Source organism: Streptomyces sp. cg40 (genome assembly GCF_050320165.1).
Classification (GTDB): Bacteria; Actinomycetota; Actinomycetes; order Streptomycetales; family Streptomycetaceae; genus Streptomyces; species Streptomyces hokutonensis.
On sequence record NZ_CP190128.1, the window covers coordinates 4688940 to 4804282 of the forward strand.

At 70.5% G+C, this 115343-nt stretch carries 90 protein-coding genes and 1 tRNA gene (2 of these 91 cut by a window edge); 38 read left to right on the forward strand and 53 right to left on the reverse strand.

The window, feature by feature from the left end; genetic code table 11:
- From pfkB to ACQHII_RS20680, 5 genes are all read right to left on the reverse strand, one after another.
- Positions 1–876: the 5' portion of a 1-phosphofructokinase gene (gene pfkB / locus ACQHII_RS20660; protein WP_427920687.1), read on the reverse strand. The gene continues 72 nt to the left of window position 1, outside the view; only the first 876 of its 948 coding nucleotides appear in the window; the start codon lies at positions 874–876; its stop codon lies off the left edge, out of view.
- Positions 873–1634, reverse strand: coding sequence for a DeoR/GlpR family DNA-binding transcription regulator (locus ACQHII_RS20665; RefSeq protein ID WP_093628483.1), 762 nt, complete (start codon positions 1632–1634; stop codon positions 873–875). The genes pfkB and ACQHII_RS20665 overlap by 4 nt, the downstream gene beginning before the upstream one ends.
- Before the next feature lie 129 nt (positions 1635–1763).
- Positions 1764–2252, reverse strand: coding sequence for a hypothetical protein (locus ACQHII_RS20670; protein WP_427920688.1), 489 nt, complete (start codon positions 2250–2252; stop codon positions 1764–1766).
- Between the two features lie 25 nt (positions 2253–2277).
- Positions 2278–3006, reverse strand: a complete 729-nt coding sequence (locus ACQHII_RS20675) for a Crp/Fnr family transcriptional regulator (RefSeq protein ID WP_427920689.1) — start codon at positions 3004–3006, stop codon at positions 2278–2280.
- Between the two features lie 1325 nt (positions 3007–4331).
- Complete coding sequence (locus ACQHII_RS20680; RefSeq protein ID WP_427920690.1) at positions 4332–5846, reverse strand: MFS transporter; 1515 nt, start codon at positions 5844–5846, stop codon at positions 4332–4334.
- Between the two features lie 62 nt (positions 5847–5908).
- On the opposite strand from ACQHII_RS20680, the gene ACQHII_RS20685 reads away from it, so the two are divergent.
- Positions 5909–6877 (forward strand): helix-turn-helix transcriptional regulator, encoded by a 969-nt coding sequence (locus ACQHII_RS20685; RefSeq protein ID WP_427920691.1) that lies wholly within the window; start codon positions 5909–5911, stop codon positions 6875–6877.
- A gap of 7 nt (positions 6878–6884) precedes the next feature.
- Here the strand turns inward: ACQHII_RS20685 and ACQHII_RS20690 are convergent, their stop codons facing one another.
- Positions 6885–7496: a TetR/AcrR family transcriptional regulator gene (locus ACQHII_RS20690; protein ID WP_427925373.1), complete on the reverse strand. Its 612-nt coding sequence runs from the start codon at positions 7494–7496 to the stop codon at positions 6885–6887.
- A gap of 572 nt (positions 7497–8068) precedes the next feature.
- Positions 8069–9067, reverse strand: coding sequence for a sigma-70 family RNA polymerase sigma factor (locus ACQHII_RS20695; RefSeq protein WP_427920692.1), 999 nt, complete (start codon positions 9065–9067; stop codon positions 8069–8071).
- 182 nt (positions 9068–9249) lie between these two features.
- On the opposite strand from ACQHII_RS20695, the gene ACQHII_RS20700 reads away from it, so the two are divergent.
- Entirely contained in the window at positions 9250–9780 is a 531-nt protein-coding gene (locus ACQHII_RS20700; RefSeq protein WP_427925374.1) for an N-acetyltransferase family protein, read from the forward strand.
- 77 nt (positions 9781–9857) lie between these two features.
- On the opposite strand, the gene ACQHII_RS20705 is transcribed toward ACQHII_RS20700, so the two are convergent.
- Positions 9858–10649 carry a dioxygenase family protein gene (locus ACQHII_RS20705; RefSeq protein ID WP_093632025.1) on the reverse strand — a complete coding sequence of 264 codons (792 nt, stop codon included), beginning with the start codon at positions 10647–10649 and terminating at the stop codon, positions 9858–9860.
- Between the two features lie 98 nt (positions 10650–10747).
- Here ACQHII_RS20705 and ACQHII_RS20710 point away from each other — a divergent pair, with 98 nt between their 5' ends.
- The gene (locus ACQHII_RS20710) at positions 10748–11254 is read left to right on the forward strand and encodes a MarR family winged helix-turn-helix transcriptional regulator (RefSeq protein ID WP_427920693.1); all 507 of its coding nucleotides are present in this window, start codon (positions 10748–10750) and stop codon (positions 11252–11254) included.
- A gap of 112 nt (positions 11255–11366) precedes the next feature.
- Here ACQHII_RS20710 and ACQHII_RS20715 read toward each other — a convergent pair whose 3' ends face one another.
- Together ACQHII_RS20715 and ACQHII_RS20720 are read right to left on the reverse strand one after the other, a co-directional pair.
- Positions 11367–12929: an MFS transporter gene (locus ACQHII_RS20715; protein WP_427920694.1), complete on the reverse strand. Its 1563-nt coding sequence runs from the start codon at positions 12927–12929 to the stop codon at positions 11367–11369.
- 151 nt (positions 12930–13080) lie between these two features.
- Positions 13081–13725, reverse strand: coding sequence for a TetR/AcrR family transcriptional regulator (locus ACQHII_RS20720; protein WP_427920695.1), 645 nt, complete (start codon positions 13723–13725; stop codon positions 13081–13083).
- Between the two features lie 304 nt (positions 13726–14029).
- On the opposite strand from ACQHII_RS20720, the gene ACQHII_RS20725 reads away from it, so the two are divergent.
- A complete protein-coding gene (locus ACQHII_RS20725; RefSeq protein WP_427920696.1) occupies positions 14030–15313 on the forward strand; it encodes a M6 family metalloprotease domain-containing protein in 1284 nt (427 codons plus the stop codon).
- Positions 15314–15431: 118 nt separating this feature from the next.
- Positions 15432–17102, forward strand: a complete 1671-nt coding sequence (locus ACQHII_RS20730) for an IclR family transcriptional regulator domain-containing protein (protein WP_427920697.1) — start codon at positions 15432–15434, stop codon at positions 17100–17102.
- Positions 17103–17557: 455 nt separating this feature from the next.
- Here the strand turns inward: ACQHII_RS20730 and ACQHII_RS20735 are convergent, their stop codons facing one another.
- Positions 17558–18874, reverse strand: coding sequence for an MFS transporter (locus ACQHII_RS20735; RefSeq protein WP_427920698.1), 1317 nt, complete (start codon positions 18872–18874; stop codon positions 17558–17560).
- A 171-nt stretch (positions 18875–19045) separates the two neighbouring features.
- Positions 19046–19714 carry an NAD(P)-dependent oxidoreductase gene (locus ACQHII_RS20740; RefSeq protein WP_427920699.1) on the reverse strand — a complete coding sequence of 223 codons (669 nt, stop codon included), beginning with the start codon at positions 19712–19714 and terminating at the stop codon, positions 19046–19048.
- Between the two features lie 137 nt (positions 19715–19851).
- On the opposite strand from ACQHII_RS20740, the gene ACQHII_RS20745 reads away from it, so the two are divergent.
- Both ACQHII_RS20745 and ACQHII_RS20750 read left to right on the forward strand, forming a co-directional pair.
- Positions 19852–20337, forward strand: coding sequence for a MarR family winged helix-turn-helix transcriptional regulator (locus ACQHII_RS20745; protein WP_427920700.1), 486 nt, complete (start codon positions 19852–19854; stop codon positions 20335–20337).
- Positions 20338–20474: 137 nt separating this feature from the next.
- Entirely contained in the window at positions 20475–21260 is a 786-nt protein-coding gene (locus tag ACQHII_RS20750; protein ID WP_427920701.1) for an MBL fold metallo-hydrolase, read from the forward strand.
- Between the two features lie 28 nt (positions 21261–21288).
- Here ACQHII_RS20750 and ACQHII_RS20755 read toward each other — a convergent pair whose 3' ends face one another.
- Positions 21289–24699 carry a S8 family serine peptidase gene (locus ACQHII_RS20755; RefSeq protein WP_427920702.1) on the reverse strand — a complete coding sequence of 1137 codons (3411 nt, stop codon included), beginning with the start codon at positions 24697–24699 and terminating at the stop codon, positions 21289–21291.
- A 240-nt stretch (positions 24700–24939) separates the two neighbouring features.
- On the opposite strand from ACQHII_RS20755, the gene ACQHII_RS20760 reads away from it, so the two are divergent.
- Positions 24940–28770, forward strand: a complete 3831-nt coding sequence (locus ACQHII_RS20760; RefSeq protein WP_427920703.1) for a hypothetical protein — start codon at positions 24940–24942, stop codon at positions 28768–28770.
- Positions 28771–28987: 217 nt separating this feature from the next.
- Positions 28988–30427 carry a polysaccharide deacetylase family protein gene (locus ACQHII_RS20765; RefSeq protein WP_427920704.1) on the forward strand — a complete coding sequence of 480 codons (1440 nt, stop codon included), beginning with the start codon at positions 28988–28990 and terminating at the stop codon, positions 30425–30427.
- 30 nt (positions 30428–30457) lie between these two features.
- Here ACQHII_RS20765 and ACQHII_RS20770 read toward each other — a convergent pair whose 3' ends face one another.
- Positions 30458–31075 (reverse strand): TetR/AcrR family transcriptional regulator, encoded by a 618-nt coding sequence (locus ACQHII_RS20770; protein WP_427920705.1) that lies wholly within the window; start codon positions 31073–31075, stop codon positions 30458–30460.
- Between the two features lie 117 nt (positions 31076–31192).
- Here ACQHII_RS20770 and ACQHII_RS20775 point away from each other — a divergent pair, with 117 nt between their 5' ends.
- Positions 31193–33397, forward strand: a complete 2205-nt coding sequence (locus ACQHII_RS20775) for an MMPL family transporter (RefSeq protein ID WP_427920706.1) — start codon at positions 31193–31195, stop codon at positions 33395–33397.
- A gap of 53 nt (positions 33398–33450) precedes the next feature.
- Here ACQHII_RS20775 and ACQHII_RS20780 read toward each other — a convergent pair whose 3' ends face one another.
- From ACQHII_RS20780 to ACQHII_RS20790, 3 genes are all read right to left on the reverse strand, one after another.
- Entirely contained in the window at positions 33451–34110 is a 660-nt protein-coding gene (locus ACQHII_RS20780) for a TetR/AcrR family transcriptional regulator C-terminal domain-containing protein (protein WP_427920707.1), read from the reverse strand.
- 66 nt (positions 34111–34176) lie between these two features.
- Positions 34177–34668, reverse strand: coding sequence for a TetR/AcrR family transcriptional regulator (locus ACQHII_RS20785; protein ID WP_427920708.1), 492 nt, complete (start codon positions 34666–34668; stop codon positions 34177–34179).
- Between the two features lie 38 nt (positions 34669–34706).
- On the reverse strand, positions 34707–35402 hold the full coding sequence (locus ACQHII_RS20790; RefSeq protein ID WP_427920709.1) for a TetR/AcrR family transcriptional regulator C-terminal domain-containing protein: 696 nt from the start codon (positions 35400–35402) through the stop codon (positions 34707–34709).
- 142 nt (positions 35403–35544) lie between these two features.
- Between ACQHII_RS20790 and ACQHII_RS20795 the strand changes: the two genes are divergently transcribed.
- The 6 genes from ACQHII_RS20795 (at position 35545) to ACQHII_RS20820 (ending at position 39646) form a co-directional block, all read left to right on the forward strand.
- Positions 35545–36534 (forward strand): zinc-binding dehydrogenase, encoded by a 990-nt coding sequence (locus ACQHII_RS20795; RefSeq protein ID WP_427920710.1) that lies wholly within the window; start codon positions 35545–35547, stop codon positions 36532–36534.
- A complete protein-coding gene (locus tag ACQHII_RS20800) occupies positions 36531–37049 on the forward strand; it encodes a VOC family protein (protein ID WP_427920711.1) in 519 nt (172 codons plus the stop codon). Before ACQHII_RS20795 ends, ACQHII_RS20800 begins: the two co-directional genes overlap by 4 nt.
- Positions 37050–37077: 28 nt before the next feature.
- A complete protein-coding gene (locus tag ACQHII_RS20805; RefSeq protein WP_427920712.1) occupies positions 37078–37587 on the forward strand; it encodes a carboxymuconolactone decarboxylase family protein in 510 nt (169 codons plus the stop codon).
- A gap of 37 nt (positions 37588–37624) precedes the next feature.
- The gene (locus ACQHII_RS20810) at positions 37625–38725 is read left to right on the forward strand and encodes a hypothetical protein (RefSeq protein WP_427920713.1); all 1101 of its coding nucleotides are present in this window, start codon (positions 37625–37627) and stop codon (positions 38723–38725) included.
- 104 nt (positions 38726–38829) lie between these two features.
- Positions 38830–38902, forward strand: a tRNA-Arg gene (locus ACQHII_RS20815).
- Positions 38903–39079: 177 nt separating this feature from the next.
- On the forward strand, positions 39080–39646 hold the full coding sequence (locus ACQHII_RS20820) for a Uma2 family endonuclease (RefSeq protein WP_427920714.1): 567 nt from the start codon (positions 39080–39082) through the stop codon (positions 39644–39646).
- A 141-nt stretch (positions 39647–39787) separates the two neighbouring features.
- Here ACQHII_RS20820 and ACQHII_RS20825 read toward each other — a convergent pair whose 3' ends face one another.
- From ACQHII_RS20825 to ACQHII_RS20845, 5 genes are all read right to left on the reverse strand, one after another.
- Complete coding sequence (locus ACQHII_RS20825) at positions 39788–40231, reverse strand: hypothetical protein (RefSeq protein ID WP_427920715.1); 444 nt, start codon at positions 40229–40231, stop codon at positions 39788–39790.
- Positions 40232–40305: 74 nt separating this feature from the next.
- The gene (locus ACQHII_RS20830; RefSeq protein WP_427920716.1) at positions 40306–40629 is read right to left on the reverse strand and encodes a hypothetical protein; all 324 of its coding nucleotides are present in this window, start codon (positions 40627–40629) and stop codon (positions 40306–40308) included.
- 948 nt (positions 40630–41577) lie between these two features.
- Positions 41578–42693 (reverse strand): DUF475 domain-containing protein, encoded by a 1116-nt coding sequence (locus tag ACQHII_RS20835; RefSeq protein WP_427920717.1) that lies wholly within the window; start codon positions 42691–42693, stop codon positions 41578–41580.
- 191 nt (positions 42694–42884) lie between these two features.
- The gene (locus ACQHII_RS20840; RefSeq protein ID WP_427925375.1) at positions 42885–44006 is read right to left on the reverse strand and encodes a GNAT family N-acetyltransferase; all 1122 of its coding nucleotides are present in this window, start codon (positions 44004–44006) and stop codon (positions 42885–42887) included.
- Positions 44007–44200: 194 nt separating this feature from the next.
- The gene (locus ACQHII_RS20845) at positions 44201–45388 is read right to left on the reverse strand and encodes an MFS transporter (RefSeq protein WP_427920718.1); all 1188 of its coding nucleotides are present in this window, start codon (positions 45386–45388) and stop codon (positions 44201–44203) included.
- Between the two features lie 71 nt (positions 45389–45459).
- Here ACQHII_RS20845 and ACQHII_RS20850 point away from each other — a divergent pair, with 71 nt between their 5' ends.
- The 3 genes from ACQHII_RS20850 (at position 45460) to ACQHII_RS20860 (ending at position 47958) form a co-directional block, all read left to right on the forward strand.
- On the forward strand, positions 45460–46434 hold the full coding sequence (locus ACQHII_RS20850; protein ID WP_427920719.1) for an ArsR/SmtB family transcription factor: 975 nt from the start codon (positions 45460–45462) through the stop codon (positions 46432–46434).
- A 69-nt stretch (positions 46435–46503) separates the two neighbouring features.
- On the forward strand, positions 46504–47007 hold the full coding sequence (locus ACQHII_RS20855; protein WP_234469711.1) for a glutathione peroxidase: 504 nt from the start codon (positions 46504–46506) through the stop codon (positions 47005–47007).
- A gap of 78 nt (positions 47008–47085) precedes the next feature.
- The gene (locus tag ACQHII_RS20860) at positions 47086–47958 is read left to right on the forward strand and encodes a MerR family transcriptional regulator (protein WP_427920720.1); all 873 of its coding nucleotides are present in this window, start codon (positions 47086–47088) and stop codon (positions 47956–47958) included.
- 208 nt (positions 47959–48166) lie between these two features.
- Here ACQHII_RS20860 and ACQHII_RS20865 read toward each other — a convergent pair whose 3' ends face one another.
- The 3 genes from ACQHII_RS20865 to ACQHII_RS20875 all read right to left on the reverse strand — a co-directional run bounded on the left by ACQHII_RS20865 (position 48167) and on the right by ACQHII_RS20875 (position 50604).
- Positions 48167–48376, reverse strand: coding sequence for a DUF397 domain-containing protein (locus ACQHII_RS20865; RefSeq protein WP_427920721.1), 210 nt, complete (start codon positions 48374–48376; stop codon positions 48167–48169).
- Between the two features lie 241 nt (positions 48377–48617).
- Complete coding sequence (locus ACQHII_RS20870; RefSeq protein WP_427920722.1) at positions 48618–49475, reverse strand: helix-turn-helix domain-containing protein; 858 nt, start codon at positions 49473–49475, stop codon at positions 48618–48620.
- Positions 49476–49851: 376 nt separating this feature from the next.
- On the reverse strand, positions 49852–50604 hold the full coding sequence (locus ACQHII_RS20875) for a GOLPH3/VPS74 family protein (protein WP_026179532.1): 753 nt from the start codon (positions 50602–50604) through the stop codon (positions 49852–49854).
- 280 nt (positions 50605–50884) lie between these two features.
- On the opposite strand from ACQHII_RS20875, the gene ACQHII_RS20880 reads away from it, so the two are divergent.
- Entirely contained in the window at positions 50885–53965 is a 3081-nt protein-coding gene (locus ACQHII_RS20880; RefSeq protein ID WP_427920723.1) for a D-alanyl-D-alanine carboxypeptidase, read from the forward strand.
- 187 nt (positions 53966–54152) lie between these two features.
- Entirely contained in the window at positions 54153–56030 is a 1878-nt protein-coding gene (locus tag ACQHII_RS20885; protein WP_427920724.1) for an MFS transporter, read from the forward strand.
- On the opposite strand, the gene ACQHII_RS20890 is transcribed toward ACQHII_RS20885, so the two are convergent.
- Complete coding sequence (locus tag ACQHII_RS20890; RefSeq protein WP_427920725.1) at positions 56031–56870, reverse strand: hypothetical protein; 840 nt, start codon at positions 56868–56870, stop codon at positions 56031–56033.
- Between the two features lie 81 nt (positions 56871–56951).
- Here ACQHII_RS20890 and ACQHII_RS20895 point away from each other — a divergent pair, with 81 nt between their 5' ends.
- Complete coding sequence (locus tag ACQHII_RS20895; RefSeq protein WP_427920726.1) at positions 56952–57740, forward strand: SDR family oxidoreductase; 789 nt, start codon at positions 56952–56954, stop codon at positions 57738–57740.
- 135 nt (positions 57741–57875) lie between these two features.
- Positions 57876–59456 (forward strand): sodium:solute symporter family protein, encoded by a 1581-nt coding sequence (locus ACQHII_RS20900; RefSeq protein WP_427920727.1) that lies wholly within the window; start codon positions 57876–57878, stop codon positions 59454–59456.
- Between the two features lie 83 nt (positions 59457–59539).
- Here the strand turns inward: ACQHII_RS20900 and ACQHII_RS20905 are convergent, their stop codons facing one another.
- The 3 genes from ACQHII_RS20905 to ACQHII_RS20915 all read right to left on the reverse strand — a co-directional run bounded on the left by ACQHII_RS20905 (position 59540) and on the right by ACQHII_RS20915 (position 64814).
- The gene (locus ACQHII_RS20905; protein WP_427920728.1) at positions 59540–60664 is read right to left on the reverse strand and encodes an ADP-ribosylglycohydrolase family protein; all 1125 of its coding nucleotides are present in this window, start codon (positions 60662–60664) and stop codon (positions 59540–59542) included.
- 919 nt (positions 60665–61583) lie between these two features.
- Complete coding sequence (locus ACQHII_RS20910; protein WP_427920729.1) at positions 61584–62135, reverse strand: hypothetical protein; 552 nt, start codon at positions 62133–62135, stop codon at positions 61584–61586.
- A 93-nt stretch (positions 62136–62228) separates the two neighbouring features.
- Complete coding sequence (locus ACQHII_RS20915; RefSeq protein ID WP_427920730.1) at positions 62229–64814, reverse strand: bifunctional FO biosynthesis protein CofGH; 2586 nt, start codon at positions 64812–64814, stop codon at positions 62229–62231.
- A 239-nt stretch (positions 64815–65053) separates the two neighbouring features.
- On the opposite strand from ACQHII_RS20915, the gene ACQHII_RS20920 reads away from it, so the two are divergent.
- Positions 65054–66595 carry a CehA/McbA family metallohydrolase gene (locus ACQHII_RS20920; RefSeq protein WP_427920731.1) on the forward strand — a complete coding sequence of 514 codons (1542 nt, stop codon included), beginning with the start codon at positions 65054–65056 and terminating at the stop codon, positions 66593–66595.
- A gap of 1 nt (position 66596) precedes the next feature.
- Here ACQHII_RS20920 and ACQHII_RS20925 read toward each other — a convergent pair whose 3' ends face one another.
- A complete protein-coding gene (locus ACQHII_RS20925) occupies positions 66597–67418 on the reverse strand; it encodes an endonuclease/exonuclease/phosphatase family protein (protein WP_427920732.1) in 822 nt (273 codons plus the stop codon).
- A gap of 51 nt (positions 67419–67469) precedes the next feature.
- Here ACQHII_RS20925 and ACQHII_RS20930 point away from each other — a divergent pair, with 51 nt between their 5' ends.
- Positions 67470–67865: a nitroreductase/quinone reductase family protein gene (locus ACQHII_RS20930; protein ID WP_427920733.1), complete on the forward strand. Its 396-nt coding sequence runs from the start codon at positions 67470–67472 to the stop codon at positions 67863–67865.
- An 11-nt stretch (positions 67866–67876) separates the two neighbouring features.
- Here the strand turns inward: ACQHII_RS20930 and ACQHII_RS20935 are convergent, their stop codons facing one another.
- From ACQHII_RS20935 to ACQHII_RS20960, 6 genes are all read right to left on the reverse strand, one after another.
- On the reverse strand, positions 67877–69340 hold the full coding sequence (locus ACQHII_RS20935; RefSeq protein WP_427920734.1) for an aldehyde dehydrogenase family protein: 1464 nt from the start codon (positions 69338–69340) through the stop codon (positions 67877–67879).
- A 5-nt stretch (positions 69341–69345) separates the two neighbouring features.
- Positions 69346–71067 carry an N-acyl-D-amino-acid deacylase family protein gene (locus ACQHII_RS20940; protein WP_427920735.1) on the reverse strand — a complete coding sequence of 574 codons (1722 nt, stop codon included), beginning with the start codon at positions 71065–71067 and terminating at the stop codon, positions 69346–69348.
- A gap of 121 nt (positions 71068–71188) precedes the next feature.
- Positions 71189–72307, reverse strand: coding sequence for an LLM class flavin-dependent oxidoreductase (locus ACQHII_RS20945; protein WP_427920736.1), 1119 nt, complete (start codon positions 72305–72307; stop codon positions 71189–71191).
- A gap of 97 nt (positions 72308–72404) precedes the next feature.
- Complete coding sequence (locus ACQHII_RS20950) at positions 72405–73175, reverse strand: SDR family NAD(P)-dependent oxidoreductase (RefSeq protein ID WP_427925376.1); 771 nt, start codon at positions 73173–73175, stop codon at positions 72405–72407.
- Positions 73176–73440: 265 nt separating this feature from the next.
- Positions 73441–74364: an LLM class F420-dependent oxidoreductase gene (locus ACQHII_RS20955; RefSeq protein WP_427920737.1), complete on the reverse strand. Its 924-nt coding sequence runs from the start codon at positions 74362–74364 to the stop codon at positions 73441–73443.
- Entirely contained in the window at positions 74361–75605 is a 1245-nt protein-coding gene (locus ACQHII_RS20960) for an amidohydrolase family protein (RefSeq protein ID WP_427920738.1), read from the reverse strand. Before ACQHII_RS20960 ends, ACQHII_RS20955 begins: the two co-directional genes overlap by 4 nt.
- Before the next feature lie 209 nt (positions 75606–75814).
- Here ACQHII_RS20960 and ACQHII_RS20965 point away from each other — a divergent pair, with 209 nt between their 5' ends.
- Entirely contained in the window at positions 75815–78772 is a 2958-nt protein-coding gene (locus ACQHII_RS20965; RefSeq protein ID WP_427920739.1) for a BTAD domain-containing putative transcriptional regulator, read from the forward strand.
- 220 nt (positions 78773–78992) lie between these two features.
- Positions 78993–79190, forward strand: coding sequence for a hypothetical protein (locus ACQHII_RS20970; RefSeq protein WP_427920740.1), 198 nt, complete (start codon positions 78993–78995; stop codon positions 79188–79190).
- Between the two features lie 88 nt (positions 79191–79278).
- On the opposite strand, the gene ACQHII_RS20975 is transcribed toward ACQHII_RS20970, so the two are convergent.
- The 3 genes from ACQHII_RS20975 to ACQHII_RS20985 all read right to left on the reverse strand — a co-directional run bounded on the left by ACQHII_RS20975 (position 79279) and on the right by ACQHII_RS20985 (position 81579).
- Positions 79279–79608 carry a hypothetical protein gene (locus tag ACQHII_RS20975; RefSeq protein WP_427920741.1) on the reverse strand — a complete coding sequence of 110 codons (330 nt, stop codon included), beginning with the start codon at positions 79606–79608 and terminating at the stop codon, positions 79279–79281.
- A gap of 66 nt (positions 79609–79674) precedes the next feature.
- On the reverse strand, positions 79675–79956 hold the full coding sequence (locus ACQHII_RS20980; protein ID WP_427920742.1) for a hypothetical protein: 282 nt from the start codon (positions 79954–79956) through the stop codon (positions 79675–79677).
- A gap of 30 nt (positions 79957–79986) precedes the next feature.
- Positions 79987–81579: a FadD3 family acyl-CoA ligase gene (locus tag ACQHII_RS20985; protein ID WP_427920743.1), complete on the reverse strand. Its 1593-nt coding sequence runs from the start codon at positions 81577–81579 to the stop codon at positions 79987–79989.
- Between the two features lie 113 nt (positions 81580–81692).
- Between ACQHII_RS20985 and ACQHII_RS20990 the strand changes: the two genes are divergently transcribed.
- From ACQHII_RS20990 to ACQHII_RS21000, 3 genes are read left to right on the forward strand one after another with little or no spacing between them, the layout of a single operon-like run.
- Positions 81693–82841, forward strand: coding sequence for a lipid-transfer protein (locus ACQHII_RS20990; RefSeq protein ID WP_427925377.1), 1149 nt, complete (start codon positions 81693–81695; stop codon positions 82839–82841).
- Between the two features lie 5 nt (positions 82842–82846).
- Positions 82847–83263, forward strand: coding sequence for a Zn-ribbon domain-containing OB-fold protein (locus tag ACQHII_RS20995; RefSeq protein WP_427920744.1), 417 nt, complete (start codon positions 82847–82849; stop codon positions 83261–83263).
- Positions 83260–84033 carry an enoyl-CoA hydratase/isomerase family protein gene (locus ACQHII_RS21000; RefSeq protein ID WP_427920745.1) on the forward strand — a complete coding sequence of 258 codons (774 nt, stop codon included), beginning with the start codon at positions 83260–83262 and terminating at the stop codon, positions 84031–84033. Before ACQHII_RS20995 ends, ACQHII_RS21000 begins: the two co-directional genes overlap by 4 nt.
- A 3-nt stretch (positions 84034–84036) precedes the next feature.
- Here the strand turns inward: ACQHII_RS21000 and ACQHII_RS21005 are convergent, their stop codons facing one another.
- The 3 genes from ACQHII_RS21005 to ACQHII_RS21015 form a co-directional block, all read right to left on the reverse strand.
- The gene (locus ACQHII_RS21005) at positions 84037–84537 is read right to left on the reverse strand and encodes a hypothetical protein (protein ID WP_427920746.1); all 501 of its coding nucleotides are present in this window, start codon (positions 84535–84537) and stop codon (positions 84037–84039) included.
- Positions 84538–84569: 32 nt separating this feature from the next.
- Positions 84570–86915 carry a PQQ-binding-like beta-propeller repeat protein gene (locus ACQHII_RS21010; protein WP_427920747.1) on the reverse strand — a complete coding sequence of 782 codons (2346 nt, stop codon included), beginning with the start codon at positions 86913–86915 and terminating at the stop codon, positions 84570–84572.
- Positions 86916–87094: 179 nt separating this feature from the next.
- The gene (locus ACQHII_RS21015; protein WP_427920748.1) at positions 87095–87817 is read right to left on the reverse strand and encodes a VOC family protein; all 723 of its coding nucleotides are present in this window, start codon (positions 87815–87817) and stop codon (positions 87095–87097) included.
- Positions 87818–87951: 134 nt separating this feature from the next.
- Here ACQHII_RS21015 and ACQHII_RS21020 point away from each other — a divergent pair, with 134 nt between their 5' ends.
- Positions 87952–88587, forward strand: coding sequence for a TetR family transcriptional regulator (locus tag ACQHII_RS21020; RefSeq protein WP_427925378.1), 636 nt, complete (start codon positions 87952–87954; stop codon positions 88585–88587).
- 46 nt (positions 88588–88633) lie between these two features.
- Here the strand turns inward: ACQHII_RS21020 and ACQHII_RS21025 are convergent, their stop codons facing one another.
- Together ACQHII_RS21025 and ACQHII_RS21030 are read right to left on the reverse strand one after the other, a co-directional pair.
- Entirely contained in the window at positions 88634–89119 is a 486-nt protein-coding gene (locus ACQHII_RS21025) for a nitroreductase family deazaflavin-dependent oxidoreductase (protein WP_427920749.1), read from the reverse strand.
- Complete coding sequence (locus ACQHII_RS21030; RefSeq protein WP_427920750.1) at positions 89116–90306, reverse strand: acyl-CoA dehydrogenase family protein; 1191 nt, start codon at positions 90304–90306, stop codon at positions 89116–89118. Before ACQHII_RS21030 ends, ACQHII_RS21025 begins: the two co-directional genes overlap by 4 nt.
- A gap of 76 nt (positions 90307–90382) precedes the next feature.
- Here ACQHII_RS21030 and ACQHII_RS21035 point away from each other — a divergent pair, with 76 nt between their 5' ends.
- Both ACQHII_RS21035 and ACQHII_RS21040 read left to right on the forward strand, forming a co-directional pair.
- Entirely contained in the window at positions 90383–91555 is a 1173-nt protein-coding gene (locus tag ACQHII_RS21035; protein WP_427920751.1) for a thiolase C-terminal domain-containing protein, read from the forward strand.
- Positions 91470–91700, forward strand: coding sequence for a DUF397 domain-containing protein (locus ACQHII_RS21040; RefSeq protein ID WP_427920752.1), 231 nt, complete (start codon positions 91470–91472; stop codon positions 91698–91700). Before ACQHII_RS21035 ends, ACQHII_RS21040 begins: the two co-directional genes overlap by 86 nt.
- 20 nt (positions 91701–91720) lie before the next feature.
- Here ACQHII_RS21040 and ACQHII_RS21045 read toward each other — a convergent pair whose 3' ends face one another.
- From ACQHII_RS21045 to ACQHII_RS21060, 4 genes are all read right to left on the reverse strand, one after another.
- Positions 91721–92446, reverse strand: coding sequence for a hypothetical protein (locus tag ACQHII_RS21045; protein WP_427920753.1), 726 nt, complete (start codon positions 92444–92446; stop codon positions 91721–91723).
- A 202-nt stretch (positions 92447–92648) separates the two neighbouring features.
- Positions 92649–93104, reverse strand: a complete 456-nt coding sequence (locus ACQHII_RS21050) for a hypothetical protein (protein WP_427920754.1) — start codon at positions 93102–93104, stop codon at positions 92649–92651.
- A gap of 306 nt (positions 93105–93410) precedes the next feature.
- Complete coding sequence (locus tag ACQHII_RS21055) at positions 93411–94031, reverse strand: hypothetical protein (protein ID WP_427920755.1); 621 nt, start codon at positions 94029–94031, stop codon at positions 93411–93413.
- Positions 94007–102178, reverse strand: coding sequence for a ricin-type beta-trefoil lectin domain protein (locus ACQHII_RS21060; protein ID WP_427920756.1), 8172 nt, complete (start codon positions 102176–102178; stop codon positions 94007–94009). Before ACQHII_RS21060 ends, ACQHII_RS21055 begins: the two co-directional genes overlap by 25 nt.
- A gap of 237 nt (positions 102179–102415) precedes the next feature.
- Here ACQHII_RS21060 and ACQHII_RS21065 point away from each other — a divergent pair, with 237 nt between their 5' ends.
- Positions 102416–105901, forward strand: coding sequence for a DNRLRE domain-containing protein (locus ACQHII_RS21065; RefSeq protein WP_427920757.1), 3486 nt, complete (start codon positions 102416–102418; stop codon positions 105899–105901).
- Positions 105902–105926: 25 nt separating this feature from the next.
- Here ACQHII_RS21065 and ACQHII_RS21070 read toward each other — a convergent pair whose 3' ends face one another.
- From ACQHII_RS21070 to ACQHII_RS21090, 5 genes are read right to left on the reverse strand one after another with little or no spacing between them, the layout of a single operon-like run.
- The gene (locus ACQHII_RS21070) at positions 105927–106604 is read right to left on the reverse strand and encodes a pyridoxine/pyridoxamine 5'-phosphate oxidase (RefSeq protein WP_427920758.1); all 678 of its coding nucleotides are present in this window, start codon (positions 106602–106604) and stop codon (positions 105927–105929) included.
- A gap of 10 nt (positions 106605–106614) precedes the next feature.
- Positions 106615–107502, reverse strand: coding sequence for a GNAT family N-acetyltransferase (locus ACQHII_RS21075; RefSeq protein ID WP_427920759.1), 888 nt, complete (start codon positions 107500–107502; stop codon positions 106615–106617).
- Positions 107499–108098 (reverse strand): GNAT family N-acetyltransferase, encoded by a 600-nt coding sequence (locus ACQHII_RS21080; protein WP_427920760.1) that lies wholly within the window; start codon positions 108096–108098, stop codon positions 107499–107501. The genes ACQHII_RS21075 and ACQHII_RS21080 overlap by 4 nt, the downstream gene beginning before the upstream one ends.
- Positions 108099–108135: 37 nt before the next feature.
- Positions 108136–108543, reverse strand: coding sequence for a Zn-ribbon domain-containing OB-fold protein (locus tag ACQHII_RS21085; RefSeq protein WP_427920761.1), 408 nt, complete (start codon positions 108541–108543; stop codon positions 108136–108138).
- On the reverse strand, positions 108540–108992 hold the full coding sequence (locus tag ACQHII_RS21090; RefSeq protein WP_427920762.1) for a DoxX family protein: 453 nt from the start codon (positions 108990–108992) through the stop codon (positions 108540–108542). The genes ACQHII_RS21085 and ACQHII_RS21090 overlap by 4 nt, the downstream gene beginning before the upstream one ends.
- Before the next feature lie 254 nt (positions 108993–109246).
- On the opposite strand from ACQHII_RS21090, the gene ACQHII_RS21095 reads away from it, so the two are divergent.
- From ACQHII_RS21095 to ACQHII_RS21110, 4 genes are all read left to right on the forward strand, one after another.
- Complete coding sequence (locus tag ACQHII_RS21095; RefSeq protein WP_427920763.1) at positions 109247–110842, forward strand: subtype B tannase; 1596 nt, start codon at positions 109247–109249, stop codon at positions 110840–110842.
- 248 nt (positions 110843–111090) lie between these two features.
- Positions 111091–112284, forward strand: a complete 1194-nt coding sequence (locus ACQHII_RS21100; RefSeq protein ID WP_427920764.1) for a flavin-containing monooxygenase — start codon at positions 111091–111093, stop codon at positions 112282–112284.
- A gap of 114 nt (positions 112285–112398) precedes the next feature.
- Positions 112399–114624, forward strand: a complete 2226-nt coding sequence (locus tag ACQHII_RS21105) for an acetate--CoA ligase family protein (RefSeq protein WP_427920765.1) — start codon at positions 112399–112401, stop codon at positions 114622–114624.
- A protein-coding gene (locus ACQHII_RS21110; protein ID WP_427920766.1) for an enoyl-CoA hydratase/isomerase family protein crosses the window boundary here: on the forward strand, positions 114621–115343 show its 5' portion. The gene runs 66 nt beyond the window's last position; the window shows 723 of its 789 coding nt (coding positions 1–723); its start codon is at positions 114621–114623; the stop codon falls past the right edge of the window. The genes ACQHII_RS21105 and ACQHII_RS21110 overlap by 4 nt, the downstream gene beginning before the upstream one ends.

Genomic DNA, 115343 nt, shown 5'->3' on the forward strand with positions numbered 1-115343 from the left:
GTCGGCCGGGGTGGGCATCACGCTGCCGGGGAGCTGGACGGCCGCCGCGCCGTGGGCGACGGCGGAGGCGAGGGCCTCGGGGCCGTGGCCGCCGGCGATCAGGAAGCCGGCGAGCGAGGAGTCTCCCGCGCCGACGTTGCTGCGTACGACGTCGACGCGCGCGCTGCCGTACCAGGCGCCCGAGGCGTCCACCAGGAGTTGGCCGTCCGCGCCGAGGCTGGCGAGGACCGCGCCGGCGCCCAACTCCCGTAGTTCTTCTGCCGCCTTGACCGCGTCGCCTACGGTGGCGAGGGGGCGGGAGACGGCCTCCGCGAGTTCTTCGGCGTTGGGCTTGACGACGTCCGGGCGTTCGCGCAGGGCCTCGATGAGCGCGGGGCCCGAGGTGTCGAGGGCGATGCGGACGCCGGCGGCGTGCGCGCGGGCGACCAACTCGGCGTACCAGGACGGCGCGAGGCCGCGCGGGAGGCTGCCGCAGCAGGCGATCCAGTCGGCGTCGCGGGACTGCTGCCTGACCGTCTCCAGGAGCAACTCCTGTTCGGCGCCGGTCAGTTCGGGGCCGGGGGCGTTGATCTTCGTGAGGACGCCGTCCGCCTCCGCGAGGGCGATGTTGGAGCGGGTGGCCCCGGCGACCGGGACCGGTGCGACCTCGATGCCCTGCGCGTCGAGCAGGCTGGCGACCAGCGCGCCCGGTGCACCGCCCAGGGGCAGCACCGCGACCGTGCGCTGTCCGGCGGCGGCGACCGCGCGGGAGACGTTGACGCCCTTGCCGCCCGGGTCCATGCGCTCGCCGGTGGCCCGTATGACCTCACCGCGGTCCAGGGAGGGGACCTCGTAGGTGCGGTCGAGGGACGGGTTCGGGGTGACCGTGAGGATCATGCGCGCACTACTTCCATGCCGCCGCGCTCCATGGCGGTGGCGTCTTCTGGGCTCAGCCCGCTGTCGGTGATCAGGAGGTCCACGTCGCTCAGGGCGCCGAAGCGGGCGAAGTGCTCCTGGCCGTGCTTCGCGGAGTCGGCGAGCAGCACGACGCGGCGGGCGGCGCCCATCGCCGCGTGCTTGACCGCGGCCTCGGCGAGGTCGGGCGTGGTCAGCCCGTGCTCGGCGGAGAAGCCGTTGGCCGCCACGAACACGACGTCGGCGCGGATCTCGCCGTAGGCCCGCAGCGCCCAGGCGTCCACGGCGGCGCGCGTACGGTGCCGTACGCGCCCCCCGACGAGGTGGAGCTGCATGCCCGGGTGGTCCGCGAGGCGGGCCGCGATGGGCAGGGAGTGGGTGACGACGGTGAGTTCGGCCTCCAGCGGGACGATGCCCGCGAGGCGGGCCACCGTCGTACCGGCGTCGAGGATCACCGTGCCCTGCATGGGCAGTTCGGCTAGGGCCGCCTTGGCGATGCGGTCCTTCTCGTCGGCCGCCGTCGACTCGCGCTCGGCGAGGTCGGGCTCGAAGTCGAGCCGTCCGGCCGGTATGGCCCCGCCGTGCACCCGGCGGAGCAGGCCCGCGCGGTCGAGGGCCTTCAGGTCGCGGCGGATCGTCTCCGCGGTGACCTGGAACTCCTCGGCCAGCGACACGACGTCGACCCGGCCGCCGTCACGGGCCAGCCGGAGGATCTCCTGCTGCCGCTCCGGTGCGTACATGTCCGTTCGCCTCCGACCTGTGCCCGAACTTGTGGTTTCGCTCGGAGGCTACGCCCACATTTCCGGAAAGTAAACAGGTTCGGGCATCAGGCGGACATGAACGGGCAGCGAGGCGAACGCCGACGGGGATCAGCCGCGGCGCAGGTCCTTGATCTTCTTCTCGGCGGCGAGGACGGCACGCACCAGTTCACCCCGGGCGGTCTCCTGCCGCATGGCCTGGACGAGCTGGGCGCGGTGCTGCTGAAGACCGATGCGTACGGCCGCCGGATCGGGCTCGGGCAGGGCGGTGGCGACGTAGTCCCGCACGCACTCGACGACCTTCCGGAGTTCGAGCCGGAGGGCCTCGGTGGTGTCGGCTATTCCCTCGATCATGTTGCCGGTCTGCGAGATCTCGGCGAAGTCGTCGGCGACGCAGGGCTTGCGGGTGAGACGGCACTGGGCCTTGTAGAGATCGGCGAGCCACTCGGCGGGCTTGTCGTATTCGGCGTTCGTCTCGCCCTTGCGGCGGATCCGCCGCGTCCAGGCGAAGACCCGTCTCTGGTGCTGGTACATCAGAACGCCGACGAGCCCCCCACCGAGGGCGGAGGCGATGGGCACCAGGAGGGCGCTGGTCGTCATGCTGTTGTCCGTTCGGGGGTGGGCGTCAGTTCCCGGCGGCGAGGTGACGCAGCGCGTCCACGTCGTGGACGACGAACCGGCGGTACCCGGCTTCGACGATCCCGTGGTAGCGCAGGGTCCTGATCGCGTTCTCCGTGGTGGAGACGGCGAGTTGGAGCGCGGCGGCGAGGTCCTTCTGGCTCGGGCCGGTGATCGTGACGCGGTCCGTGCGGGGGCCGGCCCAGCCGGCGGTGTCGGCGAGATGCGCCAGGAGCCTGCTGACCCGCTCCAGGGGCGGCCTGGTGGCCATGGTGTAGACGAGTTCGTCGCTGCGGTTGCGGTCCTCCAGGCTGCGCAGCAGGGCGCGCTGCACCGCTGGCCGCTTGCGCAGCTGGACGTTGAAGTCGTGGGCACGGCAGGGGATGACGACGGTCCCGGTGAGGCATTTGGTGCGGACGGCGGAGTCGTCGGTGACGAGCTTGGCCTCGCCGACCAGCTGGCCGCGGCCCCGGAACCGCGTGACGGTGGGGACGCCGTCCCCCTCGCCCAGCGGGAAGCGGTCCTGGCGTACGACACCGTCCCAGATGATGTACACGTCCTCGTCGGCCGGTCCGATCGGCAGGTGCTCGTCGCGCGCGAAGGCGCGGGTGCGCAGGCCGGCCTGCAGCGCACGCCAGTTCCTGGCCGCCAGATACCGCAGGAAGCTCCCCTCGGGCTGGTTCTCGTGGTCCAGGAGGAGTTCGGCCGGGCGGGCGGTGTCGACGGTCGAGGGCATGCTCACTCCCCCGCTCCCGCGTACGCGTCCTGCGGTACGCGGTGGTGGCGAGGTATCACGGTACGCATGGGGTCTGAATCCCTTTCCCTGTTTCTCTGTTCTGTTGAGCTCTGGAACCCCGCTGGTCGGCGGGGTTCCGGAGTGACGGGTCCGGCCTCCCTCTCCGGGAGGTGCGGCAATCGCCCGGTTGGTGAGGCCGGGCGGACGGAAACAGCAGCGGGACAGACCGTACCGCTCGTCGCGAGAGATAAGCCAGTTCGCGATTCCCGAGGCGCCGCGACAGATAGCGATCATGGTCGAAACCCCCTCGCCACGGGGTTTTACGACAGGAGACCGCACGCATTCGGAATGGAAAAGTAGCCACCCATTGCGCAATTACCAAACCGCTTATCCCTGTTGTTCGCGTTCCCCCGGAGACGCGACGGGGAGCTTCTCCGCCGGACCACATATGACGTCCGCACAAACGGGCGGCAAAGACGAGAGGCCCCGGGGCACCACCCCCAGGACCTCCCGGAAAGGTCCGGACCCGTCAGGATCAGACCGCTGCCCAGTAAACACCACGGACCGCCTTTGGGTCACTCCCCATCAGGCAGGAAGCGGCCCCGACACCGGACGGCCGGCCCACATCCCCGGCCCCGGGGACGTCACCGACAGCACCCCTTTCCGCACGCGCCGTCGAGACATCCCGCACGGCCGCACGCTTTACCCCTTTTGCGTATGCGCGGGCAGGACCGCCCCTATCCTCACCGGGGTGGGACGACTTCTCCAGGTGACAACAATCGATCAAGACCCAACAGATTCGGCCAGGACACCCCCTCCCGGCCGACGCCCCGATCGGCCGACAGCACACCCGGCGAATTAACCGGCAGACGTCTCGGCAATTCCTTTCCGAGAGACAATCCGGGCCGACAGGAAATACCGTGAATCCGCGCCGGGAACGGATTCCCGTCCATGAATCGACGGTTCACCGCAGCACATCACCAAATATCGACTAATGGACAAGGGTATCGGCGCCCGGACCGCATCTCCTCATCCCTCCCGCCCTCACTCCCGCCCCACCTTTCACCCTGTCAGTTTTCTTGCGGAGCAGGCGAGTTGAGTACCCGTTCCGCTCCGAAGCCGGAGTGTCCCGCCCAGAAGCGGTGATTTCCGTACAGAGCGTGGTGTTCGGTACCGAGTCCGCCGCCGGACGGGCCTGCGTGCGCCTCCCTTCGCACACCGGCGTACGCCAACTCCGGCGGCCCGCGCCGAGCGCCCCGCCCCGGTACGGCCTCGGGGCGGGGCGCTCGACCGCGGGCGTCCGCGGACTGCATCAGCGGACGGCGTCAACTCCCGTCGGACACAGTTCCCTCGGCCGCCTGCCTCTCCGTGGCCGCCCGCCCCGGCAGCGCGAACATCAGCAGGAAGATCAGGCCCATCACCGCGGCCACCCAACCCAGCGCGTTCTGGAAGGCGTTGACGAACGCCGGGCCCACCTCGGCCCGGGTCAGCCGGTCGCCGATCGAGCCGAAGAAGACGACCGACACCAGCCCGAGCCCCAGCGCGTTGCCCATCTGCTGCACGGTGTTGATGAGTCCGGACGCCGAACCGGCGTACTCGCGCGGCACCTCGGAGAGGATCGTGTCGGTCAGCGGGGCGAAGATCAGGCCCATGCCGGCGCCCATCACGACCAACGGGAGCGCCATCTGCCAGGAGACGATGGCCAGTTGGTAGCGGTCGGCCTCCCAGAGGTAGAGCAGTACGCCCGCCACCATCACCAGCGCGCCCGCCTGGAGGACGTTGCGTCCGCCGACGCGCGGCACCAGCTTCTGCACGGACATCCCGGCCGCGACCGAGCAGGCGATCGAGAACGGTACGCCGGTCAGCCCCGCCCGCAGCGGGCTCCAGCCGAGGCCGGTCTGCATGTAGAGCGTCCAGACCAGGAAGAAGATGCCGAGTCCGACGCCGAAGACGGTCTGTACGGCGATACCGGCCGCGAAGCTCTTCACCTTGAACAGGGAGAGTTCGACCAGCGGGGAACCGTCCCGCTCGGCCTTCCGCTTCTCGTAGGCCACCAGTGCGCAGAAGACGCCGATCGAACCCGACATCGACACGAACCCCCAGGCGGGCCAGCCCAGTTCGTCGCCCCGGGTGAGGGGATACAGCAGCATCAGCAGCCCGAGGGTGACCAGGGCGACGCCGACGAGGTCCAGCTTCAGGGCGCGCGGGGCCTTCGACTCGGTGATGAAGCGGCTGCCGAGGATCAGGCCCGCGATGCCGACGGGCAGGTTGATCAGGAAGATCGGGCGCCATTCGAGACCGAAGAGGTTCCACTCGGTGAGCAGGGCGCCGAGCAGCGGTCCGGAGACCGCGCCGAGGCCGACGATCGCACCGAACAGCCCGAAGACCTTGCCGCGTTCGTGCGCCGGGAAGGTGGCGTGCACGATCGACAGCACCTGCGGCACCATCATCGCGGCCATCCCGCCCTGGAGGATGCGCGAGGCGACCAGCATCTCCGGGTTGGCGGCGAAGCCGCACAGCGCGGAGGCGAGCGTGAAGCCGCCGATCCCGAGCAGGAACAGCCGCTTGCGGCCGTAGATGTCGCCGAGCCGCCCGCCGGTGATCAGTCCGGCGGCGAAGGCGAGCGCGTAGCCGGCCGTTATCCACTGGATCTGGCTGAAGGAGGCGCCCGCGTCCCGCTGGATCGAGGGGATCGCGACATTGACGATCGTGACGTCGACGAGGTCCATGAAGGCCGCGGTCATCACGATCGCGAGGGCGAACCAGCGCCGCCGGTCGGCCGTACGTGCCGGTTCCGTCGAGGCGGCCGGGCTGTCCACAAGGAGTTCGGTGGAGGTCATGGCTCGAAGCTATGACCCCACTAGGTCAGATCGTGTCCTAGTTCTACGGCATCCTCGAACTCATGACGACGGACACCCCGGCCCGGCTCCTCCAGCTCCTCTCCCTCCTCCAGACGCCCCGCGAGTGGCCCGGCGGCGAGCTGGCCGACCGGCTCGGGGTCTCCCGCCGCACGGTCCGCCGGGACATCGACCGGCTCCGCGAACTCGGCTACCCGGTGCAGGCGACCCTGGGCGCCGACGGCGGCTACCGGCTGGTCGCGGGCAAGGCGATGCCGCCGCTCGTCCTCGACGACGAGGAGGCGGTGGCCATCGCGGTCGGTCTGCGGGCGGGCGCCGGGCACGCGGTCGAGGGCGTGGACGAGGCGTCCGTACGGGCGCTGGCCAAGCTGGAACAGGTCCTGCCCTCGCGGCTACGGCACCGGGTCGCCACCCTCCAGGCCGCGACCACCCCGCTGACCAGCGGCGACGGGGCGAGCATCGCGCCCGAGACACTGACCGTGATGGCCTCGACGGTGGCCGGCCGGGAGCGGCTGCGGTTCGCGTACCGCGCGAAGGACGGCACGGAGTCGCGCCGCGTGACGGAGCCGTACCGGCTGGTCTCGACCGGGCGGCGCTGGTACCTCGTGGCGTACGACCTCGACCGCGAGGACTGGCGGACGTTCCGGGTCGACCGGGTGAGCGAGCCGTTCGCGACGGGGGCGCGGTTCGCCCCGCGCGAGCTGCCGACGGGGAGCGCGGCGGAGTATCTGCGGCGGTCGATGTACCGGCGGCAGGAGTCCTACGAGTACACCGTGACGTTCGCCGCGCCCGCCGACGTCGTCGCCGCGCGCGTCCCGGCCTGGATGGGCACGCCCGAACCGCTCGACGCGCACAGCTGCCGCCTGCGCGCCACCACCGGCGACGAGGTCCGCTGGCTGGCCGCCCGGCTGGCCCTGCTGGAGTTCGAGTTCACGGTCCAGGAACCGGAAGAACTGGTGCGCTGCGTAAGGGAGTTGGGGGAGCGGCTGAGCCGGGCGGCGGGGGGAGAGTAGGGCAACCTCACCCCACCCCCCGCGCCGTTCCGATCTCTCCCCAGGGAAAGTCCCGCAGCGCCCGCAGGTTCCGCAGGGCCGACTCCGCCGGGCCGGCGAGCGTGCCCGGGTGTTCCCTTCCGGTCGCCCAGCCCTCGACCGCCGTGCGTACGGCGGCGCTCGCGACGGCGGCGGCGAAGCGCAGCTCCGGGGAGGTCACGGCGGGGGCGCGGTCGCCGTGGGTGACACGTTCCAACAGGACCTCGCCCAGGGTCCGTTCCGATGCCTGGCAGACCTCCGCCCACACCCTGCGCAGGCCGGGGCTGGACTCCGCCATGCCGATCAGGGTGCGCGCCCAGGTCCAGGAGGTCGTGGAGACGCCCACCCCGGGGGTCAGGGTGTGGCGCACCCCGTGTTCCAGGGCCTCCGGCACGGACAGTGCGGGCGGGGCGGCGCGTACCGCGTCCGCCCAGCGCTGGGCGCCGGCCGCGTAGAGCGGGGCGACGGCCTCTTCCTTGGTGGCGAAGTAGCGGTAGAAGGTGCGCGGGGCGATGCCGGCGCTCTGGGCGATGTCCTCGGCGCGGGTGGCCCGCAGCCCGTGTCTGGCGAAGAGTCCCGCCGCCGCCCGGGCGATCTGCATCCGGGTCTCGGCCTTGCGCCGCTCGGTCAGCGAGAGCGGTGCGGCGGGAGAGTCGGGACGGGGATCGGGGGCTGGGGTGGGGCTGCTCACACCGGCAGGCTATGCCGCTGTGGCAGAATCTGCCATTCGGCGGGCCACCCCGGTGTTCAGGTACGGGGTGCCCCGCCATCCAGGCATGTCCGCACCTCACCCCGCCCCGCCCGCGCGTGAAAAGGAGCCGGGCCCCGGCACCTGGGGGGACAGGCGCCGAAGCCCGGCTCGGGAAAGTCCCGGCGCCGGGGGGGGGATTTGCGTCGGGACTTGGCTCAGTGGGTCATGGGGTGACGTCCTTGGCCCCAACTCCTGGGCCCTGAAGTCTTGTTCCCAGAGCCCCGCACGTTGAAGCGGCGTCGCACGGCCATGTTTGCGCGGTCTCCCGCCACCCGGCGTACGCGGCCGGGCGCACACAGGGGTCGTACGCGCCCCCGTGGCTGCCGGGCCACCGCGCCGGGAGCCGGGGAGTCAGACTCCCCGGCCGCCCCCGGCAACCCCTCCGGCGCCCCCGCCGGAGGGGTTGCTGCTCAGTGACTGTCCTACGCCGCCGCGTCGAAACCGGTCTGGCCGGCCAGCTTCTTCAGTTCCAGCAGGGCGTGCTTCTCGATCTGGCGGATGCGCTCGCGGGTGAGGCCGTGCTCCTTGCCGACCTCGGTGAGCGTGCGCTCCCGGCCGTCCTCCATGCCGTACCGCATCTTGATGATGGAGGCCGTGCGCTGGTCGAGGCGGCCGATCAGGTCGTCCAGTTCCTCGCTGCGCAGCAGGGTCATCACGGACTGCTCGGGCGAGACCGCGGAGGTGTCCTCCAGGAGGTCACCGAACTGGGTGTCGCCGTCGTCGTCCACCGACATGTTCAGCGAGACCGGGTCGCGCGCCCAGTCCAGGACGTTCGTCACCCGCTCCGGGGTCGTGTCCAGCTCGGCGGCGATCTCCGCGTGCTCGGGCTCGCGGCCGTTCTTCCGGTTGAACTCGCGCTGCACGCGCCGGATCCGGCCCAGCTCCTCCACGAGGTGGACGGGGAGCCGGATGGTCCGGGACTGGTCGGCGATCGAGCGCGTGATGGCCTGACGGATCCACCAGGTCGCGTACGTCGAGAACTTGAAGCCCTTGCGGTAGTCGAACTTCTCGACCGCGCGGACCAGGCCCGCGTTGCCCTCCTGGATCAGGTCGAGCAGGGGCAGGCCGCTACGGGGGTAACGGCGGGCCACGGCCACGACCAGGCGGAGGTTGGACCGGATGAAGACGTCCTTGGCACGCTCGCTCTCGGCGACCAGGGCCTCCAGCTCTTCGCGGGTGGCGTCCGCCTGGGACTCCTCCTCGCCGTCGAGGACCTGGCGCGCGAACACGCCCGCTTCGATGGTCTGTGACAGCTCGACTTCCTTGGCGGCGTCGAGCAGCGGTGTGCGCGCGATTTCGTCGAGATACATGCCGACCAGGTCGCGGTCGGCGATCTCGCCGCCATGGGCGCGAACACTGCGTGCCACGCCGGAGGTCTCGCCGGAGGCGGACTTACGACGGGCGACGGCACGGGTTGCCATGCGTGCTCCCTTGCGATGGTGGGTCAGCAGGTGTTCGTCGGATGGTGGGGCACTGACTTCGTGACTCTTCTCGTGTGCCCTGCATCTGATGGAAACAACGACTGGAATCCGGACAGAATTCCCGACCCACTCCCCTATTTTTCTGATCTTGCAGTACCCTGTCCGGCCACAAGGGAGGCATGATGCCGTCGGAACGTACAGAGGTGCAGGTCAGGCCAGGAGCCGAGGATGACCTCGTCGCCCTCACCGACATCTACAACCACTACGTACGCGAGACCCCGATCACCTTCGACACCGCCGCCTTCACGCCGGAGGAGCGCCGTCCTTGGCTGCTCTCCCACCCTGAAGACGGCCCATACCGGCTGAAGGTTGCCGTCGACGGGACCTTCCAAGGAAACTCACAGCGAATCCTCGGCTACGCCACATCCAGCCCTTACCGGGCGAAGCCCGCCTACTCGACCTCGGTCGAGGTCACCATCTACCTCGCCCCGGACGCCGGCGGGCGCGGCATCGGAACGCTGCTCTACAAGGCCCTGTTCGCGGACCTCGCGACCGAGGACGTCCACCGGGCGTACGCGGGGATCGCACAGCCCAACGAAGCGTCCACGCGGCTGCATGAACGCTTCGGTTTCCGGCCGGTGGGGACCTACCGGGAGGTGGGCCGCAAGTTCGGCCGCTACTGGGACGTCGCCTGGTACGAGAAGGAGTTGTAGCCCTCCCCGAAGGGGATGTAGTCCTCCCCGAAGGGGATGGCCCTTTCGGTGCGGGCTCGGCCGAAGGGCTCGCGGGCTCAGCCGAACTGCACCGACCGCTTCGCCATCCCCATCCAGAACCCGTCGATCACCGAGTGCTGCGTGTCCAGCTCGCCGCCGGCCTCCGCCGCGCCCATGGTGACGAACAGCGGGGCGAAGTGCTCGGTGCGCGGGTGGGCGTAGCGCCCGGCCGGTGCCTTGTGCAGGAAGTCGAGCAGGCCGTCCCAGTCGCGGGCCTCCAGCGCGCGCCTGCCCCAGTCGTCGAACTCGGAGGACCAGGTGGGCACTCCGCCGCCGGTGTGGCGCAGGGCGGCCAGGTTGTGGGTGAAGAAGCCGGAGCCGACGATCAGGACGCCCTCGTCGCGCAGGGGCGCCAGTTTGCGGCCGATCTCCATCAGTTTCACCGGGTCGAGCGTCGGCATCGACACCTGGAGGACCGGGATGTCGGCGGCCGGGAACATCTCGACGAGCGGGACGTACGCCCCGTGGTCGAGGCCGCGGTCGGGGACGTCCTGCACGGGGATGCCCGGGGCGCGCAGCAGCTTCCGTACGGACTCGGCGAGCTCGGGTGCGCCGGGGGCGTCGTAGCGGACCTGGTAGTAGTGCTCGGGGAAGCCCCAGAAGTCGTAGACCAGGGGGACCGGGTCGGTGGCGCCGAGGGCGAGGGGGGCCTCCTCCCAGTGGGCGGAGACCATGAGGATCGCCTTGGGGCGGGGGAGGTCGGCGGACCAGGCGGCGAGCTCGCCGGGCCAGATCGGGTCGTCCGCGAGGGGCGGCGCGCCGTGGCTGAGATAGAGGGCGGGCATGCGCTCCGGTGCGGCGGTGGACATGACGGTCACTCCCCATGCTTGAACTCTCAAATTCCCTGTACGGCAGCTTACGCCTCGTTTGTTTAACCTTCAAGGAGAGCTCTCGTACAGTGGAGTGCATGAACACGGCACCCACTTCCGCAGAAGCCCGCTGGCTCACCGCCGAGGAGCAGCGTGTCTGGCGCTTCTACATGCACGCCAGCACCCTCCTGGAGGACCATCTGGACCGCCAGCTCCAGCGGGACGCGGGTATGCCGCACATCTACTACGGCCTGCTCGTGCAGCTCGCCGAGGCGCCGGGCCGCCGGCTGCGGATGACCGAGCTGGCCATGAACGCGAAGATCACCCGTTCCCGGCTCTCGCACGCGATCGCGCGGCTGGAGAAGAACGGGTGGGTGCGCCGCGAGGACTGTCCCTCCGACAAGCGCGGCCAGTTCGCGGTGCTGACCGACGCGGGGTACGAGGTGCTCAGCCGGACCGCGCCGGGTCATGTGACCGCCGTACGGCAGGCGTTGTTCGAGCGGCTGAGCCCGGAACAGCAGAAGTCCCTCGGCGAGATCATGGAGATCGTCGCCGAGGGACTTCAGCCCGACGAGGCGGGCGCGGATCTGCCCTGGCTCCGCTGAGCCGCTCAACTCGGCGGAGAGCCAGGGCAGTTCCTGGGAGTCGTACGTACGGGGCGTCCCCTTCCCCGTACGTACGGATGGTGCGAAGGGGGTACGACCGGGTCGGGCGTCGTCAGTGGGCGACGACCGGGACCTTGAACTCGTCCTCGGCGCCGTCACCGGAGGCCACCGGGTCGGAACCCTGCTTGCCCGCGTTGACGAGGACCGAGACGATCGCCGCGGCCGCCACCAGCATGCCGACGGCGAACCAGATGGCGTTGGTGTAGCCGTGCACCTGACCCTGGAGCGCGACCAGCTGCTGCTGGGTCTTGGAGGTACCCGCGCCGGCGATGTGGTCCTTGATGTACGCGGTCGTCGCGGAGGCGGCGATCGTGTTCAGCAGGGCCGTACCGATGGCGCCGCCCACCTGCTGCGAGGTGTTGACCATCGCGGAGGCGACACCCGCGTCCCGGGGCTCGACGCCCAGGGTGGCCAGCGACATGGCGGGCATGAACGCCGTACCCATGCCGAGGCCGAGCAGCAGCATCGCGGGCAGGATGATCGAGGCGTAGGACGAGCCGATCTCCAGCTGCGTCATCAGCAGCATGCCGACCGCGGCGACCAGGAAGCCGGGGCCCATGAGCAGGCGGGCCGGCAGGCGGGTCATCAGGCGGGTGCCGATCTGGGTCGAGCCGACCATCATGCCGACGATCATCGGCATGAAGGCGAAGCCGGTCTTGATCGGCGAGAAGCCCTTGACGACCTGGAGGTAGTAGGTGAGGAAGAGGAAGGTGCCGAACATCGCGATGATGGCGATGCCGAGCGAGAGGTAGATACCGCCGCGGTTGCGGTCGGTGACCACCCGCAGGGGCAGCAGCGAGGCCTTGACCTTCGCCTCGGTGACGACGAACGAGATCAGCAGCACCGCGGAGGCGATGAACAGGCCGACGGTCACGGAGTCGCCCCAGCCGTCGGACTCGGCGCGGGTGAAGCCGTAGACGAGCGAGACCAGGCCGAGGGTGGAGAGCAGGACGCCCGGGATGTCGAGCGGGTTGCGGTTGCGGCCGCCCTCCGGCTCTCGGATGACGAAGTACGCGCCGAGCGCGGCGATGATCGCGAACGGGATGTTCACGAAGAACGTCCAGCGCCAGTCGAGGTACTCGGTGAGCACACCGCCGAGGATGAAGCCGACGGCGCCGCCGCCACCGGCGATCGCGCCGTAGATGCCGAACGCCTTGGCGCGTTCCTTGGCGTCCGTGAACATCACGGCGAGCAGGGAGAGCGCGGCGGGCGCGAGCAGGGCGCCGAACGCGCCCTGGAGGGCACGGGCGCCGAACATCATGGCGCCGGAGGTGGCGAGACCGCCGAGCGCGGACGCGGCGGCGAAGCCGGTCAGACCGACGACGAAGGCGCGCTTGCGGCCCCACAGGTCGGCTATCCGGCCGCCGAAGAGAAGGAGTCCGCCGAAGGCGAGGGCGTAGGCCGTGACGACCCACTGCCGGTTGCCGTCGGAGATGCCCAGGTCGCTCTGGGCGGACGGAAGGGCGATGTTCACGATGGTCGCGTCGAGCACGACCATCAGCTGGGCGAGCGCGATGAACGCGAGCGCCTTCCAGCGGTTGGAATGGGCTTCGTGCTCGGCCGCCTCGGCGGCCTTGTCGAGAGCGCGGGGGGCGCTTCGAGCTGTTTCAGACATGGTGGTACCCACTTCGGGACTTCGTGACGGAAAAATACGGAAGAAGGACGTGATCGGGGACGGCTCGTCGGCGAGTGACGCTGCGTGGCCGCTACGGCGACGAGAGCCGGTGCTTGTTGTTGAGACGGGCGTGACGCTCTGAACTCATCGGTCAGGGCTGCCGGAGATCCTCCATGGTCGCGGCGGTGCCGGGCAGGACCGAGCGGGCCGGGGCCCGCAGTCCGTCCAGGAACAGCTGCAGGTGTCGGTGCACGAAGCGGTCGGCGCTGAGGCATCCGGTGCCGGCCGGGGGCCTGCTGAGCTGGGCCACGGCGACCATCACATCGCCGACACCCACGTCCGTACGGAGCTGTCCGGACCGCCGGGCGCGGTCCATGACCTCGTCGATCAGCTGCTCGACCCGCTCCCGCGCGGCTTCCAGGTCCGGGTGGAACTGGTCGAACGTGCTGGAGATCATCGGGCACAGCGCGCTGACCCGCTCGTCGGCGGCCACGTGCACGAAGCGCTCCAGAGCGGCGAAGGCGTCGCCGGTCTCATTGAGCGCCTGCTCGGCGGCCTCCGACGTACTGTCCATGACCGAGACCACGACCTCGCGGACGAGGGCGTCGCGGTCGGGGAAGTTGCGGTAGAGCGTGGCGTTGCCGACGCCGGCCCGGCGGGCGATCTCGTCGAGCGGCACATCCGGGCCGAACTCGACGAACATCTCGCGGGCGGCGGTGACGATCCGCTCCCGGTTGCGCAAAGCGTCGGCACGCGGCCGGGGCACCTTTCGCTGTACGGGGGTCGCGGTCGTCACGGCGTACTCCTGGGGCTCTAAGGTCTTCGACTGCTGAGGCGATCCGGGGAACCTCTCCCCGTTTCGCTCGGACACATGGCTAAACGGGGAAACGCTCCCCGGTTATTTCCCGCTCAGTGGGACATTTCATGTGACCTGGGTCACATCTCGTTTGGGCCCCCGTTCGGGTCCCCGTTCGGACCTCTTTTCCCGCACGACCACACGGTCGGTCTCCTCCAGCGCGCGCCCTCGCACCGCACGACACAGGGTGATCGAAAGGGTGCAGCCGGAGACCGGCGGCTGCCGTGGCGCGAAGGGTCCATGCATGCAGCCCAGCCGTCGGATACGCCCGCGCCGCGTGGCCGCCCTCGCGTCCGTGACCGTCCTGACCCTCGCGGTCAGCACCTCGGCCGGTACCGGACACCTCACCCCGGGCGCCACGACGGCGGCGGGCCCGATCGCGCTCGCCCGCACCTCCGCACTCGGCGCCTGCATGATCAACGGCCCCCTCGACACCGAGATGTCCGAGGGCATCCCCACCCCGGGCGGCTACTCCCGCTCCACCGGCACGGTCCACGCCCTGACCCTGATGGTCGACTTCTCCGACGCCCCCGGCCAGGGCACCGCCATGGACCGCTACCACGAGTTCTTCCCGCAGACCCAGGAGTGGTTCCGCACCAGCTCATACGGCCGCCTCGACTACCGCCCCGAGACCCCGGTCACCCACTGGCTCCGCATGCCCAAGCCCTTCAAGTCCTACGGCATAGAGCGCGGCGCGCCCTTCGACCCCGGGTACCGGCAGCTCGTCCAGGACATCGTCGCCGCCGCCGACCCGAGCGTGGACTTCCGGTCCTACGACCTCCTGAACGTCCTCGTCACCCCGAACGCGGGCCCCTCCGCCCTCGACACCGTCCTCTCGGTGACGTTCGCCGGCAACACCGAGGCCCCGGTCGCGGACGGCGTTCCCGTCTCCAACGCCTCCTTCGTCTACTCCCGCCAGGACGACGGCTCCGGCTCCTACGCCCGCACCGGCTACCGCGTCCTCCCCCACGAGAACGGCCACGTCTTCGGCCTGCCCGACCTCTACACCCAGGAGGGCGGGGGCGCGGTCGGCCACTGGGACATCATGAGCGAGGACTGGGGCGCCGACAACGACCTCCTGGGCTGGCACAAGTGGAAACTCGGCTGGCTCGACCCGTCCCAGGTCGACTGCGCGATGACCGGCGGCACTTCGGAGTACACCCTGACCCCGCTGGAACGCCCCGGCGGCGACGGCACCCGCCTGGTCTTCGTCCCGCTCTCCCGCCGGACCGGCTACGCCCTGGAACTGCGCACCCACGAGGGCAACGACGAGGCGGTGTGCCGCCCCGGCGTCCTCATCTACAAGGTGGAGGCGGACGTCGACACAGGGATGGGCCCGGTGAAGGTGTACGACGCGCACCGGGACAGCGGGGGCTGCACGCGGAGCCCCAATGTGCACGCCGAGTTGTCGGACGCGCCGTTCACCGCGGGGGAATCGTTCAACGATCCCCGTAGGGGGGTTCGGGTGGCTGTGATCGGGGCCGATGCGGAGGGGAAGTATCGGGTGACGGTTACTCGGACGCGGTAGGGGCGGGGCTCAGGGGATGGAGCGCCGCTCTCCTGAAGCGGGTGTCGCAGGCTCGGCGGTGACCGCACCGGGAGCGGGCTTAACGTAGGGCTGCCGAGATCGCCGTACCGGAGAGCCGATGCCCGCTGAGACCACGTTGGACGACCGTGCCGAAGCCGTGCCCGTCGAGGCGGTCGCGCCGCTGATCCGGGGGGTCGCCGTGGTGCGCCGGCTCACCGAGGCGGGCGGCGCGTCGAGCCTCAGCGGGCTGGAGCGGGCCACCGGGCTGGCCCGTTCCACGGTCGACCGGATCACCGCGACGCTCGCCCGCATGGGATACGTCCGTCTCGACGGCCGGGACACGGTTCTCACCCCTCGGATCATGGAGCTGGGCAACGCCTATCTGGCCGCCCTGCGGCTCCCGTCGCTCCTGGACGCCCGCGCGGACGCCCTCGCCGACGAGTTGGACGAGTCCGTGTCGTTGGCGGTCGCCGACCGGGACGGCATCCGCTTCATCCACCAGGCGACCCGCCGCCGCGCGATGTCCCTGAGCTTCCGCATCGGCGACCTGCTGCCGGCCGAACGCACCGCGCCGGGACCGCTGTTCGCGACCGAGTGGACCGACCGCGACTGGGCGCGCTGGCGCGAGCGCCGGGCGGCGGACCCGGAGGACCGGGGTTTCCCTGCCGTACCCCCGCGCTCGCCGTCGTCCCCCGCACCCGATCTCGAACGGTCGGCCGCACAGGCCCGCGAGGACGGCTGGGCACTGGACGACCAGCTGATCGAACCGGGCCTGACGGCGGTGTCCGTGCCCGTACGGGACCCGCGTACCGGCACGATCGCGTGCGTGGCGAGCGTGGTCAGCCACACCAGCCGGCACACGGCGGCGGATCTGCGGGACACGCTGCTGCCGCGGCTGCGCGCCGCGGTCGAGGCGATGGAGGAGGACCTGCGCGCGGCACCCCGGCCGGACTCGGCCGCCGCGCCCTCGGGGCTCGCGACCTGGACGGGCGCGTCCAAACAGGAACTGGGCCGGGAGTTCGTCGAATCGCTGGCCCGCGGACTGACGGTCCTGACGGCCTTCGGCGAGGGCCGCGCCGAACTGACCCTCACGGAGGTCGCCCGGGCGACGGGCCTGGCCCGCGCGACCGCCCGCCGCGCACTGATCACCTACGAACACCTGGGCCTGGTCGCCGCGTCCGGCGACCGCCGCTTCACCCTGACACCCCGGGTGCTGTCGCTGGGCTTCCCCCCGCTCTCCCGCACCACCCTCCCGTCCCTCGCGACCCCGCACCTGACCGCCCTCGCCGCCCGCATCCACGAGTCGGCGTCCCTGGCGATCCTCGTGGGCGGCGACATCCAGTACACGGCCCGGGTCGCCACCAGCAGCGTGATGAGCGTGAACATCGCGGTCGGCACCCGTTTCCCGGCGTACGCGACGGCACTGGGCCGCGTCCTCCTGTCCGACGCCCCGCCGCCGACCGTACGGGACGCCCTGGCCGCCCCACGTCCCCTGACCCCGCACACGCTGACCGACCCCGCCGCGCTCTCGGCCGCCCTGGAACGGATCCGGTCCCAGGGATACGCCCTGGTCGACGAGGAGTTGGAGGCGGGCCTGCGCTCACTCGCCGTCCCGGTCCGCGACCGCACCGGCCGGGTCGTCGCCGCGCTCAACACGGCGACCCATGTGGCCCGCCGGCCGGCGGAGGCGTACGTCGCGGACATCCTGCCCGAACTGCTGGCGACGGCGGGGCGGATCGAGGCGGATCTGCGGGTGGCGGGGCGCTTCACTCGGGTGGCGCGGTCCTGACCCCCAGGTGGGTGGGGCTCGCGTGACGGCTGCGCCTCGGCGGGGGGATCCGGCAACTGACGCATCCTTTACGGCTGTTGCCGTCCCGCCCCAGGAGAGAGCCTGACCGACGGCTGCGCCCCGACGGCGAGAACCGGCAGTCGGCCCAGCCCCGGCCGTACCACTGTCGCCGTCTGACCTAGGAAGAGCCCACCTGACGGCAACGCCCCGGCGGCGAGAACCGGCAACTGGCGCGTCCCTTAAGCCTGTTCCCCTCCCGCCCCAGGAGAGAGCCTGACCGACGGCTGCGCCCGACGGCGAGAACCGGCAGTCGGCCCAGCCCCAGTCGTACCGGTGTCGCGGCCCCGGCCTAGGCGAACACCCCCGTAACCCCTACGCCTCAGCGACCGATTCCGGCAGACCGCGCAGCTGTACCACTGTCGCCGCCCAAGCCCAGGCGAGAACCCCCGTGACCTCTACGCCCCGGCGGCTGTTCCCGCCAAGCCACGCAGCCGTACCACCCACACAACAATCGCGGCCAGCGTGATCGAGACGACCGCCGTGGCCATCCCGGCCCGGATGCCGGCGGACATCGTGACGGTGCTCGCCACCAGCGCGCCGAGGGGGACGCCCAGGCCGGAGGAGAGCATGCGGCGGGTGGTGTTGACGCGGCCCTGGAGTTCGGGCGGGGTCACCTCCTGGGAGTAGGTCATCGTGTTCACCAGGACAACCAGGTAGGCGGTTCCCCAGGCCGCCAGGGCGACGAGTGCGAGCCGCCAGTCGGTGGTGAGCACGACCACGAGTCCGAGCAGTGCGCCGGCCGGCAGTACCAGGAGCAGCAGCGGGAACGCGTCGTAGCGGCGCCGTAGTCGGGGCAGCAGGAGGGAGCCGCCGATGCCGCCGGCGCTCCACGCCATGTAGAGGAGGCCGATACGGCCGTCGGTGCCGTGGATGCCCAGGCCGCGGTCGGCGAAGACGACGAGTTGGCCGACGATGGCTCCGCCGGAGAACGACTGGAGCGTGCCGACCACGGTCATGACCCGCAGCGTCGGATGCCCGGCCAGGAAGCGCAGTCCCTCACCGACGGACTCCCGGAAGCCCGTTCGCGGGCCCGAACCGGCCGCTCGGGAAAGGGAGTTGGCGACGACACGGAGGAAGCCTGGCCGTGAACCCGAACCGGCTGCCCGGGCAGGGGAGTTGGCGACCGCTCGGAGGAACAGCGCGGAGCCCGTGAAGCTCAGGGCGTCGAGGGTGAGTGTGCCTACGGGGTGGACGAGGGCGATGAGGGCGCCCGCGACGCCGTTGCCGGTGATGCGGACGACGGTGTCGGCGCCGTAGAGCGCGCTGTTGGCGGCGGGGAGTCTGTCCTTGCCTACGAGGGCGGGGACGAAGCCGTAGCCGCCCGCGTCGAAGAAGAGGGAGAGGGTGGAGGAGAGGAACGCGACCGCGATGACGTGGCCCACGGTCAGTGCGTGCAGGGCCTGGGCGAGGGGGACCGAGCCCAGGCACAGGGCGCTGAGGCAGTCGCTCACGATCATCAGGGTGCGCCGGTCGACGCGGTCGGCCACCGCGCCCGCGATCAGGCCGAACGCGAGGTAGGGCAGCGTCCCGGCCGCCGCGACCAGGGACACCAGCAGCGGCGACCGGCTCTGCTGGAACACCAGGACGGGCAGTGCGACGGTGGTGACGGCGGACCCGAGACCGGACACGGCACGGGAGAGCCAGAAGTTCCGGAACCCCGAGTTCCGCCGGAGGGGCGGGAGTTGGGGGATCGGCAGGGTGGTGTCCGTCATCTGCAAAGCTCCATGGCGAAGGACCGGCGGGCGCGGTGGCCCGTCGGTGCGGTGTGCGGGTGGGGTGCCGGAAACAGAACCGGCGCAGGGCATCAAAAAAGGGTCGACACCCGGTCCGGTTGTTCGATGACCGGAGGTGTCGACCCGAAGGAATGAGCTGAGGGGACTTTATCAAGGACGGGCGCCGGACGCCTTCCACCCCTTCTCCGTCGTGACCAGCACCCGCTGCCCGGCGAGTTCGCGGTCGCCGGCGATGTCGACGAGGGCGCGCGCGACGTTCGCGAAGGGGAGGGTGGGCAGGCCCGGGACCTTGGCGACCTCGTCGAGGCGCTTGACCGTGGCGGTGGGTGCCGCGGGGGCCTCCTTGAGGTTGACCGGGTGAACGATCGTCCAGTTCAGGCCGCTCGCGGGGAGGCTCTGCTCCGAGAGCTCCTTGTCCTTGAAGATCGCGGCGACGACCGTCTTGTAGACCAGCCGCCCGAGGAGCGAGGCCTTCGCCGCCGTGTCCCCGACCCCGAACGCGGAGACGAGCACGAACCGTCCGACACCGGCGTCCCGCGCGGCGGCGGTGATGACCGGTACGGAGCGCTGCATCAGGTCGATGGGCTTCTTCGCGCGCAGGGCGACCCCGATCGCCGAGATCACGGCGTCGCTGCCGGCGAAGGCCTTGGCCAGCGCGGCCCGGTCGTCGAGGGAGCCCCGTACGACGGTCAGCCCGGACTGCGGCTGCACCGCGTCGGGGTTGCGCACGTAGGCGACGACCTCGTGCCCCTGGGACAGCGCCTCCTTCACGACATGTGAGCCGATGTTGCCCGTGGCACCGAGTACGACGATCTTCATGGTTCTCCTCCTCCGGGCCTGCTCCGACCCGCTCGGGTTAATTACTTCGAATTCGAAGCATTAACGCAAAGTGCTTCGAATTCGAAGCGCATACTTGACGGTAGCATACTTCGAACTCGAAGCAAGGACGGTGGACCATGGAGCCGACACCCCAACACATCGCGGCCTACTTCGCCCTCATGGAGGCCGGAGCCCTGCTGCAACAACTGGTCGAACAGCAGTTGCGCGAAGAGGGCGACCTCACATACATCCAGTTCCGCGTCCTGGCCCAGCTCGTCGAGGCCCCCGGCCAGAGCCTGCGCATGACCGATCTCGCCGACGGGGTCGTCTACAGCCGCAGCGGACTGACCTACCAGGCCGACCGCCTGCAGCAGAACGGCCTGATCGCCCGCACCCCGTCGCCCGACGACGAACGCTCGGTGACCGTGACGATCACCGAAGCCGGAAAGGAGGCACTGGCACGCGTACTGCCCGGCCACATCGACCTCGTCGCGAGGGAACTCTTCGGCCCACTGGACGAGGAGGACGTCACGGCGATGGCGGACGTCCTCACCCGGGTCCGCGACAACCTGCGCCACGCCCCGCGCCGCCGGACACCCCGCCGGCGCCCCAAGGCGACCTGATCCGTTCGAGGGCATCGCACACACCTGCACGACACCATCCCCGGGTGACATATTTGACGGCACTTATGTCGTAAGTCTAACGTGGAGGGAAGAAGAACATACACCGTAAGTGTGATAACTCTCCGAGGACACCCGCCATGAAGGTCCACCACCTGAACTGCGGCACCATGCGTCCGCCCGGCGCCCGTCTCGTCTGCCACGTGCTGCTGATCGAGACCGCGAACGGCCTGGTCCTCGTCGACTCCGGCTACGGCCTCGACGACATCGCCGATCCCCGGCGGCGGGTCGGACCGGCCCGCCGTTTCGTCCGGCCGGTGTTCGACCCGGAGGAGACGGCCGTCCGCCAGGTCGAGGCGCTCGGGTTCCGCCGGGACGACGTGCGCCACATCGTGCTCACCCACTTCGACGCCGACCACATCGGCGGCCTCTCCGACTTCCCCGACGCCGAGGTCCACCTCACCGCGGACGAGGCGCGCGGAGCCGTCCACTCCCCCTCCTGGCGGGAGCGGATCCGCTACAGCCCGGCCCAGTGGGCGCACGGCCCCAAGCTCGTCGAGCACCGGCCCGACGGCGAGAAGTGGCGTGGGTTCGCCGCGGCCAGGGAACTCGACACCATCGCTCCCGGCATCGTCCTGGTCGCCCTCCCCGGCCACACCCGCGGCCACGCCGCCGTGGCCGTCGACACCGGAACGCGCTGGATCCTGCACGCCGGTGACGCCTTCTACCACCACGGCACCCTCGACGGCCGCTCCCGGGTCCCCGCCTCGCTGCGCGGCATGGAGACCGTCGTCGGGTTCGACCTGAAGAGGGTCCGCGACAACCACGCCCGACTGGCCGAGCTGTACCGGCGGGCCGACCCCGACCTGACGATCGTCAGCGCCCACGACCCGGTCCTGTTCGAGAAGGCGCGCGCCGGCGCGTGACGACGGCGTGCGCCCCTCCCCGACCGGCCTACCGGACCGTGCGGTAGGCGTTCACCAGGGTCTCGGTCACCGTGTTCCCCTTGGTGTCCGTCAGCGTCGCCCTCAGGCTCACCGTGCCCGGCCTCGCCGGGTTGGTGAGGGTCAGCGACCGCTTGCCGTTCGCGGCGGTGGTCACCGTGACGCGCTTCCAGGTGCGTGCGCCGTCGTACGACACCTGCACGGCAAGGGACTTGACCGCGCCCCTGGCCGCCGCCGGGCCCTGGATGCCGACCGGGACGGTGAGGCGGGCGCCCGCCTTCGCCGTGCTGGTGGGGCTCAGCCTCGGGGTGAAGCGGACCACCGACATCGGGAAGTTGACGAGTTCGGTGCCGGGGACGTGGTCCGCGGTGAACGTCCAGACCGCCGAGGCCCGGGTGCCGACGCTGAAGTCCTTCGCGGGACGGGTGGCGTCGATGCTGAGCCGGTAGGCGGCCTTCTTCGTCGGCATGCCGTCCTGCACCCCCAGGTCGCAGGGGTCCGTCCGCCGGTCGGAAAGAGTGCGGCCGTCGGCCGTGAAGCTGACGTGCCAGGTGGCCGCGCCCGCGTTCGGGTGGCCCGCTCCGTCCGAGAGCATCGGGACGCAGATCGCGTAGGAGGCGCCGCTGTGCGAGGCGCCCGGGGTGCCGACGCCGTTGGAGTCGGAGATGACGGGCGCGAAGACGCCGGTGTTGAACGTCTCCCGGTAGGTGCGGCCCGCCTCGAAGCGGCGGGACGCGGGCGCGCTCAGGAACGCCAGGTTCGGATACGAGTCGTTGTCGAGGTTGACGCCCAGGTTCCAGCGCAGGCCGGTGTCCGCGGAGAGGTAGTGGACGACGTTCGTGGCGGGCACCTTGCGCAGGTTGCCCATGGGGGAGCCCACCAGGCTCGACACGTTCGGCCAGCCCGGTGTGGTCCAGCCGAGGTTCGGCCGGGCCTCGCTGCCCTTGGTGGTGGAACCGATCGCGGTGACGACCTTGGCCAGGCCCCGGGTGGTGAAGGTGCGGGTCAGCCCGGTGAAGAAGGAACCCTTGCGGGTGGTGACGAGGCCGTAGAGCGCACCGGTGGAGCCGCGCTGCCAGACACCGCCGGCCTGGGCGACGAAGTCCGCGGCGGGCACGGACGGTCCGGCCTGTGCGAGGTAGACGTGGCTGTAGGCGCTGGAGATGCCGAGCATCACGGCCGACGAGTAGTCGTAGGCCGACGTGCGGCCGTGGGCGCCGTAGACGATCCGGCCGTCCGTCAGCTGGGCGCGGGCGTCGGGGGCGGTGACCTTGACGGGCTTTCCGGTGCGGGCGTCCAGGGACAGCGTGGTGTCCTTGTTCACCAGGAGGCCCGGGGAGACCAGTTGGGTCGTGTCGTCGGAGTCGCCGCTACGGCTGCGGAGCTGGGCGTCGACGACATAGCGGCCCTTGGGCACCCGGATGGTGACCTCGCCGTTCTTGACGGCCGCGTCGCCGAAGTCGCCGAAGGACCAGGTCCGGCCGTTGTCCAGGCCGCCGACGAGGGCGAGTCCCGGGCTGGTGGGCTTGCCGTCGCGGCCGGTGAACCTGAGCGTCAGGTCGTACGACTCCTTCTCCCTGATGGTGCCGAAGGCGGTGCGCACGCTCTGGCCGCCGGCCGGGGTCGCGGTGACGATCCCGGAGAAGCCGCCGTCCACGGTGCCGACGCGGGTGTCGGCGGTGACGGTGACGTCGGCCGTGCCGTTCGCGGGGACGGTGACCGTGCTCGCCGACAGGGTGAACATGCCGGCCGGGGCCGCCTTGCCGTCGGGGCCGGTCGCGTCGGCGGACAGGGTCAGGGTGACGGGCGTGGCGGTGGTGTTGCGGTAGGTGAGGGTCTTGGTCACCGGCCGGTCGTCGGTGTGCGGCCACTGCTGGAGGCCGAAGTCGAGCGACGGTTCGTCGGTGATCACGGTCTGGGTGACGGCGCGGCCCGCGTCGACGCGGCCGGCGCCCTGCGCGTAGACCGAGTAGGTGCCGTTCAGCGGCACGGTGGAGTCCATCAGCGCGGCCTTGAGCCGCTGGCCGGTCCAGGTGGGGTGTTCCTCGGCGAGGACGGCCGCCGCTCCGACGGTGTGCGGGGTCGCCATCGACGTACCGCTCATGCGGACGTACCCGGCGGTGCCGGACGGGTCGCCCTCGGTGCCGTGGGCCGCCTTGGCCGAGATGATGTCGAGGCCGGGGGCGGAGATGTCCGGCTTGAGGGTGCCGTCCGCGCTCGGGCCGCGGCTGGAGAAGTCGGTCACCCGGTCCTTGCCGTCGACGGCGGCGACGGTGAGGGCGGCGGAGGCCGCGCCGGGCGAGTCGAGGGTGTTGTCGTCGGGGCCCTCGTTGCCGGCGGCGATGACGAACAGCGTGCCGGCGGAGGCCGACAGGTCGTCGACCGCCTTCTCCACCGGGTCGACGCCGGCCGTGTCGGTCCCGCCGAGGCTCATGTTGACGACCTTGGCGCCCTGGGCGGAGGCCCACTGCATGGCGGAGATCAGCCAGGACTCCTGGGTCCCGCCGCCCTTGAACACCTTGCCGATGAGCAGCTTGGCGCCGGGGGCCACACCCTTGTACCTGCCGTTGCTGCGGGCGCCGGACCCGGCGATGGTGGCGGCGACGTGCGTGCCGTGGCCCATCGTGTCGTCGGTGGTGCCCGAGCCGGAGAAGTCCTTGGTGGCCGCGATGGCGTTCTTCACGTCCGGGTGCGTGGCGTCGATGCCGCTGTCGAGGACGGCGACCTTGACGCCCTTGCCGTCGTATCCGGCCTTCCAGGCGGCGGGCGCGTGGATCTGGGCGGTGCCCTGGGTCGGGTCGGGGTCGGCGGTCTCGGTCTTCGGGGCCGCTATCTTGGCGTCCAGCCAGACCCGGTCGACGCCGTGCTCCGTGGTCACCGCGTCGCCCTCGCCGGTCGGGCGGGTCAGCGCGTCCCACACGCCGGTGGCGTCCGGCTTGTCGGCGGTCACCGACTCGCCGTGCACGGCGGGCAGTTGGCGCTGCACGTCGGCGTCGGCCGAGCGCAGCGCCCGCCTGGCGGTGCCGGTCGCGGAGCCCTTGTAGGAGACGATCAGCGGCAGGGTCGCGCGGTGGGCGTCGTCGTACCCGTCCGCTATGAGCTGCGTGACGTCGAACAGCCGCCGGTCCAGCCGGCCGCTCGCGAGCAGGGGCCCGGCGTCGGCGGGGACGACGTACGTCTGCCCCGCGAAGCGGCGCACCGAGACGGGGACGTCGTCGCGGCCCTTGCCCCGGTCGACGCCGACGACCCGGCCGGAGGCGTCCACGCCGACCGTGTCGCCGGTGATCAGGGTGACGCGGACGGCGGCCCCGGCGAGGCCGCTCGACGGCGCGGCGGCCGCGTCCGTCGGAGCCGCGACGGTGATGGCGGCGGTGGCGGTGAGCCCGGCCAGCGCGAGCAGCGCGGCTGTTCCGTACGTCACTCTCCGGCCGCGCCTCTTCAGCCTGTGCTTGCTGTTGTTGCTGTGCAAAGGAGGTCTCTCTCTTCCCCGTGTCGGCGCCGGACGGCGCCCGGTTACCGGGCCGAGAGCGAGTCTTGGGTTCCCGCGCATTGGTCAGTAGGGCGTCTGGAGCCCTGAACAATTCACACGCGGCGCAGGTCGGAGCGGATTGCGCCGGATTCGGGCGGAAACGAAACTTGGCCACCGACCCTCTTCATGGACATGAGCGCTGAAAGGGCCCGCCAGGTGGGACGACGTGAGAAGCCGCTGGACCCGGACGCCGGTCCCGTGCAGCGGCTCGCGCAGGATCTGCGCACGCTCCGCGAGAAGGCGGGCAAGCCGGCCTACCGGGCGATGGCCCAGCGCGTCCCCTACTCGGCGAGCGCCCTCTCCCAGGCGGCGGCCGGTGAGCAGCTGCCGACGCTCGCGGTCGTCCGGGCGTACGCGCAGGCGCTGGACGCCGACGCGCAGGAGTGGGAGGAGCGGTGGCGGGAGGTCGACGAGGCCGCCCGGGAGGCCGCGGCGCACGGCGGGGACGCGGCACCCCCGTACCGCGGCCTCGCGCGCTTCGAGCCGTACGACAGCGATCTCTTCTTCGGCCGGGACGCGCTGGTCGCGCAGCTGCTGGAACTGGCGCACGAGCACCGTTTCACGGCCGTGTCCGGCCCGTCCGGCAGCGGCAAGTCCTCGCTCCTGCGGGCCGGGCTGATCCCGGCCCTGAGCTCGCTGACCGGCGCCGGGCGCCCGGCGGTGATCCGGGTCCTGACCCCCGGCGAGCGCCCCGCCCACACCCACGCGGACGCGCTCACGCCCAAGGACGGCGAGCTGAACACATGGGTGCTCGTCGACCAGTTCGAGGAACTCTTCACCCTGTGCCGGGACCGCGCGGAGCGCGACCGGTTCCTCGACCTCCTCCTCGCCGCCCGCGGGGCGGACAGCCGGCTGCGGGTCGTCGTCGCGGTGCGCGGCGACTTCTACGGCCACTGCGCGCAGCGGCGCGAACTGGCGGAGGCGGTGAGCCGGGCCACCCTGCTGGTCGGACCGATGGGCCGCGACGAACTGAAAGAAGTCATCACCGGCCCGGCGACGGCGGCGGGCCTGAACGTGGAACGCGCCCTGACCGCCCGCGTCGTCGACGAGGTCACCGACCGGCCCGGCGCGCTGCCCATGGTCTCCCACGCCCTGCTGGAGACCTGGCGCCGCCGCCGGGGCCGGACCCTGACCGTCGCCGCGTACGAGGAGGCGGGAGGGGTGCGCGGCGCGATCGCCACCACCGCCGAGCGCCTGTACGCCGAACTCTCCCCGCCCCGGGCCCGCACCGCCCGCCGCGTCCTGCTCCGGCTGATCGCCCCCGGCGACGGCACCGCCGACACCCGACGCCCGGCCGGGCGGGCGGAGCTGGGCTCCGGCGACGACGTGTCCCAGGTCGTCGAACGCCTCGCCGCCGCCCGCCTCATCACCCTGAACGACGACACCGTGGAACTCGCCCACGAAGCCCTCATCACCGGCTGGCCCCGCCTGTCGACCTGGCTCGACGAGGACCGCGAACGGCTCCGAGAACAGCGGCTGCTGGGCGAGGCGGCCCGCGCGTGGGAGCGGCTGGAGCGGGATCCGGGGGCGCTGTACCGGGGGGCGCGGCTGGCTCGGGCGGAGGAGTTCTTCGGGGGTACGGCCGGTGGGGGCGGCGGTGCTGGAGGAACGGCCACGCCCCCTGCGGCCGACGACGACCTCACCCACCCGGAACGTGCCTTCCTCGCCGCTTCCCTCACCGCCCGCGCCGCCGACACCGAAGCCGAGGTCCGGGCGGTGCGGAAGACGCGGATCCTGACCGCCGCGCTGTCCGCGTTTCTCGCGGTCGCCCTGGTCGCCGGGGTGTTCGCGTGGCAGCAGAGTCGGGAGAGCGACCGGGAGGCCGGCAAGGCCGCCGCCCGGCGGATCGCGGCCGTCGCCGAGGGGCTGCGCGCGACGGACCCCCGCACGGCCGCGCTGCTCTCCGTCGCGGCCTGGAAGATCGCCCCGCTGACCGAGTCCCGCGCGGCGCTGCTCAGCGCGCTCGTGCAGCCGGAGCAGGACGCCTTCACCGACCCCCAGACCGGCAAGGACACCCGGCGGTTCCTCGTCGGCGGTGGCCGGACCCTGGTCAGTGTGGCGGGGCGGCGGGTGAGCGTGTGGAGCGTGACCGGCCGGGACAGGACCGCCGCGTACCGGCTGCCGGCCGGCGCGGACGTCACGGCCGTGAGTCCGGACGCCCGGTTCGTGGATCTCGCCGGTGCGGACGGTGACCGGGTGTGGGATCTGGCGGCCGGGAAGTCCGTGACGGCGTTGCCCGACGGTACGGCCATGCTGGGGCTCACGGCCGGCGGCTATCTGCTCGGGCCGGCGCTCGGCTCCGGGCCCGTACAGCTGCGTCGCCTCGCGGACGGCGAGGTCCGCTTCCGGACGGAGTCGACAGCGAACCTGTCGAGCTCCGACCTCGACGCGGACGGCCGACTGCTCGCCTTCTGTCCCGCCGGCGGCCCGCTCCAGGTGTGGAACACCAAGAGCGGCAAGCGGCTCTCCGGCGCCTGGGACGACGCGGGCGGGAACACCTGCGGGACCGGAACGGGCGCCGACGCCGGCACCTTCACCGTCCGCCTCAGCCCGGACGGCAAGCGGCTCGCGGCCCTCTCCGGCACCGCGCTGCGCGTCTGGGACATCCCGACCGGACACCGGATCGCCGACCTCACCAGCTCCGGCGACACCGGCTTCGACCAGGCCGCCTTCTCCCCCGACGGCGACTTCCTGGCCACCGCCGACGACGCCGGTCTGTCGGTGTGGCGCCTGACGGACAACGGCGTCCAGGTCTTCCACCGGTCCCCCGCCGACACCCAGATCCAGGACCTGTCCTGGGACCCGGGCACGGGCAGGGGCACGGGCAGGGGCACGGGCAGGCACCGGTGGTTGCTGCGGTATCTCGACGGCGCCACCGCCCACACCTACGACCTGACCGCCGACCTCTCGCCCCGTTGGCAAAGCACCCCGTCCGATGCGGCCGTACTCGCCCCGGACGGCTCCACGCTGGCCTCCGTCACCCGGACCGGCTCCCGCTACCGCCTCGAACTGCGCTCCCCCGGGACCGGCGCCGTCCTCGCCCGCCAGGACCTGGGGCCGCTCACGACACTGAGCGACAACACCGCACCCCTGCTCGCGTTCAGCCCGGACGGCACCGCGCTCGCCGTCGCCGACACCACGTCGTCGGGCGGCGCACGGCAGCGCGTCACCGTCTGGGACACCCGCACCCACCGCGTCCGCCTCACCCTCGAACCGTCCGGCGCCGCCGACGACCACCCGGTGGCCGGTCTCGCCCTCGGCCCGCACGGACGCACCCTGCTGGTCTCCCGCCTCGAGGGCGACCGCACGGTCACCCGGATCTGGGACACCGGCGGCGACCGCCCCCGCGCGACCGGAACGCTCCCGGGACTCACGGGCGACACCCTCGCCGTACGCCCCGACGGGCAGCTGGCGGCGAGCTCCGACGAGCAGTCCGCCGCGCTGCCGTCCGGCCCGGTCACCGGCCGTGCGCTGGCCGACGGCAGGACCGTGACCGCCCTGGCGTTCAGCCCGGACGGCTCCCGTCTCGCCGTGGGCGACTCGACGGGCCGTGTCGTCCTGTGGGACGGGGACGTCCGGCGCCGGCTGGGCACCCTGGCCGGCTCCTGGGTGAGCGCGTCCCCGGGCGACCAGCAGGCGGTGACCTCGCTCGCCTTCGCCCCCGACGGCCACACCCTCGCCGTGGGACACCGCGGCGACACCGTCCGCCTCTGGGACACCGAGGCCCAGCAGCTCCTGGTCGACGGCCTCCCCACGGCCGGCGACGAGATCCGCTCCGTCGCCTTCGGCGAGGACGGCGACACACTCTACGTCTCGGGCGCGCACGTCCCGCTGCGGAGCTACCCCGTCTCCCCTGCCCGGGCGGCGACCACCGTCTGCGCCCGCGCTGGCTCCGGCGGCCTGTCCCGGGCCGACTGGCGGACGTACGTGCCGGAGGTGCCGTACCGCACCGTCTGCGGCTGACGGGGCCGCCGTACCTTCCTCCCCCTCATCGAGTGCCGGTCCGAACCCTCCGCCGATCAACAAGGCGGTCCGCGATTCCCGCCGCACTCGGCGCCGCCAATTGACCAGACCGACCAGGACGGCTCCTGATCAAAGCGCTGGACGGAAACGATCGGGACCTGACACCCCGGCGGGCTCTCCGCCGTCCGATCGTTCCCCGTTCCCGAGGTCTGCCGTCATGCGCAAAGTCACCCTGTTCCCGTCCCTCCTCCTGCTCGGTTCGCTGTCCCTGACGACGGCCTGCTCCACCACTCACTCCGCCGGTTCGGCGACGGCCGCGGCCCAGGGCGCGACGGCCTCCCCCGCCGCCGCGCCGACCGTCGACCCGACGAGGATCAAGGGGCTGACGATCGTCAACGACAGCAGCAACGACCGCTCCTGCCCCTGGGCGACGAGCTACCCGTCCGTACCGGGCGCGGAAGCGGCCACGGCGGCGATGAAGAAGGACGTCGACAGCTACCTCGCGGACTACCTCGGCACGGACGCGGCCGGACAGAGCACCGGCTGCGGCAGCGGTTCCGGCGCCTCGCAGGTGCCGGAGCTGAACATCAGCTTCGTGTTCCTGGTCGCCTCCGGTGACGTCCTCGGCGTACGCCTGCTGACCCAGGACCACACCGGCACCGGGGACGGCCTGTCGACGAAGACGTACTGGTACGACGGCGCCGCCCACGCCGCCGTCGCCGCGAGCGGGCTCGTCGCGGACGGCTCGCGCCCCGCCTTCCTGGCCGCCGTGAAGGCGCAGTTGAAGCAGCGGGAGGGCAGCGACCCCGCGCTGGTCGCCGGGCTCAGGGCGGCCGACATCGACGACGCGTCCTTCACCTCCGACGGCGCCCTGAAGCTGAGCTTCGACCGCGGCACCGTGGGTGTCCCCGCGGGCGGACGGATGACCGTGGTCCTTCCCAGGGCGACCGTCACCCCGTGGCTGTCCGCCTTCGGCAGGCGCGCCCAGCAGCAGACCGTGAAGCCCGGCGGCACGCTCGACCTGGGCGCCACCGGCACCCCCACCGCGGCCGTCCCCACCGAGACCGCCTCGGGCACCGACACGACCGACTGCGCCAAGGTCAAGTGCATCGCCCTGACCTTCGACGACGGTCCGGCGGTGACGTACACGGCGACGCTGCTGAAGTACCTCGCGCAGTACAAGGCACGGGTCACCTTCTTCACCGTGGGCCAGAACGTCGCCGCCCACCCCGAACTGGTCCGCGCCGAGGCCAGGGCCGGTCACGAGGTCGGCAACCACTCCTGGAGCCACCCCGACCTCACCCGGCTGACCACCGCCCAGGTCAAGCAGCAGCTGGACCGCACCAGCGCGGCGATCAAGGCGGCCACCGGCACGGCGCCGACCCTGTTCCGGCCGCCGTACGGCGCGGTCGACGCCCAGGTCAAGGCGGCCACCACGCTCTCACCGGTGCTGTGGGACGTGGACACCGAGGACTGGAAGTACCGCGACGCCGCCAAGGTCGCGCGGACCGTCATCGACAAGGCCTCGCGCAACGACGTCGTCCTGATGCACGACATCCACCCCACCTCGGTGGCCGCCGTCCCAGAGATCCTGAAGACGCTGACCGCCGAGGGCTACCGCTTCGTGACCGTCAGCCACCTGCGCGCCACGCTCTAACTCCCCCCAGCCGTAGGAAGGGCAGTCGCTTCAGTCCGCGGCGCCCGGAACCGCGTCGGTCCCGAGGGTCGCAGGAAAGAGCGTCGCGGCCCCGGCTCGCAGGAACGCCATGGCCCCGTCGACGTCCGCGTTGGCGGGGTCGTGGCACAGCTCGGCGACGATCGTCGCGGCGGTGGCTGCCATCATCCGCGGGCCGAAGGCGTCGGGCGCGCTGCCGTTCTCCTTGGCGAACAGCCGGGCGCCTTCCTGTACGACCTCCGCCAGGCGTCCGTTGCTGACGGCCTTGAGCTGCGGGTTCAGCTCAAACATGCGCTCGGACAGATCGTCGAGGTCGCTCCGGTGGGTGATCTCCTCACGCAGCCAGTGCTCCAGCGCGTCGAGTGTCAGCCAGCCCTCCCGCCGTTCGCGCAGGGCGGTGCCGAGGCGTTCCGCGAGCGCGTCGGAGCGGGCCAGCGCCAGTTCCAGCTTGGAGGGGAAGTAGAGCGTGACCGTGCGCGGCGAGACCTCGGCCGCCTCGGCGATGTCGGCGATCGTCGTCGCCTCGAATCCGCGCTCGGCGAAGAGCAGATACGCGGACCGGAGGATCGCTTCCCTGCGGCGCGCCTTGCTTCGCTCCCGAAGGCCGTCCCGTGGCCCGTCAGTCACCATATGTGGACTTTACCACGCAGCGCTAATTTACAGTCGACTGTAATTATGCCTTAGGGTGCAGACAGCTGAGGCCCTGTCTCGGGCCACGGAATCCGGAAAGACGAAGGGAAGGCGGACATGGCGTCTCGCCTCTACGCATGGGCGCGGCTGGCGGTGGCCCGTCGCGGTCGGGTCATCAGCGTCTGGCTGTTGCTGCTCGCCGCGATCGGCGGCCTCGGCATCACCATCCACGGCAAGGTGGCCTCGGACTTCACCGTCCCGGGCATCGAGTCCCAGAAGGCCCAAGACCTGTTGGAGGAGAAGTTCCCAGACGCCGCGGGCGGCGTGATCCGCGTCGTCTACGCGGCCCCGAAGGGCCACACCCTGACCGAGGCGAAGACCGAGGCCGCCATCGGGACGGGGCTCGGCAAGGCCGCCAAGATCTCCGGGGTCGTGCAGGTCACCGACCCCTTCAAGACCGGGACGATGTCCGCGAACCAGCGGATCGGCTATGCCGACATCCGCTTCCGGCAGGCCGCCGCCGACGTCACCCAGCAGGCCAAGGACTCCCTGAGCGGCGCGATGGCCCAGGCCGAGAAGGCCGGCGTCGAGGTCGAGTACGGCGGAACGGCGATGAAGGCCCAGACGAAGGTCGGCGGACCCGCCGAACTCGTCGGCGTCGTGATCGCCCTCGTCGTGCTGGCCCTCACCCTCGGCTCACTGATCGCCGCCGGACTGCCGCTGCTGACCGCCGTGGTGGGCGTGGCCATCGGTGTCCTGGGTGTGAAGTTCGTGTCGACGTGGGTGTCGATCACCGGCACGTCCACCGTACTCGCCCTCATGATCGGCCTGGCGGTGGGCATCGACTACGCCCTGTTCATCATCTCCCGCCACCGCGAACAGCTCGCCGACGACCCCGACATGGACACCGAGGAGTCGATCGCGCGGGCGGTGGCGACGGCGGGCAGCGCGGTCGTCTTCGCCGGCGCGACGGTCATCATCGCCCTGGCCGCCCTGTGCGCCACCGGCATCCCGTTCCTCGCCGTCATGGGCCTGTCTGCCGCCGCCACGGTACTGATCGCCGTCCTCATCGCCGTCAGCCTGGTACCCGCCGTACTCGGCCTGCTGGGCGAGCGGCTCCGCCCCCGCGCCAGGAAGCCTCGCCCCGGCCGCCGCGAACGCGCCCCGGGCGCCTGGGGCCTGGCCTGGGCCCGTACGGTCACCCGCAAACCCCTGATCGTCCTGCTGGCCGGGGTGATCGCCCTGCTCGCGCTCGCCCTGCCGGCCCGCAACCTCCGCCTGGGACTGCCCAGTTACGCCTCCGACCCCACGTCCAGCACCCAGCACAAGAGCTACGACCTGCTGACGAAGGGCTTCGGCCCGGGCTTCAACGCCACCCTCGTCGCCGTGGTCGAGACGAAGGACATACCCGCCACGGACGTCACCTCCACGGTCTCGAACCTGCGCGCGTCACTGGCGAAGGACTCCGACGTGGCGGCCGTGTCCAAGCCGGTCCCCAATGCCGACAAGACCCTGTTCGTCATGGGCGTCGTACCGAAGACCGGGCCCGACGCCCAGTCCACCACCGACATGGTCCACCGCCTCCGCGACAACGCCCCGGCGATCGCCAAGGCCGGCGGCACCCTCTACATCGCCGGCCAGACCGCGGCGGCCATCGACGTCGCGCACAAGCTGTCCGGCGCGCTGCCCGGTTTCGTCGCGATCATCGTGATCCTGGCCCTGGTCCTGCTCACCCTCGCGTTCCGTTCCCTGCTGGTCCCGCTGAAGGCGGCGCTCGGCTTCCTGCTCTCCGTGGCCGCGGCCCTGGGCACCACGGTCTGGGTGTTCCAGTACGGCCACCTCAACGGCCCGCTGTCCATCCCCTCGGCCGCCCCGGTCACCAGCTTCCTGCCGGTCCTGCTGATCGGCGTCCTGTTCGGACTCGCCATGGACTACGAGGTCTTCCTCGTCAGCCGGATGCGCGAGCACCACGAGAACACGCGGGACCCGCAGCAGGCCGTCGTCCACGGCGTCGCCCGCAGCGGGCGGGTCGTCAGCGCCGCCGCGCTGATCATGGCCGCGGTCTTCGCCGGATTCATCTTCAACGAGGACCCGGTGATCAAATCCATCGGCTTCGCGCTCGCCGTCGGCGTCCTGATCGACGCCTTCGTCGTCCGGATGACGCTGGTGCCCGCCGCGATGGCCCTGCTCGGCCGCCGCGCCTGGAGCCTGCCGCGCTGGCTCGACCGCGCGCTGCCCGACGTCGACATCGAGGGCGCGGGCCTTCCCGACCGTACGGCGAGCGAGGGCGAGGCCGAACGGCGCGAGGTGCCGGTGGGGTGAGGCACCGGTGGCGTGACGTCCCGGTGGGGTGAGCCTGGCCCTGATCACCCGGGTCAGGAAGAAGCCACCGCCCGGCGGCGGACGGTGTCGAGGAGGAGTTCCAGGCCGAACTCCATCTCCGCCTCGTGGTCGATCACGGCCAGTTCGCCCGCCGCCGCGGCCACCGCCGGCAGCCCGCTGTCGACGAGTTCGTCCTCGCGCATGGCGGTCACTCCCGGGATGGCGCCGGCGTACGTCGGCGCCATCCCCACCTCGCGCGAGAGCGTCCCGACCAGGAAGGCGATGAACGCCCGCAGGACATGCACGGCCTCGGCGCCCTCCAGGCCCGCGCGGTTCAGGAAACGCAGCGCGACCTCGACGACCGGCATGGCGGCGGGCGCGTTCAGCCGCCGGGTCAGCACCAGCGAGGCAGAACGGGGATATTCCAGGGCCGCGGCCCGGAAGGAACGGGCGAGAGCCCGCAGCCCGTCCTCCCACGGCAGTTCGTCGGCGTCGGGAACGGTCATGCCCTGGAGGATCACGTCCGCCATGGCGTCGAGCACGTCGGCCTTGTCGTCGACGTGGTTGTACAGCGACATGGTCCGCACCCCCACCGCCGCCGCGATCTTGTGCAGCGACAGCTTCTCCATGCCCTCCGTCTCGGCCACCACCAAAGCCTGACGCACGATCTCCTGCCTGGTCAGCGGCCCCCGGCGGGTCATCCTCTGCGCCATCGCCCATCCCTCCGATCAACGGGCACCCCTGCGCCCCATATCAACTTATCTCATAAGTTTCAAGCGCTACGAGGTGTCACCGCGGCCCGCAACCGGGCAGGCGCCCAGAATCGCCGCCCGCGTCCGCGCGAGTACGGCGTCCCGCGCCACCGGATCGTCACGGCGGAGGGCCGCCGCGACACCCTGGACGAGGAAGCGGGTCGCCAGCTCACCCTCGTCCGGGGCAAGGCTCAGGCGGGTCGCGAGGCACTCGAAGAGCGCGTTCGGCTCCCCGGCCGGTCCGGTCCCGCACAGCAGGGGCAGCAGGGCCGGACGGCTCTCCGCCAGGACCAGCACCGAACGGAGCACTCCGTCCAGGGTGGGCCCGGCCTCCGCCAGCCGTTCCGCGAACCGCTGCGACAGCCCGTCCACGAGGGCCCGCTTGTGCGGGAAGTACTGGTAGAGGGTGCCCGGGGACACGCCCGCATGCCGGGCGACGGCGTTCATGCCGACGGCTTCCACACCACAGAGCGCGACGAGTTCCTCCGCCGCGTCCAGGAGCTGCTCGGCACGGCGCAAGCCGCGCTGCTGCCGCCTTCTGCCCCCTGCGGGCGGGTTCACGAGCGGGCCCTGCCCGGTCCCCCGTCGTAGGGCACTCCCACCCGCACCGCGAGACCGGCGATGAGCAGTTCGATGCCATGCTCGAACTCGGCCTGGTGGTCGCTCACCGCGAGGTAGGGGGCGGCGGCGGACAGGAGCGGATCGCCTACGGCGGCCATCTCGTCGACCCGCCGCTGGACCTGGTTCTGCTCGACGGTGCCCACGGTGATGGCCGAGCCCAGTTCCCGCATGATCATGCCGACGATGAACCCGGCGAAGCTCCGCACCACGTGCACGAGTTCCTGGGGCGGGAGCCCGAGTTCGGGGAAGCCGGCCAGGGCGCACCGGACGTTCTCCATGGCCGCCGGTGACTGCGTGGGCCGGGTGAGGACCAGAGTGAACGCCTTGGGGTGCCGCAGGGCCGCGGCCCGGAAGGCGGCGGCATGCGCCCGCGCCCGCTCCTGCCAGGTGCCCTCCTCGGCGCCGGACAGGTCGACCCCGCCCAGCAGCACCTCCGCGACACCGTCCAGCAGGGCGTCCTTGTTCGGTACGTGGTTGTAGAGCGACATCGCCTCGACGCCCAGCTCACCGGCGAGTTTCCGCAGGGAGAAGGAGTCCGGGCCGTCCCGGTCGATGGCCGCGACCGCGGCCTCGATGACCTTGTCCCGCGTCAGGCCGAGCCGCCTGCCCCGGCCGTTGCCTCGGACTTTCATCAGCCACCCTTCCCACTCTTGACATGACTTATTGCGTAAGTCTAGCTTGAATGGACGGCGTACATACACCGTAAGTTTTTCAGAATCCTTTCCGCGCCGTAAACGTCGCAACTGTCGCAACTGCCGCAACGGAGAACCACTGATGACCAGCACCATGCGGGCACTCATGGGAGGCGCCGGACCCGAGTGGGACGTCCGGGACGTCGACATACCGACACCGGGCCCGGGACAGCTCCGCGTCCGCGTGCGGGCCGCCGCCGTCAACCGGGCGGACCTGTACATGCTCCAGGGCACCTACAACCCCCGCGCCAAGACGAGCGACCTGTTCACCGCCGGTCTCGAATTCGCCGGCGAGGTCGACGCGATCGGCGACGGCGTGGGCCGCCGGGCGGTCGGCGACCGGGTCATGGGCGTGACCCTGGGGGCCTTCGCCGACTACGCCCTGGTCGACCACCGGCATGTGCTCCCGGTGCCGGACTCGCTGTCGTGGACCGACGCCGCCGCCCTCCCCGTGGCGCTGGCGACCGAGCACGACGCCCTCGCCCAGGGCGGGTTCGGCCTGGGGCAGAGCGTCCTCGTGGCCGGCGCGACCTCCTCGGTCGGTCTGATCGGCGTCCAGCTGGCCAAGGCCCTCGGCGCGTCCCAGGTCATCGCGACCACCACCTCCGGCAGCAAGGCGGACGCCCTGAAGTCCGTCGGCGCGGACGTCGTCGTCAACACGGCGTCCGAGAACCTCGCCGAGGCCGTGGCCGCCGTCACCGGCGGCGCCGGGGCGGACCTCACCCTCGACCACGTGGGCGGACAGCTCTTCGCCGACACCTTCCTGGCCACGCGTATCGGCGGCACCGTCGTCAACGTCGGACGGCTGGCCGGACCCGAGTCCACGATCGACCTCAACCAGCTGTCGTTCCGCCGCCTCCGCGTGATCGGTACGACCTTCAGCGTGCGCACACCCGACGAACTCGCCGACGCCTGCGCCGCGTTGGCCGTCGATGTCATACCCGCGGTGGAGGAGGGCCTGGTACGAGCCGTCGTGGACCGCGTGTTCGCGTTCGACGACGCCAAGTCGGCGGCGGACCACATGCGTTCCAACACTGCCGTAGGAAAGATCGTTCTGGAGGTCGTCGCATGAGCCGCACATTCGGGCAGATCGCACAGATCGGTTACGTCGTCCGTGACCTGCACGCCGCGATGGAGTTCTGGGTGGCCCAGGGCGTCGGCCCCTGGTTCTACCAGGACCCCGTGCAGACGGACTGGTTCAGGTACCGGGGCGCCGACTCCGGCATGCGGATGGCCGCCGCGATCGCCAACTCCGGTGACGTACAGATCGAGTTGATCCAGCCGCTCAACGACGAGCCGTCCCTCTACAAGGACTTCCTGGACGCCGGACACGAGGGCGCGCAGCACGTCGCCTACTGGACGAGGGACTACCAGGAGCTCTACGACCGTGCCCTGTCCCTCGGTTACACCGTCGCCCAGGAGGGCGCGATCCAGGGCGGCCGCTTCGCCTACCTCGACACCGAGACGCACCCCGGCACTGTCATCGAGATCTCCGACATCGGCGGCGCCAAGGGCGAACTCTTCGCCGCGCTGCGGGAGATGGCGGCCACGTGGGACGGCACCAACCCCATCAACAAGGTCGGCTGACCCCGCCGTACGCACGAAGGAGACGACTGTGGACTACCCCGATCTCACCGAACTCCCGGACGACCTACGGAAGATCGCCGCCGAGCGGTCGGCCGTGAACATCTACCGCATGGTGTTCCACTCCCCCGCTCTCGCCCCCGCCTTCCTCCAGATGGCCGACGCGATCTTCCAGGGCGCCCTGCCCCACCCGCTGCGCGAACTCGCGATCCTCCGGGTCGGACACACCTACCGGGCGCCGTACGAGATCCACCACCACGAGAACATCGGCCGGCTCCTGGGACTGGACGAGGCCGGCATCGCCGCCGCGGGAACCGGTTCGGCCGAGGGTCTTACGGCGGAGCAGACGGCGGTCCTCTCCCTGACCGACCGGTTGCTGGAGCAGCACACGCTCACGGAGTCCGACCGCGCCGAGGCCCTCTCGTTCCTCACCGCCGGGCAGCTCTCCGACCTGGTCCTGACGGTCGGCTTCTACCAACTGGTCTGCAACTTCCTGAACGCCTTCGGCGTGACGACCGAGGGCGAGAAGGCCCCCTACTAACCCTCGAAACACTTGCCCACATCGTCCAGGAGGATCGATGAAGCTCGCCTGGCAGGACTCCGACGTCCTCGACCTGCCCACCCTGGGCACCCGCGTCACCGCCTTCGACGGCCTGGCCGAGGTGCCCGGCGGCTACGGCGCCCAACTCGCGTGGGCCCGCGACCGGGCCAAGGTCTTCCGCACCGAGTTCGCCGCGACCGGCACCCCGGACAGCGTGACGACCTGCGACCTGATCACGCTGCCGTACCCGACCAAGTTCGGTCTGTTCAGGGCCAGTCGGGCGATCGCCCCGTTCCTGTCGATCACCAACCGCATGCTGGTGGTGCGCTGGACGGAGAGCGACGGCCGCAAACGGGTCCTGCTGTTCGAGCCCAGCGACCACGAACTGGGCCAGAACACGCCGTACTTCGCCGCGCTGATCCGCCGCACCCCCAAACCGCTCCAGTCCCTCCTCACCACCCAACACGGCACGGTCCTGGGCCACTTGGCCCGCCTGGGCATCAAACCGGAGGAGGTGGACTACCTCCTCTTCGACCACCTCCACACCCAGGACCTGCGCCGCTGGGTGGGCACCGTGCGCCCCCAGCCGGACCTGGGCGGGCCCGTACGCCCCGCCTTCCCCAACGCCAAGGTCGTCGTACAACGCCACGAGCTGCTGGCCATGTCCCAGCTGCACCCCCTCCAGCAGCCCTGGTACCAGCCGGAGACCTACCGGGACGTGCGCCCGGACGCGTTCCTCCCCGTGGACGGCTCCCTGCTCCTCGGCCCCGGCGTCGCAGTGATCGAAACCCCCGGCCACGTCCTCGGCAACCAGACCATCGTCCTCAACACCTCCACCGGCATCTGGGCCAGCAGCGAGAACGTCATCGCCGCGGAGTGCCTGGCTCCCGAGCACTCGAAGATGCCGGGCCTCGCCCGCTGGGCCCGCACCTGGGGCCAGGAAGTCGTCCTCAACGCCAACACCATCGAGACGACGGCCGACCAGTACAACTCACTGATCATCGAGAAAACCCTGGTCGACCCCTCCCAGACCGACCCCCGCTTCCCCCAGTTCTTCCCCTCCAGCGAACTGACCGCCTCCTGGGCCAACCCGGGAACGTCCCCCACTTTCACCCACGGGGCGATCACCCACTCGTGAGAACGCCACCCGCCGACCAACCGAAATGACCCGCCGGCCACCCATGCGCCACGCGCTACACTGACGCCGGTGGCACAGCCGTACGCCGGCTACGCGGCCACCCCGCCTTCGTAGCTCAGGGGATAGAGCACCGCTCTCCTAAAGCGGGTGTCGCAGGTTCGAATCCTGCCGGGGGCACAGCTTGTGCACCAGGTCAGACAGTCGGCAGGCCCTCCGTTCATTTGGACGGAGGGCCTGCTTGCTGACCGGACGACGGCCGATGGGTGCGCGCGGGACAAGCCTGCCGACGGACGGCAGACAGTACGCTGAACGCAGCGGGATCGGGCCCGCGGCACAGCGTCCGGGAGGTGCTTCATGACGGCCGAGATGACGGCCCCGGCGTGGATGCATGAGCAGATCACGGCGGCGGAGTACGAGTCCTGGTCCGAGGAGCAGTGCGCCGGGATCGAGATCGTGGACGGGATGGTCGTCGTGAGTCCCAGTGCGTCCAAGCGGCACAACCGGCTGGCGCGGATTCTGGCGAACGCCCTGGATGCCGCCTCGGGCTCGGAGTGGAACGCCGACACCGACTTCGACGTCCGGCTTCAGGACGTCCCGCTCACCAATCGCCGCCCGGACGTCGTCGTGTACCGCGCCGACACGATCGACATCACCCCCACCCGCCCTGAGCACGTGCTGCTGGTCGCGGAGGTGGTGTCGCCGGGCTCGGAGACCACCGACCGGATCGTGAAGGTCGATCAGTACGCCAAGGCCGGAATCGGCTTCTACTGGCGGATCGAACAGGCCGCGACAGGCGTTCCCCTTGTGTACACCTACGTTCTCGACCCCGCGACGAAGACCTACCGGGACGGAGACGTGTTCATGGGCATCCTGAAGGTGGCGGCCCCTTTCCCGGTGGAGATCGACCTCGGCCAGATCTGATCCAGCGGTCCACCAGGTGGCGAGTCAGGTCTACGGCCGGTGCCCCGTCGCGGAGTGAGCAGAGCGCCGGCCCGGAGGTCTCCTCCAGGCCGGCACGTGGTTCGGCCGCGGACTCATCGTCCGGGACCGTTTGCTACATGGTCAGCTGGGAAGCGGTGGAGTAGACCACAGCGAGGTGTCCGCCCCGCCCGGCCCCGGCCGTACGAACCACACGGCGCCGGTCCGTTCCCGTACCCCGACGACACACCTGGTGGCCGTGTCGGTCACGGCGGCGGCGAGGCATCCCGGGTGGTCCGCGAGCAGTGCGCGCACCCTGTGCCTGGCCGGCAGCGGGGGCAGCGGCAGGCGGCTCACAAGCACATCGGCGTGCTCCCTGAGCGCCGTCCGCCGCGGGCTGTCCGCGTCCACCCACAAGTGCACATCGCAGGGAAACGGGCCGGGCGCGTGCGAGCAGCCCGGCGGACGGGCGTGCCACCTCGCGGCCGACGACAGCGGGTGGGTGCGTACGAGTGCCGGGCCGCGCGCCGAGTCCGGGCACCGGGCGACGAGGAACGACCGGACCTCCGGGCCGTCACCACGGGACACCCCGTCGATCCATGCCGCCCGGAAGCACACACTGACCCACCCGGCGTCCGGCTCCGGGCCCGCGGGCCGGTCGCTCACAGTGTCGCCGCGCTGTCCGCGGAGATCTCCCAGGTCGTCAGTGCCGGCGGGGACGGAGGCGGCGCGACGAAGGGCGGACGGGCGGGTTCGCCCAGTCCGAGCAGGCGGTAGACGACGGACCGCATCCGCCGGTGGAACTGACCCGGCGCCGACGACAGCGAGGCGGCGACCTGGTCGTACTGTCCGGGTCGGTACAGCTGTGCCGCGTACTCCAGTTGCTCCGCCAGCGGATACATGACGACCACGAGCCGCTGTCCGTCCCCGATGCCCAGCGCGCGGCGGTTGCCGTGACCCGCGAACACGTTGGGGTGGACCAGCATCGCCACGCGGTAGCCGTCGCCCGGCAGTTGGCCCAGCAGTTGCGGCAGCAGGGAGTCGAGCCGCCCGAACGTCGAGGCCGGTCCCGGCTCCGCTCATCGCCGCCGACTGGATCGTCGGCGACCACGGCTCGCTGACCGCGTACGGCACGCTCACGGACGCGACGATGCTGCTGACCGCCGGATCCCGGCGGGAGATCTCCCCGCACTCTCCGATCGCCCTGCTGTCCGCGGTCGCGCCCGGACTCGCGTCCGCCGCGGCCCGCCATGATCCGGTCGACGCACGGATCGCCCACCACGTGGGCCACCGGAAGCGCCTCCGGGCAGGACCCCGCGAGCTCCTCCAGGGCCCGGTCGTGGGAGTAGACGATCGCCGCCGGGACCAGCCGCCCCGCGTGCAGCAGGTGCCGGCGGCTGAGCATTCCGGGCGGTCTCGGCTCTCCCGGTGCGAGCGCGGAGACGTCGGTGAGCAGTTTGATCTGTCCTGCCCCGTGCGAGATGCGTACGACCGGGGCGCGCAGTTCGTGCACTCCGCGGAAGCCCGCTACGAGCGCGAGGTCGAACTCGGCCCGCCGCGCTTCCTCCCAGGGCACGGTGGTGATGCCCAGGCTCCGCAGGAACTCGGTGACCCCGTTGCCGAAGGCATGGGGCGGGGCGGTGAAGACCAGCTGGATGCGCAGGTCGGTCTCCAGCAGTTCGAAGACCTCACGCAGCCGTTGGGCGAAGGTCACTGTGTGCACGACCACGAGGACCCTCTTGCAGTCCCGCACGGTCAGCCAGTGCCCCTGCTCGATCAGTGCTTGTTTCGTCGTTCTGACGGACACGCGATCCCCCATCGCTCGTCGTTGGGTACAACGGACGGCGGGAGGGTTCCCTGTGCCTACGGCGGTTTCCTTGCACTCCTCTTGCAACACCCTTGCCCCGGTGCGTGGATGGGCTGCCGTGGTGCGGTTACGGCACCCTCGCCGCATCCGCGTCCTCAGTCGGCGCCGTCTCCTCGGCCCCCGCGAGCGCGTTGTTGCGGCGGACCGAGGACCAGAAGGACCAGCCGATCAGCAGGACGCCGACCAGGCCGGTGATGACCTCGTTGATCTGGTACTGGATGGTGACCATGAGGATCACGGCCAGGGCGCCGATCGCGTAGTGGGCGCCGTGCTCCAGGTAGACGTAGTCGTCCAGCGTGCCCTGGCGGACCAGGTAGACCGTCAGCGAGCGGACGTACATCGCTCCGATGCCCAGGCCCAGCGCCATGAGGACGATGTCGTTGGTGATGGCGAACGCGCCGATCACGCCGTCGAAGGAGAAGGACGCGTCCAGGACCTCGAGGTAGAGGAACATGAAGAACGCGGCCTGGCCGGCGAGGACCACCGCCGAGCGGTCGCTCTCCCGCTCGCGTTCCTCCTCCGCCTCCAGGCGGTCCTCGAAGAAGCCCGAGAGGCCGCCGACGATCATGTACGTGATCAGGCCCGCGATGCCGGAGACGAGGACCGTCTGGGCCTTGTCCGCGTGGGCGCCGCCGTGCTGGTGGGCGTGGACCGCGAAGGTGGACGACGTGATCAGCAGGACGATCAGGGCGAGGCAGACCGAGAGCATGTCGACCTTGCCGAGCCTGGCGAGGGGGCGTTCCAGCCAGCCCAGCCACTTGATGTCCCGGTCCTCGAAGACGAAGTCCAGGAAGATCATCAGGAGGAACATGCCGCCGAAGGCCGCGATCGCCGGGTGGGCGTCGGTGACCAGCTGTTCGTAGCGGTCCTTGTCGGTCAGGGCCAGGTTGACCGCGTCGATCGGGTTCTTCTTCGCCGTGACGGCGACGATCACGACCGGGAACGCCAGGCGCATGCCGAACACCGCGATCAGGACGCCCACCGTGAGGAAGATCTTCTGCCAGAAGGCGGACATCTTCTTCAGGATCCCGGCGTTGACCACCGCGTTGTCGAAGGACAGCGAGATCTCCAGGACGGCCAGGATCGCGATGACGCCGAACGCCGTCCAGCCGCCGTACCAGACTCCCAGGGCCAGGCCGAGCGCGGTGACCGCGAACGACCAGCGGAAGGTCTTCAGAAGCACGGGTTGCCCCTTCCTGTTGTCGCGCGGTCGCCCGCGGGCCGGGTGTCCGTCAACTGCCCCGACCATCATCGGCGTTGTCTACCACGGCCGCCTGTCGTACGGGTGACGGGGCGGACGAGGAGCATGAAAAAAAGAGGCCCCGGACGTCTCTATGGTCCAGGGCCCCTTTCGGAGGCGGTGGTGCCGCGTCGTCACTTCTTGAGCGCCGCCCGGCCCGATGTGCGCAGCGCGCCCACCGTCTTCAGGAGGCGGTCGGCCGGGTCGCGCAGGGACTGGTGGGCCAGGACCGTGTTGCGCAGGCCGCGGACCGGACGGCGCCACAGGCGGTGGGCCGTGGCCACCGGGTGGGGGCGGGTGGCGAAACCTTCCCCCACGCGCAGTTCGCGGGTCTTGAGCCAGTCCTTCCACTCCTTGTCGCCGCGCCCCAGGTCCATGAGCCGCACGCCGTGCCGGCCCGCCTCCTCCGCCATCCTGAGGTGCATGATCAACCCCGGGGAGTAGTACCGGAGTTCGGGGTCGTACGCCGTGAACCAGGCCGCGAACAGCGTGCGGGACGTCGGCCCGAAGTGGGCCGCGACCGGGCGCTCCCCGGCGTAGAGGACCGACAGGATGCCGGTGAAGTGCTCCTCGCGGACCCGGAACAGGTGGTCCACGAGGTCTACGATCCACGGGCGGGCGAAGCGGTCCATGCGGCCGGTCCTGCGGTACTGGGCGGACTTCCACCGCATCAGCGTGTGCAGGACCTCGGGGTTGCGGTCGTCGTAGACGAAGCGCATCTCGCCGAGGTCGCGGCCGAGCCGGCGTTCCTTCTTCAGCGTCGTCTTGGCGATGCCGGGGTACGCGCCGCGCAGCCACTCGGCGTAGGGGACCTCGCCGTCGCCGTCCTTGAGGTCGATGACCGGGGAGGCGAAGGTGCCGGTGACATGGCGGCCGAACGGCTGCTGTTCCTCGACCAGATGGTCGAACTCGAAGACCGACAGGCCGCAGGCGCGCAGGAGTTGCTGGACGTCCCAGGTGACACCGGGCCGGTGCACCAGGGCCTGGCAGTCGGAGAGGCCGAGGCCGATGGCCCGGCCGACGCCGACGGGGTTGCGCTCGTACGGGAAGAAGCCGACCGGCTCCCCGCCCTCGTGCAGCACCGCCACCTGCGCACCGCCGCGGTGACGGCCGACGCCGTCCGCGAACTCCGGTGCCAGGAAAGGGTTCGCGTAGTCCGGCGACTCGTCCATCGCCTTGTGCCAGGCCTGGCGGAGCGAGGTGCCGAGCTCCTCCGGTCTGTGGATCGTGATGTCCGCGTTGCCGTTGGATCGCATGGATCGCATGGGCGACCGTCCCCCCACATTTCCCCCACGACGCGTCGTCCGCGCCCTGCCTACTCCTTCCACGGTACGACGAGACACGAACAGTTCGGCAGGTCTCAAACGTCGCGAAACAGTACGGACGCCGTCAAGGATGCCTGTGGTCACGGAAAAAGCACGGATCGTACGGATCGCCCGGCCGGTGTCGATCAGGACACGCCGGCGGCAGCGGTCACCGGCCGGTCCCGTCGGGCGCTTGCCGCCAACACCCCTGTCACCGCCGCCGATGCGGTCGCCATCAGGGTCATCGCCGTTGCGGGAGAGGTCAGTTGGGCCGCCGTGCCCGCGAGGGCCGCGCCGACGCCCTGCATGGTGAGCAGGCCCGCTGAGCGCAACCCGAGGGTGTGGCCCGCGAGTTCGTCGGGGGTGAGCTCCATCAGGCGCTCCTGGAGGACCAGGCTCGCGCCGTAGCCGACCGAGGCCACGCACACGGCGATCGCCGCCCACGGCATGCCCGGCCGCAGCGCGAAGAACAGGTACGGCGCCGCCAGCAGCAGGCGCAGCGGGACGTCGAGGCGGGCGCGCAGGGCGGCCGGTACGAAGCGGCCCAGGGCCAGGTCGCCCACGAACATGCCCAGCGCCGCGCTCGCGAACAGCGTGCCCGCGGACCCGGGGTCGTAGGGGACGTAGAGCGATTCGCAGCCGACCACCAGGCCGTTGGGGACCCACAGGCCGAGGTAGGTGAGGCGGCGGGGGCGGGAGGACCACAGGAGGGCGTTGGTGCGCCAGGTCGCGGCGACGGACGGGCGGCCCGCGGCGCGGGGCGGGCGGGCGGTCAGGCCGAGGCGGGTGACGAGGGCCGTGGCGGCGTAGAGGGCCGCGGCGAGGAGCAGACAGCGGCGCGGGGAGAGCAGGGCCAGCAGGGCGCCGCCCGTCGCGAAGCCGGTGACCTGCATCAGGCCGGTGGCCATGTTGAAGACCGAACGCCCCAGCAGGAAACCGTTCTTGGGCAGGATCTCGTTCAGCAGGCCCCCGCTCACTCCCCCGCCCAGCGAGGCGATCAGGCCCTGCGCGAAGACGACGCCGAAGGCCGCGCCGATCGGCAGGCCGGGCAGCGCCAGCACGGCCGTACAGACGGCGAAGGCGGTGTTGATGCCGGCCAGGGTGGCGCGCGGCGGCAGCCGGTCGGAGCCGGAGAGGAAGAAGGTCGCGCCGAGCATCTGGGCGAGCTGCGGCCCGAACATGCTCACTGCCGACAGCAGCGGCGAGCTGGTCGCGCGGTACACCAGCGTGGCGAGCGCCAGCCCGCTGATCGTCTGGGCCGCGTTCTGGACGGCGTAGGACAGGAAGAACGGCGTGTACTCCGGGGTGCGGAAGAGCTCGCGGTAGCTGCGCATGCGGGGAGTCTGCGGGGGTGCGCGGGCGGGTCGTATTCTTTCGCGCGGACGCGAAACGACAGGGGGCGCGGATGGGGTGGTGGCAGCTCAACGCGGACACCCTCGCCGGGAGCCGGTTCGTGCTGTCGCCGTTCGCCGAGACCTTCGCCGCGCTGAAACTGCTGCACGTCGGGGTGGCCGCGCACCCCGGCGAGCAGGCGTGGCTGCGGAACCAACTGCCTGGCTACCGAAGGGTGTTGGCGGCCGACCCGGTCACCGCCCTGCTGATGCGGGCAGGCATCGGACGGTCCTGGATCGCCGACTTCCTCTCCCCCACGCCCAGGGACCGCGAACCCTTCGAGGCGGCCGTCGCCCGCGTGCGTACGACACCTCCCGCCACCGCGCGGGCCGACCTCACGGTCTCCCTCCCCGGGCCGCTCCCCGCCGCCCTGGAGCGCGACGATCTGCCCGAGCGGGCGGCCCGGCTGCTGGAGTACGTCTGGGAGGAGACCGTACGGCCGTCCTGGGAGCGGCGCCGGCGCGTTCTGGAGGCCGATGTGGTCGCGCGCACCGCGCAGGTGAGCCAGGGCGGCTGGGCGGCCGTGGTGGACGCGCTGCGGCCCGGGCGGACGCGGTGGCTCGGGGAGAACCGGCTCCAGGTCAATCTGCACGAGTATCCGCCGCGCGAGATCTCCGGCGCGGAGCTGGTCTTCGTGCCGGTGACGGCGAGCGGGGCGAGCGGGGGATGGGTGTCGTGGGAGGAGCCGGACCGGTACGCGATCGTCTACCCCTGCGCGGGGGCGCTCGCCGACCGCGGAGGGCGGCCGGTGCCCGCGGCCCTCGGCGCACTGCTGGGGACCGCGCGGGCCGGGGTGCTGGTGCTGCTCTCCGCGCCGATGAGCACCAGCCAGCTGACCGCCGTGACCGGGCAGGGGCTCGGCTCGGTGGGCCGGCATCTGAAGGTGCTGCTGGACTCGGGGCTGGTGGAGCGGCGGCGGGCGGGGCGCTCGGTGCTGTATTCGCGGACGGCGGCGGGGGAGGTCGTGGTGGAGGCTGCGGGGCTGTAGACCGCCTGTGGACGCGGAGGGGCATGGGCCGCTCGCGAGAACGACATTTACCGGAGTTAGCATCCGGTTATGACGACTACAGAGAACACGGGTCCCCTCGCCGTCGAGATCGGGTCGCTCAAGGGCGGCTCGGCAGACCTTTCCCAGTACGCCGGCCAGGCCGTCCTCGTGGTGAACGTGGCCTCCAAGTGCGGGCTGACCCCCCAGTACACGGGCCTTGAGCGGCTCCAGGAGCGGTACGCGGCACAGGGCTTCACCGTGCTCGGCGTGCCCTGCAACCAGTTCCTCGGGCAGGAGCCCGGCAGCGCCGAGGAGATCGCCGAGTTCTGCTCGGCGACCTACGGCGTGACCTTCCCGCTGACCGAGAAGGTCGAGGTCAACGGCGACGGCCGGCACGAGCTGTACGACCGGCTCGTCGGCTTCGCGGACGCGGAGGGCCACACCGGCGACATCCGCTGGAACTTCGAGAAGTTCCTCATCGGCCGCGACGGCACGGTCGTCGCCCGCTTCTCCCCGCAGACCGAGCCGGAGTCGGCGGAGATCGTGGCGGCGGTGGAGGGTTCCCTCGCCTGAGCAGGTGTTGACCTTGCCCCTGGGGCAGGGCTGAGCGTCCTTGTCGCCGGGCGGACAGAAACCGCCCGGTGACGGAGGATGGCTGAGGTGGACGACGAACTGCTGACCATCGGGGCGTTCGCGGCCAGGGCGCGGCTTTCGGCCAAGGCGCTGCGGCTGTACGACCGCCTCGGGCTGCTGACCCCCGACCGGGTCGACGCGGCCAGCGGCTACCGCTACTACCGCGCCGGCCAGGTCGAGCGGGCCCGACTCGTGGCGCTGCTACGACAGTTGGACATGCCGCTCGCCCAAGTCGCCGCGCTGGTCGAGGCGGACGGGGCGGACGCGGCCGAACTCCTCGCCGCGTACTGGACGGACGTGGAGACCCGGATCGCCGGGCAGCGCACGCTCGCCGAGTACCTCCGTGCACGCCTTTCGGGGAGGAGCTCCGAGATGTACGGAAAGTTCGTGGTCGAGACGGTCGAGGTGCCGCAGCAGGTGCTGATCACCGAGACCCGGCACACCCTCGCGGACGAGTTGCCCGCCTGGATCGGGGCCTCGCTCGGGCGCCTGGAGGCGGCGGCCGAGGAGTGCGGCGGCGTGAGCGGCTCGCCGTTCGTCGTCTACCACGCCGAGGTGTCGACGGAGAGCGACGGCCCGGCCGAGTCCTGCGTACCGGTCGCGGACGAGGCGGCGGCGCGGGCGTGGGCCGCGCGGCAGAACCGGGCCCGGCAGACCGCGGTCCGGGTGGAACCGCCCCGGCGGCTGGCGTACACCCGCATCACCAAGGCCCAGGTGGCACATCCACAGATCCTGGCCGCGTTCGAGGCGGTGGAGCGGTGGGTGGCCGCGGAGGGGCTCCGGTACGCCGGCCCGTGCCGCGAGGTGTACTTCGCGGAGTGGTCGGCGGCGGGGCCGGAGGACGCGGTGTGCGACGTGGCGTTTCCGGTGGAAGGCGATCCGGCCCGGTAGGCGCGGCGGTAGTCCAACAACCTCAGGAACGGGGCTTGTTGGCCGTGGCACGAGCTGAGCAGCCGTAGAACCGGCCAGGTCGGCGTCGTAGCCGTGGAACGGGCCGGTCGGGCGCGTGGGGTGGGCATGGCCGAGCCCCCTCGGCCGGGACGGCGGGCCAGTCGAGAGGGCTCTTTCGGTGAATCTATGAAATTGGAGTGGTCATCCGTCACGCGAGGCCGACAGCCCCCCTGCCGACCTCGGCCACGAAGGCGGTCCACGCGTCGACGGGGAACGCCAGCGTGGGGCCGTCGAGGGTCTTGGAGTCCCGTACGGCCAACGCCGCGAGAGCTGGGGACTTGACCTCGACACACGCGCCGTTCCCGGCCGAGTACGAGGACTTGATCCAGTTGTCGTTGGCGCCTTGCTGAATTGCCATTTTTGCTCCGGTTACGCCAGTTGATGAGTCGCTGTCACCGCGCACCCGGTCCGGCCACGAACACTCCGGACGGACAACACGGTTTGCGCCAACGCCTGTTGCTCGATGGCGTGATCGACGCTACTCGCCAACATCGGTAGGCGAAGCGGCCATTCACTCGACCGGGTGGCATATTCCCCTGGTGCTTCCATCCTGGCTGGCGGAAGGTGTACAGTGCGGCCCCTTCCGCCGGACAGGCCACTCAGCGGGCGTACTCCTTCGCGATGTCCGCGATGAACTGGTGCGACTGGTCCACGTTCAGGGCCTGGGCGCGCAGATGCTCGTACATGACGCTGTACTTCTGCACGTCGGCCGCCTTCTCCAGGTACAGGTCGCTGGTGACGCCCTCGATGTACACGACGCTGGAGTCCGCCGCGTCGGGGAACTCCAGGATCGCGTACTGCCCGTTGAGGCCGGGGTGCGCGCCCACCTCGTAGGGCAGCACCTGCACGGTGACGTGCGGGAGTTGGGACATCTCGGCGAGGTTCTCCAACTGCTCGCGCATGACCTGGCGGCCCCCGACGACCCGGCGCAGCGCGGCCTCGTCCAGCACCGTCCACAGGCGCAGCGGGGACTCCGCGGCGGAGACACGTTCCTGCCGGCGCAGCCGCACCTCGACGCGCTTCTGGATGTCGCCCGGCGAGGTCTCGGGCAACGCCCCCCGAATCAGCGCCTCGGCGTAGGGCCGGGTCTGCAACAGGCCCGGGATGATCTGGGGTTCGTAGGCCCGCAGTGACGCCGCGTCCGTCTCCAGGCCGATGTAGACGCTGTACGGGATGTCGCCGAAGGAGTGCCACCAGCCCTGCTGGCGCGAGTCCTTGGCCATCTGCATCAGCGAGTCGACGATCCGGACGTCCTCGACCTCGTAGACCCCGCACAGATCGCGGACGTCACGCTGGCTGATGCTGCGCCGGCCGTTCTCCAGCCGGCTGATCTTCGACTGCGACACCAGCAGCCGCTCGGCGACCTCTTCGGCCGTCATGCCCTTGAGCTCTCGGAGCCGACGCAACTCCTGGCCCAACCGGCGTCGCCTGACGGTGGGATTGACACTTGACGCCACGGGAACGTGCACCTCCGGCTGCATACCTCTGCTTGCCACTGCTCTGCTTACTGCTACTTGCCGCTACTTGCTGCTCACTGCTTGCCACTTTGCGTATCTGCTGTTGAGCAGACTGCCACCAAGGTGGTTTCTACCGCTGGGAAACGGTGGATATGCGGCAGGTACGAGCCAGGTTCCGGTCGTCCACGGTGTCCGTAGATGCGGCCGAGCGGGGTGGAGTGACGTTACGTCTACTCCACCCCGCTCGGACCAGCGGCTCCCGAACCGGGTCTTGGGGACTGGCGGTGCGGCGGTAGTGCGTGTGGTGCGGGTACTGCGGTGGTACCGGTCGTGCGGTGCTGCTCCGCGGTGCCTGCGTGTGCCGTGGAACTGCGGCTCAGTGAGCCACGGCGCGCGCCATGGTGCCGCGGTGCGGCTGCATCGGAACACCACGAGCCGGTTCCGGTGGCCTTGATCCGGGCGCGGCCTGACGGCCGGCCGGGGCCGGGCTGCGGCGCGGCTGTGCGGCCACACCGTTCTGGACGTCCATCACGGCGTGCGCCACGAGTCCGCCCATGGGGTCGTGCCTGATCAGGTCCCGCAGCCGGGAGCGGGACGAACGTCCCTCGTTCCCCGGATACAGGTGCTTGCCCAGACCCACCGCGTGCGCCAGTGCGGCGAGCGCGGCAGTCCGCGGGTCCGGCGGTACGCCGGTGCGGATCGCGGAATCGAGTCGCGCCCTGATCTCACGGCTGATCTCGTTGTCCGTCGCCTGATAGCGAGTCGTGGGCAACACCCCGCACATCTGTCCCGCCACGGCATGCACCATGCCGCACCGCTCCAGATGCGAGAGGTAGGTCTGGCGAAGTCCCAGTCGGGGCCCGCCAATCCAGTTCACTGCACGCACGGGAGCGCCACGCCTTCGCAGCAACTCCAACGCGCAGTCCAAAGTTGGATCTCCAGTCGGCCGTGGGACTACCACGGCGATACGATCCCCGTCTGGGGCTATCCGTCCGGCCAGCGCCAGCTCCACTAGCTGTGCTCCGGCCAGACCGAGGTCGAGCGACTGCGGCTGCGCAGTGGTACCCGTGGCCGGGTCCAATGCCAGCAGCAGAAGCTCCTCCGGAAGTGTTCTGCGGCTCCTGCCCATCCATGCCTCCCCGCGTGGATGAATGACAGGGTGACCCCTCTCACATTGGTCTGTCGAGGGTGCGTGACCGCTTCGTAGTGGAACCGGTAGGTATGTCGTTCTCGTCTACCGCAGGGGTTAAGCCCGCACACAGGACACTGGTACATCGTTCGGACAACGGTGTTTGATGCGTTGTCCGGACTGCGGGCAGGAGATTTACCGGCTGTTTTCAGCTGTTTTTGTGGCTGTTCCGGCTATCTCGGTCGGTTGGTTCGGTTGACGCACGGTGGGCGTGCGGCTCATGGAGGAGGCATCGGTGGCGGGCGAGTCCCCCGACAGGTCGAAGCAGCGCGAGTCGTCGGCAGAACCGACGCCGGGGAGCGCGAGTCCGGTTCCCGAGGCGAGGTCCGAACGCGACCCGCGCCTGGCGGTGGCCCGCGAGGCCACGTCGACGTCGTCCCAGCGCGGGGGTGTGGACACCGCGACGAAGATCTTCTCGATCCGGGAGCTGCGGACGGGGGCGGAGGAGGACGTCGAGGCCAACGGGGCGGGTGCGGCCGGCGAGTCGGGCGGGGCCGGCGGGGCACGTGAGGCTGCCGGTTCCGGCGCCGGCGCCGGCGAAGCCGGTGGCTCCGACGGTCCGGAGTCGTCCGAGGGCAGCGACGTCATCGAGGGCGGCGCGGGTTCCGAGGACGTCGAGTCCGCCGGTGACGCCGGTGACGCCGAAGCCACCGAGGGTGAGGGTGCTGAGGGCGCGGAAGCTTCCGAGGACGCCGATGCGCAGAACCCTTCCGCCAAGGGCGGCCCGGCGGGCGATGCCCGGCTGCGGGCGGCTGTGGCGGCTTGGGTGGCGGGGTCGGACGAAGCCGAGGGCTCGGACGGTTCGGAGGGCTCGGACGGTTCGGAGGGTTCCGACCGTGCGGAGGGTTCCAACCGTGCGGAGGACTCAGACGGCTCGGAGGGTTCGGACGGCTCGGACGGCCGGGCATCCGCCGGGGCCGAGGGCGCCGACGACGCGAGCGAGGCTTCTACGGCCCAGGACGCGGCGAAGTCCGCCGAGAGCGCGGAGACCGTGCTCGTGGCGACTCGCCCCGCGAAGGGGCGCCCCGAGGGCGCAGAGAGCGCTGCGGAGGCCGAGGAGGGCTCCGTGAGCGCCGTAGCGACCGCGGAGGCCGACGCCGGGCAGGATGCCGGGTCCGAGGACGCCGGGACCGCGACCGACCGCGGCCGAGACGCGGCCGAGGACGGTCCGCAGGACGCGGTTCCTGGGACCGCGGAGGCCGACGAGGCCGAGGACGCGGCTCCCGAGGCCGACGGAGACACGGACGAGGAACCGCAGGACGCCGTCCCCAACACGTCTGACGACGAGCCGGAGGACACCTCACCGGACGCGTCCACGGCCGAGCCGAAGGACACGGCTCCCGAACCGGAAGACTCCGCACCCGACTCCTCCACGGCCGAACCGGAAGACGCCACACCCGGCGCACCCGAAGCCGAGCCGGAGGACGCGGCACCCCGCACAGCCGACGCCGCCCCGGAAGACGCGGCACCCGCCCCCTCCGCAGCCGAACCGGCAGACGCCACACCCGGCGCGCCCGAAGCCGAGCCGAGTGACGCGGCACCCCGCGCGCCCGAAGCCGAGCCGGAGGACACTGCACCCCGCACTCCCGAAGCCGCCCCGGAAGACGCTTCAGCCGGCCCGCAAGACACCCCCCGGGCCCCCAAAACCCCCACCACACCCGGACCGAAAGCCGCCGACGGCGCCCGCTCCCCACAGGCTCCACCCGCACCCGACAACGCGACCCGCACGGGTGGTGCGGGTGGGAAAACGAAGGCGGACGACGGCGTAGCCGAGGCGGTCGATCAGCCCACGGCCGTTTTCAAGGCCGTGCGGGCGCCCAAGCCCGCGGTGGACCAGCCGACGACCATGCTCAAGGCACCCTCGGTCCCGGAGGCCACACCCGAGGCCCCCGCCGAACGCACCAGCAAGTTCGTCGCGCTGAAGCCCCTCGACGAACCCCGGGCGCCTCGCGCGCCCCGCCCGGACGCCACCCGCCCCGTCGCCCAGGTCGGCCCCGAGCGCACGACCCAGCAGCCGCTTCCCCCGAAGCCCCCGCTGGACCTCCTCGCCGAGCTGACCAACACCCCGCCGCCGCCGCAGACCCCGGTCCGCACGGCGATCCGCAGGGTCAAGATCTGGACCCCGCTGGTCATCCTCCTGGCGATCGTGTTTGCAGTAGTGCAGGCCCTGAGGCCGCTGCCGACGCCGTCCCTCACGCTCACCGCCAAGGACTCGTACACCTTCGACGGCAGCAGGGCGAACCTCCCGTGGCCGAGCGAGGGCCAGGGCTGGATGGACGTCAACGGCATCGGCACGATGGGCAGCTTCGGCAAGCAGACGCCGGTCGCCATCGGCTCGGTCGCCAAGGCGATGACGGCGTACATCGTCCTCAAGGACCACCCGCTGAAGTCGGGCGCGGAGGGCGAGAAGATCACCGTGGACGCGACCGCCGAGAAGGAGGGTGGTTACGACAAGGACGGCGAGTCCACCCTCAACACCGTCAAGGCGGGCGACGTCCTCACCGAGAAGCAGGCGCTGTCGGCGATCATGATCCCGTCGGCGAACAACATCGCGCGCCTGCTGGCCCGTTGGGACGCGGGCTCCGAGGCGGCGTTCATCAAGAAGATGAACGACACCGCGAAGTCGCTCGGGATGACGAACACGACGTACACCGACGCGTCCGGGCTCAAGGAGACGACCGTCTCCACCGCCGAGGACCAGGTGAAGCTGGGCAATCAACTGGTCAAGATCCAGGCGCTGATGGACATCACCAAGCTGCCGAGCTGGATCGACCCGTCGGGTCACAAGTGGACCAACTACAACCGCCTGGTGCCGTACAACAACTCGCTGGGCATCAAGACCGGCACCACCACCGCGGCCGGCGGCAACCTGCTCTTCGCCGCCACCAAGGAGGTCGGCGGCGAGACGGCCGTCGTCGTCGGCGCGATCCTCGGCCAGCACACCGCGCCGATCATCGACACCGTCAACGCGGTCAGCAAGACGGCGATGCTCGCGGCCCAGGACGCGATGAAGTCGGCGAAGATCCTGAAGAAGGGCGACGTCGTCGGGTACGTGGACGACCAGCTCGGCGGTCACACCCCCGTCGTCGTCACCAAGGACGTCTCGGCGGTCGGGTGGGCCGGGCTCAAGGTGAAGCTGTCCTTCGCCTCCGACGCCGTACCGCACATCGCGAAGGCCGGCACCAAGGTGGGCACGCTCACCGTGGGCGACGGTTCGGGCGGCGCGGTCAAGGTGCCGGTCGCCCTGCAGAAGGATCTCGCGGAACCGGCCCTGACCGCGAAGCTGAAGCGTCTCGGCTGACCCACGAGGCGTTGTACGCCACCGCACCCCGCTGGCCGGTCACCCGCACGGGAGCCAGTCGGCGGGGTGCGTGCTAGCGTCGCGAATCGGGGCACGTCGCCGGTCGGGCGGACGCGGCGTCGAACAGGCCGGGAACGGGACGGGACCCGGCCGGGAACAGAAGACGGGACACGGGGAGTGCCTTCAGGTGGCCACAGCGGAGCCGACACGCGCCGACGATGCCGATCCGGGCCCGGTAGCCGGCCCGCGAATACACCTGCCCGCGCACCACACGGACCACCACACGGACAACGACGCGACACCTAGCGGAAGCACCCGGGACACCCGGGACACCCGCTGGGCAGACCTGGTCGACCGCCTCCGCGCCCCCTTCCTCCGCCACCCGGTGATCGGCTTCACGCTGCTCTCCGGGGTCCTGCACATCGTCTGGTTCTTCACGTTCGCGAACAGTGGCGGGGACCTCGCGGCGCAGGACGCCTGGGCGGAGTTCGTCGGCCGCCACCCGGACTCGGCGTACAACCTCGCCTGGTACGGCGGCATGCACCCGGTGTCGTACAGCGTCGTCTCGCCGTATCTGATGTCGGTCCTCGGTGTCCGTACGACGATGATGATCGCCGGGACGATCTCGGCGGGCCTGCTCACCCTGATCCTGATCCGCAGCCGCTCGGTGAAGAACCCGCTGTGGGCCTCGCTCGCGGGTGTCTTCGCGCTGCTGTGCAACGCGGCGTCGGGCCGGGTGACGTACGGCCTGGGCATGGTGTTCGGGCTCGGCGCGGTGGCCGTCGTCTTCTGCTGGCCCTACCGCTGGCGCTACAAACGCTGGGCGAAGGCCCTGTGCGCGGCCCCGCTGGCCGCGCTCGCGACGATGTCCTCACCGGTGGCCGGCCTGTTCGTGGGCCTGGTCGCCGTAGCCCTGTTCCTGCAGAAACGGCGGCCCGGCGCATGGGCGCTCGGGCTCGCGCCCGCGGCCGTGGTGGCCGTATCGGCGTGGCTGTTCCCGTTCTCCGGCACCCAGCCGATGCTGTTCGGCTCGATGATCCTGCCGCTGGCGTCCGGGATCCTCGTCTACTTCCTGGTGCCGCGCGAGTGGACGACCGTACGGATCACGGCGGCCGTGTACAGCATCGGCGTCATCCTGGTCTGGCTGGTCAGTTCGCAGATCGGCTCGAACATAAGCCGGCTGGCGATGCTGTTCGCCGGTGTGGCCCTGATCTCCGCGCTGCCGTTCGCGGTGCCGCGCTCGCGCAAGTGGTACGCGATCGTGCTGGCCTTCGTCGGCTTCACCGGCTGGATCGGTTTCAAGTCGGTCGACGACGTCGTCAACACCGCCCCCGCCGCGTCCTGGTCGCACGAACTCGCGCCTCTGGTCAACGAACTCCAGGAGGTCGGCGCCGAACGCGGCCGGGTCGAGGTCGTCCCGGCCGCCTCCCACATCGAGGCCTCCGCACTCGCGCCGTACGTCAACCTGGCCCGCGGCTGGAACCGCCAGGCCGACATGGAGCGCAACCCCCTCTTCTACGACGACACCCTCAACTCGGCGAACTACCACGAGTGGCTCCAGCGCTGGGCCGTCCACTACGTCGTCCTGCCGAAGGACAAGCTGGACGGCGACGGCGGCGAGCGCGAACGGGACCTGGTCCAGCGCGGGATGCCGTATCTGAAGCAGGTCTGGGGCGACACGAACTGGCAGCTGTTCCAGGTCACCGACCCGACACCGCTCGCCGAGCCGAACGCGGTCGTCGACCGGGCCGAGCAGGGCGAACTGACCATCGAGGTGAAGAAGAAGGGCCGGATCCTGATCCGGATCCCGTACTCGCCGTGGCTGAGCGTCGTCGACGCGAAGGGCAAGAGCCTCAAGCCGCCGCAGGAGACCGACGCGTCCAAGCACCGCGCCGAGGGCACCCCGAAGACGTACGACAACCCCAACGGCTGCCTGATGGAGACCGAGGAGGACTCCAAGGGCGACAAGTGGACCATGCTGCTCGCGCCGAAGGCGGGGACGTACCGGCTCGCGGCGCCGTACCAGCTGCCCCGAGGCACGCCCTGCCCCGACGAACTGAAGTAGTCAGCGCAGCCGGTCCACGTACTTGTCCGTGCCGGGGACGGTGGGGATGAACGGCGCCACCAACTCCACTGTCCCCAGGCCAGATTCGGCCACGGCCGTGTCCAGCCCCGTGAAGTACTGCTCCCAGCAGTCCCGCGGATCCGCCTCCAGGAACCACAACAACGTCAGCCGCGTATCGACCCCCTCGACCTGCTTGACGTAGGTCATGCGGTCGCCCGGCAGCGGGGTGGGGCGGAACACGGTCACCATCGCGGCCGGGGAGCCCGCGAGCCGCTTCGGGAGGTGCCGGGAGCGCAGCCACTCCAGCAACTCGGCCCGCTGCGCCGCCGATTCACTGTCGACGACCTCCAACACCAGCCCGGCATAAGGGTGGTCGAGGGCGTGGAAGTCCCTCGGTCCGGCCGCGCCGTCGCGGTAGACGGTCGCCTCGTGGTCCTGGAACGCCGTGAAGACGTGCGTACGGTCCTGGTAGACCCGCCCGTCCCGATTGAGCCGTTTGTTGATGCCGACGGTCCACTTCATGTGGTCGTCGTAGCGGCCCTCGGTGACCCAGTACGTGGAGAGGTAGCAGCCCGCGGTGACGGGCTGGGCGATCGCCGACTTCTCGGGGTACCGCAGGAGTTGGAGGTCCCGGGTGGCGACCCAGCGGCGGCCCGCGTACATCCAGGGCATGGCCATCGCGCCGGCGTAGTAGTGGTCGTCCTCGTACCAGCGGTTGTACGCGTACTCGTGCCCGGGCTGCGGTTCGACCATGGTGATCAGCGCGTGTCCCGGCCGGACTCCGTACGGTCCTACGGCGGCCAGTTCGGCGTACACGTCGCTCCGGGTGTCCTCGCTCACGTCGCTCCCCTTCCGTCCTCCGCCGGTCGCCCATACTCTGACGCCCCGTCAGATAAACCGCCAGACCCCGGGAGGGATCGGATGTCGCTGCTCGCGGGCAAGACCGTCGTCGTCTCGGGGGTAGGGGCCGGACTCGGCCACCAGGTCGCCGCGGCCGTCGTACGGGACGGAGGGAACGCCGTGCTCGGCGCGCGCACGGAGGCGCATCTCGCCAAGTCGGCCGCCGAGATCGATCCCGACGGGTCGCACACGGCGTACCGGTCGACCGACATCACGGACGAGGGACAGTGCGAGGCGCTGGCGGAGGTGGCGCGGGAGCGGTTCGGGCGGATCGACGCGGTGGTCCATGTGGCCGCGTGGGACAGCTACTTCGGCGGGCTCCAGGACGCGGACTTCGCCACCTGGCAGTCGGTGCTCGACGTGAACCTGCTGGGAACGCTGCGGATGACGCGGGCGTGCCTGCCCTCCCTGAAGGAGGCGGGCGGCGGTTCGGTCGTCTTCATCGGGACGCAGTCGGCGGTGGCCGCGCCCTCGCAGGTGCGGCAGGCGGCGTACGCGGCGTCGAAGGGGGCGCTGACGAGCGCGATGTACTCGCTGGCAAGGGAGTTGGGGCCGTACCGGATCCGGGTGAACACCGTGCTGCCGGGGTGGATGTGGGGGCCGCCGGTGGAGGCGTACGTGCGGTTCACCGCGCACACGGAGAAGGTGCCGGAGCCGGAGGTCCTGAAGCGGCTGTCCGACCGGATGGCGCTGCCCGAGCTGGCGACGGACGGGGATGTGGCCGACGCGGCGGTGTTCCTGGCGTCGGAACGGGCGCGGGCGATCACGGGCCAGTCGTTGCTGGTCAACGCAGGGGAGCTGATGCGATGAGTTCTTGTATGTGAACACAGAACATCAATCCGAACGATTTTACTTCCCCTTGACCGTGCGCTTACTTGTCGTGCTCACGCGCGACCGCCCACGATGAGCCCCGGGCTGAACCGGCTCAATCGTGGGAGGGCGCATATGAACGGGCTCGACTGGGCCGTGCTCATCGGCTATTTCGGCGTGATGGTGGCCATCGGTGTGTGGTCGCACAAGCGTGTCGACAACGTGAGCGACTTCTTCACCGCCGGCGGCAAGATGCCCTGGTGGCTGTCCGGCATCTCGCACCACATGTCGGGCTACAGCGCGGTCATGTTCACCGGTTACGCGGGCATCGCCTACACCTACGGCGTCACGTCCTTCATCACCTGGTCGTTCCCGATCGCGCTGGGCATCGCCATCGGCTCCAAGCTGTTCGCGCCGCGCATCAACCGGCTGCGCTCCCGCCTCCATGTGGCTTCCCCGCTCGAATACCTGAAGAACCGCTACAACCTGAAGACCCAACAGGCGCTCGCCTGGTCGGGGATGCTGCTGAAGATCGTGGACGTGGCGGCCAAGTGGGCGGCCATCGCCACCCTGTTGTCCGTCTTCACCGGTGTGTCCCTGAACCAGGGCATCCTCATCACCGGCGGGATCACCGCGATCTACTGCACCATCGGCGGGCTGTGGGCCGACGCGCTCACCGAACTCGGCCAGTTCGTCATCCAGTTGCTGGCCGGCGTCTCCATGTTCGTGGCCGTCGTACTGAAGCTGAACGACAAGGGCATCGGATTCTTCGGCGCCTGGGACGAACCGGCACTCCAGGGCCACGGCAAACCGCTGGTCGGCCCCTACGGCACGGTGTTCCTCCTCGCGTTCCTCTTCATCAAGCTCTTCGAGTACAACGGCGGCATGCTCAACCAGGCCCAGCGCTACATGGCCACCAAGAGCCCCTACGAGGCCGAGCGTTCGGCCCGCCTCTCGGCGGCACTGTGGCTCATCTGGCCGACGGTCCTCTTCTTCCCCATGTGGATGTCACCACTCCTGGTCCACGCGCAGAAGCCGGACGGCTCAGACTCCTACGGCCTGATGACCGAACAGCTGCTCCCCCACGGCCTGTTGGGCCTGGTCGTCGTCGGCTTCTTCTCCCACACGATGGCGATGTGCTCGTCCGACGCGAACGCCATCGCCGCCGTCTTCACCAGGGACGTGGCACCGGTCGTATCGGCCAAGGCCCGTGCCTGGAACGACCGTTCGGGCCTGATCGCGGCCCGCGTGACCACGGTCGTCTTCCTCGGCCTGTCGATGTCGGTGGCGACACAGATCAACTCGCCCACGTTCAAGGACATCATCACGGTCGTCATCAAGTGGGTCGCGGGCCTGATGGGCCCGATCGCGATCCCGATGATGCTCGGCCTGCTCCGCCCCTTCCGCAGGTCCGGCCCCACAGCGGCCCTGACGAGCTGGGCGGCGGGCCTGCTGGCCTTCTGGCTGGTCAACTACCCCATCAACTGGGAGGTCGACGGCGGTGTCCCGCTCCAGTACCAGGTGTCGGTCCCGCTCGCGGTCTCCCTGATCCTCTACATCCTCATCGGCTACGTGAAGCCCGAGGACACCCCGGAGCGGGACGCGCTGATCGAACGGATCAACGGCGGCGGGGACGACGACGGCGACGCGGTCGCGGTGGCCGTACCGGCACAGGCGGGTGCGGGAGACGACGTGGTGGGCACCAGCCAGCCATAACAACTCCCGACTACCGGCCACCGGCCACCGGCCACCGGCCACCGGCCACCGGCCACCGGCCACCGGCCACCGGCCACCGGCGATCACACCCCTCTCGGATACCGGGCGATCCAGCCCGGAGACGCCCCGGCGGGCCCGTGCAACGCGGGCCCCTGGGTCATCTCCACGGCGAAGTCGTCCGCGAGCACGAGCAGCGTGGGACGGCCCTCCAGCTCGGCCAGCCAGGCCGGCGGGAGGGCCGTCTCGCCGTACAACGCCCCGAGCAACCCACCCGTGAGCGCCCCCGCGACCCCCGAGGGCCCACCGTGATTCACGGCAAGACACAACGCGTGCCGTACGTCATCCCCGACGAGCGCGCAGTACACAGCCCCCGAGAGCACCCCCTCCGCACTCCCCTCCCCCACAAGTTCCTCGACCCGCCCCGAGCTCGGCATCCCCTGCCGCACGGCACCGAGGGCACGCTGCAGCCCGTCGGAGACGGCCTGATGCCCGGGCCGGGCGGCCAGCAGCGCGAGCGCCCGCTGCACAGCCGCGTCGAGACTCTCCCCGCGAGCGAGCCCATGCACGACAACGGCATACGCACCGGCGGCCAAATACCCGACCGGATGCCCATGGCTCTGAGCCGCACACTCCACCGCGAGCTGCATCACAAGCTGCGGCTCCCACCCCACGAGCAACCCGAAGGGCGCCGAACGGGCAGCCGCCTCGCCCCCCACCTCACCAGGATTCTTGGGCACGTCGAGCGTCCCCATCCGTTCGTCCCCAAACCCCATCAAACAGGCCCGAGTCGGGTCCCGCCGCGCGTAGAGCCACTCCTCGCGCGCGAGCCATCCGTCGTCCTTACGACGCTCATCGGGCCCCCAGTCGTGCTGAGTTGCGGCCCACCGCAGATACGCCCGGTGCAGATCGGTGGGCGGATGCCACGCCCCGGTGTCCCGCCTCACCTGCGCCCGAATGAGCCCGTCGACGGTGAACAGGCTGAGCTGCGTGAGATGAGTGACGGCCCCGCGCCGCCCGTACCCGAACGCGAGATCCACGAGGCCCTCCGCACCGTAGGCCTCCCGGATCTCGTCCATCGCCAACAGATCGACGGGCGACCCGAACGCGTCCCCCACGGCGGCCCCCAACAACGTCCCCCGCACCCGGCTCCGAAAGTCCTGCTGCTCCCCCCGCCCCCAGACAGCCCCGGATGCGGCTACGGCACTCACCAAGACCTCCTCAGGCGCCGTCCATACGTACGAGTCAGCTCAGCACTGTAATCGAACGGGGACGGTGAGTTGAGGGGGCTGATCGGTGAAGTGAACGTTGGGCCACTCGCTTCTTTGCCAGTGTCGGGCTTCCACGGACCGAGTAAAGGGCGCTGCGCGTCGCCTACGGCGATTCCGCTCCGCTCCACCCTTGACTCGCTCCGCTCCAGCCCGTCTGAGAAGCGAGCGAGCGGCCCGGAGGCATGGGGGGCCGAGGTCACTCGGCCCCCCACGTCGGCTGCGTCCGCAACCAGCGGAGAGGAGCGCGCCAGCATCTCGCCAGCACGCCACCTCGGCTTAGCGGCCAACGGCCGGTGGTGGGGGGGAGCGGGAGGGGCAGGGGGGGGTGGGGGTGGGTCTAGAAAAGTGTGTCACTTTTGGCGGAAAGTGACACACTTTTTCAGACCCACCCCCACCCCCACCTCCCTCGCTCTGTTTCTGGGGTCCATCCGCTCGGGGTTGGCCGCTGAGCCGGCGTGGCGTGCTGGCGAGACGCTGGCGCGCCCCGTAACACCGGCCGACTACGCAGCCCACGTAAGGGCTGGTATGCCTCGGCCCCCCATTCCTCCGGGCCACTCGCTCGCTTCTCAAACGGGCTTCCGCGGACCTAGTCAAGGGTGGCCCGCAGGGCCATCGGCGAAGCCGACGCGGAGCGCAGCGCAGCGCCCTTTACTCGGTCCGCGGAAGCCCGACACTGACAAGAAGCGAGTGGCCCAACGTTCACTGGAAACGAAGCCTGACGACCAACACCCCGACTCGCCTCCACCGCAGGAAACCAGCACGAGTGAACACCCGGCGTACGGGCTGGAGGCGGCCACGTGGGTGTTCCTGCTGAGCGGGGTCGCGCTGGTCGTCGTGCAGCTGACGGCGGACCGGTCGGCTACTTGACCACGATCACCTTGGTGCTGGTCGTCCCGAACGCCCACAGCGCCGCGCCGTCCGCCTTGCCCATGCGTACGCCGCCCGTTTCCTTGCCCGCGGCCGGCGGCGGGGACGAGCCGTCGACGGCGTCGGAGAAGGCGATGTTGAGGCCGGACTTGGTGGCGAAGTAGACGATGTTCTCGATCTGGACGCCGTCGGAGCCGGTCGTGGCGTCCTTGCGGACAGAGACCGTGTAGGTGCCGGGGTCGGGGCTCACCGTGCCGGGCCAGACCGCGAACGTACGGCCGGCCTTGTCGCTCGCGTCGACGAGCCAGACCCGTTTCTGGCCGACGGAGTAGACGATGCGCCGCCCGGTGCCGGAGGAGGCGGGTACCGCGGCGGCCGTGACGTGCGGCTTGGGGGACGTGGTCGCGTGCGCGGACGCCGAGGCGCTGGGGTGGGCGGCGGACGCCTTCGGGTGCGGCCCCTTGTCGGCCTGCACGGCCAGGACCGTGACCGCGGCGATCGCTCCCACCGTCAGACCGGTCACCCAGACCTTCGAGGCAGGCACGGGCACGCATCTCCTCAGCTACTCACAGCCCCCGCATCCCGATCGAACAGGGGTCGGATCATCGTACCGGCCCCCGTCCGACCACCCGGACCCTCAGTCCAGCACCGGCAGCAGTTCCGGCAGGTGCCCGTCCGAGGCGGACGCGGCCCGCTGCCGTTCCTTGGGCACCTCCCCGTACAGCGTGGTGCGCGGTCGCGCCGGCCGGCCCGCCAGTTCCGCCACGGCGACCAGGTCACGCACCGACTTGTACGAGCCGTACGACGAACCCGCCATCCGCGAGATCGTCTCCTCCATCAGTGTGCCGCCGAGGTCGTTCGCGCCGGAGCGCAGCATCTCCGCCGCGCCCTCCGAGCCCAGCTTCACCCAGCTGGTCTGGATGTTGGGGATCCAGGGGTGGAGGAGGAGACGAGCCATCGCCACCACCGCCCTGTTGTCCCGCATCGTCGGGCCGGGGCGCGCGATCCCCGCCAGGTACACGGGTGCGTTGGTGTGGATGAACGGCAGGGTCACGAACTCCGTGAAGCCGCCGGTGCGTTGCTGGATCCCGGCCAGGGTCCGCAGGTGGCCCAGCCAGTGCCTGGGCTGGTCCACATGGCCGTACATCATCGTCGAGCTCGACCGGATGCCCAACTCGTGTGCCGTCGTGACGACTTCGATCCAGGTCGCCGTCGGCAGCTTGCCCTTCGTCAGGACCCAGCGGACCTCGTCGTCGAGGATCTCCGCCGCCGTGCCGGGGATGGTGTCCAGGCCCGCCTCCTTCGCCGCGCTCAGCCACTCGCGGATCGAAAGGCCTGTCCTCGTCGCGCCGTTGACGACCTCCATCGGCGAGAACGCGTGGACGTGCATCCCGGGCACCCGCTCCTTCACCGCCTTCGCGATGTCGAAGTACGCCGTGCCGGGCAGGTCGGGGTGGATACCGCCCTGCATGCAGACCTCAACCGCCCCTACTTCCCAGGCCTGTTGGGCACGGTCGGCCACCTGGTCCAGCGACAGCGTGTACGCGTCCGCGTCGGTACGGCGCTGCGCGAAGGCGCAGAAACGGCAGCCGGTGTAGCAGACGTTCGTGAAGTTGATGTTCCGCGTGACGATGTACGTCACCTCGTCCCCGACCACCGACTTCCGCACGTCGTCCGCGATCCGCGTCAGCGCGTCCAGCGCCGGGCCGTCCGCGTGCAGCAGCGCGAGGGCCTCCGCGTCGGTGAGCTTCGTGGGGTCGTCGGCCGCCGTCGCCAGTGCCTGCCGTACGTCCGTGTCGATGCGCTCGGGCACCATGCCGGGTGCCGCCGCCTCGCGCAGGGCGGCCCAGTCGCCGTAGACCTCGTCGAAGTCGTCGCGGCGGTCGGACGTACGGCCCTCCGTGTCGATGGACGCGTGCAGATCCGTACGGCCGAAGGACACGAACGCCTCCTCCGGCTCCTGCCACGCGTGGCCCTCCACGACCGCGTCCTCACGGGCCAGTCCCGTCTCCGGGTCCGCCAGGGCCCGTACGTGCGGCAACAGGCGTGGGTCCAGCCAGGGTTCGCCGCGGCCCACGAACTCGGGGTACACACACAGCCGTTCGCGGAGTTCGAAGCCCGCCTCGGCCGACTGTTCGCGCAGCAACTCGATCTGGGGCCAGGGGCGTTCGGGGTTCACATGGTCGATGGTGAGGGGGGACACCCCGCCCCAGTCGTCGATGCCCGCGCCGATCAGGCGCTTGTACTCGGAGTCGACGAGGTTCGGGGGAGCCTGGAGGCAGGCGGACGGGCCCATGATGTGGCGGGCCACCGCGACCGTCGCCACCAGCTCGTCCAGTTCCGCGTCCGGCATGCCGCGCATCGCCGTGTCCGGCTTGGCGCGGAAGTTCTGGATGATGAGTTCCTGGATGCCGTGGTACGACCGCGAGATCTTCCGCAGCGCGAACAGGGACTCCGCGCGCTCCTCGTACGTCTCGCCGATGCCGATCAGGATGCCGGACGTGAAGGGGACGGAGGAGCGGCCCGCGTCCTCCAACACCCGTAGGCGTACGGCGGGTTCCTTGTCCGGGGAGCCGTAGTGCGGGGCGCCGGGCTCGGACCACAGGCGGGTCGCGGTGGTCTCCAGCATCATGCCCATGGAGGGCGCCACCGGCTTCAGCCGCTGGAAGTCGGTCCAGCTCATGACGCCGGGGTTGAGGTGGGGCAGCAGGCCCGTCTCCTCCAGGATGCGGATGGAGATGGCGCGGACGTAGGCGATCGTGTCGTCGTAGCCGTGCGCGTCGAGCCATTCGCGCGCCTCAGGCCAGCGGTCCTCGGGCTTGTCGCCGAGGGTGATGAGGGCTTCCTTGCAGCCGAGGGCCGCGCCCTTGCGGGCGATGTCGAGGACCTCGTCCGGGGACATGAACATGCCGTGGCCGGCGCGGCGGAGCTTGCCGGGGACGGTGACGAAGGTGCAGTAGTGGCACTTGTCGCGGCACAGGCGGGTGAGGGGGATGAAGACGCTCTTCGAGTACGTGATCACGCCGGGGCGGCCGGCGGTCTCGAGGCCCGCGTCGCGCACCCGGGCGGCGGACGCGGTGAGGTCGTCGAGGGCCTCGCCGCGGGCCTGGAGCAGCACGGCCGCTTCCGTGACGTCGAGGGCGACGCCGTCACGGGCGCGTTTGAGGGCGCGACGCATGGAGTTCTCGGTCGGGCCGGTTCCGGAGCTCGCGGGTGTCGTCATCCTTCGAGCATACGATCGGTCTGATCAGGCCAAAGAGGGGCGCCCGATTCGTTCGGGCCGGGCAGGTCGTTACACGGTGTCACTGGCAGTGGGAGCATCCGGGCCTCCCCGTTCCGGCTCCGGTTTCCCGACACCCGCCGATTCCCTTTCCTTGCCCGGGAGTTCACAGCCGACTATCAGAGTCGTACAGGTCACCTCTGCACCATCCCCGTCACTGACGACACCCCGGGAGCAGCAGCATGTGCGACGACGATCACGGAAACGGTCTCAACCGGCGCGCGCTGTTCGTGACGGGCGCCGCCGCCGCGCTTACGTTGGGAAGCGTGAGCTTCGCGAGCGGCGCCGAGGCCGCGGCAGACGGCGACCAGGAGAGCCGGACGGTACGGGGCACCCTCCCGACCGGTTCGCCCGACTTCGTGTACGTCCCGGTCGAGGTCCCGGCGGGGGTCCGCGAGCTGAAGGTGGCGTACACCTACGACAGACCGTCCGTTCCGGCCGGCACCCAGGGCAACGCCCTCGACATCGGTGTCTTCGACCAGCACGGCACCGGTCTCGGCGGCCGGGGCTTCCGGGGCTGGTCGGGCGGGGCGCGCACGGAGTTCTTCGTCCGCGCCGACGACGCGACGCCCGGCTACATCCCCGGCCCGGTGCACGCGGGCACCTGGCACATCGCGCTGGGCCCGTACACGGTGTCCCCGCAGGGGCTGTCGTACGAGCTCACGATCACGCTCACGTACGGCGAACCGGGCGCCGCCCCGCGGCCGGTGTACCCGCCGGAGCGGGCGAAGGGGCGGGGCCGGGACTGGTACCGGGGCGACTGCCATCTGCACTCCTGGTACTCGGACGGGCGCCGCACTCCCGCCGAGATCGCGGCGCTGGCTCGGGCGGCGGGCCTGGACTTCATCAACACGTCCGAGCACAACACGCACTCCTCGCACCCCCATTGGGCCTCGGAGGCGGGCCCCCACCCCGACGGCGAACTGCTGATCCTGCTCGGCGAGGAGGTCACGACCCGCAACGGTCACGTGGTCGCCCTCGGCACCGAGCCCGGCACGTTCGTCGACTGGCGCTACCGGGCCCGCGACAACCGCTTCGGCCGGTTCGCCCGCGAGATCCGCCGGGCCGGAGGGCTCGTGGTCCCGGCCCACCCGCACGCCACCTGCATCGGCTGCGCCTGGAAGTTCGGCTTCGGCGAGGCGGACGCGGTCGAGGTGTGGAACGGCCCCTACACGCCCGACGACGAGGTGGCCCTCGCCTCCTGGGACGCGACCCTCGTGGCCGCCGTCCGGGAGAACCGCGCGTGGCTCCCGGCGATGGGCAACAGCGACGCCCACCGCGACCCGGACGTGGTCGGGCTGCCCCAAACCGTCGTCCTGGCCGACGACTTGACGCGGGAGGCGATCCAGGACGGCATCCGCGCGGGGCGCTCCTACGTCGCCGAGTCGAAGAACGTCACGCTCTCCTTCACCGCGACGGGCCCGAAGGGCGAACACGCCGGTATCGGCGAGCGGTTGAAGGTGGCCGCCGACACCCCGGTCACGGTACGGCTGGAGGTCACCGGCGCCCCGCGCTGCACCGTCCGCCTCGTGACCGACCAGGGCGTGCTCCTCACCAGCGATCCGCTGCCGGTCACGGGCGCGGGCACCGTCGAGTGGCGGACGACTCCGGCCTACGCGGCTTACGTACGCGCCGAGTTGAGGCACGAGACGGCGGCGGGGCCACTGCCCGGGGCGCTGGCCGCGCTCACGAATCCGATCTTCCTGGGTGACACCGGACGGTGAATCAGCCCGTTCCGTCGGTCAGGTCGACGACGACGGCCGCGTGATCCGTCGGCCACACCCCGTCGACCGGCCCGTCCCCCGCCCGCCGTACGCCCCGCACATGCCCGAGCCCGCCCTTCCCCGTCGGCACCACGAAGACGTAGTCGATGCGGACGCCGGGCCCGAACGTGCCCGCCACGTAAGGGTTCGCGAGGTCCCAGGTGGCGGAGGGAGCGCCCGGCTCGGCGAAGTCCCAGGCGTCGACGAGGACTTGGCCGGGTACGGGCGGTGCCGTCCGGTAGCCGCCGAAGAGGCGGATCTCGTCGGAGTCCGGCCAGGCGTTGAAGTCGCCGGTGACGACGGGCGGGAAGGGGCCGTCGCCGGTGTGCGCGGCGACGAACTCGGCGAGCGCGGTGACCTGTCGGCACCGTACGGCCGAGGCATCGGTGGCGGAGGAGAGGTGGGCGGTGAAGAAGGGCACGCGGTGGTCCGGCGCGTCGAGCGCCGCGTACAGCGCGAGCCGGCCGCCGTCCCCGTCGCCCGGCGGCAGCGGCAGTACGGCCCGCTCGGCGACGGGCCAGCGGCTGAGGACCGCGTTGCCGATGCCGACGGTGGGGTCGCCGAGGCGGCGCTGCCAGAATCCGGGGTCGTGAGAGGCTCCCCAGGTCCAGTGCATACCGAGCTGATCGGCGAGCCACGCGGCGAGATTCACGCCCTCGGCGTCCCACACCTCCTGCAACCCGACGACATCGGGCCGCAGTTCACGCAACACGGCGAGAATCGCCTTCTGCCGGGCCTCCCAGGGCCCGTACCGCCACCACAGATTCCATGTCACCACGCGCACGGCACCATTGAAGGACACGTCCCGGCCGATCAACAGGAGATCCGAGAACCGATGCCCCCGACCACCCCCGAGTCCAAGTACCGCACCGTCAGCCGGATCCAGCGCGTGCTGAACCTGGTCAGCCGCCGTCTCCCCACCCAGACCGTCCTGGAGACCACCGGCCGCGTCTCCGGGCAGCCGCGCCGCACCCCGCTCGGCGGACGCCGTGTCGGCGACACCTTCTGGCTGGTCTCGGAGTTCGGCGAACTCTCCCACTACGTCCGGAACATCAAGGCGAACCCGGAGGTCCGGGTCCGCATCATGGGCCGCTGGCACACCGGCACGGCCCACCTCCTCCCCGACGACGACCCCCACGCCCGCCTGCGCACCCTGCCCCGCTTCAACAGCGCGGCGGTGAAGGCGATGGGGTCGAGCCTGCTGACGGTGCGGGTGGATCTGCGGGACTGAGGGACCGGCCCTCACCCCTGCCAGACGATCGCCTGCACCTCGCTGTACGCGTGCAGCGCGTACGAGCCGACGTCCCGGCCGACGCCGCTCTTCTTGAAGCCGCCGAACGGGGCCTCCATGTTGCGGCCGACCGTGTTGACGCCCACCCCGCCGGCCCGCAGCAGGCGTGCCACGCGGAAGGCGCGGGCGACGTCGCCGGACCAGACGTAGTCGATGAGGCCGTAGTCGCTGTCGTTGGCGAGGGCGATGCCCTCCTCCTCGTCGTCGAAGGGGACGACCACGACGACCGGGCCGAAGATCTCCTCGCGGACGACGCGCATCTCGGCGGTGCAGTCGGCGAGCACGGTCGGGGCCACCAGGAACCCCGGCCCGTCCGACGGCCGTTCACCGCCCGCGACGACCACCGCGCCTTCCTTGCGGCCGAGTTCGACGTACGACTCGACGCGCTCCCGGTGCGCCGCCGAGATCACCGGCCCGACCACCGTGTCCGGCGAGCGGGGATCCCCGACCTTCAACCGACCGGCGTAGGCGGCCAGTTGCTCGACAACCCCGTCGTACACGCCCCGTTGGGCCAGCACCCGCGTCGGCGCCGTGCAGATCTGCCCGCTGTAGAAGGAGAAGGTCGTACCGATCCCGGAGACGGCGGAGGCGAGGTCGGCGTCGTCGAAGACAACGGCCGCGCCCTTCCCGCCCAGCTCCATCAACTGCCGCTTCATGCCGCGCCCGCACACCTCGGCGATGCGCTGCCCGACCGCCGTGGAGCCGGTGAAGCTGACCATGTCGACGTCCGGCGACTCCACGGCCGCCTCCCCGACCTCCACCGCGCGCCCGTTGACCACGTTCACGACCCCGCGCGGCACCCCGGCCGCCTCCAGGGCCTCCGCCATCCGGTAGACGGAGAGCGGGTCCTGCGGGGCGGGTTTCACGACGACGGTGTTGCCCATGGCGAGGGCGGGCGCGATCTTCCCGGCGGGGTTGGCCCAGGGGTTGTTGTACGAGGTGATGCAGGTGACGACACCGACCGGCTGCCGTACGGCAAGCGCCCCCATGACGGCCGCCCTCCCGAACGGCCCGGCCTCGTTGACCTGCGGCGCGATCGCCCACTCGGCCGGCTCCACGGTCGCGTACCGCCGGAACCGCGCGGTGGCCACGCCCACCTGCATGCCCCGCGCGGTCCCGGTCGTCGCGCCGGTCTCCGCCTGGGCGAGTTCGGCGTACGGCACCAGCCGGCCACGGACGAGGTCCGCCGCCCGCCCGAGGATCGCCGCGCGTTCCTCGGGCGGCGTACGCGACCACGGCCCGAACGCCTCCCGGGCCGCCGCCGCGGCGGCGAACACCTGCTCCCGCGAGGCCTCCGGCGCCCACCCCACGGTCTCCTCGGTCGCGGGATCCACGACGGCGTAGTGCCCACCGTCCGGCTCGACCCACTCCCCGCCGACGAACAACCGCTGCCCATCGGCCACTTGGGAACTCACCGAACTCACCGGGTGCTCACCGTCCTGGTGTCCCGCCCCGACCGCAGCACCCGCCCCGGCACGGACCCGCTCACCACGTCACCCCGGATGGCCTCGACTCCGTTGACCCACACGGCCGTCACCCCGATCGCCTTGGAGTCCAGGCGCGGACTGTCACCCGGCAGGTCGTGCAGCAGGGTGGCCTTGCCGGCGTCGATCCGCTCCGGGTCGAAGAGCACCAGGTCCGCATGCCAGCCCTCCCGCACCTGCCCGCGCTCCCGCAGCCCGAACAGCCGCGCCGGATCGTCGGTCAGCATCTTCACGGCCTGTTCAAGGCCGACCAGCTTCCGCCCGCGCAGACAGTCCCCGATGAACCGCGTCGTGTACGGCGCGCCGCACATCCGGTCGAGATGCGCCCCCGCGTCGGACCCGCCGAGCAGCACGTCCTCGTGCTGCCAGGTCTCGGCACGCAGCGCCCAGGAGGCCGGGTCGTTGTCGGAGGGCATGGGCCACAACACGGTCCGCAGCTCATCGGCCGCACAGATCTCGACGAGACACTCGAAGGGCTCCTGCCCCCGTTCCTCGGCGATGTCCTTGACCACCCGCCCGGTCAGCCCCTCATTGGCGACGCTGTACGTGTCGCCGATGACGTACCGCCCGAAGTTCGCGAGCCGCCGGAAGACCCCGGCCTCCTTGCTGTTGGCCCGCTCCAGCATCTCGGCCCGTACGTCCGGCTCGCGCAGCCTGGCGATCCGCTCGGGCACGGGGAGGCTCAGGATCGGCCCCCACCCGGGGATCAGGTTCAGCGCGCAGAAGGTGCCGAGGGACATGTTCATCGGCGTGAGGATCGGCATGGTCAGCGCGACGACCCGCCCGCCGGCCTTCCGCGCCCGCTCACTCGCGAACAGCTGCCGCGGCACCCGCTCGGGCACGGCGGCGTCCACGGTGAGCACGTTCCAGTTCAGGGGCCGCCCGGCCACCGCGCTCATCTCGACGAACAGATCGATCTCCGCGTCACTGAACTGATCCAGACACCCGGCGACGATCGCCTCGATCTGCGTCCCCTCGTGCTCCCCCACGGCCCGTGACAGGGCCAGCAGTTCCTCCGGCCGGGCGTGCCGCGAGGCGACCGGCTGCCCGTCGCCGTCCGAGTGAGTGGAGGACTGGGTGGTGGAGAACCCCCAGGCCCCCGCGTCCATGGCCTCGTGCAACAGCCCCACGATCGCGGCGAGTTGCTCCTCGCTCGGCTGCCCACCGACGGCATCCGCCCCCATCACGTACCGCCGCAACGCGCAATGCCCCACCATGAAGCCGGCGTTGACCGCGATCCGCCCTTCCAGCGCGTCCAGATACTCCCCGAACCCGCGCCAACTCCAGGGCGCCCCCTCCTCCAACGCGACCAGCGACATCCCCTCGACCTTGGACATCATCCGCCGCGTGTAGTCGGCGTCCTCCGGCTTCAGCGGCGCGAGCGTGAACCCACAGTTCCCGGCGGCGACGGTCGTCACCCCGTGATTGAGGGAGGGCGTGGCGTAGGGGTCCCAGAACAACTGGGCGTCGTAGTGGGTGTGGGGATCGACGAACCCTGGGGCGAGGACGAGACCGTGCGCGTCCTCACTGGTACGGGACTCCTCGGTGATCGTCCCGATGGCGGCGATCCGCCCGTCCCGTATGCCGACATCGGCGACGAACCCGGGCGCCCCCGTCCCATCAACGACGGTGACACCTTTGATGACGTGATCAAGCACGAGGGCTACCTCCTCAACTCCGGCCAGGGGCACTCACCTAGGGGCGCGGGGCTGTATCGATTTGCGGCTACCGCCGCGTAGGCGCGACCAGCCACAACGCACCCGCACCCGCCGTGCAGCCTCAGGCCGTCTCCCGGAACCGCGTGGTCCGGTGAACAGGATCCGTGTCGATCTTCGGAATCACGTGCTCCCCGATCAACCGGATCGTCTGCAACGTCTCCTCCTTCGGCACCCCCACCGGCAGCCCGAAGCTCAGCTGATCCGCCCCGGCCTGCTCCCACCGCTTGCACTGCGTGAGCACCTCGTCCGGGTCCCCGCAGATCAACAGCTCCTCCTCCACGAGGAGTTCGACGAACTCCGGCGTGTACTCCGGCAGCGTCTCCGGCCACACGGGGAACCCCTCGGGCCGCGGGAACGTGTCGTGGTACCGGAACACCAGCGAGGGCAGATAGTGCAGCCCCCCACTCGTCGCGATCCGGATCGCCTCGTCGTGCGTGGGCGCACAGATCGCCGTCGTCGTCACCATCACGTTGTCGTTGACGAACGCCCCCACCGGCTCGGCGTTCACGATCGCCGTCTTGTACTGCTCCAGCACCCACTCCATGTCGGAGACCTTCTGGATGCTGAACCCGAGCACACCGAGCCCCTTGCGCGCGGCCATGGCGTACGACGGAGGGGATCCCGCCGCGTACCACATCGCCGGGTGCGCCTTGCCGTACGGCTTGGGCAGGACCTTCCGCGGCGGCAGCTGCCAGTGCTTGCCCTGGAAGCCGACGTACTCGTCCTGGAGCCACATCTTGGGGAACTCGGCGATGGTCTCTTCCCAGATCTCCTTGGTGTAGTTCATGTCGGTGACGCCCGGTATGAACCCGAGGATCTCGTGCGAGCCGGCGCCCCGCCCGCTGCCGAACTCGAAGCGGTTGCCGGAGAGATGGTCGAGCATGGCGACCTTCTCGGCGACCTTCACCGGGTGGTTGACCTGGGCGAGGGGGTTGAAGATCCCCGAGCCCAGGTGGATGCGTTCCGTCGCGTGGGCGAGGTAGCCGAGGTAGACGTCGTTGGCCGAGAGGTGCGAGTACTCCTCCAGGAAGTGGTGCTCGGACGCCCAGGCGTACTTGAAACCGGACTTGTCCGCCTGGATGACGTACTCGGTCTCCTCCATCAGCGCCTTGTGCTCGGCCAGCGGATCCGTCTCGGCCCGCTTGCCCACGTATCCCTGTACAAAGAGCCCGAATTCCAAGGAGGTTCACCGTCCCAAGTCCAGGTGGTTCGTGCGAGTCCTACGAGTGCTACGACTTTCTGACGTAGCGTCAGATTCGTCAATAGATGACGCCCCGTCAGATGACACTGACCCCCGCCAGCCAGCCCCCGTCGATCACGAACGGCTGCCCGGTGATGTACGACGAGTCGTCGCAGCTGAGGAAAAGTGCGAGCCGAGCCACCTCATCGGCCCGCCCGATCCGCCCCAACGGCACAAGCTTCCGATACAGCTCATCCAGCGCCTGGGTCATCGCCTCCGGATCCGCGTCCGGATCGAGCCGCGCCGGATTGGACATCGCGGTGTCGACGGCCCCGGGGCAGACGGCGTTGACCCGTATCCGCCGGCCCGCCAACTCCAGCGCGGCAACCCTGGTGAGCCCAAGAATCGCGTGCTTGGTAGCGGTGTACGTCCCCACCGCCGCCATGCCCGTGACCGCCGTGTACGAGGCCGTGTTGACGATCGTGCCCCCGTCCTCCATAGCCGCCGCGACGGTCTTGATCCCGAGAAAGCACCCGACCTGATTCACCCGCACGACCTGCATGAACTCCTCGATCGGCGTGTCCACAAGGGAGTTGAACCGCAGGATCCCCGCGTTGTTGACGAGCCCGTCGATCCGCCCGTACGTCTCCTTCGCCGCACCCACGGCGGCCCTCCAGTCCGCCTCCTCGCCGACATCGAGATGCACATAGGACGCACCCAACTCCTGCGCCAGTGCCTCCCCTTGCTCATCCAGAACATCCGCTACGACGACGCTCGCACCCTCCGCCACGAACAGCCGCGCCTCCTGCTCCCCCTGCCCGCGCGCCGCTCCGGTGACGATGACGACACGCCCGTCCAGCTTGCCCATGCGGGCCTCCTCGGGATCGGTGGATGCGGGCATCGTAGCGCCGAATCTGACGATGCGTCAGATCGCTGTGCACGCAGAAGGGGCCCGCGCCTGGTGGGCCCCTCGGGGCCGCCCCCGCACGGCTACAGCGAGACGGCGAGCCGCGGACGCCGGGGGCAGGACACCCGTGACAGCGAGCATGAGGGACCAACACCGGCGCGCCCGCGTCACGGCGAGCAACTACATCTGCTCGACGCCTCCCTGACGAAACGCCGGCATCCGAGGTCTAGAGCAGCGTCCCCACCTCCGCACCGAACTTCCTTATCTGGTCGGTGAGTTCGTCCCGGTCGCGGCAGCGGAACCGGACCTGGATCCGGTCCACGCCCATCGCCCGGTAGGCGCGCAGCGATTCGGCGAGGGCTTCCGGTGTTCCGGTGAGTGTGCGCCGCCCGACCTCCCACCCCGGGTCGCCGACGTACAGCGGCTCGGTGATGGCCCCGAACATGAACGGCCCCTGGAGGGCGGCCTCTTCGCGCAGTCGCCGGATCCGCTCGATCTGTGCGGGCAGCCGGTCGCGCGGGTCGCCCTGCGGCAGCCAGCCGTCGGCCTTGAGGGCGGCCCGGCGTACGGCGGCGGGGGAGGAGCCGCCGACCCAGATGGGCACGTGTTCCTGCTGGGGCCTGGGCCGCTGCCCCAGCCCCTCGAAGTCGTACAACTTGCCGTGGTGCTCCGGGAATTCGTCCGGTCCGAGCGCGGCGCGCAGGGCGTCGATCGACTCGTCGAGGACGGGCCCGCGCCGGTCGAAGTCGACGCCGAGCGCCTCGAATTCCTCCCGTACGTGTCCGGCGCCGACCCCGAGGAGCAGCCGGCCCCCGCTGAGATGGTCGAGGGTGGCGTACTGCTTGGCGGTGATCAGCGGGTGCCGCAGCCCGACTACCGCCACATGGCTGAGCAGTCGGACCCGCTCGGTCACGCCCGCCAGGAAGGAGAGGGTGGCGACGGGGTCGTACCAGATGGTGCTCATCGCGGCGGCGAGGCGGCGCGGGACGCCGACGTGGTCGCAGCCCGCGATGTAGTCGAAGCCGGAGCGGTCGGCGGCGCGGGCGATCTCGACGAGGTCGGCGGGGCCCGCGTCGGCCTCCCAGGGTTCGGCGTAGATGGTGCTCTGGGACTGGACGGGCAGCTGGATGCCGTAGGCGAGGCCGCTCATGCGGGCCCGCCCCACAGGCCGTCCGGCGTCAGGCCCAGGAGGTCGATCGCGTTGCCGCGGACGATCCGTTCGACCACGTCCGGCGACAGGTGCCCCATCTGCGCCTCGCCGACCTCGCGGGACTTGGGCCAAGTGGAGTCGGAGTGGGGGTAGTCGGTCTCGTAGAGGACGTTGCCGACGCCTATGGAGTCGAGGTTCTTCAGGCCGAAGGCGTCGTCGAAGAAGCAGCCGTAGACGTGCTCGGTGAAGAGTTCGGACGGCGGGCGGTGGACCTTGTCGGCGACGCCGCCCCAAGCGCGGTTCTCCTCCCAGACCACGTCGGCGCGCTCCAGGATGTAGGGGATCCAGCCGATCTGGCCCTCGGCGTACATGACCTTGAGGTCGGGGAAGCGTTCGAACTTGCCGCTCATCAGCCAATCCACCATGGAATAGCAGCAGTTGGCGAAGGTGATCGTGGAGCCGACGGCCGGCGGGGCGTCGGCGGAGGTCGACGGCATACGGCTGCTGGAGCCGATGTGCATGGCGATGACCGTCCGCGTCTCCGCGCAGGCCGCCAGGAAGGGGTCCCAGGCGTCGGTGTGGATGGAGGGCAGGCCGAGGTGCGGGGGTATCTCGGAGAAGGCGACGGCGCGGACGCCGCGGGCCGCGTTGCGGCGGACCTCGGCGGCGGCCAACTCCGCGTCCCACAACGGGATCAGGGGCAGCGGGATGAGGCGGCCCTGTGCCTGCGGGCCGCACCACTCCTCCACCATCCAGTCGTTGTAGGCGCGGACGCAGAGCAGCCCGAGCTCGCGGTCGGCGGCCTCGGTGAACGTCTGGCCGCAGAAGCGCGGGAAGGTGGGGAAACAGAGCGCGGACTGGACATGGTTGACGTCCATGTCGGCGAGCCGGGACGGGACGTCGTACGAACCGGGCCGCATCTGCTCGTAAGTGATGACTTCGAGCTTGATCTCGTCCCTGCTGTAGCCGACGGCGGTGTCGAGGCGGGTGAGCGGGCGGTGCAGATCCTCGTACACCCACCAGTCGCCGATCGGTCCGTCGTCGCCCGGCTCGCCCATGACGGGCTTGAACCGGCCGCCGAGGAACGTCATTTCCTTCAGCGGGGCGCGTACTACGCGTGGGCCGGTGTCCAGGTACTTCTTGGGCAGCCGGTGCTGCCAGACGTCGGCGGGCTCCACGGTGTGGTCGTCGACGGAGATGATCGGCGGGAGGGGCGTCCGGTCGGTGTTCTGGGTGTCCATGGCGCCACGGTAGCGCCGATCTGACGACCCGTCAGCTAGCTGGATCCGGGTTCGGGGTGCTCGGTTCTGTGCGGAACTGTGCGCGGGCCGTGTGAGGGGCTTGTGATATCCCGCGCGGCGACGTGTGAGCGCTGTCTCCGAGTGCTGACGCGACCGCCGCCGACAAGGCAAACTGTCGTAGTTATCAGGCATGCCTAGGGGGAACGGCGATGGATGGTGGACCGCGAGTACCGGAGCAGCGGCGCCCCGACTCCGACTCGGAGGAGTCGACGGCGCTGCGCTTCAGCGTGCTCGGTCCGGTACGCGCCTGGCGGGGCCCCGACACCCTCGCCACCGGCTCGCCGCAGCAACGCGCCCTGCTGGCCGCGCTGTTGCTGCGCGAGGGCCGCACGGCGACCGCCGCCGAGCTGATCGACGCCCTGTGGGGCGAGGAACCGCCCTCGCAGGCGCTGGCCGCGGTGCGGACGTACGCGTCGCGGCTGCGCAAGGCGCTGGACGCCGGGGTGCTGGTCAGCGAGTCGGGCGGGTACGCCGTACGGGGCCTGCCCGAGGGCGCGTTGGACGCGGCGGTGGCGCAGGACCTGGCGATGGAGGCGGAGAAGGCGAAGTCGGCGGGTGATCTGTGCCACGCACGGGACCTGCTGGGCCGCGCGCTCGCCCTGTGGGACGGGGAAGCGCTTGCGGGCGTGCCCGGCCCCTACGCGGAGGCGCAGCGCGTCCGGTTGGAGGAGTGGCGGCTCCAACTCCTCGAATCCCGGCTCGACATGGACCTGGAGCAGGGCTGCCACGCCGAGGCCGTAAGCGAGTTGACGGCCCTCACGGCCGCGCACCCGCTGCGCGAACGCCTCCGTGAGCTGCTGATGCTCGCGCTGTACCGCTCCGGCCGCCAGGCCGAGGCGTTGGCCGTGTACGCCGACACCCGGCGCCTGCTCGCCGACGAGCTCGGCGTGGACCCGCGCCCGGGCCTGCGCGAACTCCAGCAGCGCATCCTCCAGGCCGACCCCGGCCTCGCGGAACCGTCCGCCCCGGCGCCGGAGACCGCGCCCGCACCGGTCCGCCCCCACCAACTCCCGGCGACGGTCCCGGACTTCACCGGCCGCGCGTCCTTCGTGTCCGAACTGAGCGAGGTCCTGGCCTCGGCCGAGGGCCGCGTCATGGCGGTGTCGGCACTGGCGGGCATCGGCGGCGTAGGCAAGACGACCCTCGCCGTGCATGTCGCCCACCAGGCCCGGTCCGCCTTCCCCGACGGCCAGTTGTACGTCGACCTCCAGGGCGCGCGCTCCCGCTCGGCGGAACCCGAGACCGTACTCGGCGCGTTCCTGCGGGCGTTGGGTACGGCGGACTCCGCGATACCGGACTCGCTGGAGGAACGGTCCGCGCTGTACCGGTCGGTGCTGGACGGCCGCCGCGTGCTGGTCCTGCTGGACAACGCGCGGGACGCGGCACAGGTGAGGCCGTTGCTGCCGGGGACGGAGGGCTGCGCGGCGCTGGTGACTTCGCGGGTGCGGATGGTGGATCTGGCGGGGGCCCATCTCATAGACCTCGATGTGATGTCCCCTGAAGAGGCCCTCCAGCTCTTCACAAAGATCGTGGGCACCGAACGAGTCGCCGCCGAACGGGAGTCGGCCCTGGACGTGGTCGCGGCCTGCGGCTTCCTGCCGCTCGCGATCCGCATCGCGGCCTCCCGGCTCGCGGCCCGCCGCACCTGGACGGTCTCGGTCCTCGCGGCGAAACTCGCGGACGAGCGCCGCCGGTTGGACGAGCTCCAGGCCGGCGACCTCGCCGTGAAGGCCACCTTCGAGCTGGGCTACGGCCAGTTGGAGCCGGCGCAGGCACGGGCGTTCCGGCTGCTGGGGCTGGCGGACGGCCCGGACATCTCCCTCGCCGCGGCAGCGGCCGTACTGGACCTGCCGGTTGAGGAGACCGAGGACCTCCTTGAGTCCCTCGTCGACACGTCCCTGGTGGAGTCGGCGGCTCCGGGGCGGTATCGCTACCACGACCTGGTGCGGCTCTACGCGCGTGCTTGCGCGGAGCGGGACGAGTCGCCGCCGAGTGAGCGGGGGGCGGCGCTCTCGCGGTTGCTGGACTTCTACTTGGCCACCGTCTCGGGCGTCTATCTGATCGAACGGCCCGGGGACCGGCTGGTGGACCATCTGGAGCCCAGCGCGTACCCGGGGCTGGTGTTCGCGGACCGGCACGCGGCGCAGGACTGGCTGTACGCCGAAGCAATCTGTCTGCTCGCCTGTGTCCGCCAGGCCGCCCGTCCGGGCACGCTGCGCCGCGCGGTCGACGTCCTGTGGGCGGCGATCGACCTCGCGGAGTCCGGCACCAACTCCAAGGAGTACGAGGCGGTCGCCGTGCTGCTGCGCAACACGGCGCGGGAGGCGGGGGATTCGCGTACGGAGGCACGTGCGCTGACGTTGCTCGCCTTCGTGCACCACATCTCCGGCAGCCGGTTCGACGTGGCGCTCCAGGAGGCCGAGCAGGCAACGGAGTTGGCCACGGCGGTCGACGATCCGCTCACCGGCTGCTGGTCCTCCAACATCAGCGGTGTCGTCTCGCTGTACCAGAAACGGCACGAAGAGGGTGCCGCCCACTTCACCCGGGCCATCGAGAGCTTCCGCGCCCTCGGCGACCGCCCCGGCGAGGCCAGCGCCCTGTGCAATCTCTCGCGCCTCCACCTGGCCACTTCGCGGACGGCGAGCGCGGTGGCGCTGGCCCAGCAGGGCACGGCGATGTACGACGACATGGGGCACGATCTTAGGGGCGCCAACGGCCGGTACGCCCTGGGACTCGCCCTCACCCAGAGCGGCCAGCTGGCCGAGGCGACCGAGTGCCTCAACCAGGCCCTCCAGGTGTTCCAGGACAGCCGCCAGCGCCTTTGGGAAGGCATGACCCTGTTCCGGCTCGCCGAACTCGACCTGGCGGCACGCCGTCCGGCACAGGCCGCGGTCAACGCCGAGGCCGCCCTGACGCTCCTGCGCGGTATCGGCGGCGAGTGGCGGCGGGGCAACGTCCTCACCGTGCTCGGACGCGGCCTCGACGGCATCGGCCAGCTCGGCCGTGCCCAGGTGTGCTGGCGTGAGGCCCTCGACATCTTCGAGACGCTGGGGGCGCCGGAAGCGGACCAGGTCAGGGGCCTTTTGACACCGACAGCGGCGGCCTGACGCCGACGGAGCCGCTTCTCGTCGGCAGGGGCGTTCATCGTTCGTTTATCGCGGTTCGACACTCTCGGATGTGCCGGGCCGTCGCGTCGGGGGGCAGACGGAACGGCTGGTGGCCGGGCATCTATGGTGGTCCGGCCCCTACGGATCCGTCCGGCGATCCTCGGGGGAGTTGCCGGGCGGATCCCGCCCAATCACCGCACGTAACAGGGGAGCCAGTTTCATGAGCGACGACAACAGCACCGACAACGTCCACGCCACGGACGAGCCGACCACCGTGACCCCGGACAACGTCCACGCCACGATCGGGCCCGTCACCGTGAAGAACGTCCACGCCACGGGTGAGCCGCTCACCGCGGTACTCGCCGAGGACGGCGACGCGACGACGGACAACGTGCACGCCACCGACGAGCCGGTCTGACCGGCTCAGCTGCACGGGGGATCGGCCGCAACGGCACCGAGGGGGAGCCGTCGCGGCCGATGTGTGTCCGGGGACCGGGACCGGGGTCCTACAGGCCTCTGACGGCCACGCGTGGCGGGCACAGTTTCCGTATGTCGTCCACGTCGGACGTGTACAGCGCGACACCACCCGGCTGGCGCCCGGCGATGACCGCGAGGGCTGCGTCGATGGCGTATTTGTGGCCGTGCAGGCCGGTGTCCTTGAGAAGGCTGATCGCGGCGTCGGCGACCTCCCGTGTCACGGGTTCCACGACAATGCGGGACGTCACCCAGCTCCAGGCCTCACGACGGACCTGGCTGTGGTAGGCCTCGATCAGGGTCATCGAACTGGTCACCACCCGAAGACCCTTCTTGTGAGCGGCCGCCAGCAGAGCCGTCATCCCGCGATCCCGCAGCGCCGCCCGTGACAGGCCGTCACTGTCCAGCACCAAGCAGTCGAGTGCCACTCAGCCCGCCAACGGAAGCTCGTGGTGACCGGACGCGGCAGGCCCGTCGAGCTGGCGTTCGACATCGCCCAGCTCGGCCTCCGCCGCCGCCAGTTCCTCCGGGGCGAGCGGCCCACCACTCTCCTCCTGCATCCACGCGACCAGCTCCCCCAGCCGATCCCGCTCGTGCTGACGCTCGATGGCCTTGGTGACATACGCGCTGAACCCCCCGCTCCCGACCTCCCGCCGAATCTCCTCGGCAAGCTCTTCCGGCAGCGTGACGGTGTACTTCTTCGTTGCCATACCAATCACCATACCGCGCGTTACGACGGGTCACGACCCCCGCAACTCCCCCTTCACCACCTTCCCGCTCGCGTTCCGAGGCAGCTCCCCCACGAACTCCACGACCCTCGGCACCTTGTAGTTCGCCATCTCGCGCCGGGCCCAGGCGATCAGGTCGTCGCCGGTCAGGGTCACCCCCGCCCGCCGCACCACATACGCCTTGCCGACCTCCCCCAGCCGCGCGTCCGGTACGCCGATCACCGCCACGTCGGACACATCGGGATGCAGGCCCAGCAGCTGCTCTATCTCCGCCGGGTACGCGTTGAAGCCGCCGACGATGAACATGTCCTTGATCCGGTCGGTGATGCGGAGGTTGCCGTCGGCGTCCAGGACGCCCACGTCGCCCGTGTGCAGCCAGCCGTCCTCGCCCAGGACCTCCGCCGTCGCCACCGGGTCCTCGTAGTAGCCGCGCATCACGTTGAAGCCGCGGACCAGGACCTCGCCCGGGGAGCCGAGCGGCGCCTCCACGCGGACCTCCGTGCCCGGGATCGCCCGGCCCGACGTCGACGCGATCACCGACGGATCGTCCCCGCGCCGGCACATCGTGACGATGCCGCTGGCCTCCGAGAGGCCGTACGCCGTGAGGACCGTGCCCACGCCCAGTTCGCCCCGCAACCGCTCCACCAGCCGCAACGGCACCACCGCCGCGCCCGTGACCACGAGCCGCAGCGCGGAGAGGTCGTGCGCGTCCCGGGCCGGGTGGTCGAGGAGGGACTGGTGGAGGGTGGGCGGGCCGGGGAGGACCGACACCCGCTCGGCCGCGATGTTCGCCAGCACCGTGTCCACGTTGAACACCGGCTGCGGGATCATCGTCGCGCCCCGCATCAGACAGGCGATCACGCCCGCCTTGTAGCCGAAGGTGTGGAAGAGCGGGTTGACGATCAGATAGCGGTCGCCCTGCCGCAGTCCCGCCAGGTCGCTCCAGATCTCGTAGCCGCGGAGCGTCTGCGCGTGGGTGATCACCGCGCCCTTCGGACGGCCCGTCGTGCCCGACGTGAAGATGATGTCCGAGACCGTCGAGCCGTCCAACTCACCTTCCCGCGCCCGCACTTCCGCCTCGCCCACCCCCTCCCCGCCCGCCAGGAAGTCCTTCCAGGTGCGGAAGTCGGCCGGCGCGTCGTCGGCCAGGACCACCACCTGCTCCAGCGCCGGGAGTCCGGGCAACGGGCCCTCGCCCGTCCCCTGCCCCTGCCCCTCCCCCGCCGCCCGACGCAGCGACGCCACGTACGACGTCCCCAGGAACGTCCCGGTCACGAACAACAGCCGCGCCCCGCTGCCGCGCAGTACGTACGCCGCCTCGGTCCCCTTGAAGCGCGTGTTCAGCGGCACCAGTACCGCACCCGCCGACACCGCGCCCAGCGCCGAGACGATCCAGTCCAGCGAGTTCGGCGCCCAGATGCCGACCCGGTCGCCGACCTCGACACCGGCGGCGAGGCAGGCCGCCGCCGCGCGTTCCACCCGGGCGCCCAACTCGGCGTAGGAGACACGCGTTCGGCCCTCGACCACCGCCTCGGCGTCCGCGTACCGTTCCGCGGCCGACCGGACCAGGCCCGGGATGCTGCCCCACTCCTCGTCTCCGCGCATGAACGGCCTCCCTGTACCCGGTAGCTGACTGACCGTCAGATTAGCTGTAGCCTGACGCCCTGTCAGCTGCCCCGGTGTCACGCGGAGGTGCACGGAGAATGGCCGGACAGCGCATGGCCGGACTGAAGGACGCGACCGCGATCGTCGGCATCGGACAGACCTCCTTCGCCAAGCGACTCCCCGAGGACGAACGGACCCTGGCCTGTCGTGCCGTACTCGCCGCCCTCGACGACGCGGGCATCGCCCCGGGCGAGGTCGACGCCCTCGCCTCCTACACCATGGAGGAGACCGACGAGGTCGAGCTGGCGAAGGCGGTCGGCTTCGGGGACCTGACCTTCTTCAGCAAGATCGGGTACGGCGGCGGCGGTTCCTGTGCGACCGTCGCCCATCTCGCCACCGCCATCGCCGCCGGGCAGGCGACGGTGGGGGTCGCCTGGCGGTCGCGAAAGAGGGGCAGCGGGGCGAGACCTTGGACCAACACCGACCGCCAACTCCCCACCCCCGCCCAGTGGACCCGCCCTTTCGGACTCCTCCGGCCGGCCGACGAGATAGCCATGCTCACCCGCCGCTACATGTACGAGTACGGCGCCACCCGCGACCACCTCTTCAACGTCGCCCTCGCCTGCCGCAACCGCGCCAACCAGAACCCCGCCGCGATCATGTACGACCGCCCGCTCACCCGCGAGATGTACATGACCTCCCGCTGGATCAGCGAACCCCTCTGCCTCTTCGACAACTGTCTTGAGACGGACGGGGCGTTGGCCTGTGTCGTCGTCTCACGCGAACGCGCCCGGGACTGCCGGCGCTCCCCGGTCTACGTCCACTCCGCCGCCCAGGGCCTCCCCGCCCAGCACCACGGCATGGTCAACTACTGGAACGACGACCCCCTCACCGGACCCGCCTGGACCGCCGCCCGACACCTGTGGAAACACGCCGACTTCACCCCGCAGGACGTCGATGTCGCCCAGATCTACGACGCGTTCACCGCCCTCGTCCCGCTCTCCCTGGAGGGCTACGGCTTCTGCGGGCGGGGCGAGGGCGGGGCGTTCACGGAAGGGGGCGCCCTGGAGATCGGCGGGCGGCTGCCCCTCAACACCGGCGGCGGCGGGCTCTCCGAGGCGTACGTCCACGGCTTCAACCTGATCAACGAGGGCGTACGGCAGTTGCGCGGCACCAGCACCGCCCAGGTCCCGGACGCCGCCACCTGCCTGGTGACGGCGGGCGAGGGCGTCCCCACCTCCGCCCTGCTACTGAGGAGTTGAGCGCCATGCTCTCCCCCGTCACCGACACCGACGGCGCCCCCTTCTGGCAGTACGCCCGCGCCGGCGAACTCCGCGTCCAGACCTGCGCCGACTGCGACGAACCCCGCTTCCCGCCCCGCCCCTGCTGCCCCCACTGCCAGTCCTTCGAGAGCGAGTGGCGGCAGGTGAGCGGGCGGGGGCGGGTCTGGTCGTACGTCTTCCCGCATCCGCCGCTGCTGCCCGACTACGCGGCCGTCGCGCCGTACAACGTGATCGTCGTGGAGCTGGTCGACGCGCCGCGGATCCGGCTGGTCGGGAATCTCGTGAGCGAAGCCGGGGCCGCGCTCAACTCCCTTTCCCCGGGCCGGATCCGGATCGGGGCGCGGGTGCAGGTCGTGTTCGACGCGGACGGGCTTCCGCAGTGGGTTCTGGAGCGGCCATGACGCTGCGGATCGCCGCCGACAAGGACACCGGGGTCGCCGTCGTCACCCTCGACCGGCCGCACAAACTCAACGCCGTCGACCTCGCCACCGCCGCCGAACTGGCCGCCGTGTGGCGGGAGTTCCGGTTCGACGACACCGTACGGGCCGTCGTCCTCACCGGGGCCGGGGAGCGGGCGTTCTGCACCGGACTCGACCGGGACGCGGTCGTGCCGCAGCCCGACTCGCCCTACATGCAGGACGATCCGCTGCTCACCATCGGGCCGAAGGCCAACGACCTGTGGAAGCCGGTGATCTCCGCCGTGTCCGGGATGGCGTGCGGCGGGGCCTTCTATCTGCTGGGCGAGAGCGAGTTCGTCGTCGCCGATCCGACCGCCGTGTTCTTCGACCCGCACACCACCTACGGCATGGTCAGCGCCTACGAGTCGGTGCTGATGGCGCACCGGATGCCGTACGGCGAGGTGGCGCGGATGATGCTCATGGGGACCGCGGAGCGGATCTCGGCGCAGCGCGCCCACGACATCGGGCTCGTGTCCGAACTCGCGCCTCCCGGCGGGGCGTTGGAGGCCGCCGTGGCCTGTGCGGCCGTCATCGCCGGGTATCCGACCGAGGGTGTCCAGGGCACCGTACGGGCGCTGTGGGCGGCGAAGGAGGCGGCGCGGGCGCAGGCCTATGCGCAGGCGCCGCCGCTGATCGCCCTCGGCAATCTCCCGACCGAACGGCAGGCGGAGTTGTTCGCCGCCCGTGGGAACGGCGGTTTCCGGACCCGGTGAGGGTCAACCCACCGCTGTGGCGCGGCGGTCGACGACACAGTGGTCCACCGGAGTGGAGCTGCCGAGGAAGCGCACACGCACGGTCGCCCTGCCGTTGGCCGGCACCTTGACGTCCGCGTAGTTGTAGTCGACCTCGTTGTCCTGGGCGTCCTCGAAGGTGACGTCGACGGAGAAGGTGGCCTTGCGGTCGTTCGGGTTGGTGACCTCGACGGTCGCGTACTGCCTGGTCGCCGTCGCACAGCTCACCAGTTTCGCCGTACCGTCCAGCAGGCTGCTGGTGCCGCTGCCCGAGGAGGCCGTAGCGGCAGGCGTGGAACGATAGTTGGACCGACGGTTCGTCGAGGTGTCGTGGTCCTGGCTCGAACTGCTGCACCCGCCCCCACCGCCGCCGCCGCTCCGGTGCCGGCTGGTGCTGTGGTGCCGTCCGGTGGAGAAGCCGGTGAGGGTGAGAACCGTCAGTGCCAGTACTGCCGTGAATCTGAGCCTGCGCCCCCGCGTTTGCATCCGCTCATGCTACCGATCCCAACGGGCCCCGCTCACGCGGTCCTTGCGGTGCCCGTCCCCTTCTCCGCGTCGAGGGCGTAGACGCAGCGGTCCTTGCTGCACGCGTACACGACGCCGTCCCGGACGACGGGTGCGCCGGTGATCTCGCCGCCGGTCGCGAGCTTCCAGCGGAGGCGGCCGTCGTCGGCCTTGAGGGTGTAGAGGAGGTGGTCGGTGGAGCCGAAGTGGATGCGGCCCTCGGCGACGGCGGGGGCGCCGACGATGTCGCCGCCCGCCTGGAAGCGCCATTTGGGGGTGCCGGTGACCGCGTCGAGCGTGTAGAGGCCCTTGCCGCTGCCGACGTGGACGTGTCCGGCGGCGACCAGGACGGGTTCGATGGAGGCGCGCGGTTCGGTCGCGATGCGCCAGCGGTCGCGGCCGTCGGCGGCGTCGAGGGCGTAGACCGTGCCGAGGTAGTCGGCGAGGTAGACGCCGCCGCCGGTGACGGCCGGGCCGGGGGCGAAGGTCGGGGCGCAGAGGAAGACCGCGGGGGCCTCGAAGTGCCAGCGGACCCGGCCGCTCGACGCCTCGACGGACAGGACGCGGGTGCCCGCGGCGACGTAGACGTGACCGTCCGGGGCGGTGGTGACCCGTACGGGTACGCCCCCGCAGGAGGCCGCGTCGCCGATCGGGTACGACCAGCGCTCGTCGCCCGTCCGGGCGTCGAGGGCGCGCAGGCGGGCGTCCTGCCAGACGTAGACCGTGCCGTCGTGCAGCGCGGGGCCCGCCTCCGGGGACTCGAAGTCGGTCTGCGCGCCGGTCAGCTGCCACAGCTGCTGCCCGGTGGCCGCCTCCCAGGCCTGCACCCCGCCGCCGCGCGTCCCGGTGACGACGGTGCCGCGGTCGGCCTTGAGGGAGTACACCCAGGCCTCGGTGGACAGCCGCCACAGGTCACCGCCCTCGCGGGCGTCCAGGGCGAAGAGGGTGGGGCCGTCCGAGGCGTGGATACGGCCGTCCGCGACCGCCATCGACCAGGCGACGTCGCGGGTCTTGAAGGAGCGGCGGCCGGTCCCCACGTCGAGGGCGTGCACCTCGAAGGAGGTGACGTAGACGAGGTCGCCGGCGACGGTCGGGGTGCCCCAGACGTCGTTCGACATGCGGAACCGCCACGGGCGCCAGCCGGAGGCGGTCTCCGGGGGCAGCGGCGGCGGCGCTGGTACGGCGGGTCCCACGGCGGCGTCGGTGCCGTTGACGCCGGGCCGGGGACGGGACCAGGAGGCGACGAGGCCGGCCTCCGGAGGGGGTGCCTTCACGGCGGCGGCGCGGGCGTCGGCGACCCGGGGGCCGGGGCCGATCGGCACGGGCGCGCCGGCCAGCCGTACGGGCCCGGTGTCGGGGGCGCCGACCGGGACCGGCACCACGGGGTCGTGGGAGGGCGGCGGCGGTACGGCGACGCGGCCACCGCCGCTGCGGCCGGCGGTGGGCGTGGGTTTCACGGGCGGGCGTCCGCCGCGCCGGGTCTCGATCAGGGTCACCGCGCGCTCGGGCAGCCAGGCCGAGGCCGTACCGCTGTCGTCGGAGCCGGAGCCGAAGAGGTGGGGCGCGAGCTGGGCCTGGAGGTCGGCCGGATTCGGCCGGCCGGTGGCCTCCATCTGCATACAGGACTCGATGAGGGGGCGCAGTTCGTCCGGGAGGCCGGTGAGGTCGGGGCCCTCGCGCAGCAGCATGAAGACGGTCTCGACCGGGTTGGCGCCGTGGAACGGGGGGTGTCCGGTGGCGGCGAACACGAGCATCGAGCCGAGCGAGAACACGTCGCTCGCGCCGGTGACGCTGCGGGAGTCCTTGGCCTGCTCGGGGGACATGTAGGCGGGGGTGCCGACCGCCACGTTCGTCATCGTCAAACGGGTGTTCGACACACCGGAGGCGATACCGAAGTCGATGACCCGGGGCCCGTCCTCGACCACGAGCACGTTGGACGGTTTGAGGTCGCGGTGGACGAGACCCGCCCCGTGAATGGACTGAAGCGCCTCCGCGACCCCCGCCGCGAGCCAGCGCACCGCCTGGGCCGGCATCGGCCCGCACTCGTTCACTATCTCTTCGAGGGAGGGCGCGGGAACGTACGCGGTGGCCAGCCACGGCACGGCCGCCCGGGGATCGGCGTCGACCACGGCGGCGGTGTAGAACCCGGAGACGGCCCGCGCGGCCTCGACCTCGCGCGTGAAGCGGACCCGGAACAACTGGTCCTCGGCGAGTTCCGTCCGCACGGTCTTGATCGCCACGCGCCGGCCGGACGCCGAGCGCGCGAGATAGACCAGCCCCATGCCGCCCGCGCCCAGCCGTCCCAGCACCTCGAACGGCCCGATCCGCCGCGGATCGTGCTGCGTCAGCTGATCCACCACTTGCCTGCCACCTCCCCGTACGGGCCACGCCACCCACATATGTACGCGACCCCGTGCAGCGTCTCACCACCGCACCGCCATGGCGGCACGCACCCTGATTCTTCCTGGCCGGGCCACAGGTTGCGAACCCGGCGACTAATCGGGGTGTCTCGGCATATCTCCGGACAAACGTCCAGGTGTCAGCGTTGCTGTAGTGCGAACGACGCCCCTTGATTGTCGGTGACGACGGCCACATTTCCGTACGACGTCTCGAAGGGCGGGACCTGAACGCGCCCGCCGAGCCGCTGCACGGCCCCCAGAACAGCGGTGATGTCCTCGACCCGGAAGTGAACGAGGAAATGCGGCGGCATCTCCACCGGGAACACGTCGGACACGGGCGCCCGCCCGAAGTCGGGGGCGGCCTCCGGTCCGAAGAGGGCGTCTGTGAAAAGTCCGCCGTAGAAAGTGTTCGCGGTCTCCGTGTCGCGGGCGTACAGCTCGGCCCAGCCGAAGGTGCCCGCCTTGTGCCGGAGCCCGAAACCGGGGTGCCGGGCCGCCTGCCACAGCCCGAAGACGGCACCCTCCGGATCGGCGGCCAGCGCGGCCGTACCCAGCTCCCCCACCGGCATCGGCGCCATGAACACCTGCCCGCCGGCGTCCCGGATCCGCCCGGTCAGCCGCACCACGTCCGGCGTCGCGAAGTACACCGTCCACACGGTCGGCAGCCGCCCGTCCGCCTTGTGGGCGAGCGCCGCGACCGCCTCACCGTCCTTGCGGGCCCATACGGAGCCGCCGTACGCCTCCTCGAAGGTCCACCCGAAGAGCTCACCGTAGAACCGCCTGCCCGCAGCCAGGTCCGGCAGCTGCGCGTCCACCCAGCAGGGGACGCCCTCTCCGTACGCGGATGCCCTGTTTTCGGCCATACCGTCAAAGTAACGGCGTCGCACGCACCCCGCAGACCAGGCACACCACCCTCTGGACCCTCGTGCACCCCATTTGCAGTCGGCCGAATCGCGCTCCGATCACCCCTCGGTAAGCTGACGGCATGACAGGACAAGTGCGTACCGTCGACGGCCGCGTGGCCGGCCGGCGTGGGCAGGCGACCCGGCAGAAGCTGCTCGACTGCCTAAGCGAGATGCTCAGCTCCTCCCCCTACCGGGACGTCAAAGTCATCGATGTCGCCCGGAAGGCGGGGACTTCACCCGCGACCTTCTACCAGTACTTCCCGGACGTCGAAGGCGCCGTCCTGGAAATCGCCGAGCAAATGGCCACGGAGGGCGGGCAGTTGACCGAACTGCTCACCGGCCGGTCATGGGTCGGCAAGGCCGGCTGGCAGACCTCCCAGGAACTCGTGGACGGATTCCTGGAGTTCTGGCGCCGGAACGACGCGATCCTGCGGGTCGTCGACCTCGGAGCGGCCGAGGGCGACAAACGCTTCTACAAGATCCGCATGAAGATCCTCAACTCCGTGAACAACTCCCTCTCGGACGCGGTCGCCGAGTTGCAGGCCAAGGGCAGGGTCGACAAGGACGTGAACCCGGCGGCGGTCGCCGGTTCACTGGTCGCGATGCTCGCGGCGGTCGCCTCGCACCAGAAGGGTTTCCAGACGTGGGGCGTCAAGCAGGCTGAACTCAAGCCGAACCTGGCGCTGTTGGTCCACCTGGGCGTGACCGGCAAGAAGCCGACGAAGTAGCGGTTCCCGCTTCCCAGGTCCCAAGTCCTGTCTCGCGGGCGGCGGTTCACCCAGGTGGACCGTCGCCTGCCCTGCGTGTGATCCGGAACAGCCGGATCTCGCGGTCCACCCGCGCCTGATACGTGGCGTACGGCGGCCAGAAGACGAGAGCCGCCTTCCACACCTCGGCCCGCTCCTCGCCCTCCAACAGCCGTGCGGTGACCGGGATTTCCGTGCCCTTCCAGCTGATCTCCGCGTCGGGATGGACGATCAGGTTGCGAGTCCAGGCCGGATGACCCGTGCGCCCGAAGTTGGACCCGATCAGAATCCACCCGTCCTCAACCGGCATACAGGCGAGCGGAGTACTGCGCCGCTGCCCGCTCCTGGCACCCCGCGCCGTGAGGATCACCCCCGGCAGCATCTGGGCACTGAGCAGCACCTTCCCGCGGGTCAGCCGGTGCACCGCCCGGTCGAGGGCGGGGATGACATGCGGGGCGACGCGAGCGAACACGGGCGTCGACGAAACCTTCTGCACCAGCCGCACACCGATCACACCGTCACCTCACGGCTCTCGAAGAGACGCGCACCCTCGGCGGCGTACGCCCGCAGCCGGTGCACCGGCCCGAAGAGCAGTTCGTCACCGGCGGCACGCTTGAAATAGAGATGGGCCTCGTGCTCCCAGGTGAACCCGATGCCCCCGTGCAACTGGATCCCTTCGGCGGCGGCCCCGCGCAGGGCCTCCAGCGCCTGCGCGAGGGCGATCCCACCGACCCGTTCCCCGTTGCCGACGGCCCAAGCGGCGTAGTAGGCAGCCGACTTGGCCGCCTGCACCTGCACATACACATCGGCCAGCCGGTGCTTCACCGCCTGGAAGGACCCGATCGCCCGCCCGAACTGCTCACGCTGCTTGACGTGTTGAACGGTCCGCTCCAACGCCCGGTCCGCGGCCCCGACCGCCTCGGCGGCGAGCACGGCGGCGACGGTGTCACCGAGCGCGGAAAGCTCCCGCAGCAGCCGCGGACTGTCGTCGGCGCCCAGCAACTCCGCTTCCACGTCCCGCAGTTCGATGCGCGCCTGCGGCCGGGTCGCGTCGAGCGCGGTCTGCCGGGTCCGTACGAGCCCGTCCGCGTCCCCCGCCACGAGAAACAGCAGGGTCCGCGACCGGGCGAACCCCCCGGCATGGGCGGCCACGAGCAGCAGCTGGGCACTGTGCCCGTCGAGCACCTGCGTGACCTGCCCGTACAACCGCCATGCACCGTCCCCCTGTTGCCTGGCCTGCACCCCGCCCGCACGCCCGCCGCCGGCCCATTCCCCGTCGTTGGGGCCGGTGAGGGTCAGGGCGGTGGTGAGGGCGGGACCGGGGACGGCGAGAGCGGCGGTCAGGGTGCCAGTGGCCATGCGGGGCAGCAGTTTCGCGCGCTGGGCTTCGGTGCCGAGTTCCAGAACCAGCGGCGCGACGAGCACGGCGGTGGCGAGGAGTGGGGAGGGGGCGAGGAAACGGCCCGTCTCCTCTGCCGCGAGGGCGAGTTCGGTCGCCGAGCAGCCGACACCGCCGTAGGCCTCGGGGAGGGCGAGTCCGGGTAGGCCGAGCTGCTGGGCAAGGGCGGTCCAGAGGGCGGGGTCGTGTCCGGCGGGGGTATCGACGGCGGCACGCAACTCGTGGGAACCGCACCGCTTTTGGAGCAGTTCGCGGAGGGTACGGCGGATCTCGTCCTGCTCGGCGGTGAAGCTGGCGTCCATGACACTTCCCTCCAGATCTGACGGTCCGTCATATTAGGAGTCCGGGCACGATATGCACAGAGGGAGGAGGCCCCTCATGACACCGGGGAGCCGCAAGGTCGCCGTGGTGGGCGTGGCACTGTCCGACTGCGGGCGGGTCGACGACACGACCCCCTACGCCCTGCACGCCCAGGCGGCCCGCCGCGCACTGGCGGACGCGGGCCTGGACCGTGCCGTGGTGGACGGCTTCGCGTCGGCGGGCCTGGGCACGCTGCCGCCGGTGGAGGTGGCCGAATACCTGGGCCTGCGCCCCACCTGGGTCGACTCGACGGCGGTCGGCGGCTCCACCTGGGAGGTCATGGCGGCGCACGCGGCGGACGCGATAGCGGCGGGCCACGCGAACGCCGTGCTGTTGGTCTACGGCTCGACGGCCCGCGCCGACATCAAGGCGGGCCGCAGAACCGGCAACCTCTCCTTCGGCGCACGTGGCCCGCTCCAGTTCGAGGTCCCCTACGGCCACACACTGATCGCCAAGTACGCGATGGCCGCGCGCCGCCACATGCTCGAATTCGGCACGACCGTCGAGCAGTTGGCGGAGGTGGCGGTCCAGGCCCGCGCCAACGCCGCGCTGAACCCCGAGGCGATGTTCCGCACCCCGATCACCGTGGACGAGGTCCTCTCCGGCCCGATGATCGCGGACCCCTTCACCAAACTGCACTGCTGCATACGGTCGGACGGCGGAGCGGCGGTACTGCTGGCCGCGGAATCGTACGTACGAGACTGCCGTACGGCACCGGTCTGGATCCTCGGCACCGGAGAACACGTCTCGCACGCCGCGATGTCCGAGTGGCCCGACTTCACGGTCTCCCCGGCGGCGGTGAGCGGCCGACTCGCCTTCGAACGAGCCGGAGTCCGCCCCGAGGAGATCGACTTCGCGGAGATCTACGACGCGTTCACCTACATGACGCTGGTGACGCTGGAGGATCTGGGCTTCTGCGCGAAGGGTGAAGGGGGCGCGTTCGTGGAGAAGGGACGCCTGCGGGTGGAGGGCGGCGAACTCCCCGTGAACACGGACGGCGGCGGCCTGTCGGCCCAACACCCTGGGATGCGGGGGCTGTTTCTGCTGGTGGAGGCGGTCAGGCAGCTACGGGGGGAGGCCGGGGCGCGTCAAGTGACGGGGAGTGATGGCGAGTTGCCGCGCCTCGGGGTCGCCTCGGGTACAGGTGGGTGGTTCTGCTCGTCGGGAACGGTGGTGCTGGGGCGGGGGTGACCGCCTCGTCGGTGGCCTCGATGCGCTCGCCACCACCCCCGGCACGATTCACGTCCGTGACTCCAAGTACCGCGAAACCAGCCCCCGTTTCGCGCTGACGCCGGAGGCCTGGGCGGAGTTCGTGACGCACGCGTCGAGGAGCTGATCGCGCGAGGCAGGTTTGGTTCAGGTGAGCTTGTCGGCCTGCGCGGTCACCAGGTCTGCGGGGAAGGTGAAGTCCTTGCCGGAGACCATGGAGCCCGTGTTGCTCACGACGAAGTGGGCCAGAGTGGCACCCTTGCGGAAGACGACGACCTTCCACGGAGCGGAGACACCGTCGACGGGCGTAACGGCGCTGAACGCGACCGCCTCGTCCCCGGCGGCGGGCGCCTTCTCCTCCTCCACCTTGCTCGCCTTCAGCAGCTCACCGGCCGCGGTCCACTGGAACCCACCCGCGCAGGCGGCCACCGCGTCGGAGACCGACTTCAGCGCGGCACCGGCCTCGTCCGAGCCGGCGTAGGACGCCAGGGCGACCATGCCGACGTTGATGTCGACGGCCTCTTCCTCGGCACTGAGCGCATCGGCACCATTCCCTGTCACCCGCCGAGACACCTTCGCATCCGGCTCCCCCACAGCCGCCCCCGCGACCGCCCGCCCCAACGGCTCACACCCGGCCCCGGTCACCTCCACCGCATCCGCAGCAGCGACCTCGGCCTTCGTGGCCTCCTTCACCTCGTACGCCGCCACGTCCGCCTTCGCCAGCGCCGCCTTGCCCAACTCCGCGGCGGTCAACGGCTTCACTGCGGCGGCAGCAGTGGACGTCTGCGCACCGGCAGACGCCGACGGATCCGCGCCGTCGGCCGCGTCACCACTGCCGGAGTCACCACAGCCGGCGAGCAGGGTGAGGGACATCAAGGTGGAGGTGGCAAGGACAGAGGTACGGAAGCGGGGGTGACGTATGCCAGATCTGTTCACGATGTACCGTGTTCACTTTCTCTTTGAATTACCGCAAATAACTGAGTATTGACGATGCCGGCGAGCAGAATGACTTCCGCCGCACCGGCCCGTACGCCACCCCTAGATGGCGCATGATTAGCGACGGCTCTGAATAATCTCATTCATTCAGAAATATCTCGATGGCTTGAGCCACCGAAGCCGGGGTCGATTCGTCGTGCGGATCATCCATTCCGAGCATTGGCAGATCCAGTGCCACGCTTGCCGAGTCTCCAAATTCAGTCCGAACTGCCCTGAGGGACTGGAGCACAGCATGGTAGGCTGGGCTGATTTGTTCGAAATCTTCCCTGATGGAGAATTCCCCACCCCGTTCGACTATCGGACGAAACGGCGGAACGACAATCCACTCCGGCAGGCCGTCACCTCTCGAATTAGGCAAGATCTGCGCCGCCTCCCTGTTCGGCTTACCGCCGTAGCGATCGAATGCCCAGACTCCGGACATCGCAAGCACGTCAGTCTGAACCGAGCGGCTACTCCGGTTGGCGAACTCGATCGCCGTCGATTCAGGCAGCAGCCTCGACCAGAGATTCAGGGTCGACTGCTGGAGAGACGTCACATAAATCTCCAATGACTCGCCTACGGGGTCGTCATAGAAGGAGGGATCCGAACTCGACCGATCATACTCATTGAATCTCCCCAGGGCGCAAAAGCATCGATCCCGCTACCCGTCTACAAGATTCTCAATCCTGCTTTCCATAGGAATGTGTTCAGTTCCGATTACATCACGCATCAACTTGTAAGTATCTTCGCCAGGGAACGTCTTGTAGCAGATTTAGCATGTAGATTTGCCCACCAGATGGCCAATCCAAAGAGTTCAATAATTCCACGACCAAACACCTTCGATCACCCAGATTCACTTGCATCAAATGAACCGGGTAACCTGCTCCAGCACTGTTCGGGTACGGGCATTTCCCTGCTCAGCAATCTCAAGAACGCTTTGCCGAACTGCTGGATCAGAGCTGCCGAGCCGGACCAGGGTCGAGATCTGGTCTCCGATCTCCAAACCCTCCAGGGGGCTCAGGTCGGGGATCGTTCCCGCAGGAATGAAAACAGCAGCCGCCGTTTCACTGCCCTCACTCAACAGAGAATCAAATTGTTGATGAATGTCAAGACCGAGCGTCGAGCACCAATCCGACCAGTCAGGCAATTCCGCCCCTTCAACGAAGAAGCGAAGGACCATTTCGGAAGCCATTGAGTACATCTCAGTGATTTCTTCAGGAGCATCTTCAGATCGCTCCGGGTCGATACCTTCACGTAGCGCCCCAAGAACCTCCCGAATCCGATTTGGCAACGTCTCAGGGAACCACGTTTCGGGCCTCGTCAAAGATTCATACAGGCCTGAAGGGGCTCGCCAACAAAGGACTGGAAGAACCCTGTAGATACACATGGCTCCTGAGACGATCGCGGCATCCGTCGCGGCATCCGCCAGCAGGTTAGCCAAAGACTCGTACGAAACCTCTACGGCTTCCAAAACATCCTCCATGGAGAGTTGCTCGTACTGCTCTTGAACTCTGGGCCGCCAATCGTAGCCCCTTGATTACCGAGAAGGGGCGTGCACCTACCCCAACAGATGCCCGTCGACGTACCCCCCTCCATGACGTCCCACTTTCCGTCCAGAGCTTGGATTATGGACTCCTCCGCGTGCCCTTCGAGTTGTACAAATATCTCTCCCGGCCTCAAGGAATTGTTCTTTTTCCAACCTGTGGGCATGTACGTCTTGTTACTTGCCACCCAAGTCTCGACCCGACTCGGATCGGCAATATTCCTGACACGTACCACTGCTGTCGTTCCACTCCACCCAGCTTCTGACTGAAGCTGAGTGGCGCGATCCATCAATTGTTGTGCGCCAGCCTCCGTACCGCCACAATTGTGTACGAGTACCGGCGCAGCCCCCGCCAGCACATAGTAGGTGTGCAGCATGCCGACGGTCAGGTTGTGAACAGTCGCGTCCAGCGCCGTCCACCGCTCGACCGCCGTGATCTGGACGTACGTGCCGGCGCTGGTGCGCAGCCACTCGCCCGCGTGAAGGTCGGTCGCGTCGATCCAGTCGCTCAACTCCGGGACCCAGAAGGGGTGTCCGGCGGTCGCGGTGACCTGAGCGGTCTTCGTGCCCTTCGTGCCGTCGGTGTCGACGGTGACCTTCACCAGGTGCTTGACGCCCTTGCCGAGGATCTCGGCGGTGACCGTCTGTGCCACCGTCTCGCCCGTAGCCGGGTCGGTCGCCAGGACCTTGTCGCCCGCCTTGACGTCCTTGATCTTCTTGGTGGAGCCGTCGGCCATCAGGACCTGGGTGTCGGGCGTGAAGCTGTTGGCCGTGCAGCTCGCGCCCTCGGCATCGCCGCCGCCTTCGCTGCCGGAGTTCTCCTTCCCCGACCCGTCCCGCGACCCCCCGGACTTCTCGTCCGCCTTGCCGCCGCCCTTGGAGCCCTTGGACTGGGCCTGGGCGCGGGCCTTCGTCTGGACCGGGTTGCCCTTGGCGCCCTTGGAGCCCGTGTGGGATTTCTTGCGCACCGCCTCCGCGGCGCGTTTCGCCGCTTCTCTCGCCTTGCGTTTGGCCTCGGCCGCCGCGGCCTCCGCCGCCTTCTTCGCCTTGATCAGGGCGACCTTGGCGGCCTTGGCCGCCTTCATGCCGACCTCGGCCGCGCGCTTGGCCGCCTTGAACGCCTTGACCGCGCTCATCGTGCCCTTGAAGGCACGCCACATCTTCTTGCCCTTGGAGAAGACGCTGGTCCAGGGAATCGCGTCCATCAGCAGGCTGCCGCACGCCCACAGGTCGCCCTGGGTGAAGCAGCCGACCACGTCGTTCCAGCCGATGAACTCCTTGAACACGGCCCAGCCGGTCGCCAGGATCACATCGCCGATCGAACGGCTCAGCGTCTTCTGGTACGCGGCGATCTTCGCGTCCAGCGCCGCGATCGACGCGTCGAAGCTCGACGCCGACGACGTCAGACCGGACGGGTCCGCGTAGGTGACCGGGTTGTTGTTCGCGTAGGAGTAGCCGTTCGCCTGGAGCGGGTCGCTGTCGTCCAGGACCGGGTCCGCCGAGATGAAACGGCCCGTGGCCGAGTCGTACTCGCGGGCGCCCATATGGGTCAGGCCCGTCTCCGCGTCGTCGTCACCCGTGTGGAAACCGGTGTGGGAACGCGCGGTCGTGCTCACCGCACGGTCCTCGCCCCACGGGTCCCGCTTCGTGACCCGGACCGTCATCCCGCCGTCCAGGCGGACCTCCGCCAGCGGGGTGCCGTTGAGGTCCGTCGCCTGGGCGTACACCTGCTCGCTGACGCCCGCTGTGTTGTCGGCGCCCTCGCGGAAGCGGGTCACCGACGGGCCGCCGATGCCCGCGTACGTCCGCTCGACGTAGCGGACCTTCCCGGCCGTCGTCAACGACACCTTCGTGTCGGGCAGGTTGAGCACCGCGCCCGCGCTCGTGCGTTCCAGCAGCCGGTTGCCCATCGCGTCGTAGACGTACGTCGTCTTCGACGCGGGCTTCCACAGCTGGCCCGCCACCGTCGAGGCGCACGCGGCGAGCGTGAGGTCGGTGCCGACCGTCGATGACGGTGCCGCGAGGCACAGCCCCGTCGAGACGTGCTTGATCTGGCCCGTGCTCAGGGTCTGCCAGCGCTGTGCGGTCGCCGCGTTGTCGCAGGCCTGGATCAGGACCGCCGAACCGGCCGCCGTGCCGTTCGGCTGGACACAGCGTCCGCCCACCACCAGCTGACCGACCGTGGCGTCCTCGACGGTGCCGTCGCTGTTGGTGTCGGCGGCCTTCAGACGCAGTTGCTGCGACCGGGTGCCGTTGCAGACGTAGACCTGCATCGCCGTGCCGGCCGTCGTGTTGGCGCCCGACAGGTCCATGCACAGGCCGCCGACGCCGGTCCAGGCGCCCGAACCGTCCGCGCCGAAGCCGGTCACGGACTCGACCTTGCCGTCCCACGTCCAGGTCATGGTCTGCGCGCTGTCGCCGCCGGTGGAGCGGGTCTCCATCTCGCCCGCGGCGTCGTAGGTCTGCGTCGAGCGGGTGGTGACCTGCGCGCCCGCCGCGGTCGTGGACGACGTGGTGGACGAGGTCAGGGTGTGCGGCTGGGCGTCCTTCGCGGTGGTGCTGGTGCCGTAGGCGTAGTCCGTGACCGTGTCGCCCTTGGTGTCGCGCGCCCCGGAGGTGAACGTCGGGTCGGCCTTGTAGGCCGTCTTCTTCGTCCGGTTGCCGAGCACGTCGTAGTCGTACGACTGCCAGTAACCGTCGTTGCCGGACGAGACGTTGACCGTGTTGTCGGAGTAGACGGGCTCGGCCGTCGACTTGCCCGCGGCCACGCAGGCGCCGCCGCCCGGCGTCGTCCACGCCTCCTTCAGCTGGCCGAGGGTGTCGTAGGTGAAGCACTGCTGGTCGGTGGTCGTGCCCATGCGGTCGGCGACCGACAGGACGTTGCCCGACGCGTCGTAGGAGTACGAGCGCCTGCTGACCTCGCTGCCCGGCACGACCGCCGTGTCCGTCGCGCTCTCGCGGACGAGCCTGCTCGTCGAGAGCTCGCCGGTCGACTCGTTGAACGTGTTCTCCTGCCACAGCCGGTGGCCCTGCTCGCCGATCGTGGAGCGCAGCACCTGCCCGTACGGCGAGTAGGAGGCCTCCGACGTGTACCAGTCCTTGCCGGAGACCGAGGTCGGCAGGCCCGCCGCGTTGTAACGGGTGATCACGTCCTCGGCGTCGAGACCGCCGGCCGCCGGGGCCGTGTACGTCTCCAACTGGCCGTCGTCGTTGTACTTGTACGTGTACTTGTACTGGGTGGCGAACCCGTCGGCGGTCAGGCCGGCCGTCGAGCCGGGCGGCAGCGCCACGGTCATGTCCGTGGGCTGGTAGTCGGCGGTGTAGCCGCCGATCGTCGTCGTGTACGCCGTGCCGCCCGTGTAGCGGGTAGCCGAGGCGAGCTGCCCCTTTCCGCCGCTCGCGCCGTCGTAGGCGTACGTCTGCGCGAGGGTGGAGGTCGTCGCGCCCTTCGGGGTGACCTTGACCTGCTCCACCCGGTTCAGCCGCTCGTACGTGTACGAGACGACCTGGCCGCGGGCGTCGGTCGCCTTGTCCACCCGGCCGTAGGCGTCGTAGTCGGTGTGCGTCGCGCCGGTGTCCGGGTCCGTGGTGTCGGTGACCCGGCCCAGCGCGTCGTACGTCCATGTCCGCGTGTTGCCGACGTCGTCGGTGGAGGTCACCATGTCGCCGCGCAGGTCGTAGTCGTACGACGTGGTGATCGCGCCGGTCTCGGTCAGCGAGGTGTCGGAGAAGGTGTCCTGACGGGTCGTGCGGCCCAGCGCGTCGGTCCACACCCGGGAGGCGGGCGTGCCCTGGGGCTGGCGGACGACGGTGTAGTCGAGGGCGTACTCGTAGCGGGTGCGGCGGTCGGTGGTGGTCACCGTGCTGCCCGCGTTGGTGAACTTCTCACCGGTCTGCGGGTAGGAGTTGTGCACCGGCGTGACCGTCAGGACCCGGCCCAGGCCGTCGTACGTGTACGAGGTCGCGTTGGGGACCAGTGACTCCGAGGCGGGGACGACCAGTTCGGTGCCCGGGTCGCCCTCCATGTAGTACGCGTTGCGGGTGTAGCGGACCTGGCCGGCGCTGTTGTGCAGCGTGTCGGTGATCAGCCGGCCGCCGCCCACGGCCGGGGTCTGGGTCTGGCGCTCGCGGCCCAGGCCGTCGTAGATCGTGGTGGAGGACTCGTACGTTCCGTCGACCGCCGTGGTGCTCGGGTTGTCGGTCAGGGACCGTGTCACCACCGACACCGGCTCGTTCGGGTCGGTGTTGTAGGTGTACCTGACCGTCGGGTCGTCGGTGGCGGTCTGGGTGGCGTCCCAGGCGGCGACGGCGCGGCCGAGCGGGTCGTACTCGTAGGACTCGGTGCGGTCGTTGGCGTCCGTGGACTTGAGGGTCGTGCCGCGTCCGGGTTCGAGGAACGTGGTGTCTTTGAAGCCCGCGACCAGGGCGCCGTCGACGACCTTGTTCCCGGTGACCGTCTCGATCTTGTAGACCTGACCGTCGGACGGCGTGTACGTCGTGGTGTTGTACACCCCGGTCGGGTCGGTGACCTTCGTGACGCGGCCGGTGGGGTCGTACTCGGTGCGCGACTCGGGGTTGGTGGTCTCCCAGCCGGTGCCGGCGCCGGTCGGCGCCTCCGTCCTGGTGACCAGGCCCTTGGCGGGTGTGGCGGTGGACGAGGTCGCGCCGTCGTAGAACATGCGCGAGGCGCTGACCAGGGTGGTGCCCGTCGAGCCGGACAGGTCCGTGGAACAGGTGCTGGTGCCGGTGGTGGTCACGGTCCGGGCGACCAGGCCGACGAGGTAGTTCGTGCCCGAGGTGTTGTGCACGTACGAGGTCGCGGTGCACGACTCGTCGCCGGAGACGGCCGTGTCGCCGTACTCCTTGACCTTGGTCGGCAGACCGTACGTGGAGTCGTACTCGGTCTCGGAGGTCACCGTGTGCAGGGTCAGCTTGTCGGCGGCCTTGCCCGAGGCCTTGGAGATGGTCGAGGTCTTGCCGAGCGTGACGCGCTCGGAGGTCACGTCCGGGCCGTCGGCGCGGTTGCGGGTGGCCAGGCGGACCGGGGCGTCCGGGTGGTTGACCGTGCGGGCGACCCAGCCAGCGGCGGTGTCGGCCGACGCGTCGGGGTAGGTGAGCGACTCGGCGACCATGCCGGCGTAGGCCTTGCGGTCGGTGGCCAGGGTCGCGCCGGTGACGTCGGTCGTCACGACGGAGCGCTTGACGTCGTCGGACGACTTCTCCGGGGTGTCGTCGGCGAGGACGTCGTCGTCCATGCCGCGGAAGTAGCGGGTGACGGACTTGGAGGCGACGCTGCCGTCAGGGGTGTCCGTGGTGCCGGTGGTCGTGGTGACGAGCGGGAAGCCGCGGAAGTCGTCCCAGGTGCGCTTCTTGGGGCGGGAGAACTCCGACTGGCTCTTGGCCCACAGCGCGCCGTCGACGGCGTCGTCGTCGGTCTCGTACGTGTACGTCGTCACGATGTCCTTCGCGTCGGCGAGACGCGGGAACTCGGTGATCCTGCCGACGACATACTTGTGGAACCAGGAGATCCGCTTGTCCTCCAGCTCACCGTCGGCGTGCCAGTACGCCGGGTAGCACAGGGAGTGGTTCCGGTCGGTCGTCGGACGGCCCGAGCCGGTGAGGCACTTGCCCTCGGGGTCCTTGTAGTCGACGTGGGTACGGCCGCCGTACTCGGAGACGACGTCCTGGATACGCAGCCTCGCGAACAGCGGGGACGTGTCGGAGGAGCCGTTCTTGACGCGGTTCGGCAGCGCGTTCTGGTTGTGACCGAAGGACACCGGGTTGAGGTCGTCGACGGAGCCGTCCACCGCGTAGCCGGTGCGGGCGATGGACTCCAGCCAGAGCGCGGTGTACTCACCGGTCAGGTTCCACGGGAAGGACTGCTTCAGGCCCCAGGAGTCGACCTTCGACAGCGCGGTCGTGGTCGTGGAGTCGCCGTCCAGACCGCAGGCGTTGCGCTGGCCGGTCTCGTTGCCGTCGCCGTCCGAGGAGTACTCGGTCAGCGTCACGCCCTGCTCGCGCTGGGTGCAGGCGTCGACCGAGGCGAGGCGCTTGCGCGAGAAGAAGGTGGGGGCGTACGTGCCGCACTTCTTGCCGGTCGCGCAGGCGAGGTCGGCGGGGGTGTCGAACCAGGGCCGGGTCCGGTCGGACTGCTTGGAGTCGAAGTTGGCGTCCGAGCACGCCACGTTCAGCGCGGGGTCGACGAAGCAGCGCTCCTGGGCGTTGAACTTCACCCGGCCGAGCGGTTCCTGGGAGAAGAGCTTGGTGGCGAGCTGGCCGTAGTCGATGTGGGAGAGGTAGCCGGCGCGGTCGTACTCGACCGCCTTGGCCTCCTTCATGTCGCGCGCGTAGGCGTTCTTCTCCTTCTCCCACCACAGCGACATCGCGTTGCCCGTGGTGTCCACGACGTAGTCGAGCTGGAAGCGCCAGCCCTGGTCGCAGAAGGAGTCGGCGAACTTCGCGGCGTAGCAGGGGTCTTCGGAGTGGTTGCCGGCGACCGGGACGTTCAGCACCGACTTGGTCTCGGGCTTGCCCGAGGTCCAGCCCGGGAGCCGGTTCAGACCGAAGTAGTACTGGGTGCCGTCGTCGGTGGTGACGCGCCAGAACTCCCCGTTGTTGTCACCGTTGTTGGAGCCGTCGATCCCCGTGAGGGTCTTGTAGTCGGCCGCGGTGAGCAGCTCGACGCGCATGTTCTCGCCGCGCGCGCCCTTCCACTGCTTGGTGGTGTCGTCGCGCACCAGCTCGGTGGTCGTCCCGTTGAGGGAGAGCACCGCGTTGTACGAGCCCCAGCACTGGTCGCCGGTGAAGTGGTCCTTGTTGTTGGCGTCGGCGGTGTCGGCGGCGCAGCCCACGAAGGTGCGGGTGATGGAGCCGGGGTTGTAGTCCCAGCCCTCGCCGACCCAGGAGACCTGGTTGTTGGTGGCGGACGTACGGCCGTCGGAGGTCTGGGAGTTGTAGCTGAGGGTGACGTTGGGCGTGGGGCCGGCCGGGACCTGCGGGGCGGCCATCGTGTACGCGTAGGTGAAGGCGCCGGAGGAACCGCCCGCCGTCCAGGAACCCGCCGACACGATCGGGCTCGCGGAGAAGTCGCCGCCGGCGCCCGCGCCGTAGGAGCTGCCGACGAGCAGGCCGCCTCCGGAGGAGCCGGCGATCTGCTGGACGCTGTCGGCCCTGTCGCCGCGCCAGACGGCGGAGTCGACCCGGCCCGTGTCCGTGCCGACCGCGCTGTTCGCGGTGGACGTGGCGGCCGAGACCGACGCGAGGTCGGCGGTGTCCAGGGTGATGTCGACCAGCGTCTCGGGGACCTCGACGGTGGTGTCGGTGGAGCCGTGCGTCTCGTCGGCGGCGCCGTCCTCGCCGGTGTCCGCCTCGGAGCCCGAGGAGTCACCGGCGTCCAGCGTCACGTCGACGGTGTCGCCGGTGCGCTCGACCGAGGTGGTCACCGGGATGCCGGTGGAGCACGCCTCGTCCTCGGGCGTCGTCGCGTAGCAGGCCGGCATCAGCGTGAAGGAGAGCCGGTCGAGCCACTGGGCGCTGTAGGTCTCGGCGAGTCTGGTGGCGTCGATGGTGACGACCGCGTCGCCGGTGGCGGTGTCGGGGGCGTCGACCGCGAGCATGAAGCCCTGGGCGCCGTTCGCGACGGCGTCGGCCTCGGTCGCGGCGGCGACGCTCCACTGGCCTTCGAGGGCGTCGGCCTGCGCGGGGGTGGCGCCGTCGGGGGCGCCGACACCGATGCTCATCGTGCCGTCGGCCGACTTCGCGACCTCGGTCGTGCCGCCCGCGGTCACGGTGTCGACGGCCTTGGTGCCCGAGACGGCGGGCACCTCGGCGACGGCGGCCGGCGCGTACGCCTTCTGCGGATCGGTCGCCGCCGAGCCCGAGAGATCGTCGAGGTCGTCGGTCGACTTCTCGTCGAGCGGGACGGCGTCCGTCTCCTGAAGGTCCGCCAGTTCGACCGGCGTACGGGGATCACCGGGGCCGAACGCGAGGGCGCCGGGCAGCAGGGTGGCATTGAGGGCCAGCACCAGCCCGGCGACGACACCGACCCGAGTCCTGCGCCGGACCAGGCGTTCCCGCGACGTGGTCAAAACGAACCTTCCCCCCGTGACACTCCGTCAGCAACAAGCACTTTCCGTCCCGAAGATAAAGACGCCGTGAAGATCACCGTCAAGGTGTGATGGATTTGTGTTAGCTATGTCACTGGCCAAAATCAGGCAAAGAACAGCAAAGAACTGCCCCAATCTTCTTTGCGTGACGATTACTTGACCCACGTCGGCCAAAGGGTGTTGATCAGGCCGGAAGGAGCTGTCCATACTCCAACCGCCATGCAGCCTGTTGTGGAGAAGGGCCCCTTGAGCGACCTCGACACCGCCGCGGAACCAAGTCCCCCCGGCAGAAAGCGCGTTCGCCGTGCCGTGGCCACGGCCGTGGCGCTGGCCCTGCTGGCCGGCGGCGGCACGCTGCTCGCGCTGCGCGACGACGGCGCCGCCGTCTCCGACGCCGAGGCCAAGCGGGCCGCACAGCCGGTCGACGAGGACGAGGCCCAGTCACGGGCGCGCAGGAGCGGCAAGAAGGTCGAAGTCGCCACGCTCACCGACGAGTTCTCGACCACCTACGCCAACCCCGACGGAACGTTCACCTACACGGTCTCCGTCGCGCCCCTGCGCGCGAGGAACTCCAAGGGCGCATGGGCACCGGTCGACACCGGCCTGCGCCGGAACGGCGAGGGCTGGCACACCGTCAACAGCCCTTATCCGGTGACCTTTTCAGCCGGCGGCAAGGGGACGGACGGGACGCGCAAGGCCTCGACCCGGCGGTCCGGTACGGCCGTTCGGTCAGCCGCGTTCCACACCGGAAGCCGCCTGGCCCAACAGGTCGGCGACACCTCGTGGACCCCGCTGCTGACGATGACCGCCGAGGGCCACGAGATCACCTTCGAGTGGCCGGGCGCGCTGCCCGAGCCGGTCGTCGAGGACAACCGCGCGCTGTACGAGGGCGTCCTGCCCGGCGTGGACCTGATGCTGACCGCCCGGGACACCGGGTTCACGCATGTCCTGGTCGTCCACACACCGCAAGCGGCCGAGCAGTTGGCCGCCGATCCGCCGCGCTACCGGGTCACCTCCTCCAGCCTCTCCTTCGTCCTCGACCCCGGCACCGACGTCCTCACGGCCAAGGACAGTGACGGCAACGAGATCGCCGTCTCGCCCACGCCGTTCCTGTGGGACTCGGCGGGCACGCACGACACGGACGGCGGGTCCACCGACCCGGAAGCCGCGACCGGCACCAACGAGAACCCCGAGGTCGTCGAGGAGGCACCGGCGCGCGAGAACCCGGACGACACACCGGCCGACGAGGTCCCGAACGAGAACCCGGACGGCACCGGGAGCAACGCGGACCCCGTCGCCTACGACGGCCTGCGGGCGTCCGCGTCCGACACCCTCGCCCTGCCCGCCGTCAACGGCCCCGGCGAGGGCGGCCACGCCACCACCGCCGCCGCCCAGTACCGCGACGACGTCCTGACGATCACCCCGCCGGCCGGCTATCTCACGGACACCGAGAACCTCACCTACCCGCTGTTCCTCGACCCCTCCACCACCGGCATCCGCGCCAACTGGACCACGGTCTACAAGCGTTACCCCGGCTCCAGCTTCTACGACGGCGCCAACTACAACGAGGACACCAAGGAAGCCCGCGTCGGCTTCGAGAAGGACACCTGGGGCACGGCCCGTTCGTTCTTCCGCATGAAGCTGCGGAACTCCATCAAGAACGCGGACGTCTCCAGCGCCACCCTGAAGGTCCTGGAGACCCACTCCTGGTCGTGCAGCAAACGCACCGTCCAGCTGTGGGGCACGGGCGACTTCACCTCCAAGACCACCTGGAACCGCCAGCCGTCCTGGAAGCGGAAGATCACCTCGAAGTCCTTCGCCTACGGCTGGAAGTCCAACAGCTCCTGCCCCGACGCCTACGTCAACTTCACCGTCACCTCGCTCGCCCAGGACGCCGCCGACTCCGGCGCGACCAGCTTCAACCTGGGCCTGGTCGCCTCCACCTCGTCCTCGGCACCGACGGGTTCGTCCAGCAGCCTGGAGACGGACACGTACTCCTGGAAGCGGTTCAAGGCCGAGGGCGACGGCTCCCCGTCGCTCTCCATCACCTACAACCGGAAGCCGAACACGCCGACCTCCGTCACCATGAGCCCCGGCTCCTGCGACACCTCCGCCTCGCCATACATCAAGGTCGGCAAGGGGGACACCATCACCCTCAGCGGCAAGGCGACCGACCCGGACAGCGACCTGGCCAAGCTGGAGTTCCAGCTCTGGCAGACGGGCAAGGCCGACACCACGACGAAGACCTTCACCAAGGCCGTGGACGACGGCGAGGTCGGCGGAGTCTCCGTCAAGTCGTCCCTGAGCAACGGCGTCACCTACTCGTGGCGGGTGCGCGCCTGGGACGCCAAGGTCAGCAGCGGCTGGGCACCCACCGGCGGCGACGGCGTGTGCCGGTTCACCTACGACACCGATCTGCCCGACTCCCCCGCCCCGGTCGTCTCGACCGACTTCCCCGGCGACGACGACGGCGACAGCGAACCCGACGTATGGTCCGCCAAACCCTTCGGCAACAGCGGCAGCTTCACCTTCGCGGTCGGCTCGTCCTCCGAGACCGACATCGTGAAGTTCGTCTGGTCCGTCAACTCCACCAGCTACTCCGGCTACGCCTGCTCGGGCGGCGACCAGGGCACCTCGGGCGGCCTCACCAAGTCCTGCACCACGGCGATCAAGACGGCCACCATCACCGGCATCAAGCCGCCGGCCGCCGGCCCCAACACCCTCTACGTCAAGTCCGTGGACTCGGCCGGCAACATCTCCCCCAACGCCACCAAGCACTTCTTCTACGTCCAGCCGCGCTCGGCCGCGGACGGCCCCGGCGACCTGAACGGGGACGGCGCCGCCGACTTCGCCCATGTCACCGCCGCCGGAAACCTCTGGATCGACTCGGTCTCCCAGGACGGCGCCTGGGTGTCCAGCGCCTTCGGCACCCACGACAACGGCACCCTGATCAAGGACGGCAACACCGCCCCGCACATCTGGGACGGCACCGGCACCTACGCCCTGGTCACCCACAACGGCGACTTCGCCCCCGGTGACGGCGTCAGCGACTGGGTGATCCGCACCCCCGAGGGCAGGCTGTTCCTCTACCCCGGCGACGGCTACGGCGCGATCGACGTCGGCAAGCGCGTCGAGATCCGGCTGCCGTCGGGCGCTCCCGCCCCCTCCACCTTCTCCGAGATCAAGTCGGCGGGCGACATCACCGGAGACGGCCAACCCGAACTCTTCGTCGCCGGTGGCGTCGACGGAGCCGAACTGTGGGTGTTCACCGGCTACAGCGGCGGCGCGTTCAGCGAGGCCGTGCAGATGACCACGACCTCCTGGGCCGACAAGGCCCGCGACTTCGTGGCGATCGCCGACTACAACGGCGACGGCGCCGCCGACATGACGTACCGCACCGCCGCCGGCAACATCCAACTGCGCAAGGGCATCCTCGACAGCGACGGCACGGGCACGGTCCTCGCCAGCCTGGGCACGTCCGGGGCGAGCCTGGACGGCGACCACACCTACGCCTCAGGCACCTTCACGTATGCGGCCTACCCGCTGATCCACGGCACCCCGGACGCGACCGGCGACGGCATCCCCGACATCTGGACGACCAACGCGGCCGGAGCCCTGTTGCTCTACAAGGGCGGCGCGACCGCGATCGGCTCCTCGACCACGCTCAGGTCGAGCGGCTGGGACACGGTCAAGCGACTGGGCTGACCACCCGCGGCACACCGAACGGGGCTCAGGGCCAGAGCAGTTCTCTGGCCCAGCCCCGCTCCTCTCGGACGTACCGCAGCCGAACGTGCCGTCGTAGCGCGTCGCCCTGGAAGAACTCGGCCTCGTCAGGGAAGACGCGGTACAGGGTCCAGGACGGGATGGAGGCCTGCGGCTCGCGTTGGGCGAGTTCCCAGGCCGCTTCGGAGGTCTGCGTCAGCTGCTCCAAGGACGGGAGGACTTCGCTCTGGTGGCCGGTCAGGGCCGCTGCCAGGGCTCCCGTCGAGCGGGCGTGCAGGTCGGCCCGGGATTCGGCGGGGGTCGCCGGGAGGGCCGGGCCGCGCAGGCGGATCTGGCGGCCCAGGCGGGGCCAGTAGAAGGAGAGGGCGGCGTACGCGAAGTGGTTCAGCTGGTGGCCCTTGCGGCTTGTGGAGTGGGTCGCGAAGGACCAGCCCTCCGTGTCCGCGCCGTGCAGCATCACCATGCGTACGTCGGGGAGGCCCTCGTCGTCCCGCGTCGCGAGTGACATCACGTGCGGCTCGGTCTCCCCCGCCGCCACCGCCTCCGCGAACCACGTGGTGAAGAGGGCGAGGGGGGTGTCCGGTGCCGTCGCCGGGTCGAACGGCCGTAGTTCGGTCGTCTCGGGGGCCCATACCCGTAGGGACTTCAGCAGGTCGTGGAGGTCCGGTCCCGTTTCCGTTGCCATGGGTCGAGTATCACCTTTTGCCGGCGCCGGTGCCGGGGCCGAAGTCGTATGCCGTGAAGTCGGCGACCGGGCGGTACCCGATCCGCTGGTAGAGGGCGTTGCTCGTCGGGTTCGCGAGGTCGGTGAAGAGCAGTACCTCGGCCGCGCCCGCCGCGAGTGCGGCCCGGCTGACCTCGGCCGTGGCGGCGCCGGCGTAGCCGCGGCCCCGCAGGTCCGCGGGGGTGTAGACGGGGGCGACGCGGATCTGGCCGGCCACCTTCGCGGTGACTCCGGCCATCGACACCGGTGTTCCGTCGGGGGTCTCCCAGAGCGTGACGCCGCCGTAGGAGATCCGCGCGTCGGCCCATTCGGCCGAGCCGATCATCGCGCCGTGCTCGCCGATCGCCGCCACGAACTCACCGTGCCAGCGCATGAGTTGTTCGCGGTCCTTTGCCACCGCGACTCTTGGGCGGCCGGGAGGGGCGGGGGTCGGGATCGTCAACTCGGCCAGGCGGTAGAGGCGTTGGCGGACGCCGATCTCGGGGTCGGCTCCGGTTCGTCGTCGCCATGCCTCCGCGAAGGCCGTCGCCGTGTCCTGTTCGGCCATGACGCCGGGCAACTCGACGCCGTTGTGCGCGAGTTGGGCTGACAGGGCTTCGGCCTCCTCGGAGGTGAGGCGGGTCGACATGAGGCGGCCGGGGGGTGTGCGGAAGTAGGCGGCCGTGACGGTGCCGTCGCGTTCCAGGACGCCGAACTCCGGGTCGCCGTCGCCGTAGAGGTGCGTTCCGTGTCTGCGCAGGGTGTCCGTGACCGTCAGCTGAATCGTGTGGTGTGCGGGGCGGGAACGGAGGAAGTCCCCCGCCAGGCGCAGGAATTGGTCCAGGTCCGAGGTGAGGTGCCAGGTGGGGGTCGTCGTCACAGTTCTGTCTCCGGGTCGGTCGCCAGGCGGCCGTGCAGGTGGACGTCGCGGAACGCGTCGCGGCGGCCCGCCTCGAACATCGCGCCGCGCAGTGTTCCCTCGGCGGGGAAGCCGCAGCGTTCGGCGATGTGGCAGGAGGCGTGGTGGCCGAGGGCGTGGCCGAGTTCGAGGCGGTGCAGGCCCAGGTCGGTGAGGGCCCAGCGGGAGGCGAGGATGAGGGCGCGGATCGCGACGTGCTTGCCACGGGCCTCGGGGAGGGTCCAGTAGCCGACGCGGGCGACGCTGATGAGGTGGTCGATGTCGTTGACGCCGATGTGTCCGAGGGTCCTGCCGTCGGCGGCGTCCATGACGCGGAACGAGGCGCTGACGCCGTCCTCGGCGCCCTCGGCGCGGGAGCGGAGCGAGTTGCGGGCGCCGGTGAGGTCCGTGATCGGGCGGAGTGGGGTGTTCCAGCGCTGGAAGTCGGGGTCGGACACTCCGCGCAGCCAGTCCGCGACATCGGTGTCGTCGTCGGGGTCCCAGGGGCGCAGCCGCAGTCCGTGGCCGTTCAGCTCGGGCAGGGGGTGCTGAACGGACCGCTCGCGTATGTGGGCCATCGCGCCATTGAATCAAGTGCCTTGTGTACCGGGTACGTCATTTTTCCCCGGGCGGAACCCTGAACACCGGGACGCCCTCCCGGAACACCGCCTCGACCGGCGTCCCGGCCCGCAGGGCTGCCGGGTCGGAGTCCACGAGTTCCGTCATCATGCGCGGGCCCTCCGCGAGGTCGACGACGGCGGCGACGTAGGGCACCCGCTGTCCGAAGGGCGGCAGGTCGTTGCGGTGGACGACGGACCAGGTGTAGAGGGTGGCACGGCCGCTCGCGGTCTCCCAGGTGACGTTCTCGCTCCAGCAGTGGGGGCAGAACTCGCGCGGGTAGTGGTGGGGCCGGCCGCAGTCGGCGCAGCGGCGGATCAGCAGTCTGCCCTGGCCGGCCGCGTCCCAGTAGGTGCGGGTGAACGCGTCGGTCTCGGGGAGGTCGAAGCGGGGGGCGGTCGTCATCGGAACCATCCGATCGCGTCGTCCAGCGACCACACCTGCCAGGACATCGCGAACAGTGCCACGACCGAGATGAGCGCCATCATCGCGTTCTGCCCCTGCTCCGCCCAGTCGTGGATCATGAGGGTGAAGTAGAGGATGTTGAGGAGCAGGCCCCCGACGAGGGCGACCGGGGTGAGGAATCCCGCCACCAGGCCGAGTCCTACGGCGAGTTCGGCGTAGACGACGACGTACGCCATGGTGCGCGGGCGCGGGGCGACCATCACGTCGAAGCCCGAACGGACCGCGGTCCAGCGGTGTTTGGCGGCGACGTCGGCGGCCCAGGCGATGCCGGTGCCGCGTTCGAACCAGGCCTTCTTGTCCTTGTGCCGCCAGCTCTCCAGCCACCACAGGCCGAGCCCTATGCGGAGGACCGCGAGCCATTCCGCTCCGTCGAGCCAGATCGCATCCATGAATCTGACGGTACGTCAGAAGCTGAAGAAAGCCGAGAGGGGGCCATGAAAATCCTGTGCACGGGCCGTGCCGCTGTGGGCCCGCCATGAATCCCGGCAGATTGTTGACGATTTTGTTCGCCGCCGATTACGTTCGCAAGCGCAAGGTCAGGAAGCGGTCCGGAGACGCGCTCGGGAAGACGCGGTCAGGAACGGTCGGGAAGACGAGAGGCAGCACGGTGAAGCACAGGGCAGTGAAGCGCAGGACGGTAGTCATGGGCATCGGCGCCACCGCCGGTGTCGCGGCGGTCGGCGGCATCGCGCTCAGCGCGAACGCGAGCGACTCGAAAACGTCGTCGTCCTCCTCCTCGGACGCCCTGGTCTTCGACCCGGACGCCTACACGAAGCTGACGAAGACGATCACGGACACCGCGGGCACGGAGCACAAGGTCGTCTACCACTTCTGGAAGGCGATCACCTACGTCGCCAAGCCGGTCGACGCCACCTACCAGTCGCTGATCGTCAGCGCCCCGGTGGAGATCGACGGCAAGGCGGTCGACGCGAGCAACGCGCCGATCCTGTTCGCCAACTCCGTGGGCGGTTACATGCCCGCCTCCGTGGCGACCGCGACCGAGGTCGGCGGCGGCGGTTCGGCGATGGGCAGCGGCGCGGCCCCCAGCGGTGCGCCCAGCGCGTCGGCCTCCGCCACCGCGAGCGCCCCCGGCGCCAACGGCAACACCAACGCCACCGGCGGCGCGACCTCCAGCAACCAGCTCCTCGCGCTGGCCGCCGGCTACGTCGTGATCGAGCCCGGCGCCCGCGGCCGTACCCTCAAGAACTCCAGCGGCGAGTACTACGGCACCGCCCCGGCCGCGATCGTCGACCTCAAGGCCGCCGTCCGGTACGTGAAGGCCAACAAGGGCCGCATTCCCGGCAACGTCGAGCGGATCGTCTCGGCGGGCACCAGTGCGGGCGGCGCGCTGTCCTCCCTGCTGGGCGCGTCCGGCGACAGCCCGATCTACGACAAGTACCTCAAGGAGCTCGGCGCGGCCGACGCCTCCGACGCGATCTTCGCGACCGGCGCCTGGTGCCCGATCACCGACCTGGAGCACGCGGACGGCGCCTACGAGTGGAACTGGGGCGCCAACGACCTCAGTACCGGCAAGCAGGTCGACCAGACCGTCTCAAAGGCGCTGCAAGTTCAATTCGCCGAGTACCAGGCCTCGTTGAAGCTGCGCGGCCTCGGCGGCTTCGGTCCGCTGAACGCCCGTAACCTCGACGAGTACATGGTCGAGCAGTACCTGGAGCCGTCGGCCACCACCTACCTCGCCGCGCTCTCGGACTCCGCCCGCGCGACCTATCTGAAGGCCAACACCTTCATCACCTGGTCCGGCGGCAAGGCCACCTTCACCTGGGCGGACTTCCTCACCCACGTCGGCGCCCGCAAGAAGGACACCCCGGCCTTCGACGCCTTCGACCTGTCGGCCGGCGAGAACAACGAGTTCGGCGCGGGCACGACCCTGGCCCGCCACTTCACGGCGTACGGCGCGAAGAACGACTCGACGGGCCTCAGCAGCAAGCGCGTCGCGAGCGACATCCCCGCGAAGCTCGACCTGATGAACCCGATGCACCACCTGGTCGGGAAGGCGAACCCCAACCGCTCCAAGCACTGGTGGATCCGCCTGGGCACCAAGGACTCGGACACCTCGCTGACGGTCGCCGCCAACCTCGCCGCCCGCCTCGACAACCTGGGCGACGACGTGAACCACATCTACTACTGGGACGAGGGCCACGGCGCCAACACCGACCCGGCCGACTTCATCACCTGGATCGCCCAGGTGACCGGCCACAAGGCCAGGCGCGGCAAGTAGCCCGCCCGACCCCGAGAACGCGGTACCGGTTTCCCGTCATACATTCCGGTCACCGCCTCACGACGCCGAGCCCCTCCGCGCACGTTGCGGGCTCGGCGTCGTGGCATGTCCGGACCCGCACCCACTACGCACAACCAGAGGCTCTACGCCACCGGTCTCACCCGGTCCTCCACACCCGTGATCAATCCGCAACCAATTCCGGTCTTGACCGAGACCCATCAACGTGGGACGTGATTACGCTCGCGCTCATGGCCGACTCCACAGCGTCCGCGCAGCCCGCGGTGCAGAACCACGCAGACCGCCCCGTGTACGTCGTCGGCGGCGGCCCCGGCGGACTCGCCGCCGCGTACGCGCTGCGCGCGCGGGGCATCCGTGCCGTCGTACTGGAGCGGTCGGACCGGGTCGGGGCGTCCTGGCGCGGCCACTACGACCGCCTCCACCTGCACACCACCCGGCGCCTCTCGGGCCTGCCGGGCCTCGCGATACCGCGCCGGTTCGGGCGCTGGGTCGCGCGCGACGACGTGGTGCGCTATCTGGAGAAGTACGCCGAGGTCCACGAGCTGGAGATCGTCACCGGAGTCGAGGTCTCCCGCATCGAGCGCTCGGCCGACGGCGCCGGCTGGCTGCTGCACGCCACCGGCGGCCGTGAGCTGACCGGCCGCGCGGTCGTCGTCGCCACCGGCACCAACCACACCCCCCGGCTGCCCGACTGGCCCGGCCGCGACACCTACACCGGCGAGCTGCTGCACGCCGCCGACTACCGCAACCCGCAGCCGTACGCGGGCCGCGACGTCCTGGTCGTCGGCGTCGGCAACACGGGCGCGGAGATCGCGGTCGACCTGGTGGAGGGCGGCGCGGCGCGCGTCCGGCTCTCCGTGCGCACCACCCCGCACATCGTGCGCCGCTCGACCGCGGGCTGGGCGGCCCAGTACACGGGCATCGTCGTACGACGGCTGCCGGTGCCGCTCGTCGACCGGCTCGCGGGGCCGATGGCCAGGCTCAGCGTGCCGGACCTGTCGGAGCAGGGGCTCGCGCGGCCCGACACCGGGCTGTACAGCCGGGTCAAGGACGGGTCGATCCCGGTGCAGGACGTCGGTCTGATCGACGCCGTGCGCAAGGGGCGGGTGGAGGTCGTGGCGGCCGTGGAGTCGTTCGAGGACGGCAAGGTGGTGCTGGCCGGCGGCGAGCGGATCGAGCCGGACGCCGTCGTCGCGGCCACGGGTTACGTCCGCTCGCTGGAGGGTCTCGTCGGCCACCTCGGCGTACTGGACGCGCGCGGAAAGCCGGTCGTGCACGGCGCCCGCTCCCCGAAGGACGCCCCCGGCCTGTACTTCACCGGCTTCACCAACCCCATCAGCGGCATGCTCCGCGAGCTGGCGATCGACGCGGAGAAAATCGCGAAGACGCTCGCCAGGTCCGTCCGCAGGAGCGCCAAGCGCTAGGTTCCGCCCGTTCTTTGCGTGCACGACAGTTCCTGACGCAGTGTCAGTTCAGTAATCTGACAGTGCGTCAGTTAATTGTGCTGTCACGACTGTCACACAGGAGCGGGCGGACCGATGCTTGGATCAACCCACGGCACCCTCACCACCGACTCCCGCCGGGCCCGGGTCATCGCCTGCGGTGAGCAACCCGGCCCCGCCGTCCACGGAAGGCCCGCCGACGTCGACGATCTCGATGTCGGCGGGCGGCCGTTGTACGCCGGCGTCCCCGACCTGGACCGTTTCTTCCGCCCCGAGTCGGTCGCCGTGATCGGCGCCTCGGACGCGGAAGGCCGGCCCAACACCGGCATCACCCGCCAACTCATGTCCTGGGCCGACCGGGTGGGGGCGCGCCTGCATCCGGTGCATCCCACCCGTACGACGGTCTTCGACGTCCCCTGCTTTCCTTCCGTCTCCGATCTCCCCGAACAGGTCGACCTGGCCGTGGTGCTGGTGGCCGATCCGCTCCCTGTCATCGAGCAACTGGCCGAGGCGAAGGTGAAGTTCGCGGTCGCCTTCGCGTCCGGCTTCGCGGAGACGGGCGAGGAGGGCGCACTCGCGCAGGCCCGACTCGCCGCCGCCGTGGGACGATCCGGTCTACGGCTCCTCGGCCCGAACACCAACCTCAACGCCTTCGAGAAATTCCGCGAGGACCTGGACGGCCCCGCGATCGCCCTCATCACCCAGTCCGGCCACCAGGGCCGCCCGGTCTTCGCCCTCCAGGAACTCGGCATCCGCCTCTCCCACTGGGCACCCACCGGCAACGAGGCCGACCTGGAGAGCGCCGACTTCATCTCCTACTTCGCCGAACTCCCCGAAGTCGGCGCCATCGCCTGCTACTTGGAGGGCCTCAAGGACGGCCGCGCCTTCCTCCTCGCCGCCGACCGCGCCGCCCGCCGCAAGGTGCCCGTCGTCGCGGTGAAGGTCGGCCGCACCGAGACCGGCGCCCGCACCGCCGCCTCCCACACCGGCAAACTCACCGGCGCGGACACGGTGGTGGACGCCGCGATGCGCCAGTACGGCGTGCTCCGCGTCGACGGCCTCGACGAACTCCAGGACACCGCAAGCCTGTTGGCGCGGGCGAAGCCCCCCGTCGCGGACGGCGTCGTCGTGTACTCCATCTCCGGCGGCACGGGCGCCCACTTCGCCGACCTGGCGAGCGAGGCGGGGCTGCACCTGCCGCAGCTGTCGACCGCCAAGCAGGCCGAACTGCACGAGTGGATACCGCCGTACCTGAGCGTGGCCAACCCGGTGGACAACGGCGGTCACCCGGTGGGCGACTGGCGCGGCCGGAAGATCATCGACGCGATCCTCGACGACCCCGACGTGGGCGTCCTGGTGTGCCCGATCACGGGCCCCTTCCCGCCGCTGAGCGACAAGCTGGTCGAGGACCTGGTCGCCGCGGCCGAGCGCACCGACAAGCTGGTGTGCGTGGTGTGGGGATCGCCGGTCGGCACCGAACCGGCATACCGGGACGTCCTGTTGGGCTCCTCGCGGGTGGCCACCTTCCGGACGGTCGGCAACTGCATCACGGCCCTGCGCGCCTACTTCTCCCACCACCGCTTCGTGCACGCCTACCGCTCCCCCTTCGACGAGGCCCCCCGCACCCTCTCCCCCTCCTTCCGCAAGGCCCAGGCCCTGATGCGCCCCGGCCAGCAGCTGAGCGAGCACGCGGCGAAACAACTCCTGCGGGCCTACGGCATCCGGGTGCCCCGCGAGCAGCTGGTGACCAGCGCGGCGGCGGCCGTACGGGCGGCGGGGCTGGTGGGCTACCCGGTGGTGATGAAGGCGTCGGGCGGCCAGATCGCGCACAAGACGGAACTGGGCCTGGTGAAGGTGGGCCTGACATCGGCCAGTCAAGTCCGGGACGCCTACCGTGAGTTGACGGACATCGCCCGCTACGAGGACGTGACCCTCGACGGTGTGCTGGTCTGCCAGATGGTCGAGCGGGGCGTCGAGATGGTGGTGGGTGTCACCCAGGACGACCTGTTCGGGCCGACGGTGACGGTCGGTCTTGGCGGGGTCCTGGTCGAGGTGCTGCGGGACGTGGCCGTACGGGTGCCGCCGTTCGGCGAGGACCAGGCAGCCGAGATGCTCGGCGAGTTGCGCGGCCGTCCCCTGCTCGACGGGGTACGGGGGCGGCCGCCTGCGGACCTGGACGCGCTGGTGGAGGTGATCCTGCGGGTGCAGCGCATGGCCCTCGAACTGGGCGACGTGCTCTCCGAGCTGGACATCAACCCGCTGATGGTGCTGCCCCGGGGACAGGGCGCGGTGGCGCTGGACGCGCTGGCGGTGTGCCGATGAGCGAGGTCGTGCACACCGTCTCGGGCCAGGTCGCGTACCTCACCCTCAACCGCCCCGAGGCCATGAACGCGATCACACCGGACCAACGGGACCACCTGATCGCCCTGTTGACCGGTGCATCGGCCGACCCGTCCATCCGGGCGGTCGTCCTCACCGGCACCGGACGCGGCTTCTGCGCGGGCGCGGACCTGAGGGGCGGCGCGACGGCGACCGGCGAACGGGTAGCGGGCGACGTGGCCCGCACGATCCGCCTGGGCGCGCAACGGCTGATCGCCGCCGTACTGGACTGCGAGAAACCGGTGATCGCGGCGGTGAACGGCACCGCGGCCGGCCTGGGCGCGCACCTGGCCCTGGCCTGCGATCTCGTGCTGGCCGCGGAGTCGGCGCGGTTCATCGAGGTGTTCGTCCGCCGGGGCCTGGTCCCGGACGGCGGCGGCGCCTATCTGCTCCCCCGCCTGATCGGCCCGCAACGGGCGAAGGAGCTGATGTTCTTCGGCGACGCCCTGACCGCCTCGGACGCGGAACGCCTCGGTCTGGTCAACCGGGTCGTCCCGGACGGGGAGTTGGAGAAGACGGCCCGGGAGTGGGCCCAACGCCTGGCCGCCGGCCCGACCCGCGCCCTCGCCCTCACCAAGCAGCTCGTCAACGCCTCCCTGGACAGCGACCGCACGACCGCGTTCGCGGCGGAGGCGGCGGCCCAGGAGATCAACATGACGACA

Coding starts and splice junctions, on each gene's coding strand:
- ACQHII_RS20665 (WP_093628483.1), bottom strand. CDS start 1,634: ATGTACGCACCGGAGCGGCAGCAGGAGATCCTCCGGCTGGCCCGTGAC.
- ACQHII_RS20670 (WP_427920688.1), bottom strand. CDS start 2,252: ATGACGACCAGCGCCCTCCTGGTGCCCATCGCCTCCGCCCTCGGTGGG.
- ACQHII_RS20675 (WP_427920689.1), bottom strand. CDS start 3,006: ATGCCCTCGACCGTCGACACCGCCCGCCCGGCCGAACTCCTCCTGGAC.
- ACQHII_RS20680 (WP_427920690.1), bottom strand. CDS start 5,846: ATGACCTCCACCGAACTCCTTGTGGACAGCCCGGCCGCCTCGACGGAA.
- ACQHII_RS20685 (WP_427920691.1), top strand. CDS start 5,909: ATGACGACGGACACCCCGGCCCGGCTCCTCCAGCTCCTCTCCCTCCTC.
- ACQHII_RS20690 (WP_427925373.1), bottom strand. CDS start 7,496: ATGCAGATCGCCCGGGCGGCGGCGGGACTCTTCGCCAGACACGGGCTG.
- ACQHII_RS20695 (WP_427920692.1), bottom strand. CDS start 9,067: ATGGCAACCCGTGCCGTCGCCCGTCGTAAGTCCGCCTCCGGCGAGACC.
- ACQHII_RS20700 (WP_427925374.1), top strand. CDS start 9,250: ATGCCGTCGGAACGTACAGAGGTGCAGGTCAGGCCAGGAGCCGAGGAT.
- ACQHII_RS20705 (WP_093632025.1), bottom strand. CDS start 10,649: ATGTCCACCGCCGCACCGGAGCGCATGCCCGCCCTCTATCTCAGCCAC.
- ACQHII_RS20710 (WP_427920693.1), top strand. CDS start 10,748: ATGAACACGGCACCCACTTCCGCAGAAGCCCGCTGGCTCACCGCCGAG.
- ACQHII_RS20715 (WP_427920694.1), bottom strand. CDS start 12,929: ATGTCTGAAACAGCTCGAAGCGCCCCCCGCGCTCTCGACAAGGCCGCC.
- ACQHII_RS20725 (WP_427920696.1), top strand. CDS start 14,030: ATGCAGCCCAGCCGTCGGATACGCCCGCGCCGCGTGGCCGCCCTCGCG.
- ACQHII_RS20730 (WP_427920697.1), top strand. CDS start 15,432: ATGCCCGCTGAGACCACGTTGGACGACCGTGCCGAAGCCGTGCCCGTC.
- ACQHII_RS20735 (WP_427920698.1), bottom strand. CDS start 18,874: ATGACGGACACCACCCTGCCGATCCCCCAACTCCCGCCCCTCCGGCGG.
- ACQHII_RS20740 (WP_427920699.1), bottom strand. CDS start 19,714: ATGAAGATCGTCGTACTCGGTGCCACGGGCAACATCGGCTCACATGTC.
- ACQHII_RS20745 (WP_427920700.1), top strand. CDS start 19,852: ATGGAGCCGACACCCCAACACATCGCGGCCTACTTCGCCCTCATGGAG.
- ACQHII_RS20750 (WP_427920701.1), top strand. CDS start 20,475: ATGAAGGTCCACCACCTGAACTGCGGCACCATGCGTCCGCCCGGCGCC.
- ACQHII_RS20760 (WP_427920703.1), top strand. CDS start 24,940: ATGAGCGCTGAAAGGGCCCGCCAGGTGGGACGACGTGAGAAGCCGCTG.
- ACQHII_RS20765 (WP_427920704.1), top strand. CDS start 28,988: ATGCGCAAAGTCACCCTGTTCCCGTCCCTCCTCCTGCTCGGTTCGCTG.
- ACQHII_RS20770 (WP_427920705.1), bottom strand. CDS start 31,075: ATGGTGACTGACGGGCCACGGGACGGCCTTCGGGAGCGAAGCAAGGCG.
- ACQHII_RS20775 (WP_427920706.1), top strand. CDS start 31,193: ATGGCGTCTCGCCTCTACGCATGGGCGCGGCTGGCGGTGGCCCGTCGC.
- ACQHII_RS20780 (WP_427920707.1), bottom strand. CDS start 34,110: ATGGCGCAGAGGATGACCCGCCGGGGGCCGCTGACCAGGCAGGAGATC.
- ACQHII_RS20790 (WP_427920709.1), bottom strand. CDS start 35,402: ATGAAAGTCCGAGGCAACGGCCGGGGCAGGCGGCTCGGCCTGACGCGG.
- ACQHII_RS20795 (WP_427920710.1), top strand. CDS start 35,545: ATGACCAGCACCATGCGGGCACTCATGGGAGGCGCCGGACCCGAGTGG.
- ACQHII_RS20800 (WP_427920711.1), top strand. CDS start 36,531: ATGAGCCGCACATTCGGGCAGATCGCACAGATCGGTTACGTCGTCCGT.
- ACQHII_RS20810 (WP_427920713.1), top strand. CDS start 37,625: ATGAAGCTCGCCTGGCAGGACTCCGACGTCCTCGACCTGCCCACCCTG.
- ACQHII_RS20820 (WP_427920714.1), top strand. CDS start 39,080: ATGACGGCCGAGATGACGGCCCCGGCGTGGATGCATGAGCAGATCACG.
- ACQHII_RS20830 (WP_427920716.1), bottom strand. CDS start 40,629: ATGCTGGTCCACCCCAACGTGTTCGCGGGTCACGGCAACCGCCGCGCG.
- ACQHII_RS20840 (WP_427925375.1), bottom strand. CDS start 44,006: ATGCGATCCAACGGCAACGCGGACATCACGATCCACAGACCGGAGGAG.
- ACQHII_RS20845 (WP_427920718.1), bottom strand. CDS start 45,388: ATGCGCAGCTACCGCGAGCTCTTCCGCACCCCGGAGTACACGCCGTTC.
- ACQHII_RS20850 (WP_427920719.1), top strand. CDS start 45,460: ATGGGGTGGTGGCAGCTCAACGCGGACACCCTCGCCGGGAGCCGGTTC.
- ACQHII_RS20855 (WP_234469711.1), top strand. CDS start 46,504: ATGACGACTACAGAGAACACGGGTCCCCTCGCCGTCGAGATCGGGTCG.
- ACQHII_RS20860 (WP_427920720.1), top strand. CDS start 47,086: ATGGCTGAGGTGGACGACGAACTGCTGACCATCGGGGCGTTCGCGGCC.
- ACQHII_RS20865 (WP_427920721.1), bottom strand. CDS start 48,376: ATGGCAATTCAGCAAGGCGCCAACGACAACTGGATCAAGTCCTCGTAC.
- ACQHII_RS20875 (WP_026179532.1), bottom strand. CDS start 50,604: ATGGGCAGGAGCCGCAGAACACTTCCGGAGGAGCTTCTGCTGCTGGCA.
- ACQHII_RS20880 (WP_427920723.1), top strand. CDS start 50,885: ATGGAGGAGGCATCGGTGGCGGGCGAGTCCCCCGACAGGTCGAAGCAG.
- ACQHII_RS20895 (WP_427920726.1), top strand. CDS start 56,952: ATGTCGCTGCTCGCGGGCAAGACCGTCGTCGTCTCGGGGGTAGGGGCC.
- ACQHII_RS20900 (WP_427920727.1), top strand. CDS start 57,876: ATGAACGGGCTCGACTGGGCCGTGCTCATCGGCTATTTCGGCGTGATG.
- ACQHII_RS20915 (WP_427920730.1), bottom strand. CDS start 64,814: ATGACGACACCCGCGAGCTCCGGAACCGGCCCGACCGAGAACTCCATG.
- ACQHII_RS20920 (WP_427920731.1), top strand. CDS start 65,054: ATGTGCGACGACGATCACGGAAACGGTCTCAACCGGCGCGCGCTGTTC.
- ACQHII_RS20930 (WP_427920733.1), top strand. CDS start 67,470: ATGCCCCCGACCACCCCCGAGTCCAAGTACCGCACCGTCAGCCGGATC.
- ACQHII_RS20950 (WP_427925376.1), bottom strand. CDS start 73,175: ATGGGCAAGCTGGACGGGCGTGTCGTCATCGTCACCGGAGCGGCGCGC.
- ACQHII_RS20955 (WP_427920737.1), bottom strand. CDS start 74,364: ATGAGCGGCCTCGCCTACGGCATCCAGCTGCCCGTCCAGTCCCAGAGC.
- ACQHII_RS20960 (WP_427920738.1), bottom strand. CDS start 75,605: ATGGACACCCAGAACACCGACCGGACGCCCCTCCCGCCGATCATCTCC.
- ACQHII_RS20965 (WP_427920739.1), top strand. CDS start 75,815: ATGGATGGTGGACCGCGAGTACCGGAGCAGCGGCGCCCCGACTCCGAC.
- ACQHII_RS20970 (WP_427920740.1), top strand. CDS start 78,993: ATGAGCGACGACAACAGCACCGACAACGTCCACGCCACGGACGAGCCG.
- ACQHII_RS20975 (WP_427920741.1), bottom strand. CDS start 79,608: ATGACGGCTCTGCTGGCGGCCGCTCACAAGAAGGGTCTTCGGGTGGTG.
- ACQHII_RS20980 (WP_427920742.1), bottom strand. CDS start 79,956: ATGGCAACGAAGAAGTACACCGTCACGCTGCCGGAAGAGCTTGCCGAG.
- ACQHII_RS20985 (WP_427920743.1), bottom strand. CDS start 81,579: ATGCGCGGAGACGAGGAGTGGGGCAGCATCCCGGGCCTGGTCCGGTCG.
- ACQHII_RS20990 (WP_427925377.1), top strand. CDS start 81,693: ATGGCCGGACTGAAGGACGCGACCGCGATCGTCGGCATCGGACAGACC.
- ACQHII_RS20995 (WP_427920744.1), top strand. CDS start 82,847: ATGCTCTCCCCCGTCACCGACACCGACGGCGCCCCCTTCTGGCAGTAC.
- ACQHII_RS21000 (WP_427920745.1), top strand. CDS start 83,260: ATGACGCTGCGGATCGCCGCCGACAAGGACACCGGGGTCGCCGTCGTC.
- ACQHII_RS21005 (WP_427920746.1), bottom strand. CDS start 84,537: ATGCAAACGCGGGGGCGCAGGCTCAGATTCACGGCAGTACTGGCACTG.
- ACQHII_RS21015 (WP_427920748.1), bottom strand. CDS start 87,817: ATGGCCGAAAACAGGGCATCCGCGTACGGAGAGGGCGTCCCCTGCTGG.
- ACQHII_RS21030 (WP_427920750.1), bottom strand. CDS start 90,306: ATGGACGCCAGCTTCACCGCCGAGCAGGACGAGATCCGCCGTACCCTC.
- ACQHII_RS21035 (WP_427920751.1), top strand. CDS start 90,383: ATGACACCGGGGAGCCGCAAGGTCGCCGTGGTGGGCGTGGCACTGTCC.
- ACQHII_RS21040 (WP_427920752.1), top strand. CDS start 91,470: ATGGCGAGTTGCCGCGCCTCGGGGTCGCCTCGGGTACAGGTGGGTGGT.
- ACQHII_RS21045 (WP_427920753.1), bottom strand. CDS start 92,446: ATGTCCCTCACCCTGCTCGCCGGCTGTGGTGACTCCGGCAGTGGTGAC.
- ACQHII_RS21055 (WP_427920755.1), bottom strand. CDS start 94,031: ATGGAGGATGTTTTGGAAGCCGTAGAGGTTTCGTACGAGTCTTTGGCT.
- ACQHII_RS21065 (WP_427920757.1), top strand. CDS start 102,416: ATGCAGCCTGTTGTGGAGAAGGGCCCCTTGAGCGACCTCGACACCGCC.
- ACQHII_RS21070 (WP_427920758.1), bottom strand. CDS start 106,604: ATGGCAACGGAAACGGGACCGGACCTCCACGACCTGCTGAAGTCCCTA.
- ACQHII_RS21080 (WP_427920760.1), bottom strand. CDS start 108,098: ATGGCCCACATACGCGAGCGGTCCGTTCAGCACCCCCTGCCCGAGCTG.
- ACQHII_RS21085 (WP_427920761.1), bottom strand. CDS start 108,543: ATGACGACCGCCCCCCGCTTCGACCTCCCCGAGACCGACGCGTTCACC.
- ACQHII_RS21090 (WP_427920762.1), bottom strand. CDS start 108,992: ATGGATGCGATCTGGCTCGACGGAGCGGAATGGCTCGCGGTCCTCCGC.
- ACQHII_RS21095 (WP_427920763.1), top strand. CDS start 109,247: ATGGGCATCGGCGCCACCGCCGGTGTCGCGGCGGTCGGCGGCATCGCG.
- ACQHII_RS21100 (WP_427920764.1), top strand. CDS start 111,091: ATGGCCGACTCCACAGCGTCCGCGCAGCCCGCGGTGCAGAACCACGCA.
- ACQHII_RS21105 (WP_427920765.1), top strand. CDS start 112,399: ATGCTTGGATCAACCCACGGCACCCTCACCACCGACTCCCGCCGGGCC.